The 115,343-nt window shown below is 40.3% G+C and carries 109 protein-coding genes, 14 tRNA genes, 1 rRNA gene, 1 other RNA gene and 2 other annotated features (1 of these 127 cut by a window edge); of the genes, 87 read left to right on the forward strand and 38 right to left on the reverse strand.

Annotated elements, in window-relative coordinates; all coding sequences use genetic code 11:
- The first annotated feature begins 64 nt into the window (after window positions 1-64).
- The 13 genes from rrf (at window position 65) to ED605_RS01705 (ending at window position 1,297) form a co-directional block, all read left to right on the forward strand.
- Window positions 65-181: ribosomal RNA gene (gene rrf, locus ED605_RS01645) — 5S ribosomal RNA — on the forward strand.
- A gap of 6 nt (window positions 182-187) precedes the next feature.
- A tRNA-Asn gene (locus ED605_RS01650) sits at window positions 188-260 on the forward strand.
- A gap of 13 nt (window positions 261-273) precedes the next feature.
- Window positions 274-364 (forward strand) — tRNA-Ser (locus tag ED605_RS01655).
- A 21-nt stretch (window positions 365-385) separates the two neighbouring features.
- Window positions 386-457 (forward strand) — tRNA-Glu (locus ED605_RS01660).
- A gap of 2 nt (window positions 458-459) precedes the next feature.
- A tRNA-Val gene (locus tag ED605_RS01665) sits at window positions 460-532 on the forward strand.
- Between the two features lie 14 nt (window positions 533-546).
- Window positions 547-621 (forward strand) — tRNA-Asp (locus tag ED605_RS01670).
- 62 nt (window positions 622-683) lie between these two features.
- A tRNA-Phe gene (locus ED605_RS01675) sits at window positions 684-756 on the forward strand.
- 5 nt (window positions 757-761) lie between these two features.
- Window positions 762-844: transfer RNA gene (locus tag ED605_RS01680), tRNA-Tyr, on the forward strand.
- A gap of 4 nt (window positions 845-848) precedes the next feature.
- A tRNA-Trp gene (locus ED605_RS01685) sits at window positions 849-919 on the forward strand.
- 14 nt (window positions 920-933) lie between these two features.
- A tRNA-His gene (locus tag ED605_RS01690) sits at window positions 934-1,006 on the forward strand.
- Between the two features lie 7 nt (window positions 1,007-1,013).
- Window positions 1,014-1,085 (forward strand) — tRNA-Gln (locus ED605_RS01695).
- A gap of 20 nt (window positions 1,086-1,105) precedes the next feature.
- Window positions 1,106-1,176: transfer RNA gene (locus ED605_RS01700), tRNA-Cys, on the forward strand.
- Between the two features lie 35 nt (window positions 1,177-1,211).
- Window positions 1,212-1,297: transfer RNA gene (locus ED605_RS01705), tRNA-Leu, on the forward strand.
- 472 nt (window positions 1,298-1,769) lie between these two features.
- Here ED605_RS01705 and ED605_RS01710 read toward each other — a convergent pair.
- Together ED605_RS01710 and ED605_RS01715 are read right to left on the reverse strand one after the other, a co-directional pair.
- Window positions 1,770-2,507, reverse strand: a complete 738-nt coding sequence (locus ED605_RS01710; protein WP_121977199.1) for an amino acid ABC transporter ATP-binding protein — start codon at window positions 2,505-2,507, stop codon at window positions 1,770-1,772.
- Entirely contained in the window at window positions 2,504-4,651 is a 2,148-nt protein-coding gene (locus tag ED605_RS01715) for an amino acid ABC transporter substrate-binding protein/permease (protein WP_121977200.1), read from the reverse strand. The genes ED605_RS01710 and ED605_RS01715 overlap by 4 nt, the downstream gene beginning before the upstream one ends.
- Window positions 4,652-5,011: 360 nt before the next feature.
- Between ED605_RS01715 and ED605_RS01720 the strand changes: the two genes are divergently transcribed.
- Entirely contained in the window at window positions 5,012-6,181 is a 1,170-nt protein-coding gene (locus ED605_RS01720) for a pyridoxal phosphate-dependent aminotransferase (RefSeq protein WP_121977201.1), read from the forward strand.
- Between the two features lie 57 nt (window positions 6,182-6,238).
- Here ED605_RS01720 and ED605_RS01725 read toward each other — a convergent pair whose 3' ends face one another.
- From ED605_RS01725 to ED605_RS01740, 3 genes are all read right to left on the reverse strand, one after another.
- Complete coding sequence (locus ED605_RS01725) at window positions 6,239-7,168, reverse strand: matrixin family metalloprotease (protein ID WP_225419019.1); 930 nt, start codon at window positions 7,166-7,168, stop codon at window positions 6,239-6,241.
- 266 nt (window positions 7,169-7,434) lie between these two features.
- Entirely contained in the window at window positions 7,435-8,268 is an 834-nt protein-coding gene (locus tag ED605_RS01730; RefSeq protein WP_121977202.1) for a 2-keto-4-pentenoate hydratase, read from the reverse strand.
- 312 nt (window positions 8,269-8,580) lie between these two features.
- Window positions 8,581-8,821, reverse strand: a binding site (T-box leader).
- A gap of 66 nt (window positions 8,822-8,887) precedes the next feature.
- Window positions 8,888-9,460 carry a sugar O-acetyltransferase gene (locus ED605_RS01740; RefSeq protein ID WP_121977203.1) on the reverse strand — a complete coding sequence of 191 codons (573 nt, stop codon included), beginning with the start codon at window positions 9,458-9,460 and terminating at the stop codon, window positions 8,888-8,890.
- 221 nt (window positions 9,461-9,681) lie between these two features.
- Between ED605_RS01740 and ED605_RS01745 the strand changes: the two genes are divergently transcribed.
- Entirely contained in the window at window positions 9,682-9,951 is a 270-nt protein-coding gene (locus tag ED605_RS01745; protein WP_121977204.1) for an ACT domain-containing protein, read from the forward strand.
- 13 nt (window positions 9,952-9,964) lie between these two features.
- The gene (locus ED605_RS01750; protein ID WP_121977205.1) at window positions 9,965-11,308 is read left to right on the forward strand and encodes a PFL family protein; all 1,344 of its coding nucleotides are present in this window, start codon (window positions 9,965-9,967) and stop codon (window positions 11,306-11,308) included.
- Window positions 11,309-11,373: 65 nt separating this feature from the next.
- On the opposite strand, the gene ED605_RS01755 is transcribed toward ED605_RS01750, so the two are convergent.
- Complete coding sequence (locus ED605_RS01755) at window positions 11,374-11,811, reverse strand: GNAT family N-acetyltransferase (protein ID WP_121977206.1); 438 nt, start codon at window positions 11,809-11,811, stop codon at window positions 11,374-11,376.
- A gap of 224 nt (window positions 11,812-12,035) precedes the next feature.
- Here ED605_RS01755 and ED605_RS01760 point away from each other — a divergent pair, with 224 nt between their 5' ends.
- On the forward strand, window positions 12,036-13,427 hold the full coding sequence (locus ED605_RS01760) for a L,D-transpeptidase (protein ID WP_121977207.1): 1,392 nt from the start codon (window positions 12,036-12,038) through the stop codon (window positions 13,425-13,427).
- 80 nt (window positions 13,428-13,507) lie between these two features.
- On the opposite strand, the gene ED605_RS01765 is transcribed toward ED605_RS01760, so the two are convergent.
- The 3 genes from ED605_RS01765 to ED605_RS01775 all read right to left on the reverse strand — a co-directional run bounded on the left by ED605_RS01765 (window position 13,508) and on the right by ED605_RS01775 (window position 17,507).
- Entirely contained in the window at window positions 13,508-13,834 is a 327-nt protein-coding gene (locus ED605_RS01765; RefSeq protein WP_121977208.1) for a magnetosome magnetite crystal formation protein family, read from the reverse strand.
- Window positions 13,835-13,866: 32 nt separating this feature from the next.
- On the reverse strand, window positions 13,867-14,340 hold the full coding sequence (locus ED605_RS01770) for a hypothetical protein (protein ID WP_121977209.1): 474 nt from the start codon (window positions 14,338-14,340) through the stop codon (window positions 13,867-13,869).
- A gap of 212 nt (window positions 14,341-14,552) precedes the next feature.
- The gene (locus ED605_RS01775) at window positions 14,553-17,507 is read right to left on the reverse strand and encodes an MMPL family transporter (RefSeq protein WP_121977210.1); all 2,955 of its coding nucleotides are present in this window, start codon (window positions 17,505-17,507) and stop codon (window positions 14,553-14,555) included.
- A gap of 175 nt (window positions 17,508-17,682) precedes the next feature.
- Between ED605_RS01775 and ED605_RS01780 the strand changes: the two genes are divergently transcribed.
- Together ED605_RS01780 and ED605_RS01785 are read left to right on the forward strand one after the other, a co-directional pair.
- Entirely contained in the window at window positions 17,683-18,246 is a 564-nt protein-coding gene (locus ED605_RS01780; RefSeq protein ID WP_121977211.1) for a TetR/AcrR family transcriptional regulator, read from the forward strand.
- A gap of 216 nt (window positions 18,247-18,462) precedes the next feature.
- Complete coding sequence (locus tag ED605_RS01785; protein ID WP_121977836.1) at window positions 18,463-18,762, forward strand: DUF2316 family protein; 300 nt, start codon at window positions 18,463-18,465, stop codon at window positions 18,760-18,762.
- Window positions 18,763-18,862: 100 nt separating this feature from the next.
- Here ED605_RS01785 and ED605_RS01790 read toward each other — a convergent pair whose 3' ends face one another.
- Complete coding sequence (locus ED605_RS01790; RefSeq protein ID WP_225419020.1) at window positions 18,863-19,483, reverse strand: DUF3862 domain-containing protein; 621 nt, start codon at window positions 19,481-19,483, stop codon at window positions 18,863-18,865.
- A gap of 383 nt (window positions 19,484-19,866) precedes the next feature.
- Here ED605_RS01790 and ED605_RS01795 point away from each other — a divergent pair, with 383 nt between their 5' ends.
- The 3 genes from ED605_RS01795 to ED605_RS01805 all read left to right on the forward strand — a co-directional run bounded on the left by ED605_RS01795 (window position 19,867) and on the right by ED605_RS01805 (window position 24,704).
- A complete protein-coding gene (locus ED605_RS01795; protein ID WP_121977212.1) occupies window positions 19,867-21,291 on the forward strand; it encodes an aspartate ammonia-lyase in 1,425 nt (474 codons plus the stop codon).
- Window positions 21,292-21,377: 86 nt separating this feature from the next.
- Window positions 21,378-24,173: a cation-translocating P-type ATPase gene (locus ED605_RS01800; protein ID WP_121977213.1), complete on the forward strand. Its 2,796-nt coding sequence runs from the start codon at window positions 21,378-21,380 to the stop codon at window positions 24,171-24,173.
- 15 nt (window positions 24,174-24,188) lie between these two features.
- Entirely contained in the window at window positions 24,189-24,704 is a 516-nt protein-coding gene (locus ED605_RS01805; protein ID WP_121977214.1) for a GNAT family N-acetyltransferase, read from the forward strand.
- A gap of 52 nt (window positions 24,705-24,756) precedes the next feature.
- Here the strand turns inward: ED605_RS01805 and ED605_RS01810 are convergent, their stop codons facing one another.
- Window positions 24,757-25,338: a zinc ribbon domain-containing protein gene (locus ED605_RS01810; protein ID WP_121977215.1), complete on the reverse strand. Its 582-nt coding sequence runs from the start codon at window positions 25,336-25,338 to the stop codon at window positions 24,757-24,759.
- A gap of 193 nt (window positions 25,339-25,531) precedes the next feature.
- On the reverse strand, window positions 25,532-26,161 hold the full coding sequence (locus ED605_RS01815; RefSeq protein ID WP_121977216.1) for a DapH/DapD/GlmU-related protein: 630 nt from the start codon (window positions 26,159-26,161) through the stop codon (window positions 25,532-25,534).
- Window positions 26,162-26,248: 87 nt separating this feature from the next.
- On the opposite strand from ED605_RS01815, the gene ED605_RS01820 reads away from it, so the two are divergent.
- The 4 genes from ED605_RS01820 (at window position 26,249) to ED605_RS01835 (ending at window position 31,267) form a co-directional block, all read left to right on the forward strand.
- Window positions 26,249-27,436, forward strand: coding sequence for an NAD(P)-dependent oxidoreductase (locus ED605_RS01820; protein ID WP_121977217.1), 1,188 nt, complete (start codon window positions 26,249-26,251; stop codon window positions 27,434-27,436).
- Window positions 27,437-27,780: 344 nt separating this feature from the next.
- On the forward strand, window positions 27,781-28,902 hold the full coding sequence (locus ED605_RS01825) for an NAD(P)-dependent alcohol dehydrogenase (RefSeq protein ID WP_121977218.1): 1,122 nt from the start codon (window positions 27,781-27,783) through the stop codon (window positions 28,900-28,902).
- Window positions 28,903-29,002: 100 nt separating this feature from the next.
- Window positions 29,003-30,478: an aldehyde dehydrogenase gene (gene aldA / locus ED605_RS01830; protein WP_121977219.1), complete on the forward strand. Its 1,476-nt coding sequence runs from the start codon at window positions 29,003-29,005 to the stop codon at window positions 30,476-30,478.
- Between the two features lie 153 nt (window positions 30,479-30,631).
- On the forward strand, window positions 30,632-31,267 hold the full coding sequence (locus tag ED605_RS01835; RefSeq protein ID WP_121977220.1) for an HAD family hydrolase: 636 nt from the start codon (window positions 30,632-30,634) through the stop codon (window positions 31,265-31,267).
- A 6-nt stretch (window positions 31,268-31,273) separates the two neighbouring features.
- Here ED605_RS01835 and ED605_RS01840 read toward each other — a convergent pair whose 3' ends face one another.
- The 5 genes from ED605_RS01840 to ED605_RS01860 all read right to left on the reverse strand — a co-directional run bounded on the left by ED605_RS01840 (window position 31,274) and on the right by ED605_RS01860 (window position 35,657).
- Window positions 31,274-31,582 carry a hypothetical protein gene (locus tag ED605_RS01840; RefSeq protein ID WP_121977221.1) on the reverse strand — a complete coding sequence of 103 codons (309 nt, stop codon included), beginning with the start codon at window positions 31,580-31,582 and terminating at the stop codon, window positions 31,274-31,276.
- A gap of 183 nt (window positions 31,583-31,765) precedes the next feature.
- Window positions 31,766-32,272, reverse strand: coding sequence for a GNAT family N-acetyltransferase (locus ED605_RS01845; RefSeq protein ID WP_121977222.1), 507 nt, complete (start codon window positions 32,270-32,272; stop codon window positions 31,766-31,768).
- Between the two features lie 23 nt (window positions 32,273-32,295).
- Complete coding sequence (locus ED605_RS01850; RefSeq protein WP_121977223.1) at window positions 32,296-33,438, reverse strand: NADH-dependent flavin oxidoreductase; 1,143 nt, start codon at window positions 33,436-33,438, stop codon at window positions 32,296-32,298.
- Window positions 33,439-33,624: 186 nt separating this feature from the next.
- On the reverse strand, window positions 33,625-34,473 hold the full coding sequence (gene nadC, locus ED605_RS01855; RefSeq protein ID WP_121977224.1) for a carboxylating nicotinate-nucleotide diphosphorylase: 849 nt from the start codon (window positions 34,471-34,473) through the stop codon (window positions 33,625-33,627).
- Window positions 34,470-35,657: an MFS transporter gene (locus tag ED605_RS01860; RefSeq protein WP_121977225.1), complete on the reverse strand. Its 1,188-nt coding sequence runs from the start codon at window positions 35,655-35,657 to the stop codon at window positions 34,470-34,472. Before ED605_RS01860 ends, nadC begins: the two co-directional genes overlap by 4 nt.
- A gap of 230 nt (window positions 35,658-35,887) precedes the next feature.
- Between ED605_RS01860 and ED605_RS01865 the strand changes: the two genes are divergently transcribed.
- The gene (locus tag ED605_RS01865) at window positions 35,888-38,233 is read left to right on the forward strand and encodes a UvrD-helicase domain-containing protein (RefSeq protein WP_121977226.1); all 2,346 of its coding nucleotides are present in this window, start codon (window positions 35,888-35,890) and stop codon (window positions 38,231-38,233) included.
- A 93-nt stretch (window positions 38,234-38,326) separates the two neighbouring features.
- On the opposite strand, the gene ED605_RS01870 is transcribed toward ED605_RS01865, so the two are convergent.
- The 4 genes from ED605_RS01870 to ED605_RS01885 form a co-directional block, all read right to left on the reverse strand.
- Window positions 38,327-39,766, reverse strand: a complete 1,440-nt coding sequence (locus ED605_RS01870; protein WP_121977227.1) for a C69 family dipeptidase — start codon at window positions 39,764-39,766, stop codon at window positions 38,327-38,329.
- A gap of 70 nt (window positions 39,767-39,836) precedes the next feature.
- A complete protein-coding gene (locus ED605_RS01875; protein ID WP_225419021.1) occupies window positions 39,837-40,274 on the reverse strand; it encodes a hypothetical protein in 438 nt (145 codons plus the stop codon).
- Window positions 40,275-40,380: 106 nt separating this feature from the next.
- Window positions 40,381-41,889 (reverse strand): phosphoenolpyruvate carboxylase, encoded by a 1,509-nt coding sequence (ppcA, locus tag ED605_RS01880; protein WP_121977229.1) that lies wholly within the window; start codon window positions 41,887-41,889, stop codon window positions 40,381-40,383.
- A 250-nt stretch (window positions 41,890-42,139) separates the two neighbouring features.
- Window positions 42,140-42,568, reverse strand: a complete 429-nt coding sequence (locus ED605_RS01885) for an OsmC family protein (protein WP_121977230.1) — start codon at window positions 42,566-42,568, stop codon at window positions 42,140-42,142.
- A gap of 161 nt (window positions 42,569-42,729) precedes the next feature.
- On the opposite strand from ED605_RS01885, the gene ED605_RS01890 reads away from it, so the two are divergent.
- Window positions 42,730-44,622 (forward strand): cation:proton antiporter family protein, encoded by a 1,893-nt coding sequence (locus ED605_RS01890; RefSeq protein ID WP_121977231.1) that lies wholly within the window; start codon window positions 42,730-42,732, stop codon window positions 44,620-44,622.
- A 54-nt stretch (window positions 44,623-44,676) separates the two neighbouring features.
- Here ED605_RS01890 and ED605_RS01895 read toward each other — a convergent pair whose 3' ends face one another.
- The 3 genes from ED605_RS01895 to ED605_RS01905 form a co-directional block, all read right to left on the reverse strand.
- Entirely contained in the window at window positions 44,677-45,594 is a 918-nt protein-coding gene (locus ED605_RS01895; protein WP_121977232.1) for an NADP-dependent oxidoreductase, read from the reverse strand.
- Between the two features lie 149 nt (window positions 45,595-45,743).
- Window positions 45,744-47,489, reverse strand: a complete 1,746-nt coding sequence (locus ED605_RS01900; protein WP_121977233.1) for a thiamine pyrophosphate-dependent enzyme — start codon at window positions 47,487-47,489, stop codon at window positions 45,744-45,746.
- Window positions 47,490-47,964: 475 nt separating this feature from the next.
- Window positions 47,965-48,933 carry an NAD(P)-dependent oxidoreductase gene (locus tag ED605_RS01905; RefSeq protein ID WP_121977234.1) on the reverse strand — a complete coding sequence of 323 codons (969 nt, stop codon included), beginning with the start codon at window positions 48,931-48,933 and terminating at the stop codon, window positions 47,965-47,967.
- 248 nt (window positions 48,934-49,181) lie between these two features.
- On the opposite strand from ED605_RS01905, the gene ED605_RS01910 reads away from it, so the two are divergent.
- Window positions 49,182-49,949, forward strand: coding sequence for a DUF4931 domain-containing protein (locus tag ED605_RS01910; protein ID WP_121977235.1), 768 nt, complete (start codon window positions 49,182-49,184; stop codon window positions 49,947-49,949).
- Window positions 49,950-50,068: 119 nt separating this feature from the next.
- On the opposite strand, the gene ED605_RS01915 is transcribed toward ED605_RS01910, so the two are convergent.
- Window positions 50,069-51,109, reverse strand: coding sequence for a baeRF6 domain-containing protein (locus tag ED605_RS01915; RefSeq protein ID WP_121977236.1), 1,041 nt, complete (start codon window positions 51,107-51,109; stop codon window positions 50,069-50,071).
- A gap of 319 nt (window positions 51,110-51,428) precedes the next feature.
- Here ED605_RS01915 and ED605_RS14960 point away from each other — a divergent pair, with 319 nt between their 5' ends.
- Together ED605_RS14960 and ED605_RS01920 are read left to right on the forward strand one after the other, a co-directional pair.
- Window positions 51,429-51,587, forward strand: coding sequence for a hypothetical protein (locus ED605_RS14960; protein ID WP_370824327.1), 159 nt, complete (start codon window positions 51,429-51,431; stop codon window positions 51,585-51,587).
- 20 nt (window positions 51,588-51,607) lie between these two features.
- Window positions 51,608-52,825 carry an FAD-binding oxidoreductase gene (locus tag ED605_RS01920; protein WP_370824483.1) on the forward strand — a complete coding sequence of 406 codons (1,218 nt, stop codon included), beginning with the start codon at window positions 51,608-51,610 and terminating at the stop codon, window positions 52,823-52,825.
- Between the two features lie 66 nt (window positions 52,826-52,891).
- On the opposite strand, the gene ED605_RS01925 is transcribed toward ED605_RS01920, so the two are convergent.
- From ED605_RS01925 to ED605_RS14855, 3 genes are all read right to left on the reverse strand, one after another.
- A complete protein-coding gene (locus ED605_RS01925) occupies window positions 52,892-53,182 on the reverse strand; it encodes a putative quinol monooxygenase (RefSeq protein ID WP_121977237.1) in 291 nt (96 codons plus the stop codon).
- A gap of 161 nt (window positions 53,183-53,343) precedes the next feature.
- On the reverse strand, window positions 53,344-55,755 hold the full coding sequence (locus tag ED605_RS01930; RefSeq protein ID WP_121977238.1) for a phosphoketolase family protein: 2,412 nt from the start codon (window positions 55,753-55,755) through the stop codon (window positions 53,344-53,346).
- A gap of 242 nt (window positions 55,756-55,997) precedes the next feature.
- Complete coding sequence (locus ED605_RS14855; RefSeq protein WP_263852922.1) at window positions 55,998-56,129, reverse strand: hypothetical protein; 132 nt, start codon at window positions 56,127-56,129, stop codon at window positions 55,998-56,000.
- A 224-nt stretch (window positions 56,130-56,353) separates the two neighbouring features.
- Here ED605_RS14855 and ED605_RS01940 point away from each other — a divergent pair, with 224 nt between their 5' ends.
- From ED605_RS01940 to spxB, 4 genes are all read left to right on the forward strand, one after another.
- Window positions 56,354-57,610 carry a hypothetical protein gene (locus ED605_RS01940; RefSeq protein WP_121977240.1) on the forward strand — a complete coding sequence of 419 codons (1,257 nt, stop codon included), beginning with the start codon at window positions 56,354-56,356 and terminating at the stop codon, window positions 57,608-57,610.
- 43 nt (window positions 57,611-57,653) lie between these two features.
- Window positions 57,654-58,403 (forward strand): tyrosine-protein phosphatase, encoded by a 750-nt coding sequence (locus tag ED605_RS01945; protein WP_121977241.1) that lies wholly within the window; start codon window positions 57,654-57,656, stop codon window positions 58,401-58,403.
- Between the two features lie 96 nt (window positions 58,404-58,499).
- Window positions 58,500-58,898 (forward strand): pyridoxamine 5'-phosphate oxidase family protein, encoded by a 399-nt coding sequence (locus tag ED605_RS01950; protein WP_121977242.1) that lies wholly within the window; start codon window positions 58,500-58,502, stop codon window positions 58,896-58,898.
- Window positions 58,899-59,145: 247 nt separating this feature from the next.
- A complete protein-coding gene (gene spxB / locus ED605_RS01955) occupies window positions 59,146-60,903 on the forward strand; it encodes a pyruvate oxidase (RefSeq protein ID WP_121977243.1) in 1,758 nt (585 codons plus the stop codon).
- A 250-nt stretch (window positions 60,904-61,153) separates the two neighbouring features.
- Here the strand turns inward: spxB and ED605_RS01960 are convergent, their stop codons facing one another.
- Both ED605_RS01960 and ED605_RS01965 read right to left on the reverse strand, forming a co-directional pair.
- Window positions 61,154-61,648, reverse strand: a complete 495-nt coding sequence (locus ED605_RS01960) for a hypothetical protein (protein ID WP_121977244.1) — start codon at window positions 61,646-61,648, stop codon at window positions 61,154-61,156.
- 146 nt (window positions 61,649-61,794) lie between these two features.
- Window positions 61,795-63,786 carry a cation:proton antiporter gene (locus tag ED605_RS01965; protein ID WP_121977245.1) on the reverse strand — a complete coding sequence of 664 codons (1,992 nt, stop codon included), beginning with the start codon at window positions 63,784-63,786 and terminating at the stop codon, window positions 61,795-61,797.
- Between the two features lie 367 nt (window positions 63,787-64,153).
- Here ED605_RS01965 and ED605_RS01970 point away from each other — a divergent pair, with 367 nt between their 5' ends.
- From ED605_RS01970 to ED605_RS01985, 4 genes are all read left to right on the forward strand, one after another.
- Window positions 64,154-64,375 (forward strand): hypothetical protein, encoded by a 222-nt coding sequence (locus tag ED605_RS01970; protein WP_121977246.1) that lies wholly within the window; start codon window positions 64,154-64,156, stop codon window positions 64,373-64,375.
- A 346-nt stretch (window positions 64,376-64,721) separates the two neighbouring features.
- The gene (locus ED605_RS01975) at window positions 64,722-65,534 is read left to right on the forward strand and encodes a hypothetical protein (protein ID WP_121977247.1); all 813 of its coding nucleotides are present in this window, start codon (window positions 64,722-64,724) and stop codon (window positions 65,532-65,534) included.
- 92 nt (window positions 65,535-65,626) lie between these two features.
- Window positions 65,627-66,286, forward strand: coding sequence for an ABC transporter ATP-binding protein (locus ED605_RS01980; RefSeq protein ID WP_121977248.1), 660 nt, complete (start codon window positions 65,627-65,629; stop codon window positions 66,284-66,286).
- 278 nt (window positions 66,287-66,564) lie between these two features.
- Window positions 66,565-67,902 carry a hypothetical protein gene (locus ED605_RS01985; protein ID WP_121977249.1) on the forward strand — a complete coding sequence of 446 codons (1,338 nt, stop codon included), beginning with the start codon at window positions 66,565-66,567 and terminating at the stop codon, window positions 67,900-67,902.
- A gap of 258 nt (window positions 67,903-68,160) precedes the next feature.
- Here the strand turns inward: ED605_RS01985 and ED605_RS01990 are convergent, their stop codons facing one another.
- A complete protein-coding gene (locus tag ED605_RS01990) occupies window positions 68,161-69,312 on the reverse strand; it encodes a site-specific integrase (protein ID WP_121977250.1) in 1,152 nt (383 codons plus the stop codon).
- A gap of 44 nt (window positions 69,313-69,356) precedes the next feature.
- Complete coding sequence (locus ED605_RS01995) at window positions 69,357-70,214, reverse strand: helix-turn-helix domain-containing protein (protein ID WP_121977251.1); 858 nt, start codon at window positions 70,212-70,214, stop codon at window positions 69,357-69,359.
- 145 nt (window positions 70,215-70,359) lie between these two features.
- On the opposite strand from ED605_RS01995, the gene ED605_RS02000 reads away from it, so the two are divergent.
- The 10 genes from ED605_RS02000 (at window position 70,360) to ED605_RS02045 (ending at window position 76,258) form a co-directional block, all read left to right on the forward strand.
- On the forward strand, window positions 70,360-70,545 hold the full coding sequence (locus ED605_RS02000; protein WP_121977252.1) for a hypothetical protein: 186 nt from the start codon (window positions 70,360-70,362) through the stop codon (window positions 70,543-70,545).
- Between the two features lie 2 nt (window positions 70,546-70,547).
- Window positions 70,548-70,844, forward strand: coding sequence for a hypothetical protein (locus tag ED605_RS02005; RefSeq protein WP_121977253.1), 297 nt, complete (start codon window positions 70,548-70,550; stop codon window positions 70,842-70,844).
- Window positions 70,845-71,059: 215 nt separating this feature from the next.
- A complete protein-coding gene (locus ED605_RS02010) occupies window positions 71,060-71,395 on the forward strand; it encodes a hypothetical protein (protein ID WP_121977254.1) in 336 nt (111 codons plus the stop codon).
- On the forward strand, window positions 71,388-72,158 hold the full coding sequence (locus ED605_RS02015; protein ID WP_121977255.1) for a bifunctional DNA primase/polymerase: 771 nt from the start codon (window positions 71,388-71,390) through the stop codon (window positions 72,156-72,158). Before ED605_RS02010 ends, ED605_RS02015 begins: the two co-directional genes overlap by 8 nt.
- A 12-nt stretch (window positions 72,159-72,170) precedes the next feature.
- Window positions 72,171-73,658: a DNA primase family protein gene (locus tag ED605_RS02020; protein ID WP_225419022.1), complete on the forward strand. Its 1,488-nt coding sequence runs from the start codon at window positions 72,171-72,173 to the stop codon at window positions 73,656-73,658.
- Window positions 73,659-73,898: 240 nt separating this feature from the next.
- Complete coding sequence (locus ED605_RS02025) at window positions 73,899-74,258, forward strand: pathogenicity island protein (RefSeq protein ID WP_121977256.1); 360 nt, start codon at window positions 73,899-73,901, stop codon at window positions 74,256-74,258.
- Between the two features lie 34 nt (window positions 74,259-74,292).
- Window positions 74,293-74,574, forward strand: coding sequence for a hypothetical protein (locus tag ED605_RS02030; RefSeq protein WP_121977257.1), 282 nt, complete (start codon window positions 74,293-74,295; stop codon window positions 74,572-74,574).
- A 32-nt stretch (window positions 74,575-74,606) separates the two neighbouring features.
- Window positions 74,607-75,164: a hypothetical protein gene (locus ED605_RS02035; protein WP_121977258.1), complete on the forward strand. Its 558-nt coding sequence runs from the start codon at window positions 74,607-74,609 to the stop codon at window positions 75,162-75,164.
- Window positions 75,165-75,702: 538 nt separating this feature from the next.
- Window positions 75,703-75,930, forward strand: coding sequence for a hypothetical protein (locus ED605_RS02040; protein WP_121977259.1), 228 nt, complete (start codon window positions 75,703-75,705; stop codon window positions 75,928-75,930).
- Window position 75,931: 1 nt separating this feature from the next.
- Window positions 75,932-76,258, forward strand: a complete 327-nt coding sequence (locus ED605_RS02045) for a hypothetical protein (RefSeq protein ID WP_121977260.1) — start codon at window positions 75,932-75,934, stop codon at window positions 76,256-76,258.
- Window positions 76,259-76,675: 417 nt separating this feature from the next.
- Here ED605_RS02045 and ssrA read toward each other — a convergent pair.
- Window positions 76,676-77,044: a transfer-messenger RNA gene (gene ssrA, locus ED605_RS02050) on the reverse strand.
- Between the two features lie 49 nt (window positions 77,045-77,093).
- Window positions 77,094-77,879 carry a Cof-type HAD-IIB family hydrolase gene (locus tag ED605_RS02055; protein WP_121977261.1) on the reverse strand — a complete coding sequence of 262 codons (786 nt, stop codon included), beginning with the start codon at window positions 77,877-77,879 and terminating at the stop codon, window positions 77,094-77,096.
- A 117-nt stretch (window positions 77,880-77,996) separates the two neighbouring features.
- Between ED605_RS02055 and ED605_RS02060 the strand changes: the two genes are divergently transcribed.
- The 5 genes from ED605_RS02060 (at window position 77,997) to ED605_RS02080 (ending at window position 81,412) form a co-directional block, all read left to right on the forward strand.
- A complete protein-coding gene (locus ED605_RS02060; protein WP_121977262.1) occupies window positions 77,997-78,695 on the forward strand; it encodes a cysteine peptidase family C39 domain-containing protein in 699 nt (232 codons plus the stop codon).
- Window positions 78,696-78,713: 18 nt separating this feature from the next.
- Window positions 78,714-79,451, forward strand: coding sequence for a response regulator transcription factor (locus ED605_RS02065; RefSeq protein WP_121977263.1), 738 nt, complete (start codon window positions 78,714-78,716; stop codon window positions 79,449-79,451).
- A complete protein-coding gene (locus ED605_RS02070; RefSeq protein WP_121977264.1) occupies window positions 79,448-80,932 on the forward strand; it encodes an ATP-binding protein in 1,485 nt (494 codons plus the stop codon). Before ED605_RS02065 ends, ED605_RS02070 begins: the two co-directional genes overlap by 4 nt.
- 328 nt (window positions 80,933-81,260) lie before the next feature.
- Window positions 81,261-81,332, forward strand: a tRNA-Gln gene (locus tag ED605_RS02075).
- Between the two features lie 6 nt (window positions 81,333-81,338).
- A tRNA-Glu gene (locus ED605_RS02080) sits at window positions 81,339-81,412 on the forward strand.
- A 199-nt stretch (window positions 81,413-81,611) separates the two neighbouring features.
- Here the strand turns inward: ED605_RS02080 and ED605_RS02085 are convergent.
- Window positions 81,612-82,988: a matrixin family metalloprotease gene (locus tag ED605_RS02085; RefSeq protein WP_121977265.1), complete on the reverse strand. Its 1,377-nt coding sequence runs from the start codon at window positions 82,986-82,988 to the stop codon at window positions 81,612-81,614.
- A 400-nt stretch (window positions 82,989-83,388) separates the two neighbouring features.
- Complete coding sequence (locus tag ED605_RS02095) at window positions 83,389-83,718, reverse strand: hypothetical protein (protein ID WP_121977267.1); 330 nt, start codon at window positions 83,716-83,718, stop codon at window positions 83,389-83,391.
- 312 nt (window positions 83,719-84,030) lie between these two features.
- Between ED605_RS02095 and ED605_RS02100 the strand changes: the two genes are divergently transcribed.
- Window positions 84,031-85,041 carry a serine hydrolase domain-containing protein gene (locus tag ED605_RS02100; RefSeq protein ID WP_121977268.1) on the forward strand — a complete coding sequence of 337 codons (1,011 nt, stop codon included), beginning with the start codon at window positions 84,031-84,033 and terminating at the stop codon, window positions 85,039-85,041.
- An 84-nt stretch (window positions 85,042-85,125) separates the two neighbouring features.
- Here ED605_RS02100 and ED605_RS02105 read toward each other — a convergent pair whose 3' ends face one another.
- Together ED605_RS02105 and ED605_RS02110 are read right to left on the reverse strand one after the other, a co-directional pair.
- Window positions 85,126-85,830 carry a type 1 glutamine amidotransferase gene (locus ED605_RS02105; protein WP_121977269.1) on the reverse strand — a complete coding sequence of 235 codons (705 nt, stop codon included), beginning with the start codon at window positions 85,828-85,830 and terminating at the stop codon, window positions 85,126-85,128.
- Window positions 85,830-87,176, reverse strand: a complete 1,347-nt coding sequence (locus tag ED605_RS02110; protein WP_121977270.1) for a Mur ligase family protein — start codon at window positions 87,174-87,176, stop codon at window positions 85,830-85,832. Before ED605_RS02110 ends, ED605_RS02105 begins: the two co-directional genes overlap by 1 nt.
- A gap of 179 nt (window positions 87,177-87,355) precedes the next feature.
- Between ED605_RS02110 and ED605_RS02115 the strand changes: the two genes are divergently transcribed.
- The 32 genes from ED605_RS02115 to ED605_RS02270 all read left to right on the forward strand — a co-directional run.
- Window positions 87,356-87,928 carry a thymidine kinase gene (locus ED605_RS02115; protein WP_121977271.1) on the forward strand — a complete coding sequence of 191 codons (573 nt, stop codon included), beginning with the start codon at window positions 87,356-87,358 and terminating at the stop codon, window positions 87,926-87,928.
- Between the two features lie 18 nt (window positions 87,929-87,946).
- Window positions 87,947-89,032: a peptide chain release factor 1 gene (gene prfA / locus ED605_RS02120; RefSeq protein ID WP_121977272.1), complete on the forward strand. Its 1,086-nt coding sequence runs from the start codon at window positions 87,947-87,949 to the stop codon at window positions 89,030-89,032.
- Entirely contained in the window at window positions 89,025-89,891 is an 867-nt protein-coding gene (gene prmC, locus ED605_RS02125; RefSeq protein WP_121977273.1) for a peptide chain release factor N(5)-glutamine methyltransferase, read from the forward strand. Before prfA ends, prmC begins: the two co-directional genes overlap by 8 nt.
- Entirely contained in the window at window positions 89,891-90,913 is a 1,023-nt protein-coding gene (locus ED605_RS02130) for an L-threonylcarbamoyladenylate synthase (protein WP_121977274.1), read from the forward strand. Before prmC ends, ED605_RS02130 begins: the two co-directional genes overlap by 1 nt.
- A gap of 30 nt (window positions 90,914-90,943) precedes the next feature.
- Window positions 90,944-92,191, forward strand: a complete 1,248-nt coding sequence (gene glyA / locus ED605_RS02135; protein WP_121977275.1) for a serine hydroxymethyltransferase — start codon at window positions 90,944-90,946, stop codon at window positions 92,189-92,191.
- Window positions 92,192-92,385: 194 nt separating this feature from the next.
- Window positions 92,386-93,015, forward strand: coding sequence for a uracil phosphoribosyltransferase (gene upp, locus ED605_RS02140; protein ID WP_121977276.1), 630 nt, complete (start codon window positions 92,386-92,388; stop codon window positions 93,013-93,015).
- A gap of 438 nt (window positions 93,016-93,453) precedes the next feature.
- Window positions 93,454-94,176 (forward strand): F0F1 ATP synthase subunit A, encoded by a 723-nt coding sequence (gene atpB, locus ED605_RS02145; protein ID WP_121977277.1) that lies wholly within the window; start codon window positions 93,454-93,456, stop codon window positions 94,174-94,176.
- 30 nt (window positions 94,177-94,206) lie between these two features.
- Window positions 94,207-94,419 (forward strand): F0F1 ATP synthase subunit C, encoded by a 213-nt coding sequence (gene atpE / locus ED605_RS02150; RefSeq protein ID WP_003553570.1) that lies wholly within the window; start codon window positions 94,207-94,209, stop codon window positions 94,417-94,419.
- A gap of 44 nt (window positions 94,420-94,463) precedes the next feature.
- Window positions 94,464-94,973: a F0F1 ATP synthase subunit B gene (gene atpF, locus ED605_RS02155; RefSeq protein WP_121977278.1), complete on the forward strand. Its 510-nt coding sequence runs from the start codon at window positions 94,464-94,466 to the stop codon at window positions 94,971-94,973.
- Window positions 94,970-95,512 (forward strand): ATP synthase F1 subunit delta, encoded by a 543-nt coding sequence (gene atpH / locus ED605_RS02160; RefSeq protein ID WP_121977279.1) that lies wholly within the window; start codon window positions 94,970-94,972, stop codon window positions 95,510-95,512. The genes atpF and atpH overlap by 4 nt, the downstream gene beginning before the upstream one ends.
- Window positions 95,513-95,539: 27 nt before the next feature.
- Window positions 95,540-97,108 carry a F0F1 ATP synthase subunit alpha gene (atpA, locus tag ED605_RS02165; protein WP_121977280.1) on the forward strand — a complete coding sequence of 523 codons (1,569 nt, stop codon included), beginning with the start codon at window positions 95,540-95,542 and terminating at the stop codon, window positions 97,106-97,108.
- A gap of 22 nt (window positions 97,109-97,130) precedes the next feature.
- Window positions 97,131-98,051 (forward strand): F0F1 ATP synthase subunit gamma, encoded by a 921-nt coding sequence (locus ED605_RS02170; protein ID WP_121977281.1) that lies wholly within the window; start codon window positions 97,131-97,133, stop codon window positions 98,049-98,051.
- A gap of 18 nt (window positions 98,052-98,069) precedes the next feature.
- Entirely contained in the window at window positions 98,070-99,515 is a 1,446-nt protein-coding gene (gene atpD / locus ED605_RS02175) for a F0F1 ATP synthase subunit beta (RefSeq protein WP_191981329.1), read from the forward strand.
- Window positions 99,516-99,528: 13 nt separating this feature from the next.
- Window positions 99,529-99,948, forward strand: coding sequence for a F0F1 ATP synthase subunit epsilon (locus ED605_RS02180; RefSeq protein WP_121977283.1), 420 nt, complete (start codon window positions 99,529-99,531; stop codon window positions 99,946-99,948).
- Window positions 99,949-100,232: 284 nt separating this feature from the next.
- The gene (locus ED605_RS02185; RefSeq protein ID WP_121977284.1) at window positions 100,233-100,463 is read left to right on the forward strand and encodes a DUF1146 family protein; all 231 of its coding nucleotides are present in this window, start codon (window positions 100,233-100,235) and stop codon (window positions 100,461-100,463) included.
- 17 nt (window positions 100,464-100,480) lie between these two features.
- A complete protein-coding gene (gene murA / locus ED605_RS02190) occupies window positions 100,481-101,797 on the forward strand; it encodes a UDP-N-acetylglucosamine 1-carboxyvinyltransferase (RefSeq protein WP_121977285.1) in 1,317 nt (438 codons plus the stop codon).
- A gap of 180 nt (window positions 101,798-101,977) precedes the next feature.
- Entirely contained in the window at window positions 101,978-102,985 is a 1,008-nt protein-coding gene (locus ED605_RS02195) for a rod shape-determining protein (protein ID WP_121977286.1), read from the forward strand.
- Window positions 102,986-102,998: 13 nt separating this feature from the next.
- Window positions 102,999-103,274 carry a membrane protein insertion efficiency factor YidD gene (yidD, locus tag ED605_RS02200; RefSeq protein ID WP_121977287.1) on the forward strand — a complete coding sequence of 92 codons (276 nt, stop codon included), beginning with the start codon at window positions 102,999-103,001 and terminating at the stop codon, window positions 103,272-103,274.
- A gap of 9 nt (window positions 103,275-103,283) precedes the next feature.
- Window positions 103,284-103,508, forward strand: coding sequence for a DUF2969 domain-containing protein (locus ED605_RS02205; RefSeq protein WP_121977288.1), 225 nt, complete (start codon window positions 103,284-103,286; stop codon window positions 103,506-103,508).
- Window positions 103,509-103,537: 29 nt separating this feature from the next.
- Window positions 103,538-104,740: an FtsW/RodA/SpoVE family cell cycle protein gene (locus ED605_RS02210; protein WP_121977289.1), complete on the forward strand. Its 1,203-nt coding sequence runs from the start codon at window positions 103,538-103,540 to the stop codon at window positions 104,738-104,740.
- Between the two features lie 15 nt (window positions 104,741-104,755).
- Window positions 104,756-105,049, forward strand: coding sequence for a glycine cleavage system H family protein (locus ED605_RS02215; protein ID WP_121977290.1), 294 nt, complete (start codon window positions 104,756-104,758; stop codon window positions 105,047-105,049).
- Between the two features lie 47 nt (window positions 105,050-105,096).
- Window positions 105,097-105,338 (forward strand) — a binding site (T-box leader).
- Between the two features lie 68 nt (window positions 105,339-105,406).
- Window positions 105,407-106,441 carry a methionine ABC transporter ATP-binding protein gene (locus ED605_RS02220; RefSeq protein ID WP_121977291.1) on the forward strand — a complete coding sequence of 345 codons (1,035 nt, stop codon included), beginning with the start codon at window positions 105,407-105,409 and terminating at the stop codon, window positions 106,439-106,441.
- On the forward strand, window positions 106,434-107,129 hold the full coding sequence (locus ED605_RS02225; protein ID WP_121977292.1) for a methionine ABC transporter permease: 696 nt from the start codon (window positions 106,434-106,436) through the stop codon (window positions 107,127-107,129). The genes ED605_RS02220 and ED605_RS02225 overlap by 8 nt, the downstream gene beginning before the upstream one ends.
- Window positions 107,130-107,154: 25 nt before the next feature.
- Window positions 107,155-107,982: a MetQ/NlpA family ABC transporter substrate-binding protein gene (locus tag ED605_RS02230; protein WP_121977293.1), complete on the forward strand. Its 828-nt coding sequence runs from the start codon at window positions 107,155-107,157 to the stop codon at window positions 107,980-107,982.
- Between the two features lie 80 nt (window positions 107,983-108,062).
- Complete coding sequence (locus tag ED605_RS02235; RefSeq protein ID WP_121977294.1) at window positions 108,063-108,932, forward strand: SPFH domain-containing protein; 870 nt, start codon at window positions 108,063-108,065, stop codon at window positions 108,930-108,932.
- Between the two features lie 146 nt (window positions 108,933-109,078).
- Window positions 109,079-109,831 carry an ABC transporter ATP-binding protein gene (locus tag ED605_RS02240; protein ID WP_121977295.1) on the forward strand — a complete coding sequence of 251 codons (753 nt, stop codon included), beginning with the start codon at window positions 109,079-109,081 and terminating at the stop codon, window positions 109,829-109,831.
- 14 nt (window positions 109,832-109,845) lie between these two features.
- Window positions 109,846-111,660: an FtsX-like permease family protein gene (locus tag ED605_RS02245; RefSeq protein WP_225419023.1), complete on the forward strand. Its 1,815-nt coding sequence runs from the start codon at window positions 109,846-109,848 to the stop codon at window positions 111,658-111,660.
- A 26-nt stretch (window positions 111,661-111,686) separates the two neighbouring features.
- Window positions 111,687-112,055, forward strand: coding sequence for a GntR family transcriptional regulator (locus ED605_RS02250; RefSeq protein WP_121977296.1), 369 nt, complete (start codon window positions 111,687-111,689; stop codon window positions 112,053-112,055).
- Window positions 112,052-112,933, forward strand: a complete 882-nt coding sequence (locus ED605_RS02255; protein WP_121977297.1) for an ATP-binding cassette domain-containing protein — start codon at window positions 112,052-112,054, stop codon at window positions 112,931-112,933. Before ED605_RS02250 ends, ED605_RS02255 begins: the two co-directional genes overlap by 4 nt.
- A complete protein-coding gene (locus ED605_RS02260; RefSeq protein WP_121977298.1) occupies window positions 112,920-113,690 on the forward strand; it encodes an ABC transporter permease in 771 nt (256 codons plus the stop codon). Before ED605_RS02255 ends, ED605_RS02260 begins: the two co-directional genes overlap by 14 nt.
- Before the next feature lie 162 nt (window positions 113,691-113,852).
- The gene (locus ED605_RS02265; protein ID WP_121977299.1) at window positions 113,853-114,980 is read left to right on the forward strand and encodes a D-alanine--D-alanine ligase family protein; all 1,128 of its coding nucleotides are present in this window, start codon (window positions 113,853-113,855) and stop codon (window positions 114,978-114,980) included.
- 157 nt (window positions 114,981-115,137) lie between these two features.
- Window positions 115,138-115,343 carry the beginning of a glycerophosphodiester phosphodiesterase family protein gene (locus ED605_RS02270; RefSeq protein WP_121977300.1) on the forward strand. Its footprint extends 1,315 nt past the window's final position, so only the first 206 of its 1,521 coding nucleotides appear in the window; the start codon lies at window positions 115,138-115,140; the stop codon falls past the right edge of the window.

The raw sequence follows: 115,343 nt of genomic DNA on the forward strand, positions 1-115,343 counted from the left end.
TGTTTTCAAGCAGGAAATTAATATTAGCTAGTTTTGAGAGAACGAAGTTCTTTCAGGAAAATAGTGTGGTGGCGATAGCCAGAAGGAGACACCTGTTCCCATGCCGAACACAGCAGTTAAGCTTCTGCACGCCGAGAGTAGTTGGGGGATCGCCCCCTGCCAGGGTAGGACGCTGCCACGCGATTATTCCGGCATAGCTCAGTTGGTAGAGCACCTGACTGTTAATCAGGTTGTCGACGGTTCGAGCCCGCCTGCCGGAGTTATTATTTAACTGGAGAGTTGTCCGAGCGGCCGAAGGAGCATCATTGGAAATGATGTAAACGGGTAAAAGCCTGTTTCAAGGGTTCGAATCCCTTACTCTCCGTAACCGAATAATAAGTTTTATGACCCGTTGGTCAAGTGGTTAAGACACCGCCCTTTCACGGCGGTAACATGGGTTCAAATCCCGTACGGGTCATTGGAGGATTAGCTCAGCTGGGAGAGCATCTGCCTTACAAGCAGGAGGTCACAGGTTCGATCCCTGTATCCTCCATTCCATAACAGCCTGGTTCGTTGGTCTAGTTGGTTTAGGACGCCTGCCTGTCACGCAGGAGGTCACGAGTTCGAGTCTCGTACGAACCGTTGTTATGTATTTGAAAATTGAATACACAACTTAGTATTATTATCTCTGTTAATGGTGTTATGGCTCGGTAGCTCAGTCGGTAGAGCAATGGATTGAAGCTCCATGTGTCGGCAGTTCGATTCTGTCCCGCGCCATTTATGGAGGGGTAGCGAAGTCTGGCTAAACGCGGCGGACTGTAAATCCGCTCCTTCGGGTTCGGTGGTTCGAATCCACTCCCCTCCATCATAGGGATATAGTTTAATGGTAGAACTACGGTCTCCAAAACCGTCGGTGTGGGTTCAACTCCTACTATCCCTGTTAATAATACTATGGCGGTAGTGGTGAAGTGGTTAACACATCGGTTTGTGGATCCGACACGCGTGGGTTCGATTCCCACCTACCGCCCTTTGATTGGGTTATAGCCAAGTGGTAAGGCAACAGACTTTGACTCTGTCATGCGCTGGTTCGAATCCAGCTAACCCAGTTAGGGTTAGCCAAATTTATGGCGGTATAGCCAAGTGGTAAGGCAGAGGTCTGCAAAACCTTCATCGTCGGTTCGAATCCGATTACCGCCTTTACCCATAATTTTATGGCCAATCATAATTATTTTGCCGGAGTGGCGGAACTGGCAGACGCGCTGGACTCAAAATCCAGTGTCCGTTAAAGGACGTGTGGGTTCGAACCCCACCTCCGGTATCAGAGTAGAATATAGAGTAGTTTTAAAAATCAGAAACGTTGATATAACAGCGTTTCTGATTTTTTGTTATATGGATTTTTGGATAGAGTAGCATACTTTAGCAAATCTGGGTGGCACAAGGGCTATTTTTACAGCCTTAATTTTGGAACACGTTTTTTGGAACCTCGGATTAGTCAGTGTCAAACTGCTGATCCATATATCTAATAGTCCTTTCAAATTCTTTATTTTTACCGCCTAAATGATTTCCTCAATTTATAAATGTTCAGTTTCTTATAAAACACCAGGGGTAAGAGAATTATCATGACATTTAACATCATTAGAAGTAGCAGTTTAAAATGGCCCTCAGCTTCTTCAATCGAATGATAATGCCGGTAAACAAATAGTATTGAATGTAGCCGTAAACGTAATTTCAATAGAACAAAAAAAGACACATCTCCTCAAAAATATTGGAAATAGTGTCTTTTTTAACGATTAAACGTTTAAAATCTTATTTAAGAAGTCTTGTAATCGTTCATTTTTAGGATGTTCAAAGATTTGGTCTGGGGTTCCTTGTTCCAGAATCTGACCGTCATCCACAAATACTACTCGATCGGCAACTTCTTTAGCAAATCCCATTTCATGAGTGACCACAATCATCGTCATACCTTTTTTAGCAAGATCTTTCATGACTTCAAGTACGTCACCAACCATTTCAGGATCCAAAGCTGAGGTTGGTTCGTCAAACAACATGATGTCGGGATTCATTGCTAAAGCGCGGGCAATTGCTACCCGTTGTTGTTGTCCGCCAGATAGGGACTGAACTCTGGCATCGAATTTTTCTTCCAGACCAACCATTTCTAGTAACTGCTTAGCCTGTTTCGAAGCTTGTTCTTTAGACGCTTTTTTTAATTCAACTGGTGCCAACATAATATTTTCGCCAACTGTTAGGTTATTAAATAAATTAAAATGCTGGAAGACCATGCCAATATTTTCACGAACTGTGTTAATATTGGCGTCTTTATTTGCAATATCGACGTCGTCAATGATGATTGATCCGGATGTAGGTTCTTCTAACTTATTTAACGTTCGAAGCAACGTACTTTTTCCAGATCCGGATGGGCCAATGATGACCACTACTTCGTTATTTTTAACCGTTAAGTTAATTCCTTTCAGCACTTCATTGGTGCCAAAGGTTTTGACTAAATTGGTTACTTTAACTTTGTCACTCATACGTTTGTTCTCCTTTGTACCCAGTTAGAAAGCCAAGTTAACAGGGTAATAATGATTAAATACATTAAGGCAACAATTGTCCAAACTTTGAATCCTTCAAGGTTTCTGGCAATAATAATTTTACCGGTTTGGGTTAGTTCAAGTAAGCCGATGATCGAAAGGATTGAAGTATCCTTTAACGTAATAATGAATTGGTTGATAAACGATGGGATCATGATTCTGATACCTTGTGGCAAAATCACTTTACGCATTGATTTCCCAAACGGCAACCCCAGACTGCGGGCAGCTTCCATCTGGCCCGGATCAACCGCTTGAATACCGCCCTTAACAAAAGCTGCAATATAAGCGCCTTCGTTAAAGGTCAAGGTGATGACACCAGCAACAAAAGCTGGAATCTTTTCGCCAGTTAAACTTGGAATTCCTGTATAGATAAACAGTGCCAAGACCAGCAATGGCATTCCTCTAAAGAGATAGATCAAGACGCTTGAAAGCCAGTTAGAGAATTTATTTGGGACAACCCCCAGCAAGCCGACAACGATTCCGAAAATAGTTGCAAAAAAGATTGAAACGATTGTCAGCCAGAGCGTTTCCTTTAGACCGGAAAGTAGGGCGCCTTTGTTTTGTTTGATTAAGCCAATAAAACTGCGGTCCTCGCTATTACTTGATGCTGTTTTTACGGCCGCCTCTGAGCCGCCTGTTCCCAGGTACTTAGCCTTAATATCATCATAGGTCCCACTAGCCTTTAAATCCTTAAGGCCGCTGTTAAACGCACGTAAGAGAGCCTGATTATGGCCCCTTTTAACTGCAAACCCATATGGTGCACTTTCGGCAGGCTTAGTTGCAATTTTCAATTTAGTACCTTGTTTAATTGCATACTGCATAACTGGATGGTCTTCAAAGCAGGCTGCCGAGTTTCCGGTTACAACATCCTGATACATATTGTTTGAATCATCAAATGTCGTAACTGTAAAACCATATTTCTTTTTGAGGCTGTTTGCGTAATCCGCACCCGCAGTCCCGGTTTTAACTGCTACTTTTTTCCCCTTTAATTGGGATAAACTTTTAATTTTACTATTCTTACTTACTGCCATGACCACGCCTGACGTGAAATAGGGGCTTGAAAAGTCAAATTGCGATTTCCGAGCTTTGGTAATTGACATGCCGGCAATCACGCCGTCAATTTGACCGGATTCGACTGCTTGAACCGCTGCGTTAAAGCCGAGTGGTTTGATTTTAACTTTAAAACCCTGCTCAGCGGCAATTGATCGAATTAAGTCCATGTCAATACCGACGTATTTGTTATGCTTATTCGCGAATTCGAAAGGTGGAAAAGTGACATCAGTCCCAATTGTAAAAGTTTTTCCCTTAACGGCACGGTTTGTTTGATTGCCGAGGTATTTACCAACAATTTTGTCATAGGTTCCGTTAGCCTTGATCTTTTTAAGGCCGGCATTAAATTTAGAAATTAATGCCTTGTGGGTGCCTTTTTTAACCGCAAATCCATACCAACCTGTGTTGGCGGGTTTGCTGACAATTTTTAATTTAAGCCCTTTTTTGATCCCATACTGCATAACAGGTTGGTCTTCAAAGCAGGCAACCGAATTGCCAGTGGTGACATCCTGATACATATTATCAGAATCATCAAACGTAACCGTTTTAAAACCATACTTTTTCTTGATACTATTTGCGTAGTCAGCCGCTGCAGTTCCTGTCTTTAAAGCAACTCGCTTACCTTTTAACTGTTTAAAACTTGAAATATGACTATTTTTGGCAACAGCCATCACTACCCCAGTTTTGTAATAGGGTGTCCCAAAGTCGAACTTAGCTTGTCGCTCAGGCGTTATTGTCATTCCGGCAATGACACCATCTTCTTGACCGGATTGAACCGATTGAACGGCTGCATTAAAGCCAACTGGTTTAATATGAACTTTAAAACCTTCTTCTTTGGCAATCGCGTTCATAATATCAATATCGATACCAACGTATTGATTATGCTTATTTGCAAACTCAAAAGGTGGGTAAGTCACATCTGTTCCAATTTGATACGTTTTGGCATGGCTAACGGTACTAAAGAAGCCAAGGCATGCCAGAAAAACCAGCAAAAAAGCAGCCCAGCCAAGGCGTTTTGACAATTTGTGAATCATGATATTCCTCCTACACGTATGTAATAAAATATAACATATAATAATGAGACTATTCTAGCAGAAATTAAACTGATTGTATAGCGTCAGTCACCAATTCGCGTAAAGAACTAGATAATCACTTGACAGCAGTTAGGTACCTAAGCGATGGCCAACAATGGATAACCTAAGGTGGACAGCTTCTTTAATAATTAATAAAACATTAAAATCGCATTGACAATTGTGGTGGTGTTACTCATAATTGGGGTTAAAATGTCTCAATCATTTAATGTGATAATTAAAGCCAGTGTTTAAATGGAGTGAAATCTTACATAACAAGATTGGCGAATTGATGATTAAAACAGCTAGTTGGAGGCGCATAATTTGAAATTTCCAGAATCTGATGTGTTACAAGGATTGCCAAAACAATTTTTTGCAAACTTGGTTAAAAAAGTGAATGCTAAAGTAGCTACCGGTGCTGATGTAATTAATTTAGGTCAAGGGAATCCGGATCAGCCCACACCTGAATTTATTGTTAAGTCAATGCAGGAACAAACGGCGATTCCTAAAAATCATAAGTATTCTCAATTCCGCGGCGATCCGGAACTGAAGAAAGCGGCTGCCGAATTTTATAAACGCCAATATGGCGTCGAACTGGATCCGGAGAAGGAAATTGCAATCCTAGGAGGATCAAAAATCGGCTTGGTAGAGCTGCCCTTTGCAATTTTAAATCCTGGTGATACGATGTTACTGCCGGACCCAGGATATCCTGATTATTTATCTGGTGTCGCTTTGGCTAAAGTGAAACTTTCATTGATGAGATTAAAAGAAAAAAATGATTTTATGCCGGATTATGCTGAGCTGGACAGCGATACGGTTGCTAAAGCAAAGTTAATGTATCTAAACTACCCCAATAATCCAACCGGTGCAGTTGCGACACCAGCGTTCTTCAAAAAAACAGTCGACTTTGCCAAAGCAAACCAAATCGGTGTGGTCCATGATTTTGCGTATGGGGCCATTGGTTTTGATCATCAAAAGCCGATTAGTTTCTTACAAACACCTGGGGCAAAGGAAGTTGGCATTGAAACGTATACTTTTTCTAAGTCGTATAATATGGCAGGTTGGCGGATTGGTTTTGCTGCGGGGAATGCTGATATGATTGAAGCAATTAATTTACTTCAGGATCATTTATTCGTGAGCGTTTTTCCAGCAATGCAAAAAGCGGCTATTACAGCCTTAAATAGTGATCAACAAACGGTTAAAGAACTAGTCGCATTATATGAAAAACGACGGAATCAATTTTTCTCAGCGGCACGCGCAATCGGATGGGAACCTTATCATTCAGGCGGTTCTTTTTATGCATGGATGCCGGTTCCAGAGGGTTATACCAGTGAAGCATTCGCTGATTTATTGTTAGATAAAGCAGCAGTTGCTGTTGCACCTGGAAATGGTTTTGGTGAAGGTGGAGAAGGCTTTGTCCGGGTAGGGCTGTTGATTGATGAACCAAGGTTTACGGAAGCTTGTCAGCGAATTAAGAAATTGAATTTATTTTAAATTAATCAAAATAAGGATCAGTGATCGGCTTTTTCAGCTTATCCTGATCCTTTTAATTTACCAATAACCCAGTAGCTGAGTTAATTTCGCACGGTCTAAGTCACGCTGCGAGATCCTGGCTGTTTCGGTTCCATCCAATCCGGTTGAGGATCGTTGAACTGGTTTTTCCCAAAGATATTTGGTGATAAGATTCCCATTGCTGGTTGGTGCATACATTAAATCTGCTTGATAGGCTGTGTGATCCAATCCTAACGTGTGACCAAGTTCATGGGCCATAACACCCGTCCAATATCGCTTAATCGTCATTTGAGAAGCTAATGCTGGTTTCAAATAAGCTGTTGGGTATTTTGGATCAGTAAAATGTCTTTCATTGATCAAGATCTTTTGACCGTTATATAAACCATCCCAATTATTACTAGCAGCTTGGGCAAATTTGATTGGTAAAGTTGCCGTTTGATGGTTACCAAGTTTAAAAACTTTGGTCTTTAAAGCAAAGTTCCACTTATTGATAGCGATTTTGGCAATGGGCTTTAGTGTTTTGGAAGGGACATCGATAATTGCTGTGTGCGATTTGAACATAGATTTAGGTGAAAAATGAAAGACGTTATAGGAAGTATCCAACAAATTTTCTTTGGTGCGATAATCTCGCTGACTCAAAGAACGAATGGGCATTGTGGGATTCATATCCGGCGCGTGGTTAATCAGCCCTTGAATTGTTTGTTTTGAGTGCGATTTTTTTGTTAAGTAATGTGGGGAAAAATCTGAATCATCAGTGTCTGACTTGTTGTCGTTTAATTGATGAATAGATGAAAGCAGGTTCTTAGTAGATGTCAGTTGTGAAGTTGGACTTCTCATAGGATTTAACTGTTTAGGTGCCCATTTATGATTGGCTGCAGCAGTGATGGACGTTGAAAAAAGCAATGTGGTGCTAACTGCAATTAAAACCACTCGACATAAATATACTAAATGATGTTTAGAAAACTGCATGGGAAGAAATTCCTTTCAGTAAAGAATTGGATATCAATTATGGTTAATATAACACATCCTGTTGAGAGTCATTGAAATAATGATCATAAAAATAAGTTAAAAGTGGACACTTACCCATTTTTGAGGTGAGTCACTATCACGTCGTAAGGGAACACCCAAGTCATCAAGGCGACTATTAAGGTTTATTTGGTGAAACAAAAAACACTGGTCTTCATTTTTTACCAGTGCTTTTTGTTGATGTTATTTTTAAAGTAATCTAAGTAGCGTTAGTCTTTTGACACGTTTAGGAAAACAGCGCCAAGCCCTTGATCAAAGGTCGCTTTCCACTCGCCATCTGTTAAGGATTCAGGTAACAGGAAAGTGCCACTGGAAACTCGTTGACCAGCTTGTAGTGGCTGACCTTGATCTTCAAGCTTCTTAACCAGCCATTGCAAGGAATTTAATGGATTGCCAAGAACTTCAGAGGAGGCACCATCTTTTAATTTCTTGCCGTTATGGAAAAGCTGACACTTAACATTTGCTAACGCCTCAACGGAATCAAATAGCTGAGAGGCCTCAACTTCCTGACCGTAAACGACAAACCCACCAACTGCCGCATCTGCCATCACCATGTATTTGGAAAGGCTTGGGAACCAATCACTAAATCGTGAATCAGGGACTTCAACGGCAGGAGCAACCTTCGTTTTTTTAAGGAGATCTTCCAGCGAATCATGGCTGCTAAGTGGTTCTTTGGCTGTAAAAAGCATCTCAACTTCTGCCAGTGGCTCCATCAAACTTGAACGATGTAAGGTAACGGGAGATTGGACGAAGTGACTCTCAACCTGGGCACCGTAAAGCGGAGAGTCCGAATCAAACATGTCTTGGGTTTGCTTACTGGTAAGCGATACTTTATAACCACCGACGGCTTCTTCTTTGAGCTCAGTTAACCGTTTTTGGACTCGATAGGCCGTTTGCTCATCAGTCACGACATCTTTCCAATCAGCCTCTTTTAATGGCTGGTGTGATTGATAAGCGTGAAATAGTTTCTCTGCAAATTCATTTTCCTTAGCTGATAATGTCATTGTTGCTTGTTTTTGTGTTTCCATAAGCGTGACCTCCATAAATTTAGTTAATTTTGATTGTCCCCGCCTATTACTAATTGTGAGGACAAATATGTGTGATGAAATATGTGTTGGGATGAAACTATGAATGAAACTATGTCAAATTTGAAACTAATATGTGTTAAAAACGATGATGCATTATGTCGTAATAATTTTAAAAAGCTCACCAACTCTGACTGACTAATCTGAATCTGACCCGGATTATCGTTAGAGCTGTTAATGTCCGATTTCATATGTCCTCACCACCTTTAAAATAAAATTTTTCATTAGAAACTAACAAAAAGCGCCCCTTAACTGTCAACTAACTGACAATTAAAGGGCGCTTTTGCGCGGTACCACCTTATTTTCATAACCTTATTACTAAGGCTATCTTAAACGTACGGTAAAAAATACGATACGCTGACACAATAATGGGTGTTCCCAACGTAACCTACTGAAACTTTTGGCTACATAGCTCAGAGATGATAATCATTCAATAACGTAAATTGCTTTTCACCGACCAGCAACTCTCTGATTACAATTAATAAATGATGCTTCTCTTCAACGCTTTTTCTAATGTGAATTTAATGATTGTCATTAATTTACACCCAGTTTTTCATAATGTCAAGGTCGTTTTGAGTTATTTTTTAAATTTATGTGGATTTTCGCGAAGAACACGTGCCGGGTTTCCCGCAATAATGACATTATCACCAAACGATTTAGTGACAGTAGAATTGGCGCCCACAATTACATTATTTCCCAAAGTGACGCCTGGAAGAATCACGGAGCCGCCACCGACCCACACATCATCGCCGAGAGTTACCGGCTTTCCTAAGCCGACAAATTCTTCTCGCTCTGTTGGATTAAGGGGGTGATAAGCGGCATAAATTTGAACGTGGGGTGCCAGCATGCAGTGATTACCAATTGTGACTGGGGCAATGTCTAAAATGACGTTATCGTAATTGCACATAAAATAATCACCGACATGGATATTGTAGCCAAAGTCGCAGCGGAAGTTTGGTTGAACCCATGGACTTTTACCTACGGAACCAAAGAGCTGGCGAACGAGGTGCTCCTTTTCTTCGCTGGCTGTATCATCGAGTTCATTCATCATTTTGCATAATCGGCGCGCTTTGGTTTCGTCAGCCGCTAATTCAGGATCCATGATGTGGTAAGGCTCACCGGCCAAAAATTTTTCTTTTTCTGTTGCCATTGTTTTTCCACCCTTATGATTGATTTGATATTAGTCATTATAACATGCCGGTCAGTATAAATTTAATGTTCAAAAATTAGTCCGGACAAATAAAAATAACCTGTTACATGAAGGGTGATAAACTTATCGTTTCAATAAATTTGGAATTGCTCAACCCCGTGTTTTCGGGTATTATTAATTAAATGAGAATCTCATCAAATGAGATGAAAGGATGACTTTGAATGAAAGCAGTTATTACGGTGATTGGTCATGATCAAATTGGGATTGTTGCGAAGGTTTCCCAAAAATTAGCACTCTTAAAGGTCAACATTACTGATATTTCACAAACATTAATGGATGGTGAATTTACGATGATGTTAATGGGTGAGTGGGATGACTCGAAAGGCGATTTTGAAACCATTAAGAAAGGCTTGGCTGATTTGGGAACGGGGACAGGTCTTGACATTCACATTCAACGTCAAGAATTGTTTGACGCGATTCAAAAGCTATAGGGGGTGATAACGAATGGAAACCAAACAAATTCTAGAAACCATTCAAATGATCTCCGAAGAAAAATTAGATATTCGAACGATTACAATGGGAATTTCATTGTTTGATTGTATTGATAGCGATGGTCAAAAAGCTCGGCAGAAAATTTATGATAAATTAACTAAGAGTGCCGAAAATCTGGTCGAGGTAGCTAATCAAATTGAGTCGGAATATGGCATTCCAATTGTTAACAAGCGACTTTCAGTGACACCAATTGCAATGATTGCAGCGGCTTGTCATGATGATAATTACGTCGCCTATGCCCATACAATGGAAAAAGCCGCGCAGACTTTAGGCGTTGATCTGATTGGTGGCTTCTCTGCACTTGTACAAAAGGGCTATCAAACTGGTGATCATAAGCTAATCGCTTCCATCCCACAGGCATTAAGTGAGACCAAACGAGTATGCGGTTCGGTGAATGTCGGGTCAACTCGGGCTGGCATTAATATGAATGCGGTTAAACAAATGGGGCAGGTTGTCAAAGAGATTGCCGCAATTGATCCAATTAATTGTATGAGTCTGGTGATTTTTGCCAATGCAGTTGAAGATAATCCGTTTATGGCCGGGGCATTTCACGGTGTTGGCGAGGCCGATAAAGTGATTAACGTTGGAATTAGTGGTCCAGGGGTTGTTAAACGGGCGTTGGAAAAAGTTCGTGGTGAATCAATGGATATTGTTTCTGAAACGATTAAAAAGACAGCATTTAAAGTCACTCGAATGGGCCAGTTTGTTGGTAACGTAGCGGCAAAACGGCTCCATGTTCCGTTTGGGATCGTTGACTTGTCATTGGCCCCGACACCCAACCCGGGGGATTCGGTTGCTGAAATTTTAGAAGAAATTGGGTTGCAGAGCGTGGGAGCTCCAGGGACGACAGCTGCTTTGGCGCTCTTAAACGATGCCGTTAAAAAAGGTGGCGTGATGGCTTGCGAGCATGTTGGTGGGCTATCCGGGGCGTTTATACCGGTTTCTGAGGACAGCGGTATGATTAAAGCTGTTGAACACAGTCATTTGAATTTGGAAAAACTAGAGGCAATGACGGCTGTTTGTTCAGTCGGCTTAGATATGATTGCAATTCCAGGTGATACGCCAGCGACAACCATTAGCGGCATGATTGTGGATGAAGCTGCGATTGGCGTCATTAATAACAAGACAACGGCTGTGCGGGTCATCCCAGCAACCGGAAAAACAGTTGGTGACCGGGTTGATTTTGGCGGTTTGTTTGGCTATGCGCCCGTTATGCCGGTTAACCCTAATAGCTCGGCGGCAATGGTCAATCGAGGCGGACAAATTCCAGCTCCAATCCATTCTTTTAAAAATTAAACTGATCGTTTTAATAAGTATCAAATCAAAAAGGTTAAACGGGGCAAATTGCCAGTTTATCCTTTTTATTTTTCGACAAATGACTTTTCAACGATAACACATGGAACACCGTCTTCAAGAAATGGTGACGAGGTAACGGAATATCCCAATTTTTCATAAAAGCCCTTGGCCGTCACTTCACTGTGAATCAGTGACTTAGTTAAGCCTTGTCGACGACCGTAATTTTCCATGGCCATTAAAACCTGCTTGCCATATCCTCGTCCTCGGTACGCTGGAAGTGTGGCCACCCGCCCGATCTTTAACGTTTGATCATCAAATTGTTGATACCGACAAGTGGCCACAGGTGTTATCCCGTCAAATAAGACGGCATATACTTCCCGGTCATCATCAAGATCATCGAATTCGTCTCGTAACGCAATTCCCCGTTCAATAACAAAGACGGTCATCCGAATGTAAGCGGCAGCCGCCCGAATAGGCTTGGAACTTTCGACAACTAATTGCATGAAATCACTTTCAATCTGTTATTTATTATTAATATTTTTGTAACGAATTTGTCAATTTATTAAAAATGTGCTTAAAACATGATATGATAGATAATTGTATTAGCGAGTTAAGAAAGCTTGAAGTTTTTATTAAGGATGTGGAACGGTAAGGCTTATAAGTAGATTGTACGTTCCAAAGCTCGTAAAATGAAGTAAAATATCTGCCAAGGGGGTTGGCTAGATCCATGTCACGAAAGGAAAAATTTCGTCAGCAAAAAAAAGCAAGTCGAAATCGCAAACTTAAGCGATTTGCGGCCGTGGCCGTGTTAGTATTGGCTGGCGGATTCATTGGGTCACATGTTTATTTTCAGAATCACTTTAAATGGACAAAAATTAATGATGTTGATGTGTCCGGCTTAACAGTTGCTCAGGCAACCAAAAAATTAAATCAATCCGAAATTGATCAAAAGGGGCACTATTTAGTTGTCAAAAAGTCACGAATTAAGTTAAATTCAAATGATGTTAAGCAATTATTCAAGCATCGAAGCTCAATGAGTATGTTAACTTCAAAACAAATGAGTGCTCAAACCGAAGTTTCCAATCATGCCTATCATTATCGAATGACGGTTCTGTTACCAAAATTTAAGAAACGGATTGACCAACTCAACATTACCAGAAAGCCAACGGTTGATTCAACAATTAAATTGGCAAATGGTCAGGTAACCGTCAAAAAAGGCTATCAGGGAAACGAGTTGGATAAAGCATCTATGGTGCGAGACTTTAAGAAACAAGCTAAGGACAACCTGATTATTTCCGTTAAAATGAAGAAGGAAGTTGCTGCTTCGCCAGATAGTTCGGTCATTAAGAACCGTAAGCAAGCTTTGCAGAAACGACTTCAAAATACGGTTACGCTGACAACTTATAACAAATCATTTACGTTTAAAGCCGGGAAATGGCTGACTAGTGGTCGGGTAACAGCTAATGGAAAGTATCACTTTGATTCAACCAAGCTCAAAAACTGGGTTGCCAAGTTTGCTAATAAAGTGAACACACTCGGACGGTCATTCACCATTTCTAAACCAAAGAAAGTTCGAATTTCAAATGGTGGGACTTATGGATGGAAAATTAACCAACAGGCGCTATCGACTGCCTTGTTAAAGAATTTAGCAAAGAAGAATCCCAAGAATCTTAACTTGAAACATTACGTTTCCGGAACCGGATATGGGATTAAAGGTGCCGGCAAAACTTACGTAGCTGTTGATTTGACCAATCTTGAAGAATATGTTTATAAAAATGGTCAACTAAAAGCCAAGATTCCAATTATGTCTGGAACCTTAACTGGTGGTAATGCAACGCCTACCGGTTCTTACTTCATTATGTATAAGCAGCGCCATGCAACATTACGGGGCAAGAACAGTGATGGGTCCAAGTATGCGTCACCCGTTGGTTACTGGGAGCCTGTAACGCTGTCTGGTGTCGGATTGCATGATTCGCCATGGCAGCCGGCATCGGTTTATGGTAATCCAAGTGCCAGATCTCAATATCATTCTCACGGTTGTTTAAATAACCCACCGTCACAAATGCCAAAGGTCTGGAAATATACTCATACAAATGAACCTGTTGTGATTTATAAATAACTGAACAGATCAAAAAAGCGATGATCCTTGATAGATTAATCAAAAGTCTATCAGAGATCATCACTTTTTTCTTATCTTAGCTAATCTTCTGTAATCAAAATTTTAATACCCAAATATAAATTATAAACAAACATGATTAAATCTACTAACCCAACTAAAACGATTAAAGCCGCAAACATTAGACCAGTCAGCCGTGAATTCTTGGTTGTTAAGCCGGTAATTCCGACAATCATTAGTGTGAGAATTGTCAGGACAACCGGAATCAAATGTAATAGAAACGCATGTTTAGCGGTTTCGTGCATCTCTTGGTGTGAGTTGGTAACCAGCCAGACAATAAAGGGAAAAATGAAGGGTGCAAACACGATCGATAAGTAAGATAATGCGTTAACAATCTTATTTTGAGACATGGGTGACCTCCAGCGTTTTTTAGTGAGTGATTTTACTTAGCATATGTTTTGTAAACCGGTGCCCTGAATAAGTCAACGTATCCGTTGGAGGTATTATAGTCTCTTAAGACCTTAACCCGTTGGTGATTGATTGTCCGAGAAGTCGTTTTCCAGCCACCGTCGCTTTGATAAGCTTTTTGAGCTAATGCGTTAAACGTGTATTTAGTTGAATGCTTAATTTTAGCCACTGCTAATTTTTTATAGCCTTTCCAGTTACTACGGAAAAGACTGTGAGTGTTCCCCTTATAGGTTTGAGTGACTGAATATTTGTTAATGTGGGTGACACAGATATGGCCGTTAACATAAGAGTACCAATTGCCACGCCAGGCGCTGGGAGTTGTTGAGTGAATTTCACCAACTTTAAAGTAGGCAGCACTTGCAGACGGTGTTGTCATAGTTGCTTGAATAACACCAAACGCTAAACCAATGAGTGGCAATATCAATAATTTAAAAAATTTGACTTTCATTTAAATATCCTTTCTTAGTTGTCAATTCTAGGTTAAAAATGAGTTCACGCTTAAAAGTATATATGCAATATAGCTTTTTTTAAAGGGCAATGTCAAATGGCAGATGCGAAGCACCTTTTTAACAGCAATTATTTAATCATCAAAAAAGCAGTTTATCATCACTTTTCATTGAAAAATGATTGATAAACTGTTTTTTGAATCACTTGATTTACTTATGATTCAGAGTGTTTACTGCGTCGGGTTGGATGCTTCTTTTCATCTTCAGCCAGTTTCTTTTGATACATTTTATCAGTGACATAAGGGTAAGTCCACTTAATCATCGCTGACATAATGATCGGTAGTGTAATGACCAGAATAATTAGCCCGACAATCACGGCAGTTGCCACTTGGATTAGTGTCAAAACACTGGAAGGAATTAACGCTGCAAAGGTACCACCTAAAATGATCGCGGCTGAAATAACAACTGTTCCAATAATGGTTGCCGAATGTAGAATCCGCCGACGGACATCAGGAATGGCACTGGCGTCATCCCGATATCGCATCATTAAGAAGATACTGTAATCGACTCCAAGTGCAATTAACATAATGAAACTAAAGAATGGGGTGTTCCAAGTTAACAGATCACGAGCCATCAGATAGGCTGACAGCCATCTGGTAATCTGCAAAGAGGCGAAGTAGGTCACTACGAGAGTTCCAATGATTGTGAGTGCCTGAACCAGTGAACGGGTCACAATCATTAGGGCCAACCCGATTCCAACTAACATGATCACAACGGTGCGCAAGAAATCGCCGTTAGCGGTCTTTTGAAGATCGGCTGTTTGAGAACTTTGGCCCCCAATGGCAACCGTTGCATTCTTCAGATCAGTATTCTTTAATTTGGATTTAACATCTGATGAAATGGTTCGAATTCGTTTAGCAGATTGGGTGGTACTTGGGTCAGAGTTTAAGACAATCGTGATGCTGGTGATTTTACGATTTTTGGACATAAAGGAATCCAGAGATGGCGTAAATGACGCACTCTTGATTGTCTCAGCCGGCATATAAAAAGTATTACCAAGATATGACTTCTGCATTTGTTTCAAATAGTTGTTAACGGTGCTGGTTCCGCGACCAATTTGAGTCAGTCCGGTGTTTGCTGAAGTTAATCCCTGTTGAAGTTGTTTAGTTTGAGCAGCTAACCGTTTCATTTTGGCATTGAGTTCCTGAACGCCATTATTAACTTGGGTACTGCCATTGGCAACCCGTCTAGCACCGGCAGTCAGTGATGAACTATTTTGCTGCAACTGGGTACTACCCTGGCTCAAGCGGTTTAACCCGCTGGCAAATGGTGTTGATTGCGCTCTTAGTTGGCCAAGCCCTGATGTCACTGAACTTGAACCAGCAGCTAAACGTCCCGCGCTTTGGCTAACTGATGGTAGTCGGCCAGTTCGACGCTGCAGATTGCGAATACCCGTTGTAACCTGTTGACTACCAGCTTGCAGTTGGCCGACGCCACTTGTTAGGGATGAGGCCCCTTGACTCAGTTGTTGAGAGCCACTAGAAAGTTGACCAACACCATTTGTATAGGTTGAAATTCCCTGACTAAGCTGTTGTGCACCTGATTGGAGGCTCTTGGCACCAGTTGCAAGTCGTTGAACTTGAGCAGCACTTTGATCAGGATTTGAACTAGCTAACTGTTTGTTAGCCTTTTTCAAACCGCGCTGAACTTTTTTGAGACCGGCATTTGCTTGATTTAAACCACTAACCAGTTTTCCTAATTGGCTCTTTAGGTAAAGTTGTTGAATTTTTTCACCGCCGGGTCGGGTGACTGATGAGACGGTCTTAACGCCGGGTTCGGATTTCAGATAGCCGGTCAAATCATCGAGCTCAGCCAAATCCTTTTGGGTATTCAGCGGCTTCTTACTTTCAATATATAAAGTCGACGGGCCGGACATGCCGGCTGGATAATGGGCCTGAATAACGTTATAGCCGGCCTTTGATTGAACGGTATTGGGCAATTCGTCAGCGTTGTTAAAGTTAAGTGGGTGAGTTCCCAAGAATAACAGTGGGATGGCAGCAATAATTAAAATCCCGACCATGATGAAAGTGTGGGAAAGGGTGGTTTTGGAGAGAAAATTCCACAGGAAACTTCTATCGTGAGCGGAAAGGTTCTTACTTGGCCAGAACAATTTCTCACCCAACATGGCCATAAAGAACATGTTGAAGGTTAAAAGAACCGCCAAGAGAATGGCCACGCCAACTGCGACGGCCACGCCTGAGCGATAGAAACCAAATTTTGCCAGTGACAAGGCAGCAAAACCGATTAAGACTGATGAACCACTATAAAGAATAGTTCGACCGGCGTGTTTTCGGGCCACCTTTGCGGCTTCGGGAGCTTCGACCCCTTTTTTGATTTCTTCTTTGAAGCGATCATAGAGGAGAATGTTATAGTCTGTTCCAATCCCAAACAGAACCACAACCAAGAAAACCTGAGTAAAGTTTGAAATTGGGAAGTTGACTTTATCTGCTAAGTTCATCACAACGTTTAACGACAATAAATAGGATAACCCAACCGTTAACAGTGAAATGAATGGAATAAGCAGAGATCTAAAGACAACGACTAGAACAAGAAAGATAAAAATTGCGGCAATAATTTCAGTTTTTTTCAAGCCTTGTTCGGTCACAGTTGAAAAATCTTCATTCAAAATATCATTACCGGTAACATAAGTCCGTAAACCGGGAGTCTTGATTTTTTGAAGTAATTTATCGGTTTGCCCTCGAACTTTGTACTTACTAGATAAGGTGACCATGACCATCTGCGTCGTTTGATCATCGGAAGTCAACTGCTTTTTGGCGGCAGAATTGTCACTTGGGCTAGTGACTTTATTGATATGTAAGCTCTTATCGCCTTTGATTGCACTAGTTACATCGGCAATCTGTTGTGATTGGCTTGCAGTAATCTTGCCATTTTTATTATTAAAGACCAGAATCAAATCACGAACTGAATGATTACCCGACGCCTTTTTTTGAATTTTGTTAGCGACTTGGCTCTCAACGTTTGAAGGTAGTGTAACGGCTCCTTTATCACGAACCAATTGCGAAATGTTTGGTAGTGTGAACATAGCGATTAAAGCTAGCCCAATCCAAACAATCAACGCTAAGCCGTGTTTTCTAATGAAATTTTGCATTAATACTTTCTCCCCTTTAAAAATGTTATTGTAAGTAAGCAATTGTTTAAATTTGGACACTTGTATAAACTACTTGAAAATGATAAACTCGGCCTGGAAATGACGCAAGTGACAATTAATTGCGTTTGTCTAATGTTAGACAAAAAATTAAAACTGCAAAGTTAGCGAGGCAATCATGAAATACGATTTAACAAAGAAACCCACCAGAGGTGCCCAACGGACACTGGATGCCTTTTTTACTACGATGTTGGATTTATTGTCGAAAAAAAGTTTTGAACATATTAGTGTCCACGAAATTTGTGAAATCAGCAATTTTCCACGAGCCACTTTTTATAATTACTTTGACGATAAATATGATTTGGTCGATTATTGCTGGCATGTGCTGGCTACCGAAATTCAGGTTGACCAGGTTACTAAAGTCAGTTCAGAACGAGACCTGGTGGTTTATTTTGACCGGATTTATGATCTTTTTGAAGCAAAGCAGGCGCTCCTAAAAGGAATTCTTAAAAATAATGATTTTTCGGGCACCTTGGTCAACAGTTTTGTTAACTATCTAAAAACTGTGATCCAGCATATTTTTTATGAATCCCTGTGTTATTCAAAACCGGAAATTCCTACTCAACTCATGGCAGACCACTGTAGTGAAACGGTGATGCTGATACTGGAGTGGATTTTCTTAAAGCAACAACCAACAACAAAAGATCAAGCACACCAATACTTGGAGACCTTATTAGGCTAAAGTGATTTACTGAAGCAGGTTGAAGTTGGCAGCATTGAGCATTACCAGTTCGAGACTTTTCCAACCTACAACCTCACATATCTGCTATTATAAACGTAAATTCGTCCCTTCTCAATGATGCACATTGGTTTGATGAGCGGCGTTGATAAAGCCACTAAGGCCACTAAGGTGGTGATGGTTAGGATTGAAGAAAATAACAATGAGGAGGTGACTGGGATGTCTTTGACACCTGATGAACGAGCAGCAACTATTAATGAGTTGTCACAAAATTTTGACTTGGCCGGTGTTTCACTTAACCAAGCAGCAGATGAGTTACATACGACGACTGACCATTTGCGGCAGGTACTGAACTTACAGGTTACCAGAATTGAGGAACCTTGGATATTAAGAAATTATTTAGTGTCAATTATTTTGGATCAGGGTAAAGAGCCATATCCATTTTCCAAATTAAATGGTGATCCAAGCCGATACCCATTTTTAGATGATCAATTTATTCAAAGGGGCAAATTGGCTTAGGAAAGATCAGATAGCTAATGATTATCGAAAAAAGGATTACTTTAGTCAAGTGAGCAACTGAACTGAGGTAGTCTTTTTTGGACGATTGATTAATGACGTGTTATTTCAAACTGGTTTGATTCTTGGTGGTTAGTCGATTGCCTGAGAACATGAGACTAACAGCTTTACTATCTTTACCAGTGGCGTACGTAACATTTTTTGCCGAAACTTCCCCGTGACCGGTTACCGATTCGGCGGCAGGAACTCCTAATTTTTCAACAACTTGTTGATACGATGAGCCTGATTTGAGTTGCTTTAGCTTAAGTAATGAGACAGGTCGTCTTTTTTTACTAGTGACTGGCAGGTAGCCCTTACTGATGGCGTGGTGATCTAAAAATTCCACTGTCATTGCCGTTGCGTTAAAATCCTTCTTTAAGTTGGTCCAGGTATATTGAACAGCCGCTTTTTTGCTGGAACCGGAAACCGTTACATGACTTGTTGAATTTGGTTTGCCAAATGAGTGTAAAAGTTCTTTTTCAGAAGTTCCACTTTGAGGTGAGGTGACATTACCCGTCACTATTTTTTGATAGTCAAAGCGGCTGACAGCTGAGCCATTAGTAGCGACTCGAAATGACTGAGCAGCTTGGCGGTGCGTTGAAGATTGATTGCTATCAGACTGGCCACAGGCACTGAGACTGAGCATCGTTGCTAATGGGATTGCAAGCATGATTATTTTTTTCACTGTTTCTTTCCCCCAAAAAGAGATAACTATTTAAAATTAGTTGAAGTCAAGATTAAATTGACTAATTTAATTAAGCATAACAGAGATAAACGGGATTTACCGAAAATTCAAAATTTTTAAACATTTTTTCAAGCACATCAATTCAAATTTAGTCGTAATTTTCGTCATTAACTTGATTAATGTCATAAAAAGTAACATTTGTTAAGTGCAATTAGGAAAAATTTGATAAATTAACACTCTTGAATAGTTTAATCGTATATAATTGGTCAGAGACATAAATCCAAGTATATCGGAAACGAGTTGACAAAAACAAGAATAGGTATATATTATCTTGTGTAAGTTAATGTTAGATTAAATGACATAAAACGAAACGGGGATTGACAATGAGACTTGAAAAAGATTGTATTGGTGAGGAATTAGTACCAGATAACGCATTATATGGGATTCATTCGCTGCGAGCGGCACGTAATTTTCCGATAACCCGGGAACGGGTAAATCCCTTAATCATTGCTTCCTATCTGCAAATCAAAAAGGCGGCGGCAATTGCTAATCAACAGGCGGGTACGCTTGATTCGAACAAAGCATTATTAATCATTGCCGCTTGCAACCAGTTACTCTTATCAAAGGATTTCGAATCGGTGATTGTGCCGGCAATTCAGGGTGGTGCGGGCACATCTACCAATATGAATATCAATGAAATAGTTGCCAACTTGGCAATGAAGCTTGGCAGGCAAAAGGGAAAATTAACTGTTAAGATTCATCCTAACGATGATGTTAACCAATGCCAGTCAACAAATGATACGTATCCGACTGCTGGTAAAATAGCCATGTTAAAAGACTTGGCTCCTTTGGAAGACGCCGTCAACAGTCTAATCCATGTGCTTGAAGAAAAAGCGCATCAATATCAATCAACGGTCAAAGTTGGTCGCACGCAACTTCAGGATGCTGTTCCAACAACTTTTGGAAGAAGCTTTAGTGCCTCTGCGGCCATGTTCAAACGAGATTTGCAAAAAATGAAAGCAATTGAAAAAACGCTTGCGACGGTTAATTTGGGTGGCACTGCAATTGGTACTGGGATTAACTCAACTCGTGATTATCAACGGGCCGTTATGCCACTATTGAACCGAATTACCGGCCTATCGTTAACGCAGGCTGATGATTTGATTGAAGCAACTCAAAATAGTGATGCCTTTTCAACCTTTTCCGGCATTTTAAAAGGGCTGGCACTTAATTTAACGAAATTTTGTAATGACTTGAGGCTCCTTTCAAGTGGTCCTCAAGCCGGGTTAGCCGAATTGTCCTTGCCAAAAGTCCAAGCCGGTTCTTCAATTATGCCTGGAAAAATTAATCCGGTGATTCCTGAGGTCGTCAATCAAGTTGCTTTTGAAGTGATTGGTAAGGATGTCACAGTCACTTTGGCAGTTGAAAATGGTCAATTAGAACTAAACGCTTTTGAGCCAATCATTTTTAAAGAAGTACTTACGAGTGAAAGCCACCTGACAGCAGCAATTAAGACATTAGTTAAAAACTGTCTTCGTGGGATCCAGGTTAACGTCAACCATTGTCAAAATGAGGTTGACCAATCAGCGATTGCTGCAACGATTCTATCGCCGTACTTGGGCTATGAGAAAACAACGGCTTTGATCAAAGAAGCCGAACGTGTTCAAATACCGGTTAAAACCTTGGTTAAACAAAAACAATTATTAGCATCAACGTTGATTGATAATTTGTTTTCTCCTGAAGTCTTAACTAATCAAAATCAGGCAGATTTACAAAAATTAAAATCATTAGCTGGTCATTCTCACTGAAAATGATCGTTAATTGATCGTTAACACTTACTCGTGAAAAGCCCTATACTGAACTTGATAAGCAATTTCAGAAATGGGGGATTATCATGGCAAATCGTGAAGCAAGTCATATTGATGACATTGCCAGAACCAGCCTTGATGACTTGATAAACCAATATCAGACGACCAAATTGGGGTTAAATGATAGACAAGCAGCACAGCGACTTGAAAAGTATGGTGAAAACACGATTCAAGCGGGTGCTCATCGTTCAGAGCTGTTAATTTTTATTGAGAATTTCACTTCACTAATGGCAATTCTACTTTGGATTTCCGGGATTATCGCAATTTTTGCCGGCATGCTCGAACTGGGAATTGCTATTTGGGCCGTCAATGTCATTAATGGGTGCTTTTCTTATTGGCAGCAACATGCCGCGCAAAAAGCGACGGATTCTTTAAAACGTTTACTGCCCTCCTATGTAAAAGTCATTCGAAATGGCCAAGCAAAACAGATTCAAGTGGAGAAATTAGTTCCAGGAGATCTAATTTCATTACAGGCCGGAGATGCGATTCCGGCAGATGCCCGCGTGTTTTCAACCGCTAACTTTCAGGTTGATGAATCATCATTAACCGGTGAATCAGTCCCAGTTGAAAAAAATGATCAGTATCGAGCCGGCGATGGCGAGTTTGCTCAGGCAAATGTGGTTTTTGCTGGGACTATCGTTACGAGTGGCACGGCAAATGCCTTGGTTTTTGCGACAGGTATGTCAACTGAATTTGGGCGGATTGCGCGATTAACCGCAAGTCAGAAAAAGGTCGTTTATCCTTTGCAACGTGAACTTAACCGGTTAACTCGGCAACTAACATTAATTGCTATTTTGATTGGCGTTGCTTTCTTTGTGCTGGCGATTTTCTTCGTTCACTATCCTGTAGCCAAATCGTTTATTTTTGCGTTAGGGATGATTGTGGCTTTCATCCCAGAAGGATTATTACCAACGGTCACTCTGTCTTTAGCTCAAGGGACCCAGAGAATGGCTAAGCGGCACGCACTGTTGAAGAACTTAAGTAGTGTTGAGACATTAGGCGAAACGACTGTCATTTGTTCGGATAAAACTGGCACGCTAACTCAAAACCAAATGACCATTAACCATCTTTGGCTGTCTACCGGCCAGTTTGACGTGACTGGTACCGGTTACTACACCAACGGCGTCATTCAGGTCAATGGTCAACCGGTGGCCCTTAAAGAAGCTTCCGATTTGACAATGCTGGTGCAGATTGCAACTTTGGATAATGATACGGAAGTTGTTGAAGGCAAGCAAACTGAGAAGTCCAAAATCCTAGGCACGCCGACTGAAGCTGCTTTGATTATATTAGCCAGAAAAGCCGGTATTAATTTTGGAGAAATTAAGCAAAAGTTTTCGAGATTAAAAGAATTACCATTTGATTCCACTAGAAAATTGATGTCCACGATTACGAAAACGCCGGCCGGTAAAATTCAGGTTAATACAAAGGGTGCATTGAGCAGCGAATTACAGATTTGTGATCGGATTTTGGCAAATGGCCAGGTTCGACCATTGACGGATCAAGATCGTCAAATGATCCTGGCGGTTAACGAAAAGTATGCCCGTGAAGGATTACGGACATTGGCATTTTCATTTCGTGAAGTAACTGCTGCCGATCCGCTGTCAGGAAGAAATCTGAGCGATTATACGATTCAAAGTGCTGAAACTCATATGATTTTTGTTGGCTTGGCGGCGATGTCGGATCCACCAAGACCAGAAATCTTTGAAGCTGTCAAAAAATGTCATCAAGCCAACATCCGAATTATTATGGTTACGGGTGATAGTCCGATTACAGCTAAAAGTATTGCCACTCGGATTGGGATCACATCACCCAGCGCTCGGGTAGTGACCGGCGATCAGCTGGCACAATTGTCTGATCATGCGCTACAGCAAATTGTTAGGAATGAAGTCATTTTCGCCCGAGTTGCCCCGGAAGATAAATTTCGGATTGTTTCCACGTGCCAGCAAAATGGTGAGATTGTCGCGTCAACCGGGGATGGTGTCAACGATGCCCCAGCACTTAAGCGTGCAGATATTGGAATTGCGATGGGGATTACTGGAACTGACGTTGCCAAAGATGCCGCTGATATGATTTTAACTGACGATAACTTTGCATCAATTGTAAGTGCTATCGAAGAAGGACGGACCGTCTACAGTAATTTGCAAAAATTTTTGCTTTATATTTTGAATAGTAACGTGCCTGAAGCAATGCCTTCGGTGGTATTCTTACTAACACGGGGATTGGTACCATTACCGTTAACCGTCATGCAGATTTTAACGGTTGATTTGGGAACCGATCTTCTACCAGCACTTGGATTAGGCACCGAAAAAAGTGAACCAGGCATTATGAAGCAACCGCCGCGGCCGCAGAATAGTCATTTACTCAATAAATCAATTATCTGGAAGGCCTTTGGGTTATACGGTTTGTGGGCTTCGGTCATTTCAACGGCCGCTTACTTTTTTGTCAATTATGTCAATGGTTGGCCAAATGCGGCATTAATGACTTCAGGTGTCGGTTATGCCAAGGCGACAACAATGACGTTAGGCGCCATTATCTTCTGTCAAATTGCCGCAGCGATGAATTGTCGAACGCAATTGTCATCCGTCTTTTCAATTGGGATCTTTAGTAATCGGCGAATTTGGCTGGGGATTGTTGCCGAAATTCTCCTATTGGCACTCTTAATGAATGTGCCATTTCTACAGGAAATTTTCAACACCGGCCCGTTGACCACGGCTGAATGGGGCGTTCTCTTTTGCATCCCCATCCCTTTATTTTTGTTGGAAGAATCTAGAAAGTGGCTGGTTCGGCGGCTTAAAGACCATCAATCAACTAAAAATAATTAAACGGGGGAATTTAACTTGGGAACATTGGTAAGAGAATGCACACTGGCAGATGTTCAGGCCTTACAGGAAATCAGTCGGGAAACCTTTGCCGATACGTTTGGGGCTGTGAACACGCCAATGGACTTAACTCATTATTTGCAGACGGCTTATAGTTTGCCCAAATTGCGGGCAGAATTATCGGATCCGGAAGCTGCTTTTTTCTTCATTTATCGGGATGATCAATTAGCCGGCTACTTAAAGCTTAATTTTGGTGATAATCAAACGGAGGCTTACGGACCGGATTCGCTTGAAATTCAGCGAATTTATATTCGCCAATCTTTTAAACACCTCGGCCTTGGGACTCATTTGATGCATAAAGCATTTGAAGTGGCAAAGCGACTCTCCAAAAAACGAATTTGGCTTGGTGTTTGGGAGAAAAACTTTTCAGCAATTAAGTTTTATCGAAAACTCGGTTTTTCGCAAATTGGTGACCATGTTTTTGTGTTGGGCAGCAGCCGACAACGTGACTTAATCATGGCTAAGGATCTTTAGAAAAAGGGACCATGGCAGTTTTGAAGCCATGATCCCTCTTTAAAAATGAAAATCAGTTATATTTATCCGCGATGTTGTATTTGATTTTTCCTTGGTCAACCTTTAATAATGTTTGTTTTTTGCCATCCCTGGCAGTGATTTTAAACTTGGAATAAAGTTGGTTTGAATAAACGTGTTTAAAGGCGTTTGAGCGTCGCTTAACGCGAGTCACAAAGCGATTCCAAGTTGCCGGTTTGCCTTTTTTTAAATCTTTAACGGCTCGCCCAGAATTTGAAATCTTAATCGAAACGCCCTTATTTTTATCAACTTTGATTTTAGGATTTTTACCAAACGGGGTTTTCTTTTGGGTATTAAATAAATACTGGTTGAGTTCGCGTCCAACTGTTTTATGGCCAGGGCCATCCTGAAGACGACATGAACTGGCAAAAGCGATGATGATTAAAAAGGCAACGACTAAAATCCCGATGCGGCCAAGTGGGGTTTCATGCCATTGAACAATTTGGCCAACTCGTGAATGAGCATTTTCATTTTCTTCCAGCCAAGGTTGTTTTGCACCACAGTAAGGGCAAAAGTTGGCATATGCCGGGATGGTTTTGCCGCACATGACACAAGTCTTGGTTTTCTCCTGTGACATTTTTTAATCTCCTCCAATATGTACCGACTTCTCTTTCAGCTATTTATTATATCAGAAACAGCTACCTAATCATTATACATCTTGTTAACAAAATCGGATATTGATGACAAGTGCTGCCTTAAGCTTAAGGAATTTGGCTATAGTAAAAGGGTTCAGAATAAACATTATTCCAGCCCTTTGACTTAAAACACTGTTAGGATTTTGGTAAGTGCTTGTTAACAAATTCCTGCACTGGTAATCGAAAATCAAGGTAATATTTTTCGATTTTTTCACGGGACCAGTTCCACCATGCGATTTTTTCCATATCTGTTTTAATTTCGTCGGGGAAACGATCCTTAATCGGTTTTGCCGGGACGCCACCAACAATCGTGTAGGGGGCCACATCTTTAGTCACAACTGCTCCGGAACCAATGACGGCACCATCACCGACCTTGACGCCGGCTTGGACAATTGCACCGTGACCAATCCAAACATCGTTACCGATGATTGTTCTGACATGCGTTCGTTTTTCTAAAAATTCTTTGTCAGGATGGTCGAATCCATAGGCACCACCATTATATAATGAAATATGTTGAGCAGGTCGATCGTAGGGATGGTTAGTTGGGCCGATGCGAATCATGGCGGCCATGCTGATAAATTTCTTCAAATCACTGTTTTGAATAAAGCAATACTGACCAGTATACGTATAATCACCGATCGTACTATTGTCAATCAAGTTACTTGCACCAATTTCGACCCACTGGCCAAAAGTGGTGTTTTTAGTCTGGGAGTTTTTTCCAATCGTTGGTTGATCTTGTGATAATCTGACAAAATCGATATGCATGGCGTTCAACTTCTTTCTCTCAAAATTTACTACTGGTATATTATAATATTCTCTTACAAAAAGAAACCAAAAGGAGCATTTAATTTTATGTATAATGTGAAAACAATTGACCCTTTCGATGTGACTGATTTTTCCGGTGAGGTTTTTCAACTTTCGGAAACCAAGACCCCCGATGCCATTCTGGTTCGGAGCTCTCAAGTTGACGATTCTTTAATCTCTAAGAAATTATTGCTGATCGCCCGTTCGGGAACCGGCCTCAATACAATTAATCTTGAAGCATGCACTGAAAATGGCACGGCAGTTTTTAATACACCAGGTGTCAATGCCAACGCCGTTAAAGAATTGATTATTCAAATGCTCTTTCGATGTGTTCGACCGTTAAATAAAGCGATTCAACTGGTTGATCAACTGATGCCGTCTCCCGGTAAAACGCTTCAGGAAACGGCTGAGGCGAATCGTCAACATTACATTGGGCAGGAATTATACGGTAAAACGCTGGGCATTTTAGGGTTGGGTAGCATCGGTCAACGATTGGCGGATGCGTGCTACCACATGGGGATGCAAATTGTCGGCTATAACCGCAGCTTCAAAAATTTGCGACATGTTCAACAGTTGGAAACCGTTCAGGAAGTCTTAACATTGGCTGATTTTGTTGTGTTATTGCTACCGTTAACCCCTGCAACTCAACAATTATTATCAGCCGAACAGTTTAAAACGATGAAATCGTCGGCTTTTCTCTTGAATTTTGGTCGTGGTGAATTGGTTGATAATCAATCAGTCGTGGCAGCACTTGATCATCATGAGTTTGCAGGATACATTAGTGATTTTCCTCAGCCAGGATTGCAGCATCATCCCAAAATCACGCTATTACCGCATTTAGGTGGTAATACCATGGAGGCGCTCACTAACAGTTCGAATCTGGTACTTCAAAATTTGCTGGATTTTTTGGAAAGTGGGACCGTTCGCTCATCAGTTAATTTTCCACGAGTTGACTTGCCGTTTATTAGTCCGCATCGATTAACCTTTTTCTTTAAAGATCACCAAGAGGTAATGGTTAAAATTTCCAATTTGCTAAATCAGGCTCGCTTGCCCATTAAAGAAATGATGAATAATAATCAAAATGGCTATGGCTATACGATTGTTAATACCGATTTTACTGATTTTCCAACTGATCAGCTTACCAAGTTGCTTGCAAAATTTGAAACCATTGAGGGGATGCTTCGGGTTCGTAAGCTGGAAAATACTAATCTCGATGCTTGGCCATTGAGTCAATAATGAATTGAATTCATGAAAAAAGTGTTGATTGATTTTACTCACTTTTTCACGAAGTAGGCTTAATTTCAAAATTTGATTGTGAAATAGTTACGGGGAGTAGTAACCTGAATTTACATGCGGTCAGTTTCTGAAATAAATTCTTGAAAGGACTTGAAAAAGTCGGCTAATTACGTTATAAATGAAGATGTAAGCGGTTATTATAAATAAAAATTGAGAAACAAAAAATTGCTGAGTAGTCATCATCGTGAGACATGATGACGTTGAATTTGTGAAGTAAATCTCATTTTTTATTTAATAATTATTGCTCAATAAATAACAAATATTAATGTTATGGAGATGTGATTATGCGAATTAAAGCAGCGGTTGTTAACGAGAAGGGCGGCCAATTTGAAATGAAGGATGATGTCGAATTAGCCGATATGCAGGCTGACGACCTTCAAGTTCATATGGTTGCCTCGGGAATTTGCCATTCTGATGAGGCGTTGCGCAAAGGAACGGCTGAAATTGGCTACCCAATTGTTCTTGGCCATGAAGGTTCAGGAATTGTTGAAAAAGTTGGGCCGGAAGTGAAAAACTTTAAACCTGGCGACCACGTTGTTTTGTCGTTTTATGGTTGTGGCAATTGCATCAATTGCTTAAAGGGAATTCCAACCCAGTGCTTGAACTACGCAGCTAATAATTTGTCTGGTGTTCGACCGGATGGGAGTGCTCACTTTACTGAAAACGGGCATGATGTTGCTGACATGTTCGATCAATCGTCGTTCACCACAACAACCGTTGTCCGCGAACGAAATGCCGTTAAAGTTTCCAAGGATCTGGACCTTAGAAAGCTTGGACCTCTGGGCTGCGGTTACGTTACTGGCAGTGGTACCGTCTTCAACACATTAAAGCCGGAACCGGGCTCGACAATTGCCGTCTTTGGGACGGGAGCTGTTGGCTTGGCCGCAATGATGGCTGGTCGAATCTCCGGCTGCACAAAAGTGATTGCAGTCGACATTGTGCCGTCAAGATTGGCATTAGCTAAAGAGCTTGGTGCGACGGATGCCATTAACAGTAAGGAAGAAGATCCCGTTGAAGCGATTAAGAAATTAACTGATGGCCAGGGCGTTGATTACGCAGTTGACACAACGGGTGTTAAAAAAGTGATGGAAGATTCTATTCAGGCGCTGGCTCAAGGTGGGACAACAGCCACCATTGCCGTTACTGACCAACATATTGATTTGGATACTTGGAATGATCTTTGCACAAGCGATCGGAAAGTGGTCGGCGTTAACATGGGAGATTCTATTCCGCAAGTTGACATTCCACGTTTAATTCGTTTCTATAAATTAGGCATGTTTGATTTTGACAAAACTGAAAAGTTCTATCAGTTTGCTGACATTAATCAAGCCAATGCTGATTCGGTTAGTGGCAAGACAATCAAACCGGTTTTGGTCATCGATCCGGATTATAAACCTGGTGATTAAACCAGGAGTAGTTACTCACAAGTTATTTCGAAATTAATCGGGCATTCTTTCCTGCCAATTGGATTTCGACAGGAAGCCATTGGAAAGGAAGCTTATTATCATGGCACAAAATGCAATCGCATTAAAACATTATCAAATGTACATTAACGGTCAGTTTAAGGATTCTAGTTCTGGAAATCAGATTACGGTGATTAACCCAGCCACTGGGGAGCCAATTTCGACAGTTCCAAGTGCAACCCGCGAAGAAGCTCGTGAAGCCATTGATGCCGCTTATGAAGCTGAGAAGACTTGGAAGAAAGTGCCGGCTGCAACCCGTGGTCAATACCTTCACGACGTTGCGACTGAAGTTCGAAACCAAAAGGATCATTTGATTGAAATGCTTCAAGAAGAGCAGGGGAAAATTAAGTCTTTAGCAACGACTGAGATTCTTTTTTCGGCTGATTACTTTGATTATATGGCCAGTGCTTCTCGGACATACGAAGGTGAAATTCTGCAATCTGACAATAAGAATGAAAACATTATGATTGCCAAACAGCCAATTGGGGTTGCTGCCGGTATTCTACCTTGGAACTTCCCATTCTTCCTGATTGCACGTAAGATGGGGCCTGCGTTGGTAACCGGTAATACCATTGTGATGAAGCCAAGTTCTGATACACCTAATTTGGCCCTTGAATTCGCAAAGATTTGTGAAAAAGTCGGCATCCCAAAGGGTGTCGTAAACATTGTTTCCGGTCCCGGCTCGGTGGTTGGTGATGAGTTGACTCGCAACAAGAAGGTTGGCATTATCAGTTTAACCGGTTCAGTTGCTTCCGGAAAACGAATTATGGAAGGTGCTGCTACCCACATGGCAAAGGTTTCGCTTGAATTGGGTGGCAAAGCACCAGCAATTGTTTGCAGCGATGCCGATATTGACTTGGCGGTTCAATCAATTATTGATTCACGAGTTGATAACAATGGTCAGCTTTGCAACAACTGCGAACGCGTTTATGTTCAAGAATCGGTTGCGGATGAATTTATTAAGAAACTGTCGAAAAAGATGAGTGAAGTCACGGTTGGTGATCCAATGAAGGATGAGTCAATCGGGATGGGACCGCTGATCAACCAAGCAGCTTTGGATAAAGTTTCCGGGATAGTTGATCGAGCCGTTAAGGCCGGTGGCAAGATTACGGCCGGCGGACACAAGTTAAACATTGAGAAAGGCTTCTATTACGAACCAACAGTCATCACCAATGTCAAACAAGATTCTGAAATTGTGCAAGACGAAATCTTTGGCCCAGTTTTGCCAGTGTTGACTTTTAAGACTTTGGATGACGCTATTGAAATGGCTAACGACAGTGATTTTGGTTTGACTTCCTCAATCTTTACCGAAAATCTGGATAATGCAATGCGGGCTGCTAATGAACTTGAAGATGGTGAAACTTACATTAACCGCTTTAACTTTGAAGCAATGAATGGCTCACATTCAGGTTGGAAAGAGTCCGGAATTGGCGGAGATGATGGTCGTCACGGGATCGAAGAATACTTGAATACCCATGTCATTTACTTGCAGGGACACCCTGAAAAGGCAAATGGTTAAGTAATTTGATTAATGGGCTGACGGATCAATTATAAATTTAAAAATTGTGCCAAAAATAAACAGTCTTTCGTCGATAGGACGGAAGGCTGTTTATTGTACTTCAAAAGCGATAAAATTTAATTAACCAATAAAAATTAAGAGGATGTGTCTGACATGTATAAACTGATTGCGTTTGATCTTGATGGGACAATTGCAGAAACTTTTCCGGTAATTTTGGCTTCTTTTCGTCAAATTGTCTTAAGGTACACAGGTCGCCAAGTGACGGATCAGGAAATTCTAGCCACTTTTGGCGCTAATGAAGTTGGCATGTTGCATCAATTGATTCCCAATCCACCATCAGATGCTTTAGAACAGTTTTATCAGCAATATCGGCAGAATCATCGGCAATTAACGGCACCATTTCCCGGGATTTTGAACTTACTTAAAGTTTTAAAGACGCATCAAATTAGAACCCCACTGGTCACCGGGAAGGGAGAAATCAGCTGCCAAATTAGTTTAGCCAGCCTTAAGCTGACGGGTCAATTTGCACCGATTTTAACCGGTTCGGCAAAGGGGCCTAATAAAGCAGCTAATTTTAAAAAGTTATTGAATCAATATCAATTATCGCCAAGCCAAATGGCTTATGTTGCGGATACAGTAGGCGATATCAATGCCTGTCAAGAGGTGGGCATTAACTGTTATTCAGCGGCTTGGTCGGTTGACGCAAATGCAGATCGGCTCCGTCAGTTTAATCCAAACGTTTTTATTTCGCCAGATGAATTGGTTGATCACCTACTGAAACGGCTCTAAATTTTGTTAAGACTTAAACGCTCTTAATTGGCGAACGACCATGCTCGGATGACTACCGGGAGTGGCTCGATAAACTGCGTAATCACCAGGAGCTAATTGATGATCCTGCAACGTTGCACCTGACATGACGCTAAATCCGGCAACTTCGTAGTAAGCGTGGTCATCAATCGATTCATCCGTTAAGGTGACGTCGACCGACTCTAAGGGTGCAATATCCGGCGACTCACGTCTTAGGGCTAGGTATTGATAGCTGACATCATCGACAGTTAATGTAATTTCGTTATCATGACAGGGAACTTTGAATGTCTCTTTCAATCTGAAGAACTTCTTTCCTAAATTATTAAAACTTCTATCTTTATTATACCCGTCTGATTGATTGGAAAATGGTAAAAGATTTAATCAACTTATCCGAAAATGCTGGCAATTGATTGGCCCTTCTTCCAACAAAAAACCGACGACAAAAATAAGATTTTGCCGTCGGTTTTGTTGTGCTGATATCTAGTTGTCGATTTCTTTAAACATTAGTTTACCGGCAGTATCTCGACCACTAATGGTCATTAATAATGGTAGATCCCCGACAATCTTGAAGCCATGTTTTTTATAGAGGTTGATTGCTCGAAGATTACCGGAAAGAACGTTAAGATAGATTCCGCGCAAGTGCCATTCGTCAATTGCCCAGTTAATTGCTTTTGCTAATAAGTCGTTGCCAACACCTTGGTTCCAAAAATCTTGGTCGATTGAAACGGAAAGTTCACCACGGTTAATGAACCTGGGTAAATTCTTTCGAGTAAGTTGGACAAGCCCAATCACTTCATCATCTTCAAAGGCAATAAATGAAACCGCAGTCTCATTGTCATGTAATTGGTCGGAAATTTTAAGCTCATCAAGGTATTTATGGACGTCTTTTTGACTGTAATTTAAATTGTTTGTTTGGTTACTGACCTTCAGCAGGTGACGATAAATCACGTCAGCATCTTTAGGTTCAGCGATTTGAATTTTAACCATCAAAATTACTCCTTATCTATTATCTACTGTGTTTTGATTTGGTGCTCATCCGTTGAAAGTGGGAAACCGCGTCTAAAGGCGGTCATTAAGAAATTTAAGAGGGGCGGAGTGACCTTTAATTCATCTAAATCTTCCAAAGAGAAGGTGTATCGGATGGCTTTTTCATCACCGGCCATCACTTTTTGAACCCACTTTGGTTCACGAATCAATTCACGCCCAATTGCGGCGAATTCAACGCCAGTGCTAAGTAGTTTTTCAACTTGAGTTGGGGTTGCCAAATGACCGACAACCATAAGTGGTAAATCATCAGCGATTACCTTTTGAATTTTTTCAAAGACCGGCTGATGATCGGTTTTATCAACGATTGAACTGCCCCAGGCATCGGCTAACGAAATGTGAAGGTAATCAATGGGCTTTTGATTAAGCTGTTTGACCAATGCGAGTGTATCTGCCAGCCGGATCCCCGGTTCTTCAATTTCTTCAGGTGAAATTCGATAACCAAGAATAAACGGTTGCTTGGCTGCCTTGATAACGTTGGCACAGGCATCCACAACGGCTAATGGGAACCGCATCCGGTTTTCCAATGAACCGCCCCATTGATCAGTTCGTCGATTGGAATGCGGACTGAAAAATTGTTGCATCAGGTAAGTGTTGGCACCGTGAAGTTCGACACCGTCAAAGCCGGCATCAATTGCTAATTTAGTTGCGTTGGCAAAATCGGTAATCGTTTGTTCAATTTCGGCTGATGATAGCGCTCTTGGCACTTCAGCATCCGGCCTAAGTGCTGCGACAGCGCTTGCCGAAACGGGTTGTTGACCACGAAGAACTTTTGAATTACTCATTCGACCGGCACTAAAAATCTGCAAAATAGCTTTGGTGCCATCGATCTTGATGGCGTTTGCCAAACGGGTCAATCCCGGTAGCATGCTTCTGTGAGCGACACTTAATTCGCCCTCAAAGCCCTTGCCTAAATCGTTAACGTTGGCGCAGCCGGTGATTAATAGACCAACGCCACCAGCTCTTAATCGGTAGTAATTAATTTCATCACTGGTAATGGCCCCGTTTTCAAAGCTGGATTGTTCCGTCATTGGCGACATTGCAATTCGATTTTTGACGGTCACGCCATTGCGAAGTGTGTAAGGCTTTAAAAAATTATAGTTAGTCATTAAACGACCCCCATGGACATTTGATCAACAAGTACAATATAATTTTAGCATAAAAGTCAAATTAAGATGGATATAAAAAACGCTTTGTTAAGGCAATTTTCCTTAATAGAGCGTTTTAAAAGAAAAAATCTTTAAAAAAAGATAAACAGTATCAATGGTTGCTAGGGTGCTTATAACTTAAAATGGCTAAAAAGATGGTTTTTTAATGGCACCTTCCACTAAAAAACTGATGTCCAAAGGTGCAATGGCGTTGGTTAAGTTGCCCATTGAAATGAAATCAACGCCACAACCGGCAAATTGCGCAATGGTGGCTTCGGAAATCCCACCGGATGCCTCAGTCTTAATTGAGTCAGGAACCAATTGTTGCCAGTTTTTGATAGTTTCAGGAGATTGGTTGTCAAACATGATGACGTCGGCGCCGGATGAAATGGCGGCTTGAAGTTCAGACTTGGTTTCCACTTCAATTTCAATCGGGGTCAACGGGCCGAGCTGTTTTCGAACCATTGAAATTGCCGGCTTAACACCACCTGCCAGCGCAATGTGGTTGTCTTTAAGCATAACAGCATTCGTCAGGTCAAAGCGATGGTTAAAGCCGCCACCAACCGTCACTGCGTATTTTTCAAAAAGTCTTAACCCAGGGGTGGTCTTACGGGTATCCGTAATTTTAATTGTTGGATCTGCCAACTGCTTCACACAGTCAGCAGTCTTGGTGGCGATACCACTCATTAGCTGCATGAGGTTAAGAGTTACCCGTTCACTGGATAAAATTGGGGCTGCTTTTCCTGTCACTTTACCAATCTTTTGGCCCTTTATTACGGCCGTTCCATCAGTTACCAGTGGCGTATAGGTTGCATCACCCAGTAAGTCATAAGCTGTTTGGGGAACTTGTTGGCCACATAAAATGCCGGATTGTTTAGCGATAAAGCAGCCGGTTAATACTTTATCGGTTGGTAAATAGCGGACACTTAAATCATCAAACCCGATATCTTCTTTAAGGAAATCAGCTATTTTTTCGTTTAATAGAATGGGATTCATTGGTGAACCACCTCCGAGTGTGTTGATGATGCGGGTAAAGCCAAAACTGCGAGTGCACCGATGATTAAAGAGATCATAAAGATAATAAAAATTAGATTGATGCCAACTTGATGATCCATTAAGATGCCGATTAGGAGTGGACCGAAAATTGCACCAATGCGGCCAATTCCTTGCGCCAAACCAGTCATGGTCCCTCGAACGGCGGTTTGATATAAGGCTGGTGTCAAGGCGATAATTGCACCGTATGCCCCTAAATTGAAGAATGAGAGTAAGCATCCCAAAACAACGATCATTGCAGCAGAAATGGACTGGCCAAATAAAATGGCCCCGATCGCAGTGCCTAACATGTAGCCGGCGAAGACGTACTTAATTTTAATGCGTTTGGCTAACCAAGCCGCACAAAAATAGCCTGGCAACTGCGCAACAACAATAATGGTTGTGTAACCGAAACTATTAACGATGCCAAAGCCTTTATCAACCATGATACTTGGCAGCCACATAAACATACCATAGTAACTGAACATGACCATGAACCAAGCCAGCCACAGCATCAGTGTCCACGGCTGAAATGTTTGCACAAATATGGTTGACCAATTCTTAGCCGACGCAGCTTGCGGCTGACTTTCGTGTAAGTGTCGACGTAAAATCAGCGCAAAGAAGCCGGTGAAGGCGGTAATGATTAAAATTCCCCGCCAGCCCAAAACCGGTGTTAATAGAAATGACAAGAATGAAGCCAACAGCCAGCCAACTGCCCAGAAACTGTCCGCCAAAATCAACATTTGTGAGCGTTTGTGACCTTTATAAATATCCGCAATGTAGGTGGCAGCCACGGGTAACTCACCACCAAGGCCCATGCCGACAAAGAAGCGGATGGCTAAGAAGACGAAGAAACCGGGGGAGCCGGCTAAAATCAAATTACCAACTGAAAAGGTGAGCAGCGTCGCAATTAGCGTGTTTTTTCGACCAATTTTATCGGCCAGCCGACCAAAATAAAAGCCACCACAGACCATGCCGACTGTGCTGATTGAGCTGATAAGGCCGGTTTGTGAATTAGTGAGTGCCCATTGTTTATGGACAATTGACATAATAAATGATAGCAGGCCGACGTCCATGGCATCAAACATCCAAGCGGTGCCAATAATTAAAAAAATGCGGGACAGTGTCCGCTGATTGGTGTTTTCCATATAAAAAAGAGCTCCTTTTTAAGATAATAAAAGTAACTATAACTTTAAATCAGCTAAAATAAAAGTAATAATTACTTTAATTAAGAGAATACGCCCATTTAAAAAAATTATCAAGTTCTAAACGGGTTAATTGGCAATAAGAGATAGTATGTTCTCTTGACAAATGATGGGCGTTCAGTTGAGAATGGAACAGAATCTTTATCAGAGAATTTAAAGAAAGTAGGCACATTATGCAACAACCGACGGTTAATTTGAGCCGGGATGATGCCATTAAGCTGCTGGAAAGAGCAACTAATATGCATTTTTCAGCGGAACAACTGGCTATTTTAAATCAGCCGTTTCAACAACCAACGCTGATTAATGCTTGTGCAGGATCCGGTAAAACGACGATTTTTATGCTAACGACTTTGGTCGCCATTTTGACAGGAACGATTTCTCCGGAAAATGTTTTGGGGATTACCTTTTCCAAAAAAGCACAAACGGATATGGAAATTCGTTATCGCCAATACTTGGCCCAATTAACTGATGCCGGGATGGATCTTGAAATGAGTGACATGCCATATTTTAGTACATTTCATGCGCTGTTTTACCGGTTGTTACGTCAAACACCGGCATTTCGAGAGACTTCTGTCTTACCAAGTTATACGAAATTTTCTTCGACTTTAACCAGACAAATTCGGCGAACCAAGAGCCAGATTAATTCACCCAGTGAAATTCTGGATCAGATGTTTGAATTGGCCGAATTTATCATTAATCGAGGGATTTCACCGATTGGGTTTGCTGATCTGACTAATGCGGCAGCACTTAAAGCAGCCTTAGTTGAAGCGGGTGAGGATGAATATGATTTGGACTTTTATACTGACTATTTGGCAGTGATGAAGGAATATGTGATTTTGAAACGTCAAAATAGTTTGGTTGATTTTAACGATATGAAGATCTTATTACGCCAATTATTGGATGATCCAACTTATGAAGCTTATTTTCGACAGGCAATGACGCGCTTTAAGTTTGTCGTGATGGATGAATTTCAGGATATTGATAATCTTCAATGGGAAATCATGACTAAGTTGCTTTCCAAAGAAGCTTTGGCACGATTGATGGTGATTGGCGATGATGATCAGAGTATTTATTCCTTTCGGGGTAGTAATCCTAAGTTTATTTTGAAGTTTCAGGATATCTTACCAGGTGCCAAAACTTATCATTTATCGACGAATTATCGTACAGGTGGTCAGATTTTAACGGAAGCCAAGCCGTTAATTCAGCATAACTATGTTCGCTTAGCCAAAAAATTATCGGCTTTTCATCAAGATAGTGGTCAAATTAACGTTTATCCTTTAAAAGCTGCTGGTTTTGATCCTAAAAGTCCAATGTTCGCTAAATTGGTTTCGCAAATTCGTGATCCTAAAGTTGATGATCGCCAAATTGCCGTTTTGGTGCGCTACAATGCTGATCGGACGTTGGTGGCAGATTGGTTGGCTAATCAACAGATTTACGTCAGCATTAATAATCGGAATGCTATTTTGCAAAGAACCCTGATTTATCGGATTTTGGTTAACTTATTACAAGCGTTTTGGGAAGATCGGTTTGACGCTTTTTACACCCAAGCTACCCGAATTGGGTTTACTTCCTATCGTCGCCATGTCAATCAAGTTAACAAGGCAACTGGCGGAGCAGATACATTAAGTGACTACCTTGATGCAGCCACCCGCTATAATTGGTCTCACCAGAGAACGACTGAACAAAAGCGGTTTGGTCGAATTGATGCCAGGGTTAAAACGGCTTTTAAACTTATTGCTGAGTCACGCCGAAAGGCTGAAGCATCGCAGTCTGAGTTAACATTAAACGATGTCTTTATAAAAATTTGGCAGACAGTGTTGGCACTAACCGATATTTATTTTGATTACATGACTAAAAATGATTATATTTCAAAGGAAACTTTTACAGATATTACAATCTATCTTGAAAATGAAATCAAGCAAGTCACCAATCCGGACGAGTGGTTTACAAGTGAAGATCAAAAACGTCAACTTTTGGAAAATGATGAATTTACGGTTGATTTACCTGGTCATAATGTTCAATTTTTGAGTCTTCATCAGGCAAAAGGGTTGGAGTTTCAATACGTTTATCTTTACGGCCTATCTGATAAACAGTTGCCAGTTGGAACAACCATCATTAATGACTGGTTTCACCCTGACCTCAGCTTTGAAGAGTTTGTTGAACGTTGGAATTATTTAATGGCGCATGGTCATCGGGTCAAAGAAGTGACTGGGGTATTAGAAGACGCATTTATTACAATTACCGATGATGTTCGTCGAAATAAGCACTTTGATTTGGAAAAATTGTCACTTGAAGGATGTCAAAGTGCGGACCTTGATTTACTCTATAATTGGTATACGGCGATTCGCCACTATTCTCAGTTTATTGAAGAGGAACGTCGATTGATTTACGTTGGCTTAACCCGTGCTAAAGATGTTTTGAATGTCAGCGTCGGGTCAAATGCCAGCCCATTATTACGTCAAGTGCCGATAATAGCCAAGACAATTCAACCTGACAAAGAAAAGAAATCCAAAAAATAACTTCGTGAGTTGAACATACACAAAAACATGGACTGAGGAGTTGACCTCCCTGGTCCATGTTTTTAATTTGTTCGATGTGATGATGCAAATTGGTTAAAGTTCGCCACCCTTTTCAAAGGTTGGTACCATTTTTTCGGCTCGTAACAGTACTAATTGATGGAGTAAGTCTTTCAGATTATCAGTTACGGTTGCTGCAATTTTCTGATTGCATTCTGTGTGCCACTTTGGTAAATCCTCTGCTGAAATTGTGGCATATTGACGATCAGCTTGAGCAACTGCTCGTCGACCGGCAGCCAAGCCAAATTTTCGACTTTCAGAGACGGCGGTCATGGCTGCTAGATCATGTTCAGCAAAAAATGGATCAGCTAACATGGCAATTAATTTATTCAGCCAATAAAAACTTTCGGTGGTTGTGCGAAGTGGGGTTTCTTTGAAATTGCTGGGTGTATCGGTGCAATTTGCAAAAAATGGCACGGGTGAATTAAAAATGTTAACCCCTTCAGCCAGCCAGTGAATGGCGGCGTGATTGGCAGGGAAATCGGGCCGGATTTGAAGAATGTGCATTTCTTGGTTACGGTTCATTCCAATCGGTCGATAACGCTGGCGGGTTTCAGGAGTTCCAATTTTGCCATAAGGATCAAAGACGGTTCCCTGATAATGACTGCTTAAAATAAAGGTGACATCTTCGATTGAGACCAAGTGTGACGGTACCCGACTAAAAGGCATTTCACGACTTTCAGGATTTTGATCAATTTCAGGATTTAAGACCTTTTGGCCGTACCAAACTCGCGGCGTATTGTAATAGTGGTCACTTTGGACGTCCTCACCAAAAATATTTCGAAAGTTAAAGCCTTTCGGTGATTTGTTCAAGTGGTATTTTTCAGCAAATTCTTTTAGATCATCTGAATACATGTAATGCTCAGGATCATTAAAATCAATTTCCTGAATACCGGTTTGGTTAGGTGCAATGACGTACGTATCATCCGGAATTCGTTCAGCTGCCCAGTGGTGACCGCCAACCGTTTCGAAGTACCATACTTCGTCTTGATCAGAGAAAGCGATCCCGTTGCTTTCACAGGTGCCATATTTGGACACTAATTTGCCTAACCGAGTAACCCCGTCACGTGCATTGTGAATATAAGGGAGAACGACGGTTAGCATTGCCTCTTCGCCAATCCCATCAGGAACTAATGGATCAAGTCCAAGCATCGTGGTGTTGGTAAACTCGGTTTCAGTTGAACTCATTGCAACGTTGGCAGCATTGATCCCTGATTCGCCCCAAAGGCCATCACTTACGTCTGCACAAGGTGTTTCCGTGTAGCGAAGGGGATGATCAGGTAAATCCAGCCTGAATTGATTAAACGTCGATATGTAGGTTGAAGGCTGATCTTCCGGGTTAACCACAATAAACCGTTTGGGATTGATCCCGCTGCCGGCATCTTCATTTCGGGCAATCATGGTTGACCCGTCAACAGTGGCATTTTTTCCAACCAACACAGCCGTGCAGCTGGAGAGGTTTCTGGTTGATTTCAATTAAATTCATCCTTTCAAAATTCAAAAAAGATTGGTAGTAACAAATAATGGTCTTTGGAACCGGCTTAAATTAGTCGTTTTGAAAAACCGATACGGTAGTTGTTTTAGGAAAAATAAGTGCTTGACCATAAACCCAATATTTTTTGGCCTTTTTGTTTTGAATTTGGTGTTTTCGCAAAATCGTTGCTTTGGAAATTCGGTACCAGTTATATTGAGTTCCCTGGGTAGCGTACAGATCAATATGAACGGTACTGTTAGTGATGCCGTTGTCGCTTAAGCCGGCTTTTCTCCAAGAAATTGTTTTAATGGCCTTAAAGTGACTATTTGGAACATGGTTGTATAATTTAAATTGTTTATAATTGGAACCGATTTTTGCAAATTGATCCGTTTTCCGATAAGTCAGTGATCCAGGCATTTGGCTGGCAGAAGCCGGTGTTGAAATCCCGATCCCAACTGTTAATGCAAGTCCAGTTCCAATCAAACCACTTAATAAACGTTTTTTAAACATCTTAAAGCACTCCAGTCTACGATATGAAAAATAATTGGTCCAACTTTCATTATAAGACGGACAATTAAAAAAGACACTGGTAAAAGTGTCTTTTTAAAAGGGTCAATTAACCTAAGAATTTTCTGAGCGTTGCTTGACGCTGAATTAAAGCTGTTTTGGTTGTATCATCCGAAATTTTAACTAGATCCGCAGCCAGTTGAGCATGTTTCTCTTCTTCTTCACTTTCCGGTCCTGCAACAATTCCAAAGAGCTTTTCGATGCCTTCAATATCATCATCAACGGCCTTCCAAGCTGGATTCTGACGTTGCAGTTCAGTTAGTGCTTCTTTACTGAAGTAGTGGGCAACGTGTTCATAATCGCCTTTAATGTTGTGGTAATACTTTCGAAGAACGGTTAATTCCTTATCGCTTAATTTGGTTAAGACGCGGCCAACGCCAATAAATTCGGGTGGGACACCAATTGAATAAAGGGTTCCTGTAAAGGTAATCGCCCGAGGCATCTTATAGCCGTCCACATCACGTGAGTAACCGATAATCCCAACGTGTTGGTGACGATCACGACGTTTTGGAAAGACGTCAAAAATCGGTTGTAAATCGTTAATCAGTGGATCCAAAGTGACGTGATATTCTTTAGCTGCTTTTTCAGCAATTTCCAATAGCGTTTTCTCATCGTCTTCGTTGATGATTTGGAATTTACTTTCTTGTAAGCCTTCACGCAGCTTCATAATGGCCGGTTCTACAACGTCCAGTGGATAGTCATACCGGAAGGCAGACTGAATCGTCGCTGTCTTCAAACCTGGGAATTCTTCCAGATAGCGATCCAACATTAAGGGTGACAAGCCGCCCCGGAAAACGGTGCTGCCCATTCCGGCAATTGGATAAATTGGCAGTCCGGTTTGATCTTCGAACTTGGCAAGGTGGCTCAGAGCCAATTTATTACCGATAATACTGTTTAGAAAACCATTAGAAAGTGCTGAATCTGATCCGGCTAAGAAGACCCGCATGTATTCAACATCGCGGCCAAAATGCTTCTTGTACAATTCAATGAATTTTTCCAAAATTTCCGGTGCATCCAGTTGTGATTGAAAGCCTTCAAACAGGGGGATCATTTGTAGCGTGTCTGAATTTTCATGACCAGTATTAAATTCTTTTGACTTATAGTGGGCAAGGCTGGCAAACTTGTCTTCCATTTCAATTAATTGGTCAGCAGATTGGGTCATTGGCAGAATTGCTTCGAAAAGTGGGCGTTGGTCAAATCCCAGATCTTTAGCAAAATCTTCAGCTGAAAGAATGGTGGTCATGGCTTGCATTAGACTGTAGCCTTTTTCTTCCCAGATATTTGGAAATCGGAAAGTTAAGAACTTGTCACGACCAAGGGGATGCTTCTTAAAATAATCATAATGTTCCGAATATAATCGATCAATGACTGATGCATCCGCATGTTTGCCTTCCCAGTCCCACATATATTCGTCCGCATCCAAAGTGGAGAAATTTTGGTAAGCTTCATCAATTTCTCGATAAGCTGAAATGAATGGGTTTTTATGATCTTTAAAAAATGGAACGCCTGCGTTATCTGGATGTTGTGTACCCATAATGTTTGGGATTTTTCTATCCATAAAGAAATACCTCCTAAGTTTTTGTTATATCATGAGATTAATCCATAAAATGGTATTTTTTAAAGATTAATTTTAAATCAGCAAATTTTATACATAATTTTTAACAAAAGTTGAAAAAATACGAATAAAATCAGGTGATTAACTCCTTAATGTAAATAAATATTACCGCAAATTAAGCCGAGTTACTACCCCAGATTGGAAATTAACTCAATTTAAATTAAAAATATTTTAATTTAAGGGTCTAGACTTATTAATTGTCGGTGAATTTAGTGACGGTTTCAACAGTATAGTTTTGGCTGCCGGCCAAAAGTTGTGACACGCAGCAACGCTTTTCTGCTTCGGCCGTTAACTCTTGAGCTGTCTTAAAATCAACCCCGTCAATTTTGATTTGTGCGTTGACTAAAAATTCATAGTGGGCGCGCTCACCGATAAATGCAACTTGAACTCGGACAGCAGCCGTATGGGGTAATTGATGTTCGCGTTCGATTGCTTCAAGTGTTGCTTCCAAGCAAGTGCTTAATGACAGACTGAGTAATTGCTCAGGATTAGTTCCCGGATGCGAGTTAAGCGGACTGCTGGTTTGAACTTTCAATCCCCCGGGAACGTAAGCATGCCCTTCCAAGCCTTCTGAATTGATTCCCTCAGTGGTATATAGTGCTTGTTGCCATCGTGACGTCATGAAAAAGACCTCCAAATTAGTTTCTCTCTATTATAACCATTTTCATCTAGTTTGAAAGCGTGTTTAAAATAATCCATGGTTAAGTTGTCGGGTAAAGGTTGATTTGAGGGGATGATTATATTTGAAATTTGATCTGATTTCCATTAAAGTGGTAGTTCATAATGATTTTAAAGTCAAATTGGAAAAGGGTTGATATTTTGAACCAGCTATCATTAGTTATTATTTTACTTGCGGCGTTATTTATTCCGCTGGCAATGGCCCGTTTTAAAGTGACCTTTCTGCCAACTGCCGTTGTGGAAATTCTTGTCGGTGTTGTGCTGGGGCCGTCTTTATTAAATTTGATTCAAACTAACAATACATTGGATTTATTACAAAATGTTGGGGTGATTGTTCTACTGTTTTTGAGTGGCATGGAAATTGACTTTAGCCTTTTCAAAAAACGGCCAACTCGTTTATCACCACTTGAAGAAAAAGACCGGCAAAATGCACCTAAGTACTCAGTTTTAACGATTGCAGTATTAAGTTATCTCTCAATTATTGGCCTGGCAGTTTTGATGGGGATTGGTTTGAAAGCTGTCGGCTTGTTTGATGATGTTTATTTATCATCAATTTTATTTATGACAATCTCACTGGGAATCGTTATCGCCGGTTTGAAGGAAAAAGAACTTTTAAGTCGGCCGTTTGGTCAGACCATTCTATTGATTGCCGCACTTGGTGAAGTTGTCCCCATGGTTGGCTTAACGTTCTATGCATCAGCGTATAGTCCCAATTCTAAATCACTCTGGTTGATATTGTTAATTTTGGTCGTAGCGGCGTTATTATTTTGGCGGTTTAAACCGTTTTTTAAATTGTTCGATAAAATTAATAAATCTACGACCCAACTGGATGTCCGGTTAGCCTTCTTCATGATTGTGACATTAGTGACGGTTGCTGAATCGGTCGGTGCTGAGGGAATTCTTGGGGCTTTCTTGGCCGGCATCGTCATTAAGTTATTGGAACCGCACGAGGAAACAAAGGTCCGACTGGATTCAATCGGGTATGGTTTCTTCATTCCGATTTTCTTTATTATGAGCGGCGTGAATTTAAATTTAAAAGAGTTAGCGGCCAGTTCACAGACGTTGTTAATGATTCCAGCGATTTTTATTGCTTATGGGTTGTCTAAAGGTCTGATTTATTTTGCGTTGAAATTACGCTTTAAAACTGCTAACGCTGTCGCCGGAACAGCAATGTCGGCGACGACGATTACAGTTGTTTTGGCGGTCCTTCAAGTTGCTCGCCACCTTCACCAGATCACTAGTCAGCAATCCGGTGCTTTTTTACTAGCTGCAATCTTGACTTGTGTGATGGGACCACTTATTTTTAACAAACTCTATTCTGCCGAGACGGAGGATTTAAAGAAAACCACGGTTCATTTTATCGGTACCAACCTGACGACGGTTCCGGTTGCCCAGCAATTGGCCAAGGGGTGGTATGACGTCACGATGTATACCAATAATCAGCATAACTACCGGGCATTTAACAGTGAAGTTTCTATTGAATTATTGGATAATATGGAAACCGGTTTTATGGTCAATCAAGGTGTTTTTGATGCAGATATTGTCGTTTTGGGTCAAGTCAATACCAAGAAAAACTATGAATTGGCCAAAGCCGCCAAACAATATGGTGTTAAGCGGGTCATTGTCCGCTTTGAAGATCGAAACATTTTAAACGAAAAACAGGAGGAACTAGCGCATCTTGGTGTGGAATTATACAATACGCCGGATGTTAATATCAGCATGCTGCGGGCGCTAATTGAGGCACCGTCAACGATGCGGCTGATGACGTCGACTGAGGCCAGCGTTTATGAAGTCGCGCTTCGAAATCGCCGGTATGCTGACATACAGGTACGTAACCTGCCATTCATCGAAAAGATCACGATTTCTCAAATTTACCGTGATAAACGGTTTATTCGACCGACTGGTGGGACATCATTAAAGCTAAACGATCGCATTATTTTTACTAGTAGCAAGCAGGAAGCCCCAGAAGTTCGCCGAGAACTGGGCAAGTTAAATTAATTAAAAAACGGACCGAAACAATTTTCACTGTTTCGATCCGTTTTTTACTAATTTTTAGTCTGTCGAAATGACGACTCGCCCATCGTGTCTGCTTTCGAGTAATTGATGACCTTGAATGACACCTTCGAGTGTGAAAGGCAGCTGGTAGCCGATTTTAATGGTTAGCTTGTTTTCAGCCATCAACTCCAATAAAGCTTTTAACGCTGCACGATCGGAAATTTCCTGAGTAGGGTGAATGTGTTTAAAAGAAACGTCTTTATTGGTTGCCGGCTCACCGCCGCCAACCGTTGCGATTACACCACCGTTTTTAACAATTGCCACGTCACTTTCAGCACCATTTCCATTTAAAGCAGCGTCTAGCACCACATCGGCTTTATCGGCAAGCACTTCAGCGGGATCTTGCTCGTCATAAGCAACATATTGTTTAACACCAAGTGAGTTGACATAATCTTTGTTTCGAGCGGCGCCAACGCCGATTACGTGGGCTCCCAAGCTAAGCGCAACTTGAGCGGCAATTGAACCGACGCCACCGGAAGCCCCTTTGACAACGATCGTTTGGTCCTTCTTAATGTTGGCAAAAAGATGCAGTCCTTTATAGGCTGCCAGACCAGGCGTTACAATTCCAGCAGCTTGGGCGAATGAAACGTTATCTGGAATTTTAACGGTGTTAGTGTCTTCACCAACGGCAAACTCAGCGTAGGCATGATGACCATGAGCGGCAACCCGGTCCCCAATCTTAAAGCCGGTCACGTCAGTTCCAACCTGATCAACTGTTCCGGCAACGTCTCTACCGGGGATGATTCGGTGATCAGTCGGCTTGAATTCACCGGCCCGTTGAGCACGCTCAAAATTATTTAGATTAAAAGCGTGGGTTTTGATTAACAGCTGGTTGGCCGAAATTTCCGGAATTGGAACTTGAAATTCTTTGAAAACTTCCGGACCACCGTTTTGTTCATATCCAAATGCTTTCATTGAAAAGACCTCCTCGTAAGATGTTTGACTCACTGCTACTCATAGTCTATGAACATAGCAGGGGAAAAGCAATTAATTGATACTGGCACACCGGCCAATAAAACAAGGGCCGAAGCACAGATAATTGTGCCGCGACCCTTAGAAATTAATTAAGCTTCATTTTTAAGCAGTTCTGAAAATGGTGGTTGATCAAATAAATGTGACTGTTGATTATAGGCATCGATGGTTGCCTGATCAAATTGTTCCGGATCAATTGGCATAAAGCTGGTATCAACCGGATCCTGATTCTTGACTTTGGCATCGATCACGATCGGCTTCGTGTTGCCGGCTGCTTGCAATTCTTGAACTTTTTTGAAGGCAGCGGCCAGTGATTGACGGTCAGTGACTTTTAAGCCAATTGCCCCCATACTGTCAGCAAATTCAGCCCAGTCGGCACCAATAAAGTGAATGCCATATGGCTCCTGTTTGAGATTAATTTTTTCGTGTTGGATAAATCCGTATGCTTTATTTTCGAGAACCACGTTGATGATAGGCAGGTTGTATTGAACTTGGGTCAACAAATCTTGCATCACCATTGAAAAGCCGCCGTCACCCGAAATACTGAAGACTTGACGATCCGGATAACTGAGTTTAGCTGCAATACTAGCTGGCAAGGCATAACCCATTGTCCCAAACCAGCTTGACATACTAAATTTTTGTTGACGATTAAACGGCAGTTGACGTAAAGACCACATTAAATTGTTACCAACATCTAAGCCATAAACTGTCTGATCAGTACTATTCTCTTTAATTGCCCGAATGACTGCTTCAGGGGCCAGGCCGTCACTTTCGTCATCGGCAACTTTGTTTAACCAAGCATCCCAATTTTGTTTATCTTTTTGAGCGGCTTTTAAGAATGGGGTAGGGGCAATAGCCTCACCGAATTCATTTAACTTGGCAAAGAATGGCTTGGCATCGGCCAGAACGGTTAAATCGATATCACGTTGCTTGCCCAAATCTGCAACGTTATTGTTGATTTGAATAAATTTAATTCCCTTAGGTAAGAAACGGCTAAATGGATAGTTAGTACCAGCGAGAATGACAAGATCAGCTGCTTGGGTAACTTCAAAAGCCGGTTTTGTCCCAAGTCGACCCCGGGCACCCATGTAGTTAGGATGATCTGTCGGCATCACACCAGTAGCGGGTGCGGTTGATAAGACCGGTACGCTAAACTTTTCGGAAAACTCAACAATTTCATCACGGGCATCTTTCATTCCAAGCCCAGCCCAAAGAACGGGATGTTTGGCCTGTTTTAAAGCGTCGTAAACAGCTTTGACCGCGGTGGGGTCAACAGTCGGCTTAGTGGCAGCACTTAAAGTTTTAGCTGTTTTAAACGGCTCAAAGTCAATTTCTTCTCCTGATAAGTTATCAGGGATAATGATAATTGCCGGTCCCTTTGTTCGATAAGCGTAACGAATGGCCTCGTCCATAATGTATGGAATTTGGTCAGCGTTCGTAACTTGTTTGTGAAAATCGGTTAGATCAACAAACATTGGGTCCTGATCCATTTCTTGGAAAAAGAATGTGTTCATGATCGGCGTTGCTGATTGGCCGACAATGGCCACCACTGGTGCGTGATCCATTTTGGCATCGTAAAGCCCGTTAAATAGGTGAGTTGCGCCTGGACCGGCTGATCCAAAACTAATTCCAACTTTTCCAGTCAACTTAGCATCAGCTGCGGCAGCTAATGACCCAACTTCTTCATGGCGAACCTGAATATAGTTAATTTTGTCGCGCTCTTGATAGAGTCCGTCAACAGTATTGTTAATGGAGTCGGCGGTAATCCCGTAAATATGATCAATCTTCCAGCTTACTAAAACTTTTGCTAAAGCTTGACCGGCTTTCATTTTTGCCATGATCGAATCACTCCTAATTAAAATTCTTTCTTTCTCGTTAGCTTACTTTTTGTAAGTACAAATAAAAATATAACGCATTGAGGAAATAAGTGCAAGTATTTATTTAGTGAGCGGACAAAAAGCGGTTAACACCCGGATGATAAGACGTCAATCTGGAAAATCCCGGGTTTGGATTTTTCAGATCGATCTCTTATCAGGAGTGGTGTTGCTTTTTTGGAGCTGTCCTAATAAAAGTGAGCGGATCCAAGCGGTTAGACTCCGAAGTGTAAGGCACCAATTTTCGAAAGCCACCAAAAAACGCCCACTCCGACAAGGGCCGGACTGGACGCGTCTAATATCTTATCCCCAATAGCTGGGCTATATCGGACCCAACGCCTACAGTATAGCATATGTGTGTTAATAATTCACCCCATATATTATTACATTTTAAATTCGAGTACTTTATTCATGCGATAATCTATACGGAATGGGTTGATTAATACCCTGATTTCAAATCGACTTGATTCTTTATTAAGGTGCCGTTTTCTTCAAATTGAGCTAAATTCTTAAGAAAGATGTCAAAAGCATCCTTTAGATAATTTTGATAGAGCCCCGAAATATGCGGCGTAATGATCACGTTTGGCATTTGCCATAAAGGGCTGTTCTCGGGTAGAGGTTCCGGGTCAGTTACATCAAGGGCAGCGCCACCCAGTTGGCCAGCTTGAAGGGCTGCAATCAAGTCATCGGTGACAGTGCTGGGACCACGACCAATACTGATGAAGAGCGGCCGATTTTGCACAAGCTTAAAGAACGTATGGTTGTAAAGTCCCTTAGTTTGGGGAGTCAACGGTAACGTGTTGACGATGATATCGGCGTCTCTTACTGGTTGACTGTTTAGTTGATCAATGGCAATTATATTGGTAAATTGATCGGTAGGGTGGCCGGAATGATTAACGCCAGTGACCTTCATTTTAAAGGCTTGTGCCAACTCGGCAATTCGGGTGCCGATGTGGCCGGTCCCAAAAATCACTAAGTTTTTGCCGGTAATCACCTGTGGTCGGGAAGTTGGCAATTGCCATTTTTGATGGGATTGGTTAATTGCGGCGGTGTGAAGCCCTCGGTAAAAGCCTAAGATCATACCAATGACATTTTCCGCGATGGGTTCAGCATGAATACCACTCACATTTGAAAGCAGGATATCCTTTTGTGCTAAACGTGATAGTGGGTAATAATCAACACCGGCTGAATAAGCCTGAATCCACTTCAATCGTGAAGTTGGCAGGTTAAGAATTTTTGGCACGACTTTCGGGTCCCAGCCTAAAACAATGTCAATTTTGGCTAACGCTTCGTCACTCATCGTACGACCATCAAAAAATAGCTGATTAGTTGTTGGTAAATTAAGTTTCTTAAACGCTTGGGAGACTTTTTGACTATCAAAATCACCAGCCAATACTAAAATATTCATTGCTTGATCACCGTTCTTTCTCCAGATATTTTCTAACACTCTAATTTTACTATGGTTTCGTCTTTCAGGATAATATTTAAGCATTTGAGATTCGGTAGATAAATTCAATGCTTCAGGTAATCATTGAGAGAAACCAAAATTCGTTCTTTAACGGGCTTCTTACATGGGTGTTAGCATTGACTTGCTGGACGATTTCACTTGCTAGACGTACAATAATAACTAATCAATTAAGAGAAAAGGTGGCTTCAATGGTAAATCAACCACTAACGTTTGACTATCGCGCAGCAAAAGGAAAGCCGGAGAATATTCGTCATCCTCATGGCTATTGTCCATTTTGTGATGTGGCACATTTAACTCATATTTTGGCAAAAGAGGACGACCGGATTTGGTTGGTTAATAAATTTCGGACATTGGAAAACACTTTTCAGACGGTCGTCATTGAATCCAGCGATCATAATGGGGGACCTTCTCTTTACTCACTGGATCAGAATCGCCGGGTCTTCAAATTTGCCTTTAGCTGTTGGCACAAATTGATTACAACCCATCATTATCAAAGTGTCATTATGTATAAGAATTTCGGCCCACTATCGGGTGGTAGTTTGCGACATCCGCATTTTCAGATCGTTGGTTTGGACGACTACGATGTGTATCAAAATGTCGGTGTGAAAAACTTTGTTGGTTTGCCGGTTTCAACAACTAACGACCGCACTATCACACTTTCGACTAATCCAATCATCGGGTTTGTTGAAATTAATATTGCAATTGATAAATTATCCCGGATTGATGCCTTAGCGGATGCCGTTCACATAATTGTTGGTTACTTATTGAATGATTATATGGGTGGTCGCCTGTCTTCGTATAATTTATTTTTCTATCGGCTTAATGGTCGTTTCTATTGCAAGATCGTCCCGAGATTTGCAACGTCACCGTACTTTGTCGGTTATAAAATTTCCCAGGTTCAGAATCATCAGCGGTTAGTTGAGATTGCAGATGAAATTCAACAGCGGCTGATTTGATGCTTTAATGAATCTAACTTCAACACGATCATCATTTTTCAAGCATGATAAAAAAGGTTGGTTATCTCAGAGCAACTGCTTTGTGAGATAACCAACCCCTTTATTTTTGGTTAAACCAATTAGTGACTAACAGCACTGACAAGTGGCATATCCGGTTGTTGCTTGATAACGGATACTTGGGCGTCTTGAGAAAGCGCCTGTTTAATCATCACATTGATTTTTGCGTAAGACTGGGGATCCTGATTGTTAATCTCGTCTTTAGAGGCCACAAACAACTGACGAACTTGATTGGCATTCAACATATTTTGAATCGTGTCTAAATCAGTGAATAGGTTGTCCCGATAAGTTTTCGTGATCGCATCGTTGGAGTGGGCATTGTTATAATCCTCAATTTTTTGATTAACCAATTCAGCGATTTTAGTCGGGGCTAGATTTTGGACGGACTGGTCAATTGAAATATCAGCCAGTTTAAGACTTCGATTAATCTTTTTAAAGAGATTAATGTTTTGCGGTAAGCCCATAAGGATCACTTTTTTGTCCTTTAGTGACGGCTCAGTCTTTAACAAATCTTCCAAAACATGGTAATACCTTTCTTGATCAATCTGTTTTTCCTGACTAGTCTCATTATGACCGTGATATTGAGTTTGGCCAGCCTTACCACTGAAGTTCAATTCACCGCCCCGAAGTTCGGTTCCCAAAGCATCTTGAACGGTTAGGGGATAATTTTCCACGGCTAACGGGCTGACTCGTTTATTTTGAAGTTGATAAAGTTTACTATTGTCTCGGTTTAACTCCAGCAAAGTATAATCGGCGTTAGGAGCAGCGCTTAACAATAGCAGGAAATCAATCGCATTATCAGTATGGTAATCGGCTTGATCGACACTGGTTCGAATGAGATCGTAAACTTGGGAGCCGGTTCGATCCGAGATTATCGTTAGACCATCGTAGGGCAACTCTTGACGAATCAGATCGTTTACTTCACTAACAAAGGAATCAATACTTGGCCCGACTTCTTTTTGAATTTTCTTCAAGATATTTTTTACTCGAAGTTGTTCATTTGCGTCGTAAGCTAATTTATTCAGGTTCAAGTTCAGTGTGATGACCGGTGCATTCATGTCCGGTAACTTTGCAAGTTCTGAAACGGTCGTTCTAACTGCCATTTTGACCAACTCCTTAAAGATTATGATAGTTATAACTTTTTAATTCTATAACTTCTAAGTTCATTATATCAAATTTGCATGGTTGGTTGGGACAAAGACGCTTGTGAAAAGTCTACTTATAAATAGTTAGTATTGAAGATTTTTAATATGATAAGTGATTGACTTTCTTTTAGATTCAAACGTGTAAATGATTGACCGGATACTCAATTCATTTTAAAACTAGTACTGGTTGCTAAGACTAAAAATTAATGGTGGCCCAAAAATTACTTAAATTAACGACAATGCTTTAAGAATAATCATTCATAGGGAGTGTTAACTAATGGCGATTTTCTCAGCTTATAGTCATGATCAAATTTTAGAATTTTTAAAACAACAGGCACCTCACGCTGAGATTCATGTTAATGATGAAACAGCGTTAAAACATACAGCAAATGGAAACGCTCAAAGTTCGATTACGGTCGGATTCTGGCTTACGTAGCAGTTGGTGATACGGAAGATATTCGTGGCGTTCTAAAAACTGCTCAAAAGTTTCATTTGCCAGTTGTGCCTCAAACAGCTGATACAAGTACGGTAATTGGTGCGGATGGTCTTGACGGCGGTCTTATTTTGTCAGTAGCCCGTTTGAATCATATTAAGGAAATTAATAAAGATGATTCTTTAGCGGTGGTTGAACCTGGGGTTGTTAATCAGGATTTGGATGCCGCAGCTCGTAAACAAGGGATGTTTTATGCACCTGATCCAGCTTCAAAACCAATGTCAGCAATTGGTGGCAATGTTTCAACCAATGCCGGTGGCCTAAGTGGGGTCCGGTATGGTGCGACTAAGGATTCAGTTTTAGGGTTAAAAGTGATGCTGACAAATGGTCAGGAAATTAAACTTGGCGGCCGAACCTTTAAGCAAGCATTTGGGTATGATTTGACTCAATTATTAGTTGGCTCAGAGGGGACCTTGGGCATTATTACTGAAGTTACCGTTAAGCTATTTCCAATTCCGCTGGGTAAAACGATCACCGGGATCGCTTTCTTCGATAACATGGCCAAATTAGCAGCAGGAGTTAAAGCGATTCGGAACTCAGGTTTGTATCCATCAATGCTTGAAGCACTGGATGGTAAAACAGTTCGGGCACTGGATAAATACGAACATACCCACTATTCGCAAAGTGCCACGTCGTCGCTTTTGATTTTTAGCATCGATAGCGCCAGTGACTTGAAGTTGTCAACGACTCAAAAGATTTTAGACGAACAGGGTGCTTGGCAGGTGCAAATAACAGATGATGCTGAAAAGGCTAAATCGCTGATTAAATTGCGTCAAGATATGTTACCGGCCGTTTTTGCCAATGCTAAGTACTACATTATGGAAGATATGGCAGTTCCATTGTCTAAATTGGCGGAGATGGTAACGTATATTGATCAGGTTGGTCAAGAATTGAATGTGAACATTTACACGGCCGGTCACGCCGGCGATGGTAATCTACATCCAAGTTTGTTATGGAACGATCAACCAACTCCGCCGAAAGCGGTTATTGAGGCAACCCGGCGTTTATTTAGAAAAGCGCTGGCTTTAGGTGGGACCATTTCTGGTGAACATGCCGTTGGAATGTCTAAAAATCAGTGGACAAATGAAGAACTGGGGGACCAGGTGGACGTTTTGCAGCATCAAATTAAGAACCTGTTCGACCCAATGGGCATTTTGAATCCAAAGCGCAAGATTAACTAGTCTTTAAACAAAGATTAATAAAAAGGACCGCTCAAAGCTATAAACAACTTTGAGTGGTCCTTTTCATTAATTCTCTTGATAGTCCATTCGAATGATGACTGGATCTTTAGTCAGATAATCGCCAACGCCCTTTAAAAATTTCTGAAAATGAGGTGTTTTGTTATGCGATTCGACCGCTTCAGCGTCTCGCCAGTGTTCGATAATCTCATACTCATTATCTGTACCGATTTTTTTAAAATGGTTATAGCTAAGATTGCCAGCCTCTGCGCGAGAGCCCTTCACTAATTGATCAATGAATGCTTCGTATTGTGCCTGCATCCCTGGTTTAACCGTTAGTTCAACATTAATGACTTTCATTCTATCAGCCCCTCAAATTATTATTTACCAATTAATCATATTATACCAATTTGATGAGGGGGAATGCGAAAAAAATCGGCTTGATTGAATTTTAATAGATTCAACCGAGCCGATTTTTTCTTAGCTGTTAGATCACTTATAATTAATGATTATTTATCTGATTATTTTAAGTCTTTCCATTCCCAATTGCGGATTTCTGGCAAGTCGGCACCATTTTGACGAATGTAGTCATGGTGTTCTTGGAGTTTGTTATCCATTTCAGAAGTGAATTCAGAAGACTTTTCACCATAAACGTCTTCAGCAACTTCCTTAGCCAAGTGGAACCGATCCAAGTGGTTAAGTACCCGCATATCAAATGGGGTAGTAATGTCACCATCTTCACGATAACCGTGAACATGTAAGTTACTGTTGTGACGACGGAAGAATAAGCTTTCGATCAAATCTTCATATCCATGGAAGGCGAAGACGACCGGCTTATCTTTAGTGAAGTAATTGTCAAATTCTTCATCACTTAAGCCACGTGGATCGAATTGTGGTGAATGTAATCTGAGTAAGTCAACCACGTTAATAAAGCGAATCTTCAAGTCTGGGAATTGTTGATGCAGAATATCAATTGCGGCCAGGCTTTCAAGATTTGGTTCCGTTCCAGCAGCGGCCATGACAACATCAGGTTCTTCACCAGGCTTAGTTGTGCTTGCCCAATCAATGACCTTCAACCCTTGGTCAACTAATTGTTCAGCTTCTTCAACTGAATAGAATTGTGGGCGTGGGTGTTTGGAAGCAATCGTGACGTTCAACGTTTGCTTCATATTCAAAGCTTTATGCATAACTGCCAGAAGACTATTTGCATCGGCCGGCAAGAATTCACGAATGTAACGTGGCTTCTTCTCGGCTAAGTGGGTTAAAATACCTGGATCTTGGTGTGAATAACCATTATGATCCTGTTGGAATGAAGTTGAGGAAGAAATCAGGTTCAAAGATGGATACTTTTGACGCCATGGTTGCTCGTCAGCTTCACGAATCCACTTGAAGTATTGGGTTAACATGGAATCAACAACCCGCAAGAAGGCTTCATAACTTGTAAAGACGCCATGTCGACCAGTTAAGGTGTAACCTTCAAGCCAACCTTCATCCTGGTGTTCAGAAAGTTGTGAGTCGATAATTCGACCGTCGGCTTTCATCCACTGATCATACGGATTGTGAATGGGTTCCATCCATTGACGATTGGTAACGGCAAATGCTTCTTGCAACTGGTTGGAAGCTGTTTCATCAGGGCCGAATAGTCGGAAAGTATCCGGATTATTCTTGATGACATCTCTGAAGAACTTGCCCAATTCAACCATGTCTTGACGTTTCTCACCAGCACCACGTTTGGTGTTATCCAGTGCATAATTACGCCAATCCGGAAGATCAAGTTGCTTTTGATCTTTACCACCATTGGTAATCGGATTAGCGGCCATTCGAGCATCGCCATCAGGTGTGGTTGCCCGAATTTCTGGCTTTAAAGTCCCGTTTTCATCAAACAACTCTTCCGGCTTGTAAGACTTGAGCCAGTCGGCAAGAGCATCTGCATGTTCCATGTGTTCCGAATCAACCGGAATTGGAATTTGGTGAGCTCTAAACGAACCCTCAATTGGCTTACCGTCCCATTCCTTTGGACCAGTCCAGCCCTTTGGTGCTCGTAAAATAATCATTGGCCAAACTGGACGAGTTGCGTCATCAGCAGAGCCTTCGCGAGCTTTCTTTTGAATATCCTGAATTTTTTCAGTTGCTGAATCCATTGCTTTTGCCATAATCGGATTAAGCTTCTCTGGATCGTCACCTTCAACAAAGGTTGGTTCCCAACCCATTCCTTCGAAGTATTTGGTCAATTCTTCATCGGATTTACGGGATAGAATCGTTGGGTTAGCAATCTTAAAGCCATTTAGGTTCAGGATTGGTAAAGCAGCACCATCCTTAACAGGGTTGATGAAGACATTTGAGAACCAAGATGCGGCTAACGGACCAGTTTCTGATTCGCCATCACCGATTTCAACAGCGGCAATCACATCAGGATTATCAAGAATGGCACCAACGCCATGAGAAAGCGAGTAACCTAATTCACCGCCTTCGTGAATGGAACCAGGTGTTTTGGCATCAGCATGAGAAGCAACGCCACCAGGGAATGAGAAGCGCTTGAATAAACGTTGTAATCCTTTTTCATCCTGGGTAATGTTTGGATAAACTTCTGTGTAACTGCCATCAAGATAGGAATTGGATACCATCACTTGACCACCATGGCCTGAACCTTCAATGTAAAACATGTTCAGGTTATATTTCTTAATGATTCTGTTTAAATGGGTGTAAATAAAGTTTTGCCCGGCAATCGTGCCCCAGTGACCAATTGGGTGGAATTTAACGTCCGCCTTGGTAAGTGGTCGCTTCAGCAACGGATTGTCCTGTAAATACAACTGGCCAACGGAGATGTAGTTTGCTGCTCTCCAGTACTTGGTCATCAAATCAAAGTAGTCTTTTGAGGAATAATCGGTTTCTCTTTCTTTCAAAGCTTGATTACTTTTTGTAGAATTTGCCATATATTAATAGCCTCCTAATATCATGCTCAAATTTCCACTTCGACTACAGGTTAATGCCAAATAGTTAAATGGTCAATTATTTTACAGATTTTTTACCAAAAAAACTTCGAAGATGGATTAATCTTCGAAGTTTCTACAAATAAAGGAAAACAAACAGGATTATTAACTGTATTCTAGCTGTGAACGCCAATAAACAACCACAATACGATCAATAATAAAGGAGGACAACTTAGAGAAGAGAGCTACTCACCCAGATACATATACAACATTGCCAAAAAGCAATAAGCTTTAACGGTGCCATACTTCTCAGTATTGTGTTTTTCGTTAATCAGCTGCTTGTAGAGGTCTAAGTTTTGGCTGGATTGATCTTGCATCTGCTCACCTTCTCCAAAAACTATTGTACAACAAATTAAGGCAATACAAAAGTAAAAATTTAGGTATATCAAACAATTAATGCAAAATGTGTCATAATTTAATTTTATAAGTGACAAATAATCTAATTTTCCCTTATATTACTTGCCTAATCTATGAAACATCGGTAATATTAATGTGATTATGATTGAAAGAGTTTCAGTATTCAAGGGGGATGAAAATTAGAATGGGAAATCAGATTAGTAAGGGAAAGCTGATTGCAGCACTCGCCGATCAGAATTTGATTACAGCAACCAGTGCTGGAAATTATCTAACAAATGCGTTGCAGTCAACTTTGTCAAAAAAGCAGATGACAGCGCTTCGAACTGTTGAACTACTGGATGCTCGAGGTCAGTCAATTGATTTAGCAACTTTGCGTCAGATGACATTGATCTTTAAAAACGATGACCGCTTGGAGGTGTCCCCAGCAGCCATTGCGGCGGTGATTTTCAAACCCTCGTCAGTTGCGAATGGTAAGCTAAGTGGTTTTGGGATTGTGCTTAAGCGTGATTTTCAGCAAGCACGTTTAGGTGACAGTTCTGAGACTATTTTTAGGCGACTTAGCAGCCACCAAGATTTAAAACAGATCCAATTAACTACAAATAATGGTGACTTAATCACTCATGAGATTGAGTGGTCACCAATGTCTGATCCAACAGACGCCGATGTTAATCAACAGGTTGCTCAAATTGATCGTGCGGTGATTGTTTATGGTTTGACACAGTCTCGCTATTCAATGATAGAAGCAGTTAAAGCTGCCCTGATTCCGGCCAATTTAAATCAAATCGTAACAGAATTTCGTTCAGAAAATCCCGACCGATCGGCAGCAGAAGTTAACCAAGTCATGACTGCTCAATTACACGAAATGTTAAAGGCTGCTGATGACCATCGCCAGTCTTCGCAGAAGGACGAATTGTTGGTGGATCGAGTAGACCTCAACAAGGAAGACAAGGATTCCTTGAATAGTTGGGATCCAGTGTTGTATGAGTTAAAATCTGGTGAAAAATATGCCGGGATTAACTTGGAATCATATGAATCGTTAATGGCGATGAATGTCCGTATTCCAAAGGGGAACTTCTGGCAGGGTTTTACTTGGTTGCTTTGGGAAATTTCATTTTATGGTATTGACACAAAACAGCGGCAACAAGCAATCGATCAAGCCAAGCGAAACCTCCAACAACGATTTGATGAAATTGCTGAATTTGAAAAAGCAACTCAGCAAATGAAACGGTTTATTGACTGGTATGTTAAAAAGCATATTCAAGATCAAGATCTGCCGAATTTTGTTGAAAAATATTGGCCGTTGACCCAGGGGCGTCAGGAAAAATTGTTCGATGATGACGAGCCCGTCTTTGTTATGGAGCAGGATCCACAACTTTTAAATGAGTTTATGGCAAATTACGGGGCGGCGTATTACCAGTTGAATCAGCGGCATGGGCAGTGAATTGGTTGCTGATTATTAAAAATTTTAAGTTAGGTGAAAAGCAATGGAAGAATTAACAAACTTTAGGCCATTAGCCGGTTATTCGACACTCGATGGTGGCCGTTTTAAAGCGGGGCTTTTATATCGTGGTGGGCAAATTGCTGATCTGACGCCGACACAACTTGCTTTTTTACGTGATCGGCTGAAAATTTCAAAGGTGATTGATTTCAGAAGTCTTGCGGAACGCACTCAATATCCTGATAGTACCTGGAGCGGCTTAGATTATGAACCAATTGATGTCTTGGTTGATGCAAAGAAAAGTGGTGTCAGCATTGAAGGGATGGTTTATCATGCGGGTGACATTGGTGACGTCATGTTAGCCACTTATGAACAGTTGGCGATTAGCTCATCAGCGCAGCAGGGTTATCAACAATTCTTGGAAGAACTGGTTGACACGCCTCAGCCAACTTTTTTTCACTGCTTTGCTGGTAAGGATCGGACTGGTGTTGCCTCAGCCCTCATTTTAAAAATAGCTGGGGTCAGTGATCAAGAAATTTTCGACGATTATTTAAAGACAAATCAATCACGAAAAAAGGCAAATGAAAAAATTTTAGCACAATTGTCTGACCAGTTAACTGAGGCCCAGCAAAAAGCCCTTGGCCAAGCATTGGTTGTTGACCAACGTTATCTGCAACGCTTTTTCGTAACGGTTAATCAACATTATGGCAACTTTGAAACCTATTTGACTGACGGACTAAAATTAAGCCCAAACTTTGTAACGCTGTTTCGTCATCAATACGTTGACCGGGTTTGAAAGGGACGCCTCCCTCGATTGTGAGCTTAAATCATTGCTTGCCAATGGTACCGGCACTAAAATACAAGTACACAATTGAAGAGGGGGATTTTTGTAATGGCAAAACTAAATCAGGCAATGAAAGACATGATCTTGGGAGAATTATCCTATATTTCAACGGTTGACTCAGAAGGTAATCCGGATGTTGGCCCTAAAATCTCAATGCGGGTACTGGATGATGAGCATTTGATTTACAATGAGATGACGGGTGGTCAAACCCAAGCAAATATTAATGATAATGGTAAAGCAATTGTAGCTGTGGCCAACGCGAAGGCGTTAAAGGGATTTCGCTTTGGCGGAACGGCCAAGTTGTATACCGATGGGCCCTACTATGATCAAGCCAAAGAATGGGCTGAAGGCAAATTTCCAGTGCCAAAGGGTGCCGGTGTGATTACGATTGAAAAGATCTGGACGCTGGATCCAGGACCAAAGGCTGGTAAATTGTTTGAAGGTTAAAAGAACTCATTAGATAACTTAGAAACAACTCAAACATCAACTCACTATTAATTTTTTGATCTGGAATCAGGTTGAATGATTGGTAGTGAGTTTTTGGATTAGGATTTATCTCGATTTAAAGGCCAAATGGCTGCCTAAAAGTCAATTTAAGTGGTTACAAAAAATAAGTGCATTTGTTTGTTTTTCCTAAATGATATCGCTATCATGTGGTTATGGAAATGATTCGACAATTTGGGAGGTCTTAACAATGGCAGAAGCAATTAATTCAGGAGTTGCAGCATTACGAACACTTGAAAGCTGGCACGTTGATCATATTTACGGCATTCCGGGTGGAACAGTAAATAATTTAATGTATGCGCTGGATGCTGAAAAAGATCGGATCCAGTATATTCATGTTCGTCATGAAGAGGTTGGCGCTTTAGCCGCTGTTGCCGATAGTAAATTAACCGGCCACATTGGCGTGGCATTCGGCTCTGCCGGACCTGGTGCCACTCACCTATACCAAGGGGCTTATGATGCGATGGCTGATAAAGTCCCGGTTCTATTTATCGTTGGTCAAAATCCTCAAGCATTAATGAATCAAGACTTCTTCCAAGAGTTTGATGAAAATCCGTGGTTTAAAGATGCCGGGGTTTATGCACGAACAGTCATGACGGCTGAAAGTCTGCCGCATATTCTCGATGAAGCGATTCGTCGAGCGTTTGCCCAACACGGACCGGCATTTGTGACGATCCCGAATGATCTGTCCAACAAACCAATTCCGGCTGATGGGTATTACAGCTCAGCAGCTAACTTTGCCAAACCTGTATTGGGCCCGGGATCTGATGACCAGATCAAACAGGCATTGGCATTGATTTCCAAAGCTAAGAAGCCGTTAATTTACGTTGGTCAAGGCACTTATGGTGCTGCGGATGAAGTCATGCAGTTTGCTAAGAAATTTCAAATGCCGGTGATTACAACAGCCTTAGGTAAGGAAATTATCCCTTATGATTTTGAAGCGTTACTAGGTTCAGCTGCGCGAGTGGCTTCCAAGCCGGCTAATGAGGCACTACAAGAAACTGATTTGATGTTGTTTGTTGGGTCCAATTATCCATTTGCTGAAGCAATGTTTAAACCGGATGTGCCGTTTATTCAAATCGATAGTAATCCACAGGTTCTCGGCAAACGTCACAAGACTGAAGTCGCTATTTTGGCAGATGCTAAGAAGTCCCTACAGCGCTTCATTGAATTGGGTGAAGACGCAAAGCCGTCCGATTGGTACGCCGCAAACGTGGATAACGTAGCTAATTGGCATCAATACAATGATGACATGATGAATAAAACCGATGGGAAATTGCGATTTGAGCCGGCATTTAAAGAAATCAATCGAATTGCCGAAGATGATGCGATCTTCTCCGTTGATGTTGGGGATGTCACTCAAAATGCTGTCCGGTTGCTAAAAGTTAATGGCAAGCAGCCATGGATCACATCGGGGTTATTTGCCACAATGGGTGTCGGTCTTCCCGGTGCCATTGCCGCTAAATTGAGTTATCCAACTCGTCAGGTCTTTAATCTGGCGGGCGATGGTGCGTTAGCCATGGTCATGCAGGATCTAAGCACCCAGGTTGGCTATCACTTACCGATTATTAACGTGGTCTTTTCAAACGATGCACTTGGATTCATTGAAGACGAGCAGGAAGACGATGGCCACGAGTGGTTCGGTATTAGTTTGCCACAGACGGATTTTGCCAAGGTCGCCGAAGCCCAGGGAATGACTGGAATTACGGTTACCAAGGTTGACCAGATGAAACCTGCCTTCGACCGGGCACTGGAGTTGACTAAAGCCGGCAAACCGGTCCTAATTGACGTTAAGATTACTAATGAGCGACCAATTCCGGTTGAGAAATTAACCCTGGATCCGGATAAATATGATGAAAAGACAATTAGTGATTTCAAGAAACGTTATTATGCCGACAAGCTGGTTCCTTTAAGTGAGTTCTTAAAGAAACATCACGTTGAAGCGTAATGTCACTGTGAGTTGGCTAATCTAAACGAGATTAAAAAAGCTTCCGAATACGATGTTGAATAGAGTCAACGTTGATTCGGAAGCTTTTTTTGATATGATTTTTGCTTAGATAGGATCGGATTTCTGGGATGCGAGTGATTACATGAAAATGATAGGACAAACGACCAATTTACCGATTCATTTGGTGCGCCACATTGGATAAGATGGTTAGCGTGGCAAAATTTAGGAATAAACGGCCGCGCCATTCAAGTTATTGCGAGCTGTTGCCAAGTGAGCGATTTAGCTGTTTTAATTCAGACAATAATTGAAGCAACTGCGCATGGTAAACATCGTTTCGCAGTTCCTGATTCTGCTGACTAAACCAAAACTGTTTAGCTGGATAAACGTATTTTTCAGGAACTTGATATTTATTGGCAATTTCCTGAAAAGTGGTTGGATTAACGGCGGCTTGCTGCAATCGATAGAGCGGTTCGTCCTGAATGATTTGAACGACTTGGGGACGGACTTCTTGAGGCAACTTTGGTTCAACAACTTTGACCACGGTATTTTTGATTGGTTTATCTAAAATTGTATTGGTTTGACGTTGGGCGTCCCCTAATTCATGAATTTGTTGGCCAATATATAGGAAGCCTCCCAAAATGACCACTAAGACGATCAAAAAAATAATCAGTTTGGTGTGTCTGGTATTCTTAGTTTGCTGTGTTGACCGTTTTTGTTGCATTCGCGATGGTGTTTGATCCTGCATAAAAACGCATCCCCTTAATATCGCTATTTGCTCAAGTATAACATTGATTTAAAGCCGGCTTAACAAAAGCTATTTGTCGGATAGTTAAAGAAGCCTTGAAAAACAATCACCAAATGATACTTTTCGAGACTTTTAACCAGCTGAATTTAACGACTGAAGATTTCAGTGTTCTGAAGATAAGTCATTTCATCAATTGAAATACGTTGTTGTAGTTTTTCAGCCAATGATGAATCAATTTTTTCTGAGCCTAAAGCTTCCTGAATTAATTCATATTCGCTGTGAAAGGCGCGTAGAAACATTTGGTAAACGATGTCTCCGTTCACATCTTTGCCATGGATCCGGCGATGACGGGTGCGGTAGAAGCGCTTGACCATATTAGCTTCAACACCGCTTTTGACGTCTTTGGTTCTAAGAAACTCCATCACAGCATCAAAGCCAACCTGTTCAATTGGTAAAATATCTTCGTTGTGCTTTTCAAATTGTTCGCGCCAATAAACTTCTTCCAAAATAATTGGGGCTGTCAAAAAGGCATCCTGTGCCCGACTCATATTTTTATACATACTACCAATATGAAGGCTGAACCGAACCCTTAAAAGCACGTTTTTCCAGATCTTTTCATCGGCAGAAAAGTTATTTAATTGCAAAAACTTACCATAATAATATTGCTCATCTTTAGTAATTTTACCTTCGTCATATAACTTTTGAATTGCCTGTAGTTCAACTTGATGACTTTCACTCATAAGCTGCCGACGAAGCTTCAGGCTGGGCGTCCCATCTAAGACCAACTGTTGCTGTAAAGAATCAATCACTACCTGAGCTTCTTCGGGGTGTTCTTTTTCTTTTGCTAAATCACTGATGGCTGCTTGGATCATTCGGCGAACCCACCGATATCGAGGCTGAGTTGGATTTTGACTTGGTAGTAGCAGGGGAACGAAGATGGTGGGCATAATTAAACTAATTAAAATCACAACGGCGGCCAGAAAAATTAAGGGTCCTCTGAATTCAAACGGTTGGCCGTGAATTACGTTAGGCATGGAAAACGCCAGTGAAAGGGTGATCGTTCCATTGGCACCGCTTAAGGCCATCACCAGACTGTCGCGCCATTCATGGTGGGTCTTGACACGACGTTTGAGCATGTAACGAGTCCAAAGCAACCGAATAGCACCCTTAAAGAGATAAAGCAAAATGCCAATTCCAATTAATTTATAAACACCAAAGTTGGGATTAGGCGATTCCTGCATACCCGTCGTCACTTCAGGCAAAGAAAGCCCTAATAGGACAAACACCGTTCCTGACAGGATCCCAGAAACGATTTCCCAAACATTAGTGGTAATGAGTTGCATTCGTGAAGAGGTTAGACGTAATTTTTCACGTTCGGATCCTTGGGCAAGTCCGGCGGCTACAACAGCTAAAATCCCGGATAAGGCTAACTTTTCCGCTAAGAGGTAAACCAAAAATGGCGTTAGTAGCTGAATTAAAACCATCACCAAGGGGGTGTCATTGTTATAGCGGATTAAAAAAAGTCGAATACTAACAATTACGACACCTAACAGACTTCCGAAGAGTAGGCCGCCTAAAAATTCCCAAAGAAAGATGCCGATTGCACTTTCCATCGAAAACGTACCGGAAATAAAGGCAGCCAATGCCATGTCAAACAACACAATGCCGGCCGCATCGTTAAATAGAGATTCATGCTGGAGAATCCCAGCCTGTTCTTCAGCGATCGGATTTGCCTCAAAAATTGAGTTAACAGCCGAGGCATCGGTTGGCGTCACAATTGCCAGCAGGGCAAAGGCCAAACTAATCGGTAGGACACTATAAATTAGGTGAAGTCCGGATCCAACCACTAACACGCTTACCAGTACCAATCCAACCGCCAACGATAAAATGTTGGTAATTGATCGACCAATCCAAAATCGGGAACTATTTTGGGCTTCATTAAACAGCATTGGCGCGATGACCGCTAATGCAAAGGTGGATGGGTCAAGGTGAAAATCTTTATAAACTGGTAATCCCGCCAATAAAATACCTAGAAAAATTAAAAAGAAAGGCAGCGGAATCTTTGTAAAGTATCGCGCTAAAATATTAGCCAAGACGACAGCTGCCAAAATGATAATTAATAATAACACCTGGTCCATATTCAACCCTCCTCGTATTTCGCTTCATTAACGGTTTTAGTTTAGCACTTATAGGTCGAAAAGGGTGTTAGAGTGCATTAAAAGTAAGTAGTTAAGCGAAAAGGAGACGTTGTTTATTTTTTGTTTAGAATTCTGGACAAACAAAAATGGTGAGCCGCTTCGACCTTCTGAACGCATATGCGCCGATCGTTACGAACTCACCTTGGTTTGGCACCGCTATGAAGTATAGCATGAACTTGTTGGTAATAGCAAGCCAAGTTGTATCTTGATGTTGGCAGGTGAATTAAGCTTAATGGTCGGTTGTTGGTACTCGCTTTTAGGTGTTATCATTAAAACCATTAAGTGTTGGAGAGGGTCGGAGGAAAGTATGTTAAATCTAAAAAGAATATTGTTATTGCTTGCAGGAATTTCATCAATTATTTTGATTGCTGCCATTAGTTTAATGGTTATCAATGGCAATTTTTGGGCATCAACTCCTTGGATCTCGCATAATCAACCCCATGGAATGATGGGCTGGTTGTTAGTTTTAACTTTTATTTTGTGGATCGCTTTTTTTGTTGCACCAAAGAATACGAGAAAATCCGATTAAACTATCCTTTTTCGAAATTTTAGGTGCTCGAATACCGATCGAATTAAAAAAAGGCCGCGGGTAAAATTTAATACCCATAGTGGCCTTTTTGTGTCTGACAATGTAAGTACAGGGATGACGATATTTTTGAATTTTTTATGAATATTGTGAAAAAGATATGAACAAATCAAGATTTTTGTTTGAAAGTTTACCGCTTCGGGTTGCGTCGGTAGCTTTTTTCAATTAGGGTTAATTAATGGCGATTTTAATCACAACCACGATTGCTTAAAGTGAGTTTTGGTTTGTAAACTATTCATTGCCTAACGCTTGGAAATAATTTAAGCTTTTAATGCCTGGAGGTGGTTAATTGCTATTAAGTCAACTGGTTGCCATTAAAAATTCTAAAAAGAGTTTGGTCACCATTGCGGTCATGATTGGAATGGTTTTTCTATCGCAAATTAATGCTTGGTATACCTACTTTATGAACTATTCTGGCAGGGGATTTCATGGCGCTCCTGCTGATGAAATGATCAATCCACCGACTGCCGCATTTTTGTCAGCAAATTCTTCAGGTGATCTTTTTATCATTTTGATAGTTGCTCTACCAATCTTTTTGATTTTAATTAATGCTCATTTAGCACTGGATCAAGGTCCAGTAACTGGCCATTGGACTCATTATTTAAGATTAGGAAGCCTTAATCGTGGTTTACTACGAAGTGAATGCGCTAATTTTGGTATTTTCACAGCTTTTTTTGCTGCTTTGTTTGGGTTTGATTTTCTTATTTCAATTATTATTTTTCATCGAGGAACAGACTTTTTAGGACTGGAAGTTGGTGCATCAAGCTCTCATTTATTAAATATGGAAATTAGTCATTCGTACTTGGCTTACAGCATGTTTGTGATTGTCGTGAGTGCTGCTTTTGGATTATATGCTGTCGTCATTTATGCTTTAGTTCTATTAGTGAAGAAGGCAATTTTGGCTTATACATTATCGTTTGGATTTTGGCTTTTAATGATTGTCATGCCCCATAGCATGTCGTACTTTATGCAGCCATTTATTGAATATGACTGGAACGACTATCTGGCCTCACTTTTGTGGTTTTTCGGGATCTGCTTTTTAGTAATTGTTGGTTGTAATTTGATGATTAAGTTTATAAGTCGGCATTACTACTTTAATTAATTTAAAACCGGATAACATGGGTTGAAGTGTGGCACAAAATAGTTCGTAAGCATTGGCATTTGGCAATTATTTTTTTGAAAGGAACTCAAATAATGACCGTTAAGCTGGTTAATATTTCAAAAATGATTAAACACCGTCGAATATTAAATAACGTTTCATTTGAATTTGAGGATCGACAGATTTATGGCTTAGTTGGGGATCAAGGCGCCGGCAAGACAATGCTAATTCGAGCGATTGCCGGTTTATTGGTTCCTTCATCTGGGAAAGTCGTTATTGATGGGCAGGCTTTGCATGATAACATTGATTTTCCACCAAATGTCGGAGTAGCTTTTCAAAATACACCATTTTTGAATGAACTGACCGGCTTACAGAATCTAGTCTCCTTAAGTAAGATTCAGAATGTTGCTTCAACTGATGATATTAAAAAAACGTTTAAAAACCTCGGCCTGAGTGAAGCAGACTGGAATATCAAGCTTGCCGATTGTTCACCTAAATTGAGAAAAAAAGTGAGCATTGCCCAAGCAATTTTTGAAAAGCCAAAGTTACTGTTACTTGATGAACCAACTGCAGGGCTTGATGAGGATAGTGTTTGGAATCTCCGAAATATATTAAAAGCATTGGCGAATTCCGGGGCAACAATTATTTTAGCAAGTCAAGATGAAGAGGCCCTCAACATGCTAAGTCATGTCATTTTAAAAATTGATGATGGCCAAATTATCGATCAGGTTAAAGCCAATTGGGTTTGGGGATGAGGCTGTAAGAGATGATTAGTTGATAGTTTAATATTTATAGTTTAAACGATTAAGTATAAGAACCTCCTCTTCTATTCTTCATGATAAAATGTAGATAGAAAAGGGGCTTTTTGTAAAAGGTCATTTTAAATTCTAATTATAGTGAACTGGCTTACTTTAATATAACGTCACTCATTAAGTAAGCTCTTGGAGGATTACCGATCACTAATTGAAAGAATGTGAAGGGATTAAATCGAATTAAATAAGAATTAATCATAATCAGAGGGGGTGTTGGACCTATGAAGCGCAATCTATGGCTAACATTAGTTGCAATTTCACTACTGGCAGTTTCAATTATTTCAATTCACATAACATCTGTTTCAGCTGCAAAAGTCACAACTAGTCAAACTTTTAAGAAAACGTCATTTTTAAGTAGGTCTCGTCAATCGGTGTATGTTTGGAACAGCCAGCATACCAAGAAATTAGCAAACTTGAAATATTATCCGCATACTAATTTATATTCAACAAAACAGGTTGTTATTCAAACAAACAGCCACTATGGCAATTATTATTATGTTCGTAGCGCTAACAACCGGCTTAAAGGTTATGTTTGGCATGGTAACCTTATTCCGGGTTCATACATCAAGGGTGGCGGTTATCGTTATCCAACTGAGCATGTGTTACTGTCAAGCATTCCTTATGATAAGAAGTTTGCAAATTCTTCCGGAAAAATGGCGACGACCAATCGTATTTTTGGGATCATGAATGCGGATGCAATTAAACCCTATACTAAAGTGCCAACTACTAGTCAGCAAAAAACAGTCATTAATTTTTTGAAACGTAAAAATTCAAATATCCCTAAAATGATCGAAATCGGTGCTACAAAGGGTGTTAGGATTTCAATGATGACTTTGTTTATCGGGAAAAGTCAACAGGTTCAATTACCCATGATTGAGACCAACCCTTATGGTTATTGGGTAGACGTTAATTCCTTTTACCCGGTACTGACATTATCAAAATTGAAAAATCGGGCAAAGCCTATCAAAACTTACAATATCGCTAAAACGGTTACCACAGTTTTTGGTTCGCGGACTTATGATTTTGAAAATCCAAGAGCGCAGTCTGATTCCAACATGAATGAAGGTCCAATCACTAAAGTTTATGGGACCGGTTATGGTCCAAACAAGAACTTATCGTTAGTCGATTGTCGTGATCGGTTACGATACGTTTCAACCAAGAACATTTTTAGTATTTCAAATAATCAGCCAACGCTGCGTCATGGTATCTGGTATATTGCCCCATCTTATCAATTTGTTAGCATTGGTGGCCACGAACAGAAACTTAGAGGGATGATTAATCCATTAAGATCAACCATCTATCGATATGTTAATCAAAATGGGTTCACCCAATATAAATATGAAAATGGTCACTGGACGGCTCAATTTAATCTGCATTTTGAATTTCTTAAAAACGGTAATGTCAGTGTGCATTTTAATCAATTAACTGGCGTGATAAATCACGAGAAGGCTGTGGGTAAAGAACGGGTTATTGCAACTTTAACCGGACCCAATGCTGATGCTGAAATGATGGCTTACCTGAATCATTCCGCGGATTGGTATAATTCACTGATTAGTTGACCGATGCAAAGAGGAATAGGGCCTATTTTAGCGTTGCAAAAATTGCGTAACAGCTTGTTTGAAATTAGATCAATTCAAGTAGGCTTAAAAAAGCTAATCGCAATTGACGATTAAAACATCAATTACGATTAGCTTTTTCATTCAATGGAGTCGGCGGGTATTGAGTACGGTTTTTAATTGAATGCCATTATACCCGTAATAGTAAGGGATTTTGCAACATGCAAAGTCCGAAATGCTTACCGATTTGCTTACCATTGGTTAAAAATTTAGGAAATTAGCCAACTTTTCTACCGCTTGATTGTCTTGCTTTTGAGTGACATGTGTGTAAATGTTAAGTGTTGTTTGAGCATCGTCATGGCCCAATCGAGTTTGAACTTCTTTGATAGTTGCCCCAGCCTCAAATAGTAAGCTGGCGGAAGTATGTCGGAATCCATGAACCGTGATCGACTTCAAATGATGAGTCTTAATAATTTTCTTTAACCATTTAGCAGGTGTATTGAGCGACTTATAACCATTTTTGGTGTTAGCAAAGATTAATTGACCTCTTTGCAGAGTATTAAAGCCAAGAACTAAATACTCACGCTTTTGCAAAGCCCGCCACTGCTTTAAATAATGCAAAGTTTTCTTGTCTAAAGTAATCTCACGACGACCAGCGAGGGTTTTAGGTGCTTGAATGATTTGCTTCCCGTTCATCCCTTGCGTAAGTGTCTTGTTGATATTCATGGTTGATTTGCTGAAATTAACATCATTCCATGTTAATGCTAAACACTCACCTCGACGGATACCAGCAAAAGCCAGAACTCGAAACAGGGTATACTTTTCCAACTCTTCATTTGGATTGATATACGTAAAGAAGGTTTCTAATTGTGATTTGTCCCAAAAGTTGTCATGACTTTTACCCCATTGTGCTTTGCGTTTAGGGATGGTTATTTTTTTAGTGGGATTGTCACCGTGCATATAATCATGTTTTAAAGCGTAATCAAAAACATTTGTGGTATAGTTAAACCATTTCTTGAAATTGCGCGGTGCGATTTTAAACCAATCGTTGACCGCCTTTTGAATTTGAGCAGGGGTAATTGTCCGGATTCGCTTATTACCAAAATACGGTAAAATATGATTGTCAAACATACCAGCGGTTCTGGCGATCGTGCTTTCTCGCACGGTGTTCTTATAGCCTTGGTACCATTGCTCATAGACCACTTTAAATAAAATATTATTATCTTTGTTGAAGTCACCTTGACTAATCTGAAGTTCCAATCGATTAGCTGCCAGGGCGGCTTCTTTTTTCGTTTTAAAGCCTCGTTTCATGATGCGTTTTGGTTTACCAGTTTGAGGGTCTAAACCGGCGTAGACCTGAAATAAATACCGTTTATTGCCACTTTTTAAAGAATAACTTGTAATGCTTGCCATAAGGTAACCGTCCTTTCGGTGCCAGCCGTGAACGGTATGTAAGATTAATCGGTTAATATCGAATTTAAAGAAATGCCATCGCCCCATTCAATAGGTAATTCAAGCGTCGTTTGCTTATTGCCTCTGTTATGAATCTCGACAATGCTTATTTCACCATTGATCTTTTTAGAAGCATACCAAGACACATCAATTTTAGATGCTGTTTTAAATTTCTTGCTGTACCAATTGAAGATCTTCAGCGACATTTCTTCAAAGTTGGCGATACGCAAGAATTTACCAATTGTGTTATTAGTACAATACATTAAATCTGATGGGGTATGATTAAATATTTTTTCCGCAGCCTTAGAATGTTCTCGTTTAAATTGTTCCATTTCTTGTCTCTGCACAAATGAGCATCGAAGCATTGCAAGTTGGAATTCAACATTATTTCTAATCATCGCTTCACGAATGTTAGAGTTAATGGCATTAAACGTTGTGTTATTTGACTTGTCACTTGCTTCTTTTTCCATTTGAAAAAGATCACTACGAGTTATATTAACAGGCCCCATGACTGGTTCTACCCCAACAAAAGTTGTAAAGTGCTGCGTCTCGGTTTTTACGTCAATTGGAAAAATATAATATGGCAAAGGACGAGGATATATTACTTGCTTATTCATAAATTTTCCCGCTTCAATTGGCTTTCCTTTTAAATAAAACTCATAATCTTCTTCAAAAAATAAGTCGCTCAGAGGCGTATGTAATGCCTTAGCAATTCTATTCAATGTCTCAATACGTGTTTTGAAAGGAATATCCTTTGATTTGGAAAGCGGAGTGATCGTTGTTCTAGATATACCCGTTTCTTTGCTAAGTTGTGAGACTGTGATTTCATTTTTCTTCATTAACTGTGGAATATTAGATTTCAATTGCAAAACCTCCTTATACAAATTGTACTTCAAAAAAACAACATCATCAACTGTTGACCTTTATAAACGAATGAGCTATTCTGTTTATATAGAATTCATATAGCAAAAATAATGAACTCTATATAAGCAAAAAGAGGTGATTTAAATGCAAAACAATCAAATTATTAGACGCAAGATTTCCGATGAGCGTCTAAAAATGTGGGAGGTAGCTAATGAAATCGGAATAGCTGACTCTACGTTTTCAAAATGGCTACGTCTCCCATTAAGTAGCGCACGGTATAAGCGTGTTGAAAAAGCGATCAATGAGTTGACAAAGGAAAGGGATGATTGAGCATGACAGAGCCATTGCAAGTGAAATTACCCGAAGAGGCCAGTGAAGAGCTTAGACAACAAGTATTTGCTGCTATTTCCGTGGCAGTAGATCAAGCCAAACGCAAGGCCAACCAAGGTGAGTGGATTGCTAACAAAACCGGTTTGGCGGCCTACTTGGGCGTTTCAACCGATGTAATCACTCGTATGGTGAAAGAATTAGGGCTGCCAACTCATCATTTGAGCGTTTGCCCTAAAATCACCTTTTTCAATCGGGATGAGGTTAACAGTTTTATTTTAAATAACGGATATATCAAATAAAGAAAAATGCCAGCCGTGAACGGAGTTTCCGCTATTTAAAAACTTTTAGGAGGTGATCGAATAAAAAATAAAATTGTAGCAGACACGACGAAAGGACACAGTTATGAAAAAATGGATACGTAAAAAAGCCTGTACCCAAACTTTGGCGAGTCGGTACAGACTTTCAATAAAACAATTTTCAAAAGATACATGTCCCCAAAATTGAGGTTATCTTTATGTTTTATGTGTCCATTTTAACACGAGGAGTGATTAATTTGGATATTTCAAAGGTTGAATATTTACAGGTTAAGTTAAGCGAAACAAGTACTTTGGCTGAACTACTGGGAGAAGAGTTAGAGAATTTTAGGCCATTGTTAGACTCTCCTAGTGACAAAGAAGATGAGCTTAAGCATTTAAGACTATTGGCGTTTAGCTTACAACAACGGTTTAACGTCATGGAAACATTGCAAGACGTTGCTAATCAGTCAATTAAAGACATTGCTAATGATTTGCAACAGTTTATCAACGACTACTATGCAGAAAGACAACGGGAGGCAGAAAAACATGCTTGATCGATATGACCCGCTACAATGGGCGCTAAAGCTGGTAAAGCAAGGCATCCCTGTCTTTCCACTAAAAGCAAATAGCAAAGTTCCTATGACTACTCACGGCTATTTGGATGCATCTACTAATCAAAGTACGGTCAGAAATTGGTTCAACACTGGCAATGCAAACATTGGCATTCGTTTAGATACAGTTGGGTTAGTCGTCGTTGATATTGACAATCATGACAGTAATGACGGCAAGTTGACGTTATTTAAATGGCAACAAGCCGGTAGACCCTTAACTTCCAAATATGTAGAGACAACGCCGCACGATGGTTTGCATTACTTCTTTAAGTCCAAAGTAGTTTTGAAAGATAAGGTGTTGACTGATTCAGTTGAATTAAAAACTAAACAAATCATCGTGGCGCCCAGTGTCATTGATAATCGACGTTATACACCAGTTAAAGACAATGAAATAATGTCAGTTGATTATCTGCCGGATTGGTTATTAACGGGTTGCAAACCTCTTAAGCCGCCAGAATTTAAAAATAAGCCTTTTGAAAAGACTTGGACAGGCACGCTATTAGATGAAATTGTTAGTGGCACTAACAAAGGCGAAAGAAATATTTATTTAACCTCTTTATTGGGCAAGATTTTGGCGACACGTTGTGACAGTCAAACGGCTTACGAGTTATTAATGTTTGCAAACGATCATTTAACCCCAGCACTGCCGGAAAGGGAACTTAATACGATTTTTAAGTCGATTCTTAAACGGGAATTATCAAAGTGAGGTGGTTGGCTGTTGGATAGTGAAATTAAAGCATTGATGGGACAGCGTGATAAACAACTCACCAAGTCGCAAAGTGCGGTTCAGTTTCTAAGAAATGACGTTAAGCAGTGGCAGAAGCAACACCAGAGCGAGCAACAAGTTAAAAGTAATACGTTACCCCCGCTTACTACGTTAGGGGGCGCGCAGATCATGGAAAGGCACTTTAAAACCTGTATCTTTTCCGGGGATGAAAATGAGCGATTAGCGGTGTATTTACCCCGTGAAGGCATCTACACACAAAACTATCGATATATCAAGCGACTAATTGCCCGGATGTACGCCCCGTTTAATGAACGCCAGGCCGACGAAATCATTTACCATATGCTAAATGATGCCCCAATTAAAGAACCCACGGTTGATCGGTATTTAGTCCCTGTTGCTAATGGCATTTGGAACCTGCACAAGCATGAATTAATGCCCTTTAGCCCGGATTACGTGTTTACCACTAAAATAGCCACTCGCTACGTTGATAATCCTGTACCACCTAACATTGATGGTTGGACGGTAGATGGTTGGCTGAAAGAATTGGCTTGTGGTGATGATGAGATCATTAAGTTGTTGTGGGAAGTGATTAACGACAGCCTCAACGGCAACTACACCCGTAAGAAAGCCATCTTCTTGTATAGCGAACAAGGTAACAGCGGCAAAGGAACGTTTCAACGGCTCATTGAAAACTTGGTTGGTCACCAAAATGTCGGCGCCTTAAAGGTTAATCAATTTGATGAACGCTTTAAATTAGGCTTGTTAGTGGGTAAAACGGTTTGTATTGGGGATGACATTCCACCAGACATCTATATTAAAGACTCAAGCAACTTTAACTCCGTTGTGACTGGGGATGTCGTAACGATTGAATTTAAAGGCCGTGACAGCTTCTCAATCTATTTGAGGTGTACCATCATTCAGTCCTGCAATGGGCTGCCAAACTTTCACAATAAGGGCGGTACCATGCGACGAATTATCATTGTCCCGTTTAATAATCACTTTGATGGTAGCAATGATAATTGGCAGATTAAAGATGATTACCTAACCAGAAGTGACGTCTTGGAATACGTTTTATATCGAGCTTTACAACTTGATTTTGAGAAGTTTGATATTCCTGACGCCTCTAAAGAGGCCTTGAACAACTTTGAAATTGACAACGACCCGTTGATCGGTTTTAAGAAAACGTTTTTCGATGAGTTGAACATTAATAAAGTCCCCACTTACTACCTATACGAATACTATAAAAAATACTGTCAGAATAATGGATTAAAGCCACTTGGTAAAGCTAAATTTGTGCGTCGCTTTATGAAGTTAAATCCAGATTACGAAAAGAAGAAGGCCAAATTATCAGCTACTGAAATTACAGAAGTTCAATTAATGGCGAAACAGGACGAAATTGCAGTCTACACGGCACCATTACCAGAAAGAGGCAAAGCATACAATTGCTTAATTAAAAACAGAGTTGATAAAAAAGTGTAACTCTGGAACCAGTCAAGGTAAATCCTTGATATGACAAAGCATTGACGAGTTCCAATAAATTAAAGAGCTGGTACCAAGGTTACAGAGTTGAGATTTAAAAACGGAACCGCGGTTCTACATTTAAAATGAAATGGAACCTGTTAAAACGCTGATGTATCAGCAATGGAAGCATTAAGTTCCAGAGTTCCAGAAATAAACGCAACTTGTTTTTATATAAAGCTAATTTAAGAGGTGAAATCAATGAACGCAGTACAACAAAGTATTATGGATTATGTTAGCCAACACGATGAAACCAGCTTTGTTGAGATTGAACAAATCTTTGACAATTGTGGCTTTGAATGGCAAGGCAATCAGCAAATTGCATCATCACAATGCATGTGCCTATGGTTTTGGAGTGGGTGGAATCAAGAAGCGGTTAACCAAATTGCTGAATTGATCCATAAGCAAATGGTTGAAATGCGGCAGGTTAGTCCGTCAATTTATTTTACAGACGGAGTTGTTTTAAATATTCCAGTTGCTAGTAAACAACGTTTTTATAAACATCCCCATTGGCTGCCAGTTGGCTTTACAGCAAGCCATCGCCAACCGGAAAAACTTTAGCAAACGTAGCAAATTAAGGAAAGGGCTAGATAACATGACAACTAAAAAAGATCAATCAAATAACAACACTGAACTTGATGAGGCTTTAGCCTATCGAAACTTGAAAGCAGCTTTAAAGCAGACGGCTAAAAGCAATGGGGAATCAATTCCTGGTTGGTTTACCGATAACGAAAAGTTAACACTCGAGCAACAACATAATGCCGCTACAACCGATAAGGATACGGAAAAACGAGGGTTTGAATTAGGCGCCCGGGTTGCCAAGGCTAACCAGAAAAACAAGCCTCAAAAGACGCCATACTTTAAAAAGCCATTTTAAAATCATCCATCCAAAAAAGGAGATCAGAAGTAATGTTATTATCCGAAAAAGAATTCAACCAGTATCAACAGCAAGTTACTGACTTCATTAACCAACACTTTGGCAAAATCGATCATGATCTAACAAGCTTGAAGCAGCAGTTAACACAGGCTCAGCAGGAACGTCAGCAGGTTGAAAATGAAACTAAAGGGAAACCCGATTATGACCCGGATGTGATTCGAACAAAGCGGGATGCTGATGAAAAGGTCAATACATTGAAGCAGTCGGTAGCCATTGCAACTAAACAGCGTAATCAGCTGTTAGAAGACGTTTCACCGACGTTTAAAGACTTCTATCAACAAGTATTCAAGAGCCTGGAAGAACAATTGCTTAAGCAGCGACAAGCGACTTTTGATGATAAGATCGAAAAATTACAAGATCAAGCCAAACAATTAGATCAGCAACGCCGTGAAGTGATGTTGAAAGAAACCAGCCGCATTAATCATGATTTATCACAAGTAGCGGCGGCCGAATTTCGTAATACGCCTGTAACCCCGCCTCGTTTTGACAATGGCGACTACATCCCCTTTAAACCAATTAAAAAGCACTGATTACTGTTAGGCAAAACTCTTAAGCACAATTCGAACAGCAATGATATTGAGGTTATCCAATTTATTTGGGTATCCTCTTTAATTATAAATACTGTTTTAATGGCTATGAGTTGGGAAAGTAGCATGAATCTAAAGAACTTCCCTTTTAATAATAATTGCACACAGATTTGAATTATTGATGCACACAAAACGTTGCAATGTTGCATAGCGTTGCAACACTCTCTAAGGGAGTAAAAATCGCATAGTAACACCGTTTGACCACGATTGATAGATTTTTAGCACCCTAGTAAAAACTAGTATTGATGCCAAGATTTGTTGAGATTTTTTAGGCAGAATTACGACATTAATAAAAGCAGTTTGGCGGCCGAGTTTTCGGCCACGAGATTAACTAGGCTGAGTTTTCAGCCGTGAGATCGACTAGTCTGTCTAAAATGGGATAACTCTTGTTAATAACAATTCCAACACCCTAAAAAGCAGTGGACAAGTTAGGACTAGAGATATAACCTTATCTTAAAAAGATCCGAGAGGCGTATAAGTAATGAAAAAACGGTCAGCAAAAGAGCAGTGGTTAACTGATTATCGATTAAGCGGGCCTCTTTATCCCGTGACGGTTGGACAGGAGCCCGTGAGTCCAGAGATGCAAAGGAAAACAGACATTGCTTGGATGAAGTTTTTGGAGTCTTTGAAGGCAAAAGGACAGTTGAACCATTTGGATGATATTAAGCTTTTGAATGAATTACATCAGAAATATCCCGAGGTGAAATAAAATGTTTTTTAGCAAGTGGTTAAAGAGAAAGAAATTTGGCAATGTACCTCTGAAAGAATACAATCCACCAGAGTCTAAAGAAATACAACCTAAGAAAAAATATACGGAGCAAGAGCTTAAAGATATTCACCTGCAAACCTATTTAAGACTGCACACACCGTTGTGGCCTAGTGAGAGCGTTCAATTACCAGTAAGTCACTTTAAAAAACAAGAAGATGACTTATCAGTGAAAAAATTTTATGAATCGCTTCTAAAGGAGGGCCTTCTCAAAGATCCAAAGGCAATTGAGCATTTGAAAGAATTGCAAAAGAAGTATCCAGATAATTGAATGGCAAATTTATGCCCTTGCTGGCGTTTTTGCCAAAAATGTCCAGAACCAAAGCTAGTTGAAAACAACAGAGCTTTTACTTTGCAGTACAAATAAATGCATGGTTAAGGACAAGTTTTAAATAACAAGTGACGAGGTAAAGATTGTATGTATAACTTGTTAAGTACACATTTGTACGAAACTGAGCTAAAAGAATGTTGTACTAAACAGATAGCCTTATTACTAATGAAAAAACATCCCTCACAAAGAAGGATGTATATCGATTCGCGGCTGGCATTAATTTTATATGTGTGATTTTGTGCTTACCGATTTGCTTACCATTGAATCTAAATTGTTCGATTCAAAACGGATTGTAAGAAAATAAAAAGGCTGATTTATCAACGTTTCAAGCGTTAATCAAAGTCAGCCTTTTTCATTCAATGGAGTCGGCGGGAGTCGAACCCGCGTCCGAGCATATCGCCACTCAGATATCTACGTTCATAGATTTACTACTTGGCATTCACCATTTAAAACGCCGCAAATCAAGGCACCCATAAATGGCTAACCTGATTAATCTCTTCAGTTGACTTCAGGTGGGAGCCGACTGCGTGAGCCCACTAAATTTAAGACCCAGATCCAACCCATGGGCGAGATTGGGAGGATCTACGCTAAGCGCTTATTAGGCAGCTAAAGCGTAAGAATTGTTATTATTTTTTGCAGTTATAATTTAAACTGGGCGTTTTAACGTGCCGCCGCACGAAACGCAATCCAAGCTCGACCTATACCCGTCGAATCCTTAACGACCCCAGATCAATACAATAGCATTATATCATAGATCAAAATTAGTTAGAAGTAATTAGATTAAATTGTAGTGTTTCAAACCGTTGACGATGCCGTGGTTAGTATTCTCAGTAGTAATAAATTCGGCATATTTTTTAACGTGGGGAAGACCATTGCCCATTGCGACCGGGTGATCAACGTATTGAAGCATTGGGATGTCATTATTACCATCGCCAAATCCGTAAGTGGGGATTCCAGTTAACTTGGCATTAGCAATCAATTCTTGAATGCCACGTTTTTTTGACCCATTTTTAACCACTACGTCCATACTAAAAGGTGTATTTCGATAGAAAGTCAGTGTATCATCAAACTTATTAATATATTTTTCATCGTGACCGACTGTGTTAACAACCATCATGTAAATTGGATGCTGATGAACGTACTCGTCAGCACCTAATGGCGGAATTCGGGTATTGATTGACTGGTAGTTATTTTTTGTGTCATCAGTAATAAAATTAATGGCGGCACCCAGATTATTCATTACGGTTGTTGATTCATTCATCGACTTAGCATAGGTCATGAAATTAGTCACAATTTCCGGTTTGATGGTGGCTTCGTAAACGGGTCGATTTTCGAAAATGACATAATCACCGTTTGCGGAGACGACTGTATCGATCTCAGTTTTTGCTAAGATTTCTGGAATTTCAAAAATGTTTCGTCCCGTTGAAATTACCGGGAGAACATTATTTTGACGTAATTGTTTCATTGCGCTGGCAACTTCATCGTCAACCTTGGTTTGTTCGTTTAGTAGGGTATGATCGAGATCAAAAAATGCAATTCCTTTATACATGAATTTAACCATCCTAATTTTTTAATTTATGGAAACGAAACATCACTATATTATCATAACAATCTTAGTGCATTTCAAGCAAGTCGCCTATTTTCTGTTAAAATAGATGTAGTATGGGGTGAGAAAGAAATGGAAAAAACAACCATCGCTAATGAAAAAACCAATCGTTTTTTTGTGCGACTCAGAAGAATCCCCGGAGAACACTGGTATCTTGCGGCTGAAGGCCCAAAAATAACCGCTGCCAGTCGCAAGGTGAAAGTGCCGGATGAAATTAGAACTCAGGATTTTTTAATTGATCAAATTAGTTTTTTTAATAAGCAAATTTGGTATCACTTTACTTATGGGGACTTGTCAGGATGGCTGCCCAAGCGAAATATTCGCAAGACATTTCGAAGATTGGATGTTCCTGCCATTAAGCAGGCAACTCAGGCAGATATTGATAATCAGCTAGCGGCTTTAGCAATGTTACTGAAAACCGCCGGCTGCCAAATTTCAGAACAACAGTTGCGGACAGCAATTGAAGAGTGGCAGTCAACTAATACTGGTTTAATTGGGTTAAGCGACCTGATTATTTCTGAAACTCACTCGATTAGAGACTTAAATGAGGTTAATTTACGACAGTTGGACAAACAGATACTAAGAAGACGGCCAATTATTTTAAAGGTTGGTGGGCTTGATAATTTGAAATCCAGCTTAATTGTTTTAACTGGCTTTAACAGGAAACTATATTTTTATAACGATCCGTGGACTGGTCGATTGGAATCAATCTCGGAAAACCATTTAAAAAAGCATTGGCTTCATGGTAACCTAGAAGCTATTAGTTATTAGAGAGTTGGGGGATAAACGATGAAACTGCTGATGATAGAGGATAATAAATCGGTTTCGGAAATGATGTCGATGTTCTTCCAAAAGGAAGGTTGGGACGTCTCATTTGCCTATGATGGTATCGAAGCCGTTGACATGTTTAATGAAGATCCCCAAAGCTGGGATATGATTACATTGGATTTGAATCTGCCCAAAAAGGACGGCATGGAAGTCGCTAAGGAAATTCGTGCCAAGTCAAAGTCTGTACCGATTATTATGTTGACGGCTCGTGATTCTGATAGTGACCAAGTTTTGGGCTTTGAAATGGGGGCAGACGATTACGTAACCAAACCATTTTCGCCGATTACATTGGTGGCCAGAATTAAAGCCTTACAGCGTCGGGCACATACTGAAGCCCAGACAGAAGAACCGGCTCAGACGGAAGAAAAGAAGAAAAAAGAGTACCAAATCAAAACTGATCATTTTAAGTTAAATACTAATACGCGAGAAGCTTATTTGGATGGACACTTGATTCCGGAACTCACGCCAAAGGAATTTGAACTGTTGAATGCATTGGCCCAAAAGCCGCGCCAGGTGTTTTCTCGTGAACAATTACTGGAACTAGTTTGGGGTTACGAATATTACGGTGATGAACGAACCGTTGATGCACATATTAAGAAATTGCGACAAAAAATCGAACGGGTCGGGCCGCAGGTTATCCAAACTGTCTGGGGTGTTGGCTATAAATTTGACGATAGCGAAGTGGATAAAAAGAAATGAAAATGATTTATCAGCAATTATTGGCTTTTTTCCTGGTAATTGCCGTGACAATCCTTTTGCTTGGCTTTTCGTTTGGTAGAATGTCAAAAAGTTTTGTTTATGATGATGAATGGCGAAGCCTCGAAAAATACTCTGATAGTTTGGTTCAACAGTCACTAACGGTTAACTCAAAGAGCAGTCAAAAGGTCACATTTAGCCTAAGCACTTTAAAAACAACTCAGGCGCTGTTAGAGAATCAGTCTGTTCACTTTACCGTTTTTAATCAAAAGAATCAGGTGATTTATCCAAATAACGGTTTATCACCCAAAGTGACGAAAAATGATTGGCGACATTTGGCAAAAGATCAGATTGTTAGAAAAGTAAATAATCGAAACTTCAAATTAAGTAATGGCAAGACCCGGCCAGCGATGATCGAAATTTTAAAGCCTTATTATTACAATAAAAAATTAGTAGCGGTAGTGAGTGCCGGTGCTTTTATTTCTGACGTGAATTCAAATGTGGATCGCATTAATCGGGACTTGTTGAAAGGACTTGGCGTTTCATTAATTATTTCAATGATTATCAGCTTCTTCATTGCTAGTCGGCTGAATCGACGCATTAGTCGGTTACGGTCGGCAGCCACTCAGGTTTCAAATGGCAATTATCAAATCCGGGTAAAATCCGGTGGCAATGATGAAATCGGTGAACTTATTACGGATTTTAATCATATGACGGAATCTTTGGAGAAGGCCAATCAGGAAATTCAAAGACAAGAAGAACGGCGCCAAGAATTTTTGGCTGATGCAGCACATGAAATGCGGACGCCATTAACGACAATCTCTGGAATTTTGGAAGGTATTAAATACGATGTAATTCCTCAAGAGCAACGGGCAAAAAGCATTGATCTGATGAGCAACGAAACGCAACGGTTGATTCGGTTGGTTAACGAAAATTTGGACTATGAAAAGATTCGTTCAAATTCAATTCGACTTGAAAAACGTCACTTTAATGCGACTAAAGTTTTGAAAAATATTGTTGATCAATTGGGAAGCAAAGCTGCCGAATCAAAAGATCACTTCGAAGTTCAAGCTCCTGAGGAATTGCCAATTTATGCGGATTATGATCGATTTGTGCAAATTGTGTTTAACATTACCAATAACGCGATTCAATTTACGGATAACGGGACGATTTCTCTGATTGGTGAACGAGGGTACAATGAAACCATCGTTCGAATTAAGGATACGGGAATTGGTATGACAAGGGAACAGCAAAAGAATATCTTTGAACGATACTATAAAGCCGATGCTTCCAGACGAGCCAGAAAATATGGTGAATCAGGTTTGGGGCTGGCAATTGTCCATCAATTAGTTCAGCAGCATGGCGGTAAGATCTCGGTTGATTCGGCACCCCACAAAGGGACAACTTTCACGGTCATTATTCCAGATCAAACGGATGCTGAAAGAAAAGTTGCTGAAAATAATCAACCCCACACGGAAAGCTGATTGTTTTTCGCTAGTGAGACAAAACTAAACAAAACTAAACAATAAAAACGATCGGAATTAATTTAAATGACTTTTGGATTAATTTCGATTTTTTAGCGCTGTAATAGAAAATAGCCCATCCAACGCCTACGACAACATTTGGATGGACTATTTGTAAAAAATGGAGTAAATCTACTGAGTGGAATAGATTCACAGTTAGAAGTATAAAACAACAACCCGGTTGGTGCAATACTGATGATTTGTTTGAACAAAATTCAAATTTCCGGTAAATTCATATTGACAAATTGGGCAAAAATCGATAGTATTATTAACTGTGATATTTGTTAATTGGGTATTCGCCAAATGGTAAGGCAACGGACTCTGAATCCGTAATTTACTGGTTCGACCCCAGTATACCCAATCTTATTGCCCGCTGGTCAAACTGGTTTAAGACGTCGCCCTCTCAAGGCGGAGTTACGGGTTCGAGCCCCGTGCGGGTGATTAATTGAGAATATGTAAAAATAAAAGATCTCTAAATGCTGTTAGTACAGTGTTTAAGGATCTTTTTATCTTGAAATATAACGTTTTAAATCAAAACCGGTATGACAATGAATGGGTTTCAATTAAAGAGTACCTTGGGTAACCTTTCTAAACGAAAGAATTATCCAAGGTACTCTTTAAACTAATCTTTAAAACGATTTTACCAATAACCCAGGAGACCGGCTAATTTAGCTCTATCGACGTCTCGAGAGGTTAGGGTAGCTGAGATATAGGCCCTGGCATCGGAAGGGTCCTTAGACTGTGTCCATGTGTATTTAACGGGACTTGGTGTCGCATCCGGGTCCTGCTCTGTACTTGAAGAAGCAAACATAACGTCACTTTGGTAAGGTGTATGATAAAGTCCAAGTCCATGGCCCATTTCATGCATAATGACCGTTGTCCAATAATTAGTCGTTGAAGCTTGCGAGATGGATGGCTGTTCTTCAATATAGGCGTTCTTAACAGCTTGACGTAATGATGAAATTAGAGAATCATAGTTGCTGCGAATGGTTTTGTCCTGCGTTTCATAATTAGTTGTTAAATCACTGATTTGTTTCTCAATGTTTGCTTTAGTCGTTGAACTGCTTGCGTTATCGTACTTATTTTTTAATGCCATGTACTGGAGCTGATAATTTGTTCGGAGCTTTGTGAGCAGCGAATTAGTGAGATCCAATAAATCCGAGGCTTGAGATGAAATGTTATCTAACTTTGCTTCAAGCACAGATGAAGTCGCCAAGTTGTTGCTGGCATAATTGGGATTTGTAAAGCGGTTTTGATTAATTTCAATTGTGTCACCGTTAAATAACCCATCCCATTGCTTATCAGAAGCATCAGTGAATTTGACTGTTAATGTATGATTAGTGGCGCTGCCAATGGAAAAAACATCCTTACCTAAAGCTTTGTTCCAACGTGTAATGGCAGTGTTTACGTCATCGGTTAATCGACTATCCGCGACGTAGATCGTTGCGTGATGATTTTCAAACACTCCGGTTGAGGCAAATTGGGCTAAGTTATATTGTTGGCTTAAAAGCGTCTTGTATTTAGCGTATACATCAGTTTCGAACCCAAGGATGGTTAGATCGGGATCCAAATCAGGTGATGCATTAATATAAGACATTAATTGATTTTTTGAATTGACGGTTGCACCGATTTCTGATTTAATATCCATCGATTTTGTAGGAAGTTTTGTCAGATAACCACGCCAAACCCAGCCAGCAACCTTTTTCCCGGAAGTACTCTTAACGTAATAATAAATTCGGTATTTTCCTCGAACGTTCAGCTTTTGGTGATAGTAGGTGACAAATGACTGTTGTTTGTAATTCGAAAGTTTAAATACTTTTTTCCCAAGTTTAGCAGAATACGCATAAGCTTTTTTGGCTTTTGACTGATTGATTTGATAGGTGAAGTGGTTCATTTTCTGGCGCCAAATAACTTTTACGGATGAGCTTGCCTTTGTCGAATTATTTAATAGTAAGCCTGTTGAAAAAGCTAATGTCGCGAGTAATAAACTTGAAAATAGTTTCTTTCTTACCGTCATTTTCAGATTTCCTCCAAAAGTAATGAGTTTTGCCAATTTTGTTAATGTTTAAAGTGAACTTCAAGAAATTCAAATTTCAAAATTCAACTTGAATTTGTTCGATATAAAAATAATTTCGTATGATTTAATTATAACGCGCAATAGTTAACCTTGCTAAAAAATAAAGCTGTTCAATCATTAACCTGCGTTATATAGACGCAGCGGAATTAATTTTAGAAAATATTTCCAAATAGCAATCCTGGTTAAGTGATCATTAATAGGAACGCTCTCGTCATTTAGAAGACCTTGAGTAAATGTTAACAACGACCAATCCAAAACATGGAATGTTTTAAATTGGTCGTTGTGAGTTCTGGAATCAAGAAGGTAACGTAAATTCATAATCATCGTTTCTCTCGATTCCTTATTCAAATGATAAGTCAATTAAATATTTATTTTTATCTTTCAAATGTGAAGTTGTGATCCATAAATCATGATAACTGCTGTCTTTAACCGCAGTTTTATCATGAAAATAATCCAGCAAGTCACTATTCATCGAAATAAAGTCAGGAGCCATTCGATTGACTTCCAATCGCTGACTTGGAAAATAAATTTCAGGGTTGCCCAATTTAACATCATCGTCCAAATACATTTCGACAACGTTGTCGTATTTTTCTGGACGAATGATCGCTTTAGCGGGGTGTGCCTTGATATACGATAAGACATGGTAGAGTGTATCAGAATTACTTGCCAATCATCAGATCCTCCAATCATTAAAACTTTTGTCTGCGTTTTTAATTATAGCAAAAAAACCGGTCGAAATTTGATAAAGGTCTCTTAAACTAAACATAAGGCCCTATTATAGTTTGACTCTGAAAAGATGAGGGCGTTTGATGACGATGTTGACTGTTAAGTCTCGAAAATACTGATAGAATAGGAGTTATTAAATTAACCACAGTTTCTCAATTTGATAATTGTTTATAAATGAGTTGAATGCTTTGGACAGTATGCTTCACATCACAAATAGGCTGTATCTTGACATTTAAAGGGAAAAGGAGATTGACAAATGAAATACGCCAAGACAATTGCAGAAATCCATCAATTTGTAACAGATCGAGTGGTACCCGGTGTCACTTACGGGATCATTGACGGGCCTAAGGTGAAGACTGATTACTTTGGTAACCAGGAATTAGTCCCCGAAAGGTTGGCCTTAAAACCCCATGAACTTTATGATTTGGCATCCTTAACCAAGGTGATTGGAACGACCAATTTAATTTTAAAATTAGTTTCGGAAGGTCGGTTGTCATTAGAAGATTCTTTAAGTCAATACTTACCGGAATGGCAATCACCGCAAGTTAAAATTCGCCATTTATTAACACATACGTCCGACATTGTTGGTTACATTCCAAACCGAAATCAGCTCCCCAAAACTAAATTAATTCAGGCGCTGTTAAGTTTAAGTAGTGGTGATAATCTTGGCAAAGTGGTTCGTTACCAAGACTACAATTTTATATTTCTCGGGTGGGTGGCCAGTCAAATTCTTGGTCAACCGATTCAGCAACTGATTTGCAAAGATGTTCTAACACCTTTGCAAATGACCCATGCGACATTTCATCCCCAACAAATTGAAAATGTTGTACCAACTGCAGATTTACCCGATACTGGGCTTTTAAGAGGAACGGTGCACGATCCTAAAACTCAAATCCTGGGAGCTGATTGTGGCGCTGCAGGCTTATTTGCGCCACTAGAAGATTTACTTCATTTTTCCAAATGGCTTCTGGGCCAAATCTCTTACCCGGACTTTCTACCAGATACTTGGTTGGACCAACTATTCGTTGATCAAACACCGGCACATTTAAAAAATCGGTCTTTTGGCTGGATTCTAAGAAGTGTTGCCGGCCACCCTTACATTCTTCATACGGGATACACCGGCACCTTAATTATCATTGATCGCGTTTCGCAGCAAGCACTTGTCTTTTTAACCAACCGGGTGCACCCCGACGCTCATAACCAACAATTTCTACCATACCGAAGTCGGTTGATTAAAACGTTTATTCGGGAAGCTAATCAAATTTAGCTCGTTGAGGTTAGCGAAGAGTTTAAAATATTGCAACAAAAAAGAGGCCAGCATTTAAGCTGCCCGTCTCGTATGTTGAGTAATTTAAAAGGTACTGCCAACTTTGACTTTTTCAGCCTGGCTTAAATCAGCATCCGGATATTTGCGTCGTAAGGCATTCATCAAAACATGTTTTGCAATTTGATTGTTTCTGGCCAAAACCGGGCCATGGAAATAGGTGCAATAAACGTTTTTGTAAATGGCCCCTTCAGTTTGATCACGACCGTTATTTCCGTGACCTTTCAGTACTTTACCAAGTGGTCGTTCCCCTTTGCCAAGAAAGGTGATTCCTTGATGATTTTCAAAACCGTGATATTTTTCACCGGTTTCTTCATTTTCAATGACAATGTCACCGATAAAACGGTGATTTTTTTGTTTATCGGTGTGATGGTCAAGCGCACCGATGCCCATTAGCTTCTCACCATTAGCGCCGATATAATAATGACCGAGTAGCTGATAGCCACCACAGATAGCCACCACTGAGCCACCGTCTTCAATGAAATCGGTTAAGGCCTTTTTCTTTTTTTGAATGTCTTTTGAAATGATTGACTGCTCGAAATCTTGGCCGCCACCAAAGACAACAATGTCAAACTGATCCGGCTTAAAATCTTGGTCTAAGCTGATCACTTCAGAGGTTAAAGCAACCCCCATTTTATTAGCTAAATATTTCAATACCAGAATATTGCCTAAATCACCATAGGTGTTCATTAAGTCGCCATATAAATGGCAAACTTTTAACGAATAGGTCATTAGCCCATACCTCCTTTAATAAAGCCTTTTTCTGCAAACGTTTTGCGCAAACTCAACATGGCGGTGTAAGTTGCCAAGATATAAACTTTTTTAGTTGGGGCTTTTGGAATCATTGCAACAACTTTATCCAAATCAGGTTCAACCAAATGTTTCTTAGGGTCGACGCCGGCAACTTTAAGTCGGTAAGTAATATCTTTATAACGTTGACCACCGGTAATATACTGCTTAATGTTCATCTTTGGCAAGCGTTCGAACTCGCCGTCCCAAATCCAGCTGGTATCAATACCATCAGCGTAATTTGCGTTAAGCAAACCAATAAACGTAAAAGCATCCGGATCAGTTGAAATCATATCAATTACTTGGTTTAAACCAACTGGATTTTTAACTAAGATCAAGGTGACCAGTTTACCGTCAACATTAATTTCTTCTTGTCGGCCGAAAATCCGTTTATCTTTCTCGAAAGCTTGCTTAGTTTGTGCCGGACTGACACCCATAAACCTGCCAACGGTATACGCGGCAAGTGCGTTATAGATGTTATAGACACCGCCTATATCAATTTTAATTGGTTCACCGTCAATTTCAAAGCTGGACGATTTAGGCGTCAGTGACTTGATTTTATTTAAAGCAAAATTCAACTTTGGTCGGTGGTACCCACAATTTGGGCAGAAATAATCGCCCAAATTGGCGTAACTGATAAAATGATAGTGAAGGATATGTTGACATTGGGGACAAAGAACGCCATCTGTGTTTGGCGTTGCTTTGATGTCACCTTTGGGTTGATTATCAAATCCATAATAAATGATTGGATTTGGTAATTGCTTGGAATGAAAAATCGGTGCATCTCCATTGGCAATAATGGTGGCATTAGGGGCCAAAGCGACGCCGTTTAAAATTTTCTGATAAGTCGTGTAGATTTCACCATAGCGATCCATTTGATCCCGAAAAATATTAGTGAAGACAAATGCTTTAGGCTTGATATATCTGGTTACTTTAATAACGTTGGCCTCATCAACCTCTAAAACTGCCAGGGGTCGTTTGCCTTTGGGCCTTGAAGCGTGAAGAAACGTGGTGATAATTCCCTGTTCCATGTTAGAACCGGTTGGGTTTGTTAGAATGTTTTCATATTTTTCCTTTAAGACTTGAACGGTCAGCGCAGTTGTCAGTGTTTTACCATTAGTACCAGTGATCACGATGACGTCGTAGTTGCGTCCCAGCGTTGCCAGAATGTCCGGATCAAGTCTTTTAGTGATTTTTCCAGGTAACGAACTGCCTCCCTTAAAGAAGGTGTGGAGGAACCAGTAAGATGATTTACCAGCTGCCGTTGCGATTGAACTTTTTAAAGACATAGCTCTTTACTCCTTTAGTAATGAAGTGATTCGTACACTTAAACAAACTCTTAGTTTATCATATTGCTGTTAAATAAGGGGAAAATGTGTTGAATATAGGTAATTCTTAACGATCATCTCGAAATCCGGATAAATTTCTGTATAATGGAGAAGAAGCTGTTAAGGAAAAGGGTGAAAAAATGGCGCAACTCTTTTATCGCTATGGAACGATGAATAGTGGCAAAACAATTGAAATTATCAAAGTAGCTCATAACTATGAGGAGCAAAATAAAAGTGTTATTATTATGACTAGTGCGCTTGATACCCGAGAAAAACAAGGGATGATCGAGTCAAGAATCGGTCTGGAAAGACGAGCAATTCCGATATATGATGAAACTAATGTTTTTAAACAGGTTTTTGACACCAACCCACATGCCAGTTGTGTGTTAGTTGATGAAGCCCAATTTTTAAAGAAAAAGCACGTTTTTGAATTGGCACAGATTGTTGATGAATTGCATATTCCTGTGATTGCGTTTGGCTTAAAAAATGATTTTCAAAATCATCTATTTGAAGGTTCAGAAGCGCTTTTGCTGTATGCAGACAAGATTGAAGAAATGAAAACCATTTGTTGGTTTTGCGGTAAGAAGGCCACAATGAACTTGAGATTGCACGACGGCAAACCAGTTTACGAAGGTGCCCAAATTCAAATGGGTGGTAATGAATCCTATTATCCGGTATGTCGCCGACACTATTACAATCCACCGATTGAATAACAGAGAGAGGAATTATTAATGGACGAAATATTTGATAAATTACAGGCCGTTGTTGATCGGTATGATGAACTTAATGAACTGATTAGTGATCCTGAAGTGATTGCTGATACTCAAAAATTTATGAAGCTTTCAAAAGAAGAGGGCGAGTTACGCGATACAGTTGCGGCATACAACAAGTATAAAAAAGTTACGAAGCAACTTGATGACGATGAAGAGCTGCTTCGTGAAAAAATCGATGATGCTGATTTTGAGACCATGGTTAAGGATGAAATTGCCGATTTTAAGGATCAAAAGGCAAAACTGGAAGATCAATTAAAAGTCATGCTGTTGCCGAAAGATCCAAATGATGATAAAAATATTATCATGGAAATTCATGGCGCTGCCGGCGGTGATGAGGGTAGCTTATTTGCTGCAGATTTATTTAGTATGTACTCAAAGTATGCAGAACGACAAGGTTGGAAAGTTGAAGTAGTCGATAAAAGTGAGACTGAAGTAGGCGGATTTAAAGAAATTGTCTTGATGATTACTGGAGATAAGGTTTATTCCAAGTTAAAGTATGAAAATGGGGCTCACCGAGTTCAACGAGTTCCAGTGACGGAATCTGCCGGTCGAGTGCATACGTCAACGGCAACGGTTGGGGTGATGCCTGAGGAAGAAGATGTTGACATTGATATCGACCCAAAGGATATTCGAGTTGATGTTTATCGATCTTCTGGAGCCGGCGGTCAGCACATTAACAAAACTTCTTCGGCTGTTCGAATGACACATTTGCCAACCGGAATTGTTGTGGCAATGCAAGATGAACGATCTCAACAACAGAATCGTGCCAAAGCCATGAAAATTTTGAAGGCCAGAGTCTATGATTACTATGCACAACAAGAACAGGACCAATATAATGCGGAACGAAAGTCAGCGATTGGGACCGGTGATCGTTCAGAACGAATCAGGACATATAATTACCCGCAAAACCGAGTAACAGATCATCGGATTGGGCTGACATTAAATAAACTGGATAAAGTAATGAACGGAGAACTTGATGATATTATTGATGCATTGATTTTATCCGACCAGGCTAAAAAACTCGAGAATTTAACCCATGAATAAGCCAAAAGCCCCAACGTATTTTGAAGCCCGGAAATGGGCTTCTTTTCGTATTCAAAACTATTCTGAATTGGATATGTATGATGTTGACTTCCTGCTGCAAAAGCGATTCGGCTTTTCAACAGCCGACATGTTGATTCATTATCACGACCAGATGCCACCCGATCGTTGGCAACAATTTCAAACTGACCTTAACCAGCTTCTGTTGGGCAAACCTGTTCAATATATTGTTCAGCAGGCTGATTTTTACGGGATGACTCTGACAGTTAATCAGCATGTTCTAATTCCTAGGGTTGAAACTGAAGAACTGGTTGATTGGATTTTAAGTGAAACTAACGATAAGAGTCAAGAACCGCTTTCCGTTTTGGATATTGGCACTGGAAGTGGTGCCATTGCCATTGCATTAAAAAAGAACCGTCCTGATTGGCAATTATCTGCTAGCGATATTTCAACAGAGGCATTAAAAGTTGCCAAAGAAAATGCTAAAAATCAGGGAACTACCATTAATTTTATTGTCAGCGATGTTTTTACAAAAATTAAATCGGCTTTTGACATCATTGTTTCGAATCCACCTTATATTGCGACAAATGAGGAGGCTTACATGGATCGACAGGTTCTCAATTATGAGCCTAAAATAGCTTTATTTGCGGCTGATAAGGGACTTGCGATATACAAACGGTTGGCTGAGGGGCTCAGTTCTCATTTAAAACCGGCTGGAAAATTATTTGTTGAAATTGGGTTTCGACAAGAAAGTGCAGTTGAACATATTTTTAAGACACAACTGCCAAAGTCGAAAGTAAGGGCGAGACATGATATTACAGGAAACCAGCGAATGATTGAATTGGATAAAGGAGACAAGTAATGGAAACTTTAATGCTAACTAAGAAAGAAATTGATCAAGCCGCGGCTTTAATTCGCCAAGGTGAATTGGTTTCTTTTCCGACTGAAACCGTTTATGGCTTAGGAGCCGATGCAACTAATGAGGCGGCAGTTAAGAAAGTATACGCAGCCAAAGGGCGCCCCAGTGATAATCCGTTAATCGTTACCGTGTCATCTGAAGAAATGGTGCAAAAATATGTTGACCACATCAGTTCAGATGCCCAAAAGTTGATCGATCGATTTTGGCCGGGCTCATTAACAATGATTTTTAAACTTAAGCCGCATGCGTTATCAAAAGCGGTTACCGGTGGGCTCGAAACAGCAGCTTTTCGATTTCCCAACAACCAGTTGACACTTGATTTAATAACCAAAGCCGGTGTTCCAATTGTTGGACCATCTGCCAATACGTCGGGTAAGCCAAGTCCCACTACGGCGAAACACGTTTACCATGATTTGAACGGCAAGATTGCGGCGATTCTGGATGATGGGCCAACAACCGTTGGTGTAGAATCAACGGTCCTGGATATGTCTGTTGAAACACCGTCAATTTTACGACCCGGAGCAGTAACCAAAGATGATATTGAGAACGTCATTCACCGAAAAGTGATCGACGAATTGCATCATGTTGGGACCAATCAAACACCCAAAGCCCCGGGCATGAAGTATAAACACTATGCGCCAAATGCTCAAGTCTACATTGTGGATCCGGATGATAGTTGGTTGGAAGTTGCCAAATGGATCGAAGAACATCCCCAACCAGTCGGCGTTATGGCCTTTGACCAAGTGATTTCATCAATTGACTGGCCAATGAACGCCCAATTGATTACGCTTGGAAGTAATTCCCGAACAGCAAGCCATGATTTGTTCGCAGATCTTCGGGAATTCGACAATCATCCGGAAATAAAAATAATTTTTACTCAAGGCCTTAAGCCGTCTGGGATTGCTGAAGCTTATATGAATCGATTGAACAAATCCGCTGGGCAAATGCATTTCAAGCAGTTATAATCATATATATACCAAATAAAAAATAATGAGGTGTTGCAGTTGAACTACGATTACAAACAGGAAGATCCCGAACTATGGGATGCAATCGCACATGAGGAAAATCGCCAAGAACATAACATCGAATTGATTGCTTCTGAGAACATCGTTTCGAATGCAGTTCGAGCCGCCCAGGGATCCGTTTTAACCAATAAGTACGCGGAAGGTTATCCGGGCAAACGTTACTATGGTGGATGCGAATTTATTGATGTTGTTGAACAATTGGCAATTGATCGGGCTAAGGAATTGTTTGGCGCTGAATATGCAAATGTTCAACCACATTCCGGATCTCAGGCAAATCAAGCGGTTTATGCAGCATTGCTAAAACCGGGTGATAAAATTTTAGGCATGGGGTTGGACGCCGGCGGCCATTTAAGTCATGGTGCCAAGGTCAGCTTCTCCGGAAAATTGTATGACGCTTATTCATATGGTCTTGATCCGAAAACCCAATTGATTGATTATGATCAAGTGGCTAAAATCGCCGAAGATGTTCAACCAAAATTAATTATTGCCGGCGCTTCTGCCTATAGCCGGATTATCGATTGGGATAAATTCCGTGCAATTGCAGATTCAGTTGGCGCTTATTTAATGGTTGATATGGCCCATATTGCGGGATTGGTAGCAGCTGGCCTTCATCCTAGTCCGGTACCGGTTGCCGATGTTGTGACAACGACCACCCATAAGACACTCAGGGGACCACGTGGAGGTCTGATTTTAGCGAAAGCAAAGTATGCCAAAAAGTTAAATTCGGCCGTTTTCCCAGGCAGTCAGGGTGGCCCGCTGGAACATGTTATCGCTGGAAAAGCCGCTGCTTTTTATGAAGATTTGCAACCCTCATTTAAGAAATATGCTGAACAGATTATTAAGAATGCTCAAGCAATGGCCTCAGTTTTTCAAGCTTCAGACCGGGTGTCTGTTTTGACCGGTGGGACAGATAATCATTTGATGACCATTAATTTGACTCAGACTGGCTTAAATGGGCAGGAACTTCAAAATACGTTGGATACCGTTCACATTACCACTAATAAAGAATCAATTCCTAACGATCCTTTGCCACCTTCGAAAACCAGTGGCCTTCGTTTAGGAACTCCAGCAATTACGACCCGTGGATTCGATGAAGAAGACGCGAAACAAGTCGCCAAACTGATTCTCCAAGTTATTGGTGACCCAACTAATGATGCTAACTTAAAGGAAGTTGCTGCTAAAGTTGAACAGTTGACTCAGAAACATCCTTTGGATTAATGGTTAATATTTTTTACACCATTTAAAAGTAGAATTGCGACAGGTCGAACAAAGTTTTTGATAAAATCGATTTTCAGAAATTTTGTGTTGTGTGTCGAAAAGCCGAAACTAATTTTAGTTTCGGCTTTTTTTACGAAATTGCACCTGTTATATGTGATACAATTATCTAGAAATAAAAAAAGGAGTGGGAATAAATGGGTAAGTTTCAAGTCATGGATCATCCGCTGATTCAGCATAAGTTAACAATCATTCGGGACAAAAACTGCGGGACTAAAGAATTCCGTGAAATTGTTAATGAAATTGCAAATTTGATGGCGTTCGAAGTTACTCGCGATATGCCTTTGGAAGATGTTGATGTTCAGACTCCTGAAGGTGTTGCACACGCCAAACAAATTTCTGGTAAGAAAGTCGCAATTGTCCCTATTTTGCGTGCCGGTATTGGGATGGTTGACGGCATTTTGGATTTGATCCCAGCTGCCAAAGTAGGTCACATCGGGATGTATCGTGATGAGAAAACGTTGGAACCGCATGAATATTTTGTTAAATTGCCGTCTGATATTGATCAACGGCAAATTTTTGTGGTTGATCCGATGTTGGCAACGGGTGGCTCATCGATCATGGCGATTGATGCTTTGAAGAAGCGTGGCGCCTCAAACATTAAATTTGTTTGCCTGGTGGCGGCTCCAGAAGGTGTCAAGGCACTTCAAAAAGCGCACCCGGATGTTGACATTTATGCGGCTGCTTTGGATCAAAAGTTAAACGATAAAGGTTACATTGTTCCTGGTCTTGGAGATGCTGGCGACCGATTATTTGGAACCAAGTAATCAAAATTTGATTGCAACTATTTGCTGCAATCTTTTTCGTTACGCACTAATTGTGAGTCAGAAAATTTACAAATGATCAAATATTGACCAATGAGCGGTCTCATATTTACGGGCCTTGACGTTGTGAAAACAAAGTGGTAAAAGTTATTAAATTTAATAATTATTCGGAAGTAATTTATCGGCTCTTTCATTTTATTTTCAGTTTTTAATGTGACAAGTCGTTGTAAGTTGCGTCAAGTCCCTAATCTGGCGGGGAGTATAGCGTGTCAATATTGTTTTGAATTTTGTAATGAATGGTGGTATAGTTTCAATTGTATTTGGATGCTGAGATGTATTCATTACCATCGCAAAGTTCACTTTGGTATTAATGTCTTCCCGACCGAATAACCAGATTGACCAGCTTGCGTAGATTATGTCGTAGAAAGAGGTGAGATTTGAATGACCATTGGAGGGTCTAATCATACTTTTACATTCTTAGGACTGACGTTTAACGCAGGTAACATGATTTCAATTTTGATCGCTTGTTTGATCGTTTTAGCGCTAGTCTTTGCGCTTTCCAGGCACATTACAATGAAACCTGGAAAGTCACAAAACGTTCTGGAATATGCCGTTGATTTTACCAACGGGATTGTAGGTGGTTCAATTCCCGGAGAAGCAAGTAAGATGTTAGGCTTATGGGGCTTTACATTATTTATGTTCTTGCTGGTCGCCAATAACATGGGACTATTTTTGCACGTTGACGTCTCAGGCATTACGTATGTGAAAAGCCCGACTTCTGATCCGGTTGTGACGATGACCTTTTCTCTTATGACCCTAACGCTTGCCCAATTTTTGGGTGTTCGCACTTTGGGTTATAAGAAACACTTTGAGAATTATCTCAAACCGTTTAAGCCATTTTTAATTGTTAACCTGTTTGAGGAATTCACCAATTTCTTGACGCTGGGTTTACGATTGTTTGGTAACATTCTTTCAGGAGAAATGCTTCTGACAATGATTACTGGAATGGCAACTGGCGGAGGACCGGTTATGTGGATAGGTATGTTACCACTTGAACTGATCTGGCAAGGCTTCTCAGTCTTTATTTCTTGTATTCAGGCCTATGTTTTTGTGACATTGTCGTCTGTGTACATTTCTCAAAAGATTGAGGTAGAAGAAGTATAAACAACATATTTTTAAGGAGGATTATTAATTATGGGAGCAATCGCTGCAGGTATCGCTATGGCAGGCGCCGCAATCGGTGGTGCTATTGGTGATGGTATTTTAATTGCTAAGATGTTGGAAGGTATGGCACGTCAGCCGGAATTATCTGGTCAACTCCGTGGGAACATGTTTATCGGTGTTGGTTTGGTTGAAGCGATGCCGATTATCGCCTTCGTTGTTGCTTTACTGGTTATGAACAAGTAGTTAGACTAGTATTGCTAAAATAACAAAGAAGGAGGTGCCAATTAATGTTTTCATATTCGGTAGTTGGAGCTCAACTTTATACCGGTGACATGGTGTTTGTTATGATCAGTTTCTTGATCTTAATGTATTTGATCAAACTGATTGCATGGAAGCCGATTACTAAGATGATGCAAAAGCGTTCTGATAAGATCGCAAGTGATATTGATTCCGCGAAGGATTCCCGTGATAAAGCAGCTGAACTTGCCAAACAGCGTCAAGCTGAGTTGGATAAAACTCGTGAAGATGCCAACAAGTTAATCACCACTGCTAAACAGAACGGTCAGCAACAGCGCGAACAAATCATTGAGGATGCTCGAAATGAAGCATCTAATCTTAAGAGTTCTGCTGAGAAGGATATTGAACAACAGCGACAAGAAGCTTTGGCTAATTCTCGTAAAGATGTGGCAAGCCTTTCAATTGAAATTGCATCCAAGATCATTTCAAAAGAATTGAATGAAGAAGATCAAAAAGGGCTGGTCGATTCTTACATTGAAGGGTTGGGTAAGCAGAAATGAAATCAACGAATGTAACAGCAGCCAAAAAATATGCCAAAGCAATGTTTGAAGTTCTGACAGATGCTAAGGACCTTGAAACTGGTTATGCTGATTTAATTGAACTTCGTAAAGTTTTTGTTGCCAATCCCAAGTTGATTGATATTCTTGATGATATTCGAGTTAGCGACGATCAAAAAAAATCATTACTGGCTCCTATCACCGAAAATGCATCAGATTTTATTAAGAACTTCTTGAAAGTAGTCGCTAGTTATCGACGATTCCCTGACATTATTGCCATTATCGATCAATTTCAAAAGTTATATGAAGATGATAAAAAAATTGTTCGAGCAGAAGTTGTCTCGGCAACTAAATTGGATAGTGATCAGCAGGATCGTTTAGCCAAAGCTTTTGAGAAGCGGGTTGGTGCCGCTAAGGTCATTTTTGACACGAAAGTGGACAAGTCACTTATCGGTGGGATCGTCATTAAATCTTCCGATGTCATTATTGATGGCAGTGTTAAAACTCGGATTAATAAAGTAAAGGATTTGCTGTTGAACTAACGATATCTATTTAAAGAGGTGAAACTTATGAGCATTAAAGCTGAGGAAATCAGTGCTCTTATCAAGCAACAATTGCAAGGCTACCAAAACGAGCTTGATGTTAAAGAAACGGGTATCGTTACATATGTTGGTGATGGTATCGCTCGTGCGCATGGTCTTGAAAATGCGTTAGCTGGAGAGTTGCTCGACTTCGGCCATGGCGTTTTCGGAATGGTTCAAAACCTTGAAACTAATGATGTTGGTATCATGATTTTAGGTGATGATACAAACATCCGTGAAGGTGATTCTGTAAAACGAACTGGTCGGATTATGGAAGTTCCCGTTGGGGACGAGATGATTGGACGAGTGGTTAATTCACTTGGTCAACCGATTGATGGAAAAGGACCTATTAAGGCCGATGATCATAAGGCAATTGAACACAAAGCACCAGGTGTTATGGATCGGCAATCTGTTTTCGAACCATTACAGACTGGTATCAAAGCGATTGATTCACTTATTCCAATTGGACGTGGTCAGCGTGAATTGATCATTGGTGACCGTAAGACTGGGAAAACGTCGATTGCGATTGATACAATTTTGAATCAAAAAGATCAAAATATGAAGTGTATCTATGTGGCGATTGGCCAAAAGGAATCCACTGTTCGTTCATCGGTTACCACCCTTGAAAAATACGGTGCAATGGATTACACAACTGTTATTTCAGCTGGGCCTTCCGAACCGGCATCTCTGTTATATATTGCACCATATGCCGGTGCAACCATGGGTGAATATTTCATGCACAAAGGTCAGCATGTCCTGATTGTGTATGATGATTTATCAAAACAGGCGGATGCTTATCGTGAACTGTCATTGATTCTTCGTCGTCCTCCTGGTCGTGAAGCTTATCCTGGTGATATTTTCTATACCCACTCACGATTATTGGAGCGGGCTGCCAAGTTAAGTGATAAATTAGGTGGCGGCTCAATGACTGCTTTACCAATCGTTGAAACCCAAGCTGGTGATGTTTCAGCTTATATTCCAACCAACGTTATTTCGATTACTGATGGTCAAATTTTCTTGGATGCCGATAGTTTTTACTCAGGTGTTCGACCGGCCGTGGATGCCGGAACCTCAGTTTCTCGAGTTGGTGGGGATGCGCAGGTTAAAGCGATGAAGAAAGTTGCCGGAACCTTGCGTCTTGATTTGGCTTCATATCATGAATTGGAATCCTTTGCTCAATTTGGGTCTGATCTTGATGAAGCGACTCAAGCTAAGTTGAATCGAGGAGCTCGGACGGTTGAAGTTTTGAAACAACCACTGCACTCTCCAATTCCAGTTGAAAAACAAGTTTTGATCTTGTACTGCTTGACACACGGTTTCTTGGATAAAATCGAAATTGATGATATCCTTCGTTACCAAAATGAGTTATTTGGTTTCTTTGATCACTCACACAAGGATCTATTAGATGAAATTGCCAAGAGTGGTAACTTACCTGATACATCAAAATTGGATACAGCGATTAAAGAATTTGAAGAAACTTTCCAACCAAGCAATCAGGATGATGGTCAGTCAACTGCCTCAAACGACGATCAAAAATCAACTGCAACAAATGACTAGTTTTTAAGGAGGGTGAGATTACATGCCTGCTTCGCTTAACGATGTTAAACATCGGATTACTTCTACAAAGAAGACGCGTCAAATTACCAATGCGATGGAAATGGTTTCGCAAGCTAAGTTGAATCAAATTCAAAAGCATACGGCAAGTTACGCGGAATATGCAAGCCAAGTAAAATCTGTAGTTATGCATTTAGCTCAGTCGCATATTCTTGACGGGCTAAAATCCTCAGGTCATTCAGCAGATAATGATCAGTCTAAAACTAAGAGAACTGCCTATTTAGTTATCACCTCCGATCGTGGAATGGTGGGTAGCTATAATGCCAATGTCATTAGAGACTCTAATGAGTTCATCAGTAAACATTCCGGCGGTTCAAATGATTATACGATTATCGCTGTTGGCGGTAATGGTTCTGATTTTTATAAGAAACGCGGTGAAAACGTTTCTTATGAGTATCGGGGTGTAAGTGATGTACCGACATTCAACGAAGTGCGTCAAATTGTCAAAATGATTACATCGATGTATGATAAAGGTGAATTTGATGAGTTGTATGTTTGCTACGAACACTTTGTTAACCGTTTGATTTCTCGATTCAGAGCCGAAAAAATGCTTCCGATTGATAGTGAAGCAATTCAGGGTGAAGCAAGTCAAGAAATTAAAACCAAAGAATTAAGTGCTGAGTATGATGTTGAGCCATCTGAAAAAGAAGTATTGAGTGTCGTATTGCCGCAGTATTCTGAAAGTTTGGTTTATGGTGCGATTTTGGATGCTAAAACATCCGAACACGCTTCCAGTGCAACTGCAATGAAGTCAGCTTCGGATAATGCCGATGATTTGATTTCTTCGTTGGAGTTGCAATATAACCGAGCTCGTCAAGCAGCAATTACGACTGAAATTACTGAAATCACTGGTGGTCAGGAAGCTCTTAAGTCAGATAACAATTAGATGGAGGAATTAACTAACATGAGTACTGGTAAAGTTATACAAGTTATCGGACCAGTCGTTGACGTTGAGTTCTCCTTGGACGACAAATTGCCAGAAATTAACACCGCTTTACGAATTCACTTGGACAACGATCAAGCGTTGGTTGTCGAAGTTGCCCTTGATTTAGGTGACGGTGTTGTTCGAACAATCGCGATGGATGGAACCGATGGTCTTCGTCGTGGAATGGAAGTTGAAAATACGGAAGCTTCCATTAGTGTTCCTGTTGGTAATGACACACTTGGTCGTGTGTTTAATGTTCTTGGAGAACCAATTGATGGTGGTCCAGAATTTGGCCCGGATGCAGAACGCTGGCCAATTCACCGTGAAGCACCAAAGTATGATGAATTAAATCCATCTACTGAGATTCTTGAAACTGGAATTAAAGTGATTGATTTGTTGGAACCATACATTCGTGGTGGGAAAGTTGGATTATTCGGTGGTGCCGGTGTTGGTAAGACCGTTTTGATTCAGGAATTAATTCATAACATTGCCCAAGGACACAATGGGATCTCCGTGTTTACCGGTGTTGGTGAACGAACCCGTGAAGGTAATGATATGTACTTCGAAATGAAGGGGTCCGGCGTGCTTGCCAAAACCGCCATGGTTTATGGACAGATGAATGAGCCACCTGGTGCCCGAATGCGGGTAGCCTTAACCGGTTTAACCATTGCTGAATACTTCCGTGATGAAGCGGGTCAGGATGTGCTGTTGTTTATCGACAACATTTTCCGATTTACACAAGCGGGTTCTGAAGTATCGGCCTTGCTTGGCCGGATTCCTTCTGCCGTTGGTTATCAGCCAACTTTGGCAACTGAAATGGGCCAATTACAGGAACGAATTACGTCAACTAAGAAGGGTGCTATTACATCGATTCAGGCCGTTTATGTGCCTGCTGATGACTATACCGACCCTGCGCCGGCAACGACATTTGCCCATTTGGATGCCACTACCAACCTGGAACGTTCATTGACGCAGCAAGGAATTTATCCAGCCGTTGATCCGTTGGCTTCAACCTCATCGGCTTTGGATCCACAAATTGTTGGTCAGGAACATTACGAGGTAGCCACTGAGGTTCAGCACGTTTTGCAACGGTACCGCGAACTTCAAGATATCATTTCAATTCTTGGAATGGATGAATTGTCTGATGAAGAAAAGACAATTGTTAACCGTGCCCGGAGAATTCAATTCTTCTTGTCACAGAGTTTCTCTGTTGCAGAACAGTTTACCGGCTTACCTGGTAAATATGTACCAGTTGCCGATACGGTAAAAGGCTTCAAAGAAATCCTTGAAGGCAAGTACGATGATATTCCTGAAGATGCATTCCGTAATTGCGGGCCAATCGAAGATGTCGTTGCTAATGCCAAAAAGATGCAGGGTAATACTGCTACCGACACAAGTGACGAGAAGCAAAGTGCTGCAAACTAGGGAGGGAGTTTAAATGGCTGACAGTTCAGTTATTAACATTAGTATTGTTACTCCCGATGGACAAGTTTATGAGCATCGCGCTGCTGACATGATAGTTGTTTCAACACAATCGGGACAACTTGGAATCATGGCTAATCACGTGCCAATTATTGCAACTTTGGATGTTGATGAAACTCGAGTTAAGTATGGCGATCAAGAAGACGAAATTGCTGTAAATGGTGGTTTCATCGAGTTCTCAAATAATATTGCAACGATTGTGGCTGATAGTGCTGAAAATCAAAGTGATATTGATGTTGCTCGAGCAGAAAATGCTAAGGAACGTGCTCAGAGATTGATTTCTGAGGCCCGTCAAAAGCATGATCAGGCAGCTTTGGATCGAGCGCAAGTTGCGTTACGAAGAGCAATTAACCGAATTAATGTTGCTAAAAAATAATTAAAAATGATTGAATGAGATCGAGGCAAGCGTTATTGTTGCTTCGGTCTTTTTTCATTTGATAAGATAGAAGAATCAACTTGTTTTCCAGCAATCGCGAACAATGTGTGATAGTGAACAAATGTCCTCTTTTTTCACTAAAAAACTTGATGTTTCTTGATTTAATGGCCTTCTAAAAAGCGGTGATCTGATCGATAAACGCACACTATTTCTAAAAAAGTGCGAAAAGAAGAGACAAGTTTCCGTCTTTATGATATAGTTGTCAGTGAATTGGGGGAATTTTGATGAAAATGATTGGCATTCAAGCCATCGTAACACTTGTTACGTATTTTCTATTTATTGCAATGGCATTTAGGAGTGTTCAAGAAATCCACATCGAGCGTTACATCCCTCTTCGTGCTTTGCCAGGGAGACTATTGATCGTGCTGTTGTCAATTACGATTGGCTATGCATGTGCGCAATTTTTCCTTTCGGTAATCACTAATATTCAAAATTTAATTTATCTTTTTAAATAAATGTAGGAGGCGTTCTTGTGGAAAAAATAATTGTACATGGTGGTAATCCATTAAAGGGCAGGGTACATATTGACGGAGCAAAGAATGCTGTGTTGCCGATTCAGGCAGCAACAATTCTAGCAAGTGAAGGTCAAACGACAATTTCTAATGTGCCGTTATTATCCGATGTCTATACAATGAACAATGTCTTAAGATTTTTAAACGTTAAGGTGGACTTTGAAGAATCACGCAACGAAATAACGTTTGACGCATCTTCTAAAGTTTCTAGTGAAGCACCTTTTGAATATGTTTCAAAAATGCGGGCTTCAATTGTTGTGATGGGTCCCTTGTTAGCGCGATTAGGTCATGCTAAAGTTGCACTTCCCGGGGGTTGTGCAATTGGATCTCGACCGATTGATTTGCACTTAAAGGGATTCGAAGCTTTGGGTGCCCGCATTGAACAGCACGATGGCTATGTTGAAGCAACTGCTCCCGATGGCTTAGTTGGAACTGACATTTATTTGGACTTTCCAAGCGTTGGTGCAACCCAGAATATTATGATGGCAGCAACTCTGGCAGTTGGCAAGACTGTTATTCAAAATGCTGCTCGAGAGCCTGAAATCGTTGATTTGGCCAACGTCTTAAACAAAATGGGTGCTAAAGTCGTGGGTGCTGGAACTGAACAAATTCGGATCCAAGGCGTTTCGAAACTTCATGGGACAACGCATTCAGTTGTCCAAGATCGAATTGAAGCAGGAACCTTTATGATCGCTGCAGCCGTTACAAAGGGTGACGTTTTAGTTGAGGATGCAATTGCTGAGCACAATAAACCACTTATCTTAAAAATGCGGGAAATGGGCATTTCGGTTACTGAAACGGATGCCGGTATTCGCGTAATCGGTCCTGATCAATTAAAACCAGTTGATGTCAAAACGCTGCCTCATCCTGGCTTCCCGACGGATTTACAGCCACAAATGACCATTTTACAGCTTGCCGCAACGGGAGATAGTACGATGACGGAAACCGTTTTCGAGAATCGATTTATGCATATGGAAGAATTACGGCGGATGAATGCCAAGTATACCATTTCTGGTCGAACAGTTATTATGAACGGGCCGACTGATTTTAACGGGGCCGAAGTAGCAGCAACGGATCTGCGGGCTGCGGCAGCTTTAGTAATCGCCGGTCTGGTTGCTAAAGGCTACACTCAAGTCTGCAATCTTCAGTATTTGGATCGCGGCTATCATGATTTCCACAAAAAATTAGCCAGCTTAGGTGCTGAAATTAAACGTGGTGACGTTGATGATGATTCAATTATCGTCAATCAGACGTCAACTGCTAGACATTTTAAATAGCTGATGAAGAGACTGGGTGGAAGCGCATAATGTTTCCAACCCGGTTTTTTTATCAGGTTACTTAAATATTTTCTAAAGTCTTCAATGATTGTTGAGAATACTTAAGAACTGTTAGAAACTAACAATAGATGTGATATAATTAGTTTTTGAGATTAAAGTTTTTCAGGAGGAAGTTCACAGATGGCAAAAGACATAGGAATTGACTTAGGGACTGCTAACGTACTGATATACGTTGCCGGAAAGGGGATTGTTTTAAATGAACCTTCAGTTGTGGCAATTGATACCAGGACCGGCAAGGCATTGGCAGTTGGAACAGAAGCATATCGGATGGTCGGTCGAACACCAAGTAATATCCGGGCGATCCGTCCATTAAAAGATGGTGTCATTTCTGATTTTGATATTACTGAAGAAATGCTGACTTATTTCATCAATAAATTAGACGTTAAGGGATTCATGTCCAAGCCAAAAATCATGATCTGTGCGCCAACTAATGTAACTGAAATTGAACGCAATGCGATCGTTCAAGCAGCCGAAAAGGCAGGCGGCGGTCAAGTCTACTTGGAAGAAGAACCCAAGGTAGCCGCTGTAGGTGCTGGAATGGATATCTTCCAACCACGTGGAAATATGGTCATTGATATGGGTGGTGGTACCAGTGATATTGCCGTTATTTCATTAGGTGATATTGTTGCCAGCAAATCGATTCGAACGGCTGGTGACAAAATGAATACAGAGATTGTGACTTATATCAAACAAAAGCATGGCTTGATTATTGGTGAACACACTGCTGAAAAGATCAAAATTGAAATTGGTACTGCTAAAAAAGACGAAAAAGATGTTAAAAAATTAGAAGTTCGGGGCCGGGATGCTGTTTCAGGAATGCCCCGTGCCATCACAATTGATAGCAACGAAGTGGCTGATGCAATTGCTGATACAGTTCAATTAATTGTTGATGGTGCCAAAGAGGTTTTGGAAATTATTCCACCTGAGTTGGCTTCAGATATTGTTGATCGTGGGATTATGCTGACGGGTGGTGGCGCCCTGTTACGCAATATTGATCAAGTCATTGCCGATGCTTTGACAGTCCCAGTAATTATTTCTGAAAACCCCTTGGATAACGTTGCAAAGGGTGCCGGTGTTTTATTGGAACAGTATATTAAGAATCCGAAGTTAAAAGCTCAATCGAAGTAAAGTAGGTAGTTGATTGAAAAAAATTCTAATGATGCTTGTACATGGTTATCAGCGGTTTATATCGCCTCTTTTCCCGCCTACGTGCCGATATTACCCAACTTGCAGTAATTATATGCTAACGGCTTTAAAGAAGCACGGTGCGTTTAAGGGGACGATTATGGGGATTGCTCGAATTTTAAGATGCCATCCCTTTGTTCGTGGTGGTTATGATCCGGTGCCAGATCATTTTACGATTTTTAGAAACAAATCTGCTCGAGATGAGTATCGTAAAACAATGCATTTGAAATAGGAGGATTCGATGAGCAAATCAATTAAAAGTATTAATGTTGAAATCAAGGATTCCAAGGATCAAAATGGTCACCAAGTTTCCGATTTGATGATTGGCCGTAAAAGAATTGGTTTCATTACAAAGTTAAGTGATAATAAATTTGAAGCCGTCAATACTCATCAAGAGAATTATCATGTTAAAACATTTGATGAAGGTGTTCAGTTACTAATTAAAGACTTCCACCTGCATCATTAATTTGATATTGTGCAACGGGAGGTTTAAATTTGGATACCAAACGCAGTACGGATAAAGAAAAAGAATCCAGAATTGACTGGGGGATCGTTTTTTGTGTCTTAATGTTGGCGTTAATTGGTTTAGCGTCAATTTATGTTGCCGCTACCCATGATTCGAGTGCAACTAGTGTTGTTAAGCAGGTTGCCTCTCAATTAGTATGGTACGTCATTGGGATTGTTGCGGTGATCATTATCATGCAGTTTGATTCAGAACAATTATGGAAGGTAGCGCCACTGGCGTACTGGCTTGGCATACTGCTATTAGCGTGTGTGTTGGTGCTTTACAGTCGAGCGTATTATGTCAATACAGGTGCCAAAAGTTGGTTTTCATTTGCAGGATTAACCTTTCAGCCTTCTGAGGTCATGAAACCCGCGTACATTCTGATGATGGGCCGAGTGATTGTTGAACATAATGACAAGCACCCTTTGAAAACGGTTCGTAGTGACTGGTTACTAATTGGTAAAATGATTCTTTGGACGATTCCGGTAGCCATTCTGTTAAAATTGCAAAATGATTTTGGGACAATGTTGGTTTTCTTTGCAATTCTGGGTGGAATGATTATTGTTTCTGGAGTTACTTGGAAGATTATCTTACCATCAGTGATTACGATCTTTGGCCTTGCTGGAACCGCTTTGGCTTTAGTGATTCCTGAAGCCGGGAGAAAGATTCTGGAAAAAGTTGGCTTTCAAGCTTATCAGTTCAATCGGGTCGATACTTGGTTGCATCCGTCTGCTGATACCTCTAATCAAGGGTATCAGCTTTGGCAAAGCATGAAAGCTATCGGATCGGGTGGCATTTTTGGCACTGGTTTTGATAAGTCACATGTGTACGTACCAGTTCGTGAATCAGACATGATTTTTTCGGTAATCGGAGAAAATTTTGGCTTTATCGGCAGTTGTATTCTGATTTTGCTTTATTTTTTGTTGATTTATCAGATGATAAAGGTTACATTTGAAACACGGAATGTTTTTTATGCTTATATCTCTACCGGCGTTATTATGATGATTTTGTTTCACGTTTTCGAAAATGTCGGGATGAGTGTTGGGCTGTTGCCGTTAACTGGGATTCCACTACCGTTTGTTAGCGCTGGTGGATCGGCACTGATTGGTAATATGATTGGTATTGGTCTCATCATGTCAATGCAGTACCATAACAAGAGCTACATGTTTGGTGAGGATAAAGAATTTTCTTAAAGGGATGGATTAATAATGGACACAAAGTACTATTGGACAGATGAAGATAATGGTGTTGTCACGGTTGGCTTAACTCCAGAAGGCCAAAATGAATTAGGAAATATTACATTTGTTTCGCTACCTAAGGTGGGAACTTCCTTGACAACAAAGGATACGTTATTAAATGTGGAAGCAGATAAAGCGGTCTCTGACATTCCAAGCCCGGTTTCTGGTAAAGTAATCGCTGTGAATGATCAGGCGGCTGATGACCCATCGGTTTTAAGCAAGCCGGATAAGTCAGATTCTTGGATTGCAAAAATTCAAAAGTAATCTTGCTTGACGTTGGCGATTAGTGTAGTACACTATCAACTAGTTAAATAACAAAAATGACAAGATGAGTAAGTAAATTTTGCTGAATCAGAGAGCTCAGGTTGGTGAAAATGAGCCAGTGAATTTATTGAAGATGGTCTTGATTGAATTCAGTGCCGGTGAGTAATTTTCAAGTCGGCGATGGTTAACGCCCATTATTCCGTTGAGTATGTTTATACTCTTTGAGGTTGTTATTGAAAAATAGCAACGAATAAAGGTGGTACCGCGGAAAAAGCTTTTCGTCCTTCAGACAATTGGGGTTGTTTGTTGGGCCAAAAGCTTTTTTTAGTACCTAAATATAGTTAGGAGTGAATTGATTTGATTCGGTTTAAAGATGTGTCGAAAGACTACCGCACCAAGGATGGTGCACTAACGGCCGTATCAGACGTCAATATTGAGATCAAAGATGGCGAGATCTTTGGCATAGTTGGTTATTCTGGAGCCGGTAAAAGCACCTTAGTTCGAATGCTGGACGGTCTGGAAGCACCCACACAGGGCGAAATTGACATAAATGGTATTAATATGGCTAAGCTGAAGGGCTATCGACTACGAAAGCAGCGCCAGAAGATTGGTATGATCTTTCAGCATTTTAATCTATTATGGTCCAGAACGGTGATTGATAATATTGCACTACCATTGGAGATCGCCAATGTACCAAAGACTCAACGAATTGCCAGAGCTGAGGAGCTCATTAAATTAGTCGGTTTAGAAGGACGCGAACATTCATATCCGTCTGAACTCTCTGGTGGCCAAAAGCAACGGGTGGGCATCGCTCGGGCTTTGGCTAACGAACCGACAATCTTAATTTCGGATGAAGCAACCAGTGCACTTGATCCCGATACCACCAATGAAGTGTTAGATCTTCTGTTAAAGATTAATAAGCAAATGAATTTGACAATTTTACTGATTACTCATGAAATGCATGCAATTGCCAAAATTTGTCAACAGGTTGCTGTGATGGATTCCGGACGGGTAGTTGAGAGCGGTTCTGTATTTGATGTTTTCCGCCATCCAAAGGAAGAGGTTACCAAGAAATTTGTGAGTGAAGAATTTTCGCCACAGCAAGAAGATTCAACAATGACGTTGGCAGAATTAATTAAAAAATATCCGGATGGTCAAATTCTTAGATTAGTTTTTCATGGGCCACAGGCAGAATTGCCAATTGTTTCAGAGGTTGTAAAACATTATCCTGAATTACAAGTCAATATTTTGGCAGGGGCAATTCGACAAACCCAAGAAGGCGCTTTGGGATCGCTTGATCTCCAGCTAATTGGTGATGAAGAAAAGATTTCAAGTGCGTTGAGTTATCTTCAGAAAATGCACGTAGAAACGGAAGTGATTCATCATGGGTAATGTAACGGGCCTGAAATCATACTTTATTTTTAAAAACGTTGATTGGCCGTCAATGTGGTCAGCAACTTGGGAAACCATTTGGATGACGTTATTATCAATGATCGCAGTGGTTATTTTCGGTATTATTCTTGGCTTGATTTTATACGAAACTAGAATTCATAACGGCCCCGTATTTAGAATCTTAAACTGGATTGTTGGCCTGTTTGTGGACGTCTTTCGATCAATTCCTTTTATTATTTTAATTGTGTTGTTACTACCGGTTACCAAAGAAATGATCGGCACGATTATTGGCCCGAGAGCCGCTTTGCCATCATTAGTTATTTCGGCTTCACCGTTTTATGCGCGGATGGTTGAATCTTATTTTCGGGAAGTTGATGCCGGGGTAATTGAAGCAGCTGAGTCAATGGGCGCGACCACATGGGGAATTATCACAAAGGTTTTGCTGCCTGAAAGTAAGCCGGCATTGATCGCCGGTGCCACCGTGACAACAATTTCACTAATTTCTTACACCGCAATGGCTGGCGCAATTGGAGCTGGTGGACTTGGAAATCTTGCTTATTTGGATGGTTTTCAATCAAACAATAACACTGTAACGTTGGTTGCAACGGTTATTATCTGTTTATTTGTCTTTTTGGTACAGTTTATTGGTGATTTATTAGTTAAAGTGACCGATAAACGAACATTATAATCTTTTTACTTGGAGGGATTTTTACATGAAAAAGAAATTATTGAGTTTATTTGCGGTTTTATTTACGGCATTCCTGTTAGTTGGTTGTTCTTCATCGAGTTCGAGTAAAAAAACAACTACCTTAAAAATTGGTGCCTCAAATGTCCCACATGCTCAAATCTTGCGACATGTCGCACCACAGTTGAAAAAAGAGGGTGTTAATTTAAAGATTACCGTTTTCCAAGATTACGTAATGCCCAATAAGGCGTTAGCTGATAAAGAGCTAGATGCCAACTATTTTCAACATGTCCCATTCTTGAAACAGTGGAATAAAGAAAATCATGGTTCATTAGTTGATGCCGGCGGTGTTCATATTGAGCCAATTGCTGTTTTTTCTAAAAAGGTGAAGAGCCTTAAAGATTTAAAGAAGGGCGCTACCGTTTTGGTAAGCAACAATACACCGGATTATGGCCGAATTCTTCAGTTATTTAAGAACGCCGGTTTAATCACTTTGAAAAAGGGTGTTAATATTGAATCAGCTACTTTTGATGACATTGCTTCAAATCCACGACATCTTAAATTCAAACATAGTTATGAACCAAAGTTAATGCCTCAAATTTATAAGAATGGCGAAGGCGATGCGGTTGTCATTAATGCTAACTACGCCGTTCAAGCCGGTTTGGATCCAAGGAAACAATCCATTGCCATTGAAGGTCGGGATACACCTTATGTTAATATCATTGCGACACGTAAGGGAGATCAGAATAAACCAGCGATTAAGAAGCTGGTCAAGGCACTTCAATCAACTAGCACTCAGAAATGGATTTATAACAAATATAAAGGTGCTGTATTGCCGGTCAAAAATGTTAAGTAAATAGTGTTCATTGTGGAGCTCTCGCTTTATACTAAGTTTAGTAGATGGTTACTTTTCTTGGATTATAAGGGGGGCTCTTTTTGAAAGAAAAAAACGTATTCCATGTTAATGGATATATTGGCTTAATCATCACACTTGTGTTTTTGATTGGTGGCGGCTATCTTTTGTGGATTGGTAGCCAATCCAGTCAATTTGGTGCCCTTGCTTTTGGAACAGTCATTATTGTTTTGGCATTGTTATTTGCGAGTTCTTTGACAATAATTCAGCCAAATGAGGCCAAGGTTTTAACTTTCTTTGGAAAATATATTGGAAGTATCCGAACGCCGGGCTTATTTATGACTGTGCCATTAACCAGTAAGCAGACAATTTCGTTACGAGTTCGCAATTTTAATAGCCAAATTATTAAAGTTAATGATTCGAAAGGGAATCCGGTTGAAATTGCAGCCGTTATTGTTTATAAGGTGGTTGATTCTGCTAAAGCAATTTTTAATGTTGAAGATTATGAACAATTTGTTGAAATTCAGAGTGAATCAGCTATTCGACACATCGCTAGTCAATATCCATACGACAGTTTTGATGAAAAAACAGATATTTTGACGTTACGTGGCAATTCGACTGAAGTCTCTGAAGCCCTGAAAGGGGAATTACAGGAACGATTGGAAGTAGCCGGTTTGGATGTTATGGAAACTCGGTTAACTCATTTGGCTTATGCCACTGAAATCGCTAGTGCAATGCTTCAGCGTCAACAGGCAAGTGCGATTCTTTCGGCCAGAAAGATCATTGTCCAGGGAGCAGTTGAGATTTCAGAAGAGGCAGTTAGGCAACTTCAAAAGGATGTCAGTATCGATATTCCAGACGAAAAGAAAATTCAAATGATTAACAATGTTTTAGTTTCAATCATAACGGAACGTGGGACTCAGAACGTAATTAATACTGATAATTTAAGCTAGATGCCGTTATCGGCAAGCAATTAATTGACTTATTGGCCAAAAGGCTTGGGAAATTTTTCCAGTCTTTATGGCTTTTTTTGTTGACAATTTTTGTTGTGGCATATATAGTTAGCTACATGAGTAATTAACTAATACAGGAGGACAATATGACTCAAGAAATTGTAACGACAAAAAATTTACACAAAGTGTATGGTCAACATTCTGAAAGGCCTTACGAGGCTTTGAAGGGCGTCAGTTTTACGGTTAATGAAGGTGAGTTTATCGGAATTATGGGGGCTTCAGGGTCTGGGAAAACAACGCTTTTAAACATTTTAGCGACTTTGGATAAGCCAACAAGTGGAGAGGTTCAAATAGATGGTCACGATATCACTCATTTGACATCAAATGAAATGTCAGATTTTCGTTCACAAAGGCTTGGATTCATTTTCCAAGATTTTAATTTATTGGAAACATTGACGGTTTTTGAAAATATTTCATTACCGCTGTCACTCCAAAATACCAATCCTCGTCAGACTAGGCAAAAAGTTCAAGAAGTGGCTAAACGGCTTGGAATTGATCAACTTCTGGTCAAGTACCCAACCCAACTCTCAGGTGGTCAAAAGCAACGAGTAGCGGCAGCCAGGGCGCTGGTTTCTGATCCGACAATTATCTTTGGCGATGAACCGACCGGCGCTTTAGATTCACAAAATGCACGTGAATTACTGGATACCCTGACAGCAATTAATCAACAAGGGGTTTCGATTTCGTTGGTAACCCATGATCCGTTTTCTGCCAGTTTTTGTAAACGAATCTTGTTTATTAAGGATGGTAAAATTGGCGATGAAATTAGTGCTGGCAATAAAAACCGAAATGAGTTTTATCAAGAGATTCTTGAAAAGCTAGGCACATTTGAACAATAGGAGGGAGTAAGTATATGTTATTCAAGATTTCACTATCCGGTGTAAAAGCTCGGTGGAAAGATTATCTGATTCTTTTTTCTGGGATGATAATGACAGTGGCAATTTTTTATATGTTTGAGGCAATTTCAACCAATAATAAATTCACAACTGCGACTTCTGTTGGCCAAAATGCCAAATTTGTTTTTATTTTTGGGTCAATTTTGCTAGCCATTATTACATTGGTTTATGTTTTTTATGCCAATAGTTTTTTAATGAGTATGCGAAAACACGACTATGGCTTGTTTATGATGTTGGGGGCCAAATCTTCAAAAATTAGTTTTTTAATTATCATTGAAACACTCGCGGTTGGCTTTTTATCAGCACTAATTGGGATCATTCTTGGCTTAGGACTGACCAAAGCGATCAGCGGGCTCTTAATGAATCAACTTCAAATTTCGTTGAAATATTTTACTGCTATTTATCCACCGGCTATCTTAACAACTTTAATTTTGTTCATGATTTTATTTGTTATCGCTGGTGCTTTGAATGCTTGGACATTTAGAAGAACCTCTGCATTGGCACTTCTACACGCTGAGGACCGAACTGCCTGGAAAAAGCCGAAATCAGTTATCCTATGGAGCGAAGCAATTGTTGGCGTGCTCTTGTTAGCTGGTGGATATTATGCACTTTATCAGGTACGATCATTAATGTTAATGTCCATTGTGATTGGGTTAGTCACTATTGTTTTGGGAACTTATTTAACGTTTAATTCGTTCTTTGTCATGTTACTTGAAATGCTGCAAAAGTCCACTCTTAGTCAAAAGGGGATAAATGAATTTACAATTGCTCAGTTGAAATTTCGGATTCGTGACCTCACTAAAATTCTATCAGTTGTTTCGCTGTTATTTGCGTTGGCTTTGGGTGCCATTACGGTAGGAATTGGGTTTAAAAATTCCGTTTCAAAATTGGCGGATGCAAATACGCCTTACGCCATTTCAACTGTCAGTCAATCGTCAAAAATGAACTCATTAATTAATAAACTTGATGATAAAACGGTTATTCGTTATCAACATAAAACGGTTGGAAAAACGATCTATTATCGGGCAGATGATTTTCAAAAAACTCCGGTAAAATATACTCACCTTACCCAAAAGTCGAGTGAGCCAATCATCATTAAGAGCCGACTAAAAGATTTAAAAAATCCCAGCACCAGTGCCTATCAAAGCTTTTCCCGGCTTCAGGATCCAAAGCAGCAATCCTATCAATTAAAGTTTGTTTCACCAGCTGCCTTTAATCGAATTAATCGACCTATTCAAATGCTCACGTTGATTCATGTCAAAAACTTAGATGCCCAATATCGGTCTTTAAAAGCAATTTATGATCTCCAAAATCAAGAACTTGGTTCAAATATGTTGTTGATGTCGGGTGAATCATTTATGGTTTATATGCAATTAAAGTCGTTATTTGCCAGCTTTGAGTTTATGGGAATCTTCTTAGGAATTGCGTTCCTAGCGATGCTTGCCAGTTGCTTGATGTTTAAAATTTTGAGTGGCGCAGGAAGTGATAAAGCACGCTTTGAAATGCTTAATAAAATAGGTACCAGAAAGTGGCTTTTGAAAAAATCAATCATGCTCCAGATTTTAGGCTTGTTTGCTTTGCCGGCCATCTTAGGTCTCATTGATGTTGCTTTTGGGCTGCAGCTTTTTACCAGAGGAAATTTGTTGTCGAACGCTTATCAAACGTTTAGCTATTCAGCAATTGGCTTTCTTGTGGTATATTTAATTTATTATGCTGCAACGGTTTTAATTTATACAAGAATTGTAATTCCAAAAATCAGAGCAGAAAAATGATAATAGGAACGGTGGAGTGGTGCTCAATGCAATTTCAATTTGATAGTTCCGAGCCGATTTACCGCCAAGTTGCTGAGCAGATTGAAGATGCAATTGCCAACGGGGGCTTTGAAGAAGGTGAACAAATCCCTTCAACTACCGAAATTTCAAAGGAGTTTCATATTAACCCGGCGACAGTTCTAAAGGGTATGAATATTGTGGTTGCCAAAAACTTGATTGAAAAGCGACGTGGCTTGGGAATGTTTGTTAGTCGGGGTGCTCGTGATAAAATCGTGAATGAGAAACGGGATGAATTCTTTGAGTCATTTGTTGTTGGCTTAGTAAAAGAAGCCCGTAATTTGGATATTTCTGAGCAGGAATTACTTCAATTGATAAAGCGAGGTTATGAAAAATGAGCATTTTGGAGGTCAGCCATGTGTCCAAAACTTTTGGCTCTAAAAATGTGTTACAGGATGTTAATTTAACGTTTGAGGATAATAAAATTTATGGGCTCCTTGGTCGAAATGGAGCTGGTAAAAGCACGTTGCTTAATATTATGACTAACCGGATTTTTGCGGATACCGGCCAAGTGAAGATCGATTCGGAAGATATTAGCGACAATGATGCTAAACTAGGACTTATATTTCTAATGAGTGAGGTAAATTTATATCCAAATGGGAATACTTTAAATCAGATTATTGCTGATACGGAACTCATTTATGGGAATTTTGACCACCAGCTTGCGCAACGATTGGCTGAGAAATTTGATCTGGATTTAACTTCAAAATTTGGTAAATTATCTACCGGTTATAATTCGATTTTTAAATTAATTCTTGCTTTATCCGTTCCCGTTAAGTTTGTCTTGTTGGATGAACCGGTGCTCGGCTTGGACGCTAATCATCGGGAGATGTTTTATTCCGAATTAATCCAATCTTATAGTGATCATCCTCGAGCATTTATCATTTCGACCCATTTAATTGAAGAAGTTGCTAATTTAATTAGTGATGTCATTGTTCTGGATGAAGGACGAATTATGCTTAATTCGCCGGTTGAGGACGTGCTTGCCAAGACTCATTCAGTAGTTGGCCCGCAGAAGGATGTAATGGCTTATACAAAAGGACTGAACGTTATCGGGCACGACAATATGGGGACAATTCGTGTGAACTATGTCTATGGCGATTTAGATGATCGGCAGTTGCCGGATACAGTTCAATTATCCAATTTTGATCTTCAAAAATTATTTATTTTCCTCACAAATCAATTTGAGGGGAGTCGTCATGATGAAAACCAATAAAATTACCAAATATTTATTTAAACGGCAGATTGTCATTTTAGGTGAAATGTATTTAGTTACTTTTTTGGCCATTTATATTTTACCGTTATTGCTGTCCATCATTACAGGGTCCTTGCGCAGTTATTCGTTTGGAAATATTTTGAAGAATTCGCCAATTACAGGCTTCTTCACGTTTTTTATGTTTATTATCGCAACTTTGTCGTATGAAAATTTTAAATTTTTAATTCAAAATGGCATCTCTAGGAAAACCTTCTTTGAAGCTCAAATTACAGTCTATGGCTTATTTATTTTAATTGGCAATACAATTAATCTTTTGTACAATTATTTAATTTATACGCCAATGGCTCATCGAAGTAATTTTGACTTATTTATGGCAGTATATGCTAAATTCTTTAATCATGAATTGACATCGGTAGGGGCTCATTTCATCTTTAGTGCTTTGATTTTAGTAACCATGACATTGATTGGGATGACAATTGGCAGTTTCTTATCTCTCTTTTCAAGAACTTGGCAGCGGATTATTTTAGTTGCTACCCCAATCATTGGCGGTGTCACACTAATTTATATTTTTAGTGCCTTACGAACCTCTTCATTTAAAATGACTTGGGTGGAAACATTTGCTGAGTTTATATTTGGGTATCATCGAAGTGGCATTTTTAATCCGTTTCCAATGATGGGTTTCATGTTGATTGTTAACATCGCTTTACTAGTGATTATTCGATATTTATTTTCAAAGAAACAGCTAAAACGCGAATAATTGAATTTAAAAGCTTCTTAAGCAACCAAATTTGTCTTGATTTGAATGGGTTGGCTAGTCGGCTTTCGTAATTGCAATTAAAATATGGCAAAAAATTTTATTATCCGTTTTTTTAATGTTATACTTAAGTTTCTGAAATATATACGAATAGGATGAGAAATCATGGAAAATACTAAAAAGCTCCACGTTGGCCTGATCTTTGGTGGTAATTCTTCTGAACACGATGTTTCGAAGCGTTCGGCGCATAATATTTACGATGCGATGGATAAGGATAAGTATGACGTGAGTCTGTTTTTGATGACTAAAGATGGCTACTTTTTAGGAACAAAAGCCTCAACTCGGGTTTTTAATGGTGAACCTGAGGATGAGGTTGCGCGCCAAGAAATTGCTAAGCTTGATAAAAGTAATCCACTTGCACCAATCCTTAATTTGAGTGAGGATGCTAATATTGACGTCTTCTTCCCAATCATTCATGGTAACTTGGGCGAAGATGGTACGATTCAAGGGCTGTTGCGATTATTAAATAAACCATATGTTGGTAGTGGTGTGTTAGCTTCAGCAATGTCTTTTGATAAAGATATTACTAAGAAAATTTTAAAATTGGCTGGAATTGCGATCACCCGTTACGAACTTCTAACGCCATTGACTGTTGAAAACTACAGTTACGATTCCTTAAGTGCTGAGCTGGGACAAGTTCTGTTTGTCAAGCCGGCAAACCAGGGATCTTCTGTAGGAATTCATAAAGTTGAAAACGCCGATGACTATGCTGAAGCTATACGGGATGCATTTCGCTATGATAGTAAAGTCCTAGTTGAAGAAGCAATTGAGGGACCTGAAGAGTTGGAAATTTCAGTTTTGGGGAATCTTCATCCGATTGCTTCCAAGGTTGGTGCCATTAAGATCCCAGCTAATGACGAATTTTACACTTATGATAATAAATTTGTCGATGCTAGTCAGGTTCAATTTGATGTTCCAGTAAAGATTCCCGAAAGTTTATCACAACAATTAACTAAAATGGCACTTGACTCATACCGGGCACTTGGGTTGAAGGGAATGGCCAGAATCGATTTCTTAGTTTCTCAAGATCAGGAGCCATATGTTAGCGAGGTAAATACATTACCTGGTTTCACAAATATTAGCTTATATCCCCAGTTGTTTGCGGCCTCAGGAATTTCGTATACTGAGTTGATTGATCGATTAATTCAGTTGGCAAATGAAGAATTCGAACGGCAGTCTAAGGTTTTGTATGACTTTAAACCATTACCACCGCGAGATCAAGATATTAAATAACACTCACTATCGATATAAATTGAAAAGCATCGGTTTATATTAACGGGTTATTCTAAACGGGTAGTGATGTGTATTGATTAAAAAGTGGAAGCGACTTGTCTTGGATTAAACTTTTGACAAGCAGCATTCCGCTTTTTGATTTGGGGGTGGTCAGATATTGAATAAAATAATTTTTCAAAAGTTTAATTTTCTTTTTATTAGTTTTACGCTATTGGTAACCTTTTTAAAATGGCTCATGCTGGTCTCTAACAGTGACCTGATTTCAGTGGTGAGTGCATTGCTATCGATTGGGTTATTAGGATCCGTGATTTTTCTTGGGGCATCAAAGCAACTACCTGATAACAGCCACTTTCGATTTAAATC

It is taken from the genome of Lentilactobacillus raoultii (assembly GCF_900411375.1).
Lineage (GTDB): Bacteria > Bacillota > Bacilli > Lactobacillales > Lactobacillaceae > Lentilactobacillus > Lentilactobacillus raoultii.

What these genes read in the sequence shown, in the direction of transcription:
- ED605_RS01710 (WP_121977199.1), bottom strand. Translation starts at nt 2,507, where the DNA reads ATGAGTGACAAAGTTAAAGTAACCAATTTAGTCAAAACCTTTGGCACC.
- ED605_RS01715 (WP_121977200.1), bottom strand. Translation starts at nt 4,651, where the DNA reads ATGATTCACAAATTGTCAAAACGCCTTGGCTGGGCTGCTTTTTTGCTG.
- ED605_RS01725 (WP_225419019.1), bottom strand. Translation starts at nt 7,168, where the DNA reads ATGCAGTTTTCTAAACATCATTTAGTATATTTATGTCGAGTGGTTTTA.
- ED605_RS01730 (WP_121977202.1), bottom strand. Translation starts at nt 8,268, where the DNA reads ATGGAGGTCACGCTTATGGAAACACAAAAACAAGCAACAATGACATTA.
- ED605_RS01740 (WP_121977203.1), bottom strand. Translation starts at nt 9,460, where the DNA reads ATGGCAACAGAAAAAGAAAAATTTTTGGCCGGTGAGCCTTACCACATC.
- ED605_RS01745 (WP_121977204.1), top strand. Translation starts at nt 9,682, where the DNA reads ATGAAAGCAGTTATTACGGTGATTGGTCATGATCAAATTGGGATTGTT.
- ED605_RS01750 (WP_121977205.1), top strand. Translation starts at nt 9,965, where the DNA reads ATGGAAACCAAACAAATTCTAGAAACCATTCAAATGATCTCCGAAGAA.
- ED605_RS01755 (WP_121977206.1), bottom strand. Translation starts at nt 11,811, where the DNA reads ATGCAATTAGTTGTCGAAAGTTCCAAGCCTATTCGGGCGGCTGCCGCT.
- ED605_RS01760 (WP_121977207.1), top strand. Translation starts at nt 12,036, where the DNA reads ATGTCACGAAAGGAAAAATTTCGTCAGCAAAAAAAAGCAAGTCGAAAT.
- ED605_RS01765 (WP_121977208.1), bottom strand. Translation starts at nt 13,834, where the DNA reads ATGTCTCAAAATAAGATTGTTAACGCATTATCTTACTTATCGATCGTG.
- ED605_RS01770 (WP_121977209.1), bottom strand. Translation starts at nt 14,340, where the DNA reads ATGAAAGTCAAATTTTTTAAATTATTGATATTGCCACTCATTGGTTTA.
- ED605_RS01775 (WP_121977210.1), bottom strand. Translation starts at nt 17,507, where the DNA reads ATGCAAAATTTCATTAGAAAACACGGCTTAGCGTTGATTGTTTGGATT.
- ED605_RS01780 (WP_121977211.1), top strand. Translation starts at nt 17,683, where the DNA reads ATGAAATACGATTTAACAAAGAAACCCACCAGAGGTGCCCAACGGACA.
- ED605_RS01785 (WP_121977836.1), top strand. Translation starts at nt 18,463, where the DNA reads ATGTCTTTGACACCTGATGAACGAGCAGCAACTATTAATGAGTTGTCA.
- ED605_RS01795 (WP_121977212.1), top strand. Translation starts at nt 19,867, where the DNA reads ATGAGACTTGAAAAAGATTGTATTGGTGAGGAATTAGTACCAGATAAC.
- ED605_RS01800 (WP_121977213.1), top strand. Translation starts at nt 21,378, where the DNA reads ATGGCAAATCGTGAAGCAAGTCATATTGATGACATTGCCAGAACCAGC.
- ED605_RS01810 (WP_121977215.1), bottom strand. Translation starts at nt 25,338, where the DNA reads ATGTCACAGGAGAAAACCAAGACTTGTGTCATGTGCGGCAAAACCATC.
- ED605_RS01815 (WP_121977216.1), bottom strand. Translation starts at nt 26,161, where the DNA reads ATGCATATCGATTTTGTCAGATTATCACAAGATCAACCAACGATTGGA.
- ED605_RS01820 (WP_121977217.1), top strand. Translation starts at nt 26,249, where the DNA reads ATGTATAATGTGAAAACAATTGACCCTTTCGATGTGACTGATTTTTCC.
- ED605_RS01825 (WP_121977218.1), top strand. Translation starts at nt 27,781, where the DNA reads ATGCGAATTAAAGCAGCGGTTGTTAACGAGAAGGGCGGCCAATTTGAA.
- aldA (WP_121977219.1), top strand. Translation starts at nt 29,003, where the DNA reads ATGGCACAAAATGCAATCGCATTAAAACATTATCAAATGTACATTAAC.
- ED605_RS01835 (WP_121977220.1), top strand. Translation starts at nt 30,632, where the DNA reads ATGTATAAACTGATTGCGTTTGATCTTGATGGGACAATTGCAGAAACT.
- ED605_RS01845 (WP_121977222.1), bottom strand. Translation starts at nt 32,272, where the DNA reads ATGGTTAAAATTCAAATCGCTGAACCTAAAGATGCTGACGTGATTTAT.
- ED605_RS01850 (WP_121977223.1), bottom strand. Translation starts at nt 33,438, where the DNA reads ATGACTAACTATAATTTTTTAAAGCCTTACACACTTCGCAATGGCGTG.
- nadC (WP_121977224.1), bottom strand. Translation starts at nt 34,473, where the DNA reads ATGAATCCCATTCTATTAAACGAAAAAATAGCTGATTTCCTTAAAGAA.
- ED605_RS01860 (WP_121977225.1), bottom strand. Translation starts at nt 35,657, where the DNA reads ATGGAAAACACCAATCAGCGGACACTGTCCCGCATTTTTTTAATTATT.
- ED605_RS01865 (WP_121977226.1), top strand. Translation starts at nt 35,888, where the DNA reads ATGCAACAACCGACGGTTAATTTGAGCCGGGATGATGCCATTAAGCTG.
- ED605_RS01875 (WP_225419021.1), bottom strand. Translation starts at nt 40,274, where the DNA reads ATGTTTAAAAAACGTTTATTAAGTGGTTTGATTGGAACTGGACTTGCA.
- ppcA (WP_121977229.1), bottom strand. Translation starts at nt 41,889, where the DNA reads ATGGATAGAAAAATCCCAAACATTATGGGTACACAACATCCAGATAAC.
- ED605_RS01885 (WP_121977230.1), bottom strand. Translation starts at nt 42,568, where the DNA reads ATGACGTCACGATGGCAACAAGCACTATATACCACTGAGGGAATCAAT.
- ED605_RS01890 (WP_121977231.1), top strand. Translation starts at nt 42,730, where the DNA reads ATGATTTTAAAGTCAAATTGGAAAAGGGTTGATATTTTGAACCAGCTA.
- ED605_RS01895 (WP_121977232.1), bottom strand. Translation starts at nt 45,594, where the DNA reads ATGAAAGCATTTGGATATGAACAAAACGGTGGTCCGGAAGTTTTCAAA.
- ED605_RS01900 (WP_121977233.1), bottom strand. Translation starts at nt 47,489, where the DNA reads ATGGCAAAAATGAAAGCCGGTCAAGCTTTAGCAAAAGTTTTAGTAAGC.
- ED605_RS01905 (WP_121977234.1), bottom strand. Translation starts at nt 48,933, where the DNA reads ATGAATATTTTAGTATTGGCTGGTGATTTTGATAGTCAAAAAGTCTCC.
- ED605_RS01910 (WP_121977235.1), top strand. Translation starts at nt 49,182, where the DNA reads ATGGTAAATCAACCACTAACGTTTGACTATCGCGCAGCAAAAGGAAAG.
- ED605_RS01915 (WP_121977236.1), bottom strand. Translation starts at nt 51,109, where the DNA reads ATGGCAGTTAGAACGACCGTTTCAGAACTTGCAAAGTTACCGGACATG.
- ED605_RS14960 (WP_370824327.1), top strand. Translation starts at nt 51,429, where the DNA reads ATGGCGATTTTCTCAGCTTATAGTCATGATCAAATTTTAGAATTTTTA.
- ED605_RS01925 (WP_121977237.1), bottom strand. Translation starts at nt 53,182, where the DNA reads ATGAAAGTCATTAATGTTGAACTAACGGTTAAACCAGGGATGCAGGCA.
- ED605_RS01930 (WP_121977238.1), bottom strand. Translation starts at nt 55,755, where the DNA reads ATGGCAAATTCTACAAAAAGTAATCAAGCTTTGAAAGAAAGAGAAACC.
- ED605_RS14855 (WP_263852922.1), bottom strand. Translation starts at nt 56,129, where the DNA reads ATGCAAGATCAATCCAGCCAAAACTTAGACCTCTACAAGCAGCTGATT.
- ED605_RS01940 (WP_121977240.1), top strand. Translation starts at nt 56,354, where the DNA reads ATGGGAAATCAGATTAGTAAGGGAAAGCTGATTGCAGCACTCGCCGAT.
- ED605_RS01945 (WP_121977241.1), top strand. Translation starts at nt 57,654, where the DNA reads ATGGAAGAATTAACAAACTTTAGGCCATTAGCCGGTTATTCGACACTC.
- ED605_RS01950 (WP_121977242.1), top strand. Translation starts at nt 58,500, where the DNA reads ATGGCAAAACTAAATCAGGCAATGAAAGACATGATCTTGGGAGAATTA.
- spxB (WP_121977243.1), top strand. Translation starts at nt 59,146, where the DNA reads ATGGCAGAAGCAATTAATTCAGGAGTTGCAGCATTACGAACACTTGAA.
- ED605_RS01960 (WP_121977244.1), bottom strand. Translation starts at nt 61,648, where the DNA reads ATGCAGGATCAAACACCATCGCGAATGCAACAAAAACGGTCAACACAG.
- ED605_RS01965 (WP_121977245.1), bottom strand. Translation starts at nt 63,786, where the DNA reads ATGGACCAGGTGTTATTATTAATTATCATTTTGGCAGCTGTCGTCTTG.
- ED605_RS01970 (WP_121977246.1), top strand. Translation starts at nt 64,154, where the DNA reads ATGTTAAATCTAAAAAGAATATTGTTATTGCTTGCAGGAATTTCATCA.
- ED605_RS01980 (WP_121977248.1), top strand. Translation starts at nt 65,627, where the DNA reads ATGACCGTTAAGCTGGTTAATATTTCAAAAATGATTAAACACCGTCGA.
- ED605_RS01985 (WP_121977249.1), top strand. Translation starts at nt 66,565, where the DNA reads ATGAAGCGCAATCTATGGCTAACATTAGTTGCAATTTCACTACTGGCA.
- ED605_RS01990 (WP_121977250.1), bottom strand. Translation starts at nt 69,312, where the DNA reads ATGGCAAGCATTACAAGTTATTCTTTAAAAAGTGGCAATAAACGGTAT.
- ED605_RS02000 (WP_121977252.1), top strand. Translation starts at nt 70,360, where the DNA reads ATGCAAAACAATCAAATTATTAGACGCAAGATTTCCGATGAGCGTCTA.
- ED605_RS02005 (WP_121977253.1), top strand. Translation starts at nt 70,548, where the DNA reads ATGACAGAGCCATTGCAAGTGAAATTACCCGAAGAGGCCAGTGAAGAG.
- ED605_RS02010 (WP_121977254.1), top strand. Translation starts at nt 71,060, where the DNA reads ATGTTTTATGTGTCCATTTTAACACGAGGAGTGATTAATTTGGATATT.
- ED605_RS02015 (WP_121977255.1), top strand. Translation starts at nt 71,388, where the DNA reads ATGCTTGATCGATATGACCCGCTACAATGGGCGCTAAAGCTGGTAAAG.
- ED605_RS02025 (WP_121977256.1), top strand. Translation starts at nt 73,899, where the DNA reads ATGAACGCAGTACAACAAAGTATTATGGATTATGTTAGCCAACACGAT.
- ED605_RS02030 (WP_121977257.1), top strand. Translation starts at nt 74,293, where the DNA reads ATGACAACTAAAAAAGATCAATCAAATAACAACACTGAACTTGATGAG.
- ED605_RS02035 (WP_121977258.1), top strand. Translation starts at nt 74,607, where the DNA reads ATGTTATTATCCGAAAAAGAATTCAACCAGTATCAACAGCAAGTTACT.
- ED605_RS02040 (WP_121977259.1), top strand. Translation starts at nt 75,703, where the DNA reads ATGAAAAAACGGTCAGCAAAAGAGCAGTGGTTAACTGATTATCGATTA.
- ED605_RS02045 (WP_121977260.1), top strand. Translation starts at nt 75,932, where the DNA reads ATGTTTTTTAGCAAGTGGTTAAAGAGAAAGAAATTTGGCAATGTACCT.
- ED605_RS02055 (WP_121977261.1), bottom strand. Translation starts at nt 77,879, where the DNA reads ATGGTTAAATTCATGTATAAAGGAATTGCATTTTTTGATCTCGATCAT.
- ED605_RS02060 (WP_121977262.1), top strand. Translation starts at nt 77,997, where the DNA reads ATGGAAAAAACAACCATCGCTAATGAAAAAACCAATCGTTTTTTTGTG.
- ED605_RS02065 (WP_121977263.1), top strand. Translation starts at nt 78,714, where the DNA reads ATGAAACTGCTGATGATAGAGGATAATAAATCGGTTTCGGAAATGATG.
- ED605_RS02070 (WP_121977264.1), top strand. Translation starts at nt 79,448, where the DNA reads ATGAAAATGATTTATCAGCAATTATTGGCTTTTTTCCTGGTAATTGCC.
- ED605_RS02085 (WP_121977265.1), bottom strand. Translation starts at nt 82,988, where the DNA reads ATGACGGTAAGAAAGAAACTATTTTCAAGTTTATTACTCGCGACATTA.
- ED605_RS02100 (WP_121977268.1), top strand. Translation starts at nt 84,031, where the DNA reads ATGAAATACGCCAAGACAATTGCAGAAATCCATCAATTTGTAACAGAT.
- ED605_RS02105 (WP_121977269.1), bottom strand. Translation starts at nt 85,830, where the DNA reads ATGACCTATTCGTTAAAAGTTTGCCATTTATATGGCGACTTAATGAAC.
- ED605_RS02110 (WP_121977270.1), bottom strand. Translation starts at nt 87,176, where the DNA reads ATGTCTTTAAAAAGTTCAATCGCAACGGCAGCTGGTAAATCATCTTAC.
- ED605_RS02115 (WP_121977271.1), top strand. Translation starts at nt 87,356, where the DNA reads ATGGCGCAACTCTTTTATCGCTATGGAACGATGAATAGTGGCAAAACA.
- prfA (WP_121977272.1), top strand. Translation starts at nt 87,947, where the DNA reads ATGGACGAAATATTTGATAAATTACAGGCCGTTGTTGATCGGTATGAT.
- prmC (WP_121977273.1), top strand. Translation starts at nt 89,025, where the DNA reads ATGAATAAGCCAAAAGCCCCAACGTATTTTGAAGCCCGGAAATGGGCT.
- ED605_RS02130 (WP_121977274.1), top strand. Translation starts at nt 89,891, where the DNA reads ATGGAAACTTTAATGCTAACTAAGAAAGAAATTGATCAAGCCGCGGCT.
- upp (WP_121977276.1), top strand. Translation starts at nt 92,386, where the DNA reads ATGGGTAAGTTTCAAGTCATGGATCATCCGCTGATTCAGCATAAGTTA.
- atpB (WP_121977277.1), top strand. Translation starts at nt 93,454, where the DNA reads ATGACCATTGGAGGGTCTAATCATACTTTTACATTCTTAGGACTGACG.
- atpE (WP_003553570.1), top strand. Translation starts at nt 94,207, where the DNA reads ATGGGAGCAATCGCTGCAGGTATCGCTATGGCAGGCGCCGCAATCGGT.
- atpF (WP_121977278.1), top strand. Translation starts at nt 94,464, where the DNA reads ATGTTTTCATATTCGGTAGTTGGAGCTCAACTTTATACCGGTGACATG.
- atpH (WP_121977279.1), top strand. Translation starts at nt 94,970, where the DNA reads ATGAAATCAACGAATGTAACAGCAGCCAAAAAATATGCCAAAGCAATG.
- atpA (WP_121977280.1), top strand. Translation starts at nt 95,540, where the DNA reads ATGAGCATTAAAGCTGAGGAAATCAGTGCTCTTATCAAGCAACAATTG.
- ED605_RS02170 (WP_121977281.1), top strand. Translation starts at nt 97,131, where the DNA reads ATGCCTGCTTCGCTTAACGATGTTAAACATCGGATTACTTCTACAAAG.
- atpD (WP_191981329.1), top strand. Translation starts at nt 98,070, where the DNA reads ATGAGTACTGGTAAAGTTATACAAGTTATCGGACCAGTCGTTGACGTT.
- ED605_RS02180 (WP_121977283.1), top strand. Translation starts at nt 99,529, where the DNA reads ATGGCTGACAGTTCAGTTATTAACATTAGTATTGTTACTCCCGATGGA.
- ED605_RS02185 (WP_121977284.1), top strand. Translation starts at nt 100,233, where the DNA reads ATGAAAATGATTGGCATTCAAGCCATCGTAACACTTGTTACGTATTTT.
- ED605_RS02195 (WP_121977286.1), top strand. Translation starts at nt 101,978, where the DNA reads ATGGCAAAAGACATAGGAATTGACTTAGGGACTGCTAACGTACTGATA.
- ED605_RS02205 (WP_121977288.1), top strand. Translation starts at nt 103,284, where the DNA reads ATGAGCAAATCAATTAAAAGTATTAATGTTGAAATCAAGGATTCCAAG.
- ED605_RS02215 (WP_121977290.1), top strand. Translation starts at nt 104,756, where the DNA reads ATGGACACAAAGTACTATTGGACAGATGAAGATAATGGTGTTGTCACG.
- ED605_RS02225 (WP_121977292.1), top strand. Translation starts at nt 106,434, where the DNA reads ATGGGTAATGTAACGGGCCTGAAATCATACTTTATTTTTAAAAACGTT.
- ED605_RS02230 (WP_121977293.1), top strand. Translation starts at nt 107,155, where the DNA reads ATGAAAAAGAAATTATTGAGTTTATTTGCGGTTTTATTTACGGCATTC.
- ED605_RS02240 (WP_121977295.1), top strand. Translation starts at nt 109,079, where the DNA reads ATGACTCAAGAAATTGTAACGACAAAAAATTTACACAAAGTGTATGGT.
- ED605_RS02245 (WP_225419023.1), top strand. Translation starts at nt 109,846, where the DNA reads ATGTTATTCAAGATTTCACTATCCGGTGTAAAAGCTCGGTGGAAAGAT.
- ED605_RS02250 (WP_121977296.1), top strand. Translation starts at nt 111,687, where the DNA reads ATGCAATTTCAATTTGATAGTTCCGAGCCGATTTACCGCCAAGTTGCT.
- ED605_RS02255 (WP_121977297.1), top strand. Translation starts at nt 112,052, where the DNA reads ATGAGCATTTTGGAGGTCAGCCATGTGTCCAAAACTTTTGGCTCTAAA.
- ED605_RS02260 (WP_121977298.1), top strand. Translation starts at nt 112,920, where the DNA reads ATGAAAACCAATAAAATTACCAAATATTTATTTAAACGGCAGATTGTC.
- ED605_RS02265 (WP_121977299.1), top strand. Translation starts at nt 113,853, where the DNA reads ATGGAAAATACTAAAAAGCTCCACGTTGGCCTGATCTTTGGTGGTAAT.